This is a genomic window from Azospirillum sp. B21, from assembly GCF_008364825.1.
Lineage (GTDB): Bacteria > Pseudomonadota > Alphaproteobacteria > Azospirillales > Azospirillaceae > Azospirillum.
In genome coordinates this window covers 94,105-208,341 of sequence record NZ_VTTO01000011.1, presented here as the reverse complement: position 1 = coordinate 208,341, position 114,237 = coordinate 94,105, and the positions used below count along the sequence as shown (strand labels likewise).

105 protein-coding genes and 1 pseudogene (1 of these 106 only partly in view) are annotated in these 114,237 nt (G+C 67.2%); 57 read left to right on the top strand and 49 right to left on the bottom strand.

The genetic code is table 11. From position 1 onward, the window contains the following. The 3 genes from FZ983_RS23565 to FZ983_RS23555 form a co-directional block, all read left to right on the top strand. Positions 1–192, top strand: the 3' portion of a protein-coding gene (locus FZ983_RS23565; protein ID WP_247883944.1) for a C4-dicarboxylate TRAP transporter substrate-binding protein. Its footprint begins 783 nt before the window's first position; 192 of the gene's 975 nt are visible here — the last part of the coding sequence; its start codon lies off the left edge, out of view; the stop codon is at positions 190–192. 124 nt (positions 193–316) lie between these two features. Continuing rightward, positions 317–835 carry a TRAP transporter small permease gene (locus FZ983_RS23560; protein WP_149225931.1) on the top strand — a complete coding sequence of 173 codons (519 nt, stop codon included), beginning with the start codon at positions 317–319 and terminating at the stop codon, positions 833–835. Then, positions 832–2,109, top strand: a complete 1,278-nt coding sequence (locus FZ983_RS23555) for a TRAP transporter large permease (protein ID WP_149225929.1) — start codon at positions 832–834, stop codon at positions 2,107–2,109. Before FZ983_RS23560 ends, FZ983_RS23555 begins: the two co-directional genes overlap by 4 nt. A 337-nt stretch (positions 2,110–2,446) precedes the next feature. On the opposite strand, the gene nirK is transcribed toward FZ983_RS23555, so the two are convergent. From nirK to FZ983_RS23525, 6 genes are all read right to left on the bottom strand, one after another. Next, entirely contained in the window at positions 2,447–3,514 is a 1,068-nt protein-coding gene (nirK, locus tag FZ983_RS23550) for a copper-containing nitrite reductase (protein ID WP_149225926.1), read from the bottom strand. A gap of 144 nt (positions 3,515–3,658) precedes the next feature. Continuing rightward, positions 3,659–4,213, bottom strand: coding sequence for a molybdopterin adenylyltransferase (gene mog, locus FZ983_RS23545; protein ID WP_149225924.1), 555 nt, complete (start codon positions 4,211–4,213; stop codon positions 3,659–3,661). 20 nt (positions 4,214–4,233) lie between these two features. Beyond that, positions 4,234–6,150, bottom strand: a complete 1,917-nt coding sequence (locus FZ983_RS23540; RefSeq protein WP_149225922.1) for a VWA domain-containing protein — start codon at positions 6,148–6,150, stop codon at positions 4,234–4,236. Between the two features lie 112 nt (positions 6,151–6,262). Continuing rightward, positions 6,263–7,072: a CbbQ/NirQ/NorQ/GpvN family protein gene (locus FZ983_RS23535; protein WP_149225920.1), complete on the bottom strand. Its 810-nt coding sequence runs from the start codon at positions 7,070–7,072 to the stop codon at positions 6,263–6,265. Between the two features lie 76 nt (positions 7,073–7,148). Beyond that, a complete protein-coding gene (locus tag FZ983_RS23530; protein ID WP_149225918.1) occupies positions 7,149–8,498 on the bottom strand; it encodes a cbb3-type cytochrome c oxidase subunit I in 1,350 nt (449 codons plus the stop codon). A 13-nt stretch (positions 8,499–8,511) separates the two neighbouring features. Next, complete coding sequence (locus FZ983_RS23525; RefSeq protein WP_149225916.1) at positions 8,512–8,964, bottom strand: cytochrome c; 453 nt, start codon at positions 8,962–8,964, stop codon at positions 8,512–8,514. Positions 8,965–9,184: 220 nt separating this feature from the next. Between FZ983_RS23525 and FZ983_RS23520 the strand changes: the two genes are divergently transcribed. The 5 genes from FZ983_RS23520 (at position 9,185) to FZ983_RS23505 (ending at position 12,273) form a co-directional block, all read left to right on the top strand. Further along, positions 9,185–9,769 (top strand): cytochrome c oxidase subunit 3, encoded by a 585-nt coding sequence (locus FZ983_RS23520; RefSeq protein WP_149225914.1) that lies wholly within the window; start codon positions 9,185–9,187, stop codon positions 9,767–9,769. A gap of 11 nt (positions 9,770–9,780) precedes the next feature. Continuing rightward, a complete protein-coding gene (locus FZ983_RS23515; protein WP_247883943.1) occupies positions 9,781–10,083 on the top strand; it encodes a cytochrome C oxidase subunit IV family protein in 303 nt (100 codons plus the stop codon). A 22-nt stretch (positions 10,084–10,105) separates the two neighbouring features. Then, positions 10,106–10,261 (top strand): hypothetical protein, encoded by a 156-nt coding sequence (locus FZ983_RS34265; protein WP_188092470.1) that lies wholly within the window; start codon positions 10,106–10,108, stop codon positions 10,259–10,261. A 192-nt stretch (positions 10,262–10,453) separates the two neighbouring features. Then, complete coding sequence (locus FZ983_RS23510; RefSeq protein ID WP_149225912.1) at positions 10,454–11,626, top strand: amino acid aminotransferase; 1,173 nt, start codon at positions 10,454–10,456, stop codon at positions 11,624–11,626. Between the two features lie 17 nt (positions 11,627–11,643). Beyond that, positions 11,644–12,273 carry a YitT family protein gene (locus tag FZ983_RS23505; protein ID WP_149225910.1) on the top strand — a complete coding sequence of 210 codons (630 nt, stop codon included), beginning with the start codon at positions 11,644–11,646 and terminating at the stop codon, positions 12,271–12,273. Between the two features lie 213 nt (positions 12,274–12,486). On the opposite strand, the gene FZ983_RS23500 is transcribed toward FZ983_RS23505, so the two are convergent. Then, positions 12,487–12,960, bottom strand: coding sequence for a YchJ family metal-binding protein (locus FZ983_RS23500; protein WP_149225908.1), 474 nt, complete (start codon positions 12,958–12,960; stop codon positions 12,487–12,489). A 34-nt stretch (positions 12,961–12,994) separates the two neighbouring features. After that, positions 12,995–13,636 carry a TetR/AcrR family transcriptional regulator gene (locus FZ983_RS23495; protein ID WP_149225906.1) on the bottom strand — a complete coding sequence of 214 codons (642 nt, stop codon included), beginning with the start codon at positions 13,634–13,636 and terminating at the stop codon, positions 12,995–12,997. A gap of 90 nt (positions 13,637–13,726) precedes the next feature. Between FZ983_RS23495 and FZ983_RS23490 the strand changes: the two genes are divergently transcribed. From FZ983_RS23490 to FZ983_RS23480, 3 genes are all read left to right on the top strand, one after another. Beyond that, on the top strand, positions 13,727–14,845 hold the full coding sequence (locus tag FZ983_RS23490; RefSeq protein WP_149225905.1) for an efflux RND transporter periplasmic adaptor subunit: 1,119 nt from the start codon (positions 13,727–13,729) through the stop codon (positions 14,843–14,845). Continuing rightward, entirely contained in the window at positions 14,842–17,964 is a 3,123-nt protein-coding gene (locus FZ983_RS23485; protein ID WP_149225903.1) for an efflux RND transporter permease subunit, read from the top strand. The genes FZ983_RS23490 and FZ983_RS23485 overlap by 4 nt, the downstream gene beginning before the upstream one ends. Before the next feature lie 286 nt (positions 17,965–18,250). Continuing rightward, positions 18,251–20,266, top strand: coding sequence for a protein-L-isoaspartate(D-aspartate) O-methyltransferase (locus FZ983_RS23480; RefSeq protein WP_149225901.1), 2,016 nt, complete (start codon positions 18,251–18,253; stop codon positions 20,264–20,266). A gap of 12 nt (positions 20,267–20,278) precedes the next feature. On the opposite strand, the gene FZ983_RS23475 is transcribed toward FZ983_RS23480, so the two are convergent. The 4 genes from FZ983_RS23475 to FZ983_RS23460 all read right to left on the bottom strand — a co-directional run bounded on the left by FZ983_RS23475 (position 20,279) and on the right by FZ983_RS23460 (position 25,348). Beyond that, positions 20,279–21,754 (bottom strand): sodium:proton antiporter, encoded by a 1,476-nt coding sequence (locus FZ983_RS23475; RefSeq protein ID WP_149225899.1) that lies wholly within the window; start codon positions 21,752–21,754, stop codon positions 20,279–20,281. Between the two features lie 113 nt (positions 21,755–21,867). Further along, positions 21,868–22,245: a DUF1850 domain-containing protein gene (locus FZ983_RS23470; protein WP_149225897.1), complete on the bottom strand. Its 378-nt coding sequence runs from the start codon at positions 22,243–22,245 to the stop codon at positions 21,868–21,870. A 1-nt stretch (position 22,246) separates the two neighbouring features. Next, positions 22,247–24,340 (bottom strand): TRAP transporter permease, encoded by a 2,094-nt coding sequence (locus FZ983_RS23465; RefSeq protein ID WP_149225895.1) that lies wholly within the window; start codon positions 24,338–24,340, stop codon positions 22,247–22,249. Between the two features lie 33 nt (positions 24,341–24,373). Beyond that, positions 24,374–25,348 (bottom strand): TAXI family TRAP transporter solute-binding subunit, encoded by a 975-nt coding sequence (locus tag FZ983_RS23460; protein WP_211102971.1) that lies wholly within the window; start codon positions 25,346–25,348, stop codon positions 24,374–24,376. A gap of 346 nt (positions 25,349–25,694) precedes the next feature. Here FZ983_RS23460 and FZ983_RS23455 point away from each other — a divergent pair, with 346 nt between their 5' ends. The 14 genes from FZ983_RS23455 (at position 25,695) to FZ983_RS23385 (ending at position 41,529) form a co-directional block, all read left to right on the top strand. Continuing rightward, complete coding sequence (locus tag FZ983_RS23455; RefSeq protein ID WP_149225893.1) at positions 25,695–26,195, top strand: (2Fe-2S)-binding protein; 501 nt, start codon at positions 25,695–25,697, stop codon at positions 26,193–26,195. 67 nt (positions 26,196–26,262) lie between these two features. Then, complete coding sequence (locus tag FZ983_RS23450; protein ID WP_149225891.1) at positions 26,263–28,659, top strand: xanthine dehydrogenase family protein molybdopterin-binding subunit; 2,397 nt, start codon at positions 26,263–26,265, stop codon at positions 28,657–28,659. 28 nt (positions 28,660–28,687) lie between these two features. Further along, on the top strand, positions 28,688–29,479 hold the full coding sequence (locus tag FZ983_RS23445) for a xanthine dehydrogenase family protein subunit M (protein ID WP_149225890.1): 792 nt from the start codon (positions 28,688–28,690) through the stop codon (positions 29,477–29,479). 85 nt (positions 29,480–29,564) lie between these two features. Continuing rightward, positions 29,565–29,798, top strand: coding sequence for a DUF4160 domain-containing protein (locus FZ983_RS23440; RefSeq protein ID WP_247883941.1), 234 nt, complete (start codon positions 29,565–29,567; stop codon positions 29,796–29,798). Positions 29,799–29,802: 4 nt separating this feature from the next. After that, positions 29,803–30,081, top strand: a complete 279-nt coding sequence (locus FZ983_RS23435) for a DUF2442 domain-containing protein (RefSeq protein WP_149225888.1) — start codon at positions 29,803–29,805, stop codon at positions 30,079–30,081. Between the two features lie 34 nt (positions 30,082–30,115). Then, positions 30,116–31,039: a MoxR family ATPase gene (locus tag FZ983_RS23430; RefSeq protein WP_149225887.1), complete on the top strand. Its 924-nt coding sequence runs from the start codon at positions 30,116–30,118 to the stop codon at positions 31,037–31,039. Positions 31,040–31,046: 7 nt separating this feature from the next. Continuing rightward, positions 31,047–32,264, top strand: a complete 1,218-nt coding sequence (locus FZ983_RS23425; protein WP_149225886.1) for a VWA domain-containing protein — start codon at positions 31,047–31,049, stop codon at positions 32,262–32,264. Then, positions 32,261–32,590, top strand: a complete 330-nt coding sequence (locus FZ983_RS23420) for an XdhC family protein (RefSeq protein ID WP_188092469.1) — start codon at positions 32,261–32,263, stop codon at positions 32,588–32,590. The genes FZ983_RS23425 and FZ983_RS23420 overlap by 4 nt, the downstream gene beginning before the upstream one ends. Continuing rightward, positions 32,587–33,303 carry an XdhC family protein gene (locus FZ983_RS23415; RefSeq protein WP_149225885.1) on the top strand — a complete coding sequence of 239 codons (717 nt, stop codon included), beginning with the start codon at positions 32,587–32,589 and terminating at the stop codon, positions 33,301–33,303. The genes FZ983_RS23420 and FZ983_RS23415 overlap by 4 nt, the downstream gene beginning before the upstream one ends. Before the next feature lie 208 nt (positions 33,304–33,511). Beyond that, positions 33,512–36,187 carry a HAMP domain-containing sensor histidine kinase gene (locus tag FZ983_RS23410; RefSeq protein ID WP_247883940.1) on the top strand — a complete coding sequence of 892 codons (2,676 nt, stop codon included), beginning with the start codon at positions 33,512–33,514 and terminating at the stop codon, positions 36,185–36,187. Then, positions 36,188–37,810 carry an ABC transporter substrate-binding protein gene (locus FZ983_RS23405; protein ID WP_149225884.1) on the top strand — a complete coding sequence of 541 codons (1,623 nt, stop codon included), beginning with the start codon at positions 36,188–36,190 and terminating at the stop codon, positions 37,808–37,810. Positions 37,811–37,857: 47 nt separating this feature from the next. Next, positions 37,858–39,270, top strand: a complete 1,413-nt coding sequence (locus tag FZ983_RS23400; RefSeq protein ID WP_149225883.1) for a diguanylate cyclase — start codon at positions 37,858–37,860, stop codon at positions 39,268–39,270. Positions 39,271–39,651: 381 nt separating this feature from the next. Further along, positions 39,652–40,632: a pyridoxal-phosphate dependent enzyme gene (locus FZ983_RS23390; RefSeq protein ID WP_149225881.1), complete on the top strand. Its 981-nt coding sequence runs from the start codon at positions 39,652–39,654 to the stop codon at positions 40,630–40,632. A 240-nt stretch (positions 40,633–40,872) separates the two neighbouring features. Beyond that, positions 40,873–41,529, top strand: a complete 657-nt coding sequence (locus FZ983_RS23385) for a YitT family protein (protein WP_282187030.1) — start codon at positions 40,873–40,875, stop codon at positions 41,527–41,529. Between the two features lie 15 nt (positions 41,530–41,544). Here FZ983_RS23385 and FZ983_RS23380 read toward each other — a convergent pair whose 3' ends face one another. From FZ983_RS23380 to FZ983_RS23365, 4 genes are all read right to left on the bottom strand, one after another. Beyond that, positions 41,545–42,267, bottom strand: a complete 723-nt coding sequence (locus FZ983_RS23380; protein ID WP_149225879.1) for a sulfur transferase domain-containing protein — start codon at positions 42,265–42,267, stop codon at positions 41,545–41,547. Positions 42,268–42,333: 66 nt separating this feature from the next. Further along, positions 42,334–43,332 (bottom strand): hypothetical protein, encoded by a 999-nt coding sequence (locus tag FZ983_RS23375; RefSeq protein ID WP_149225878.1) that lies wholly within the window; start codon positions 43,330–43,332, stop codon positions 42,334–42,336. A gap of 5 nt (positions 43,333–43,337) precedes the next feature. After that, positions 43,338–44,393: a hypothetical protein gene (locus FZ983_RS23370; protein WP_149225877.1), complete on the bottom strand. Its 1,056-nt coding sequence runs from the start codon at positions 44,391–44,393 to the stop codon at positions 43,338–43,340. A 109-nt stretch (positions 44,394–44,502) separates the two neighbouring features. Further along, positions 44,503–46,017 (bottom strand): bifunctional UDP-sugar hydrolase/5'-nucleotidase, encoded by a 1,515-nt coding sequence (locus FZ983_RS23365; RefSeq protein WP_149225876.1) that lies wholly within the window; start codon positions 46,015–46,017, stop codon positions 44,503–44,505. Between the two features lie 179 nt (positions 46,018–46,196). Here FZ983_RS23365 and FZ983_RS23360 point away from each other — a divergent pair, with 179 nt between their 5' ends. Beyond that, positions 46,197–46,895, top strand: a complete 699-nt coding sequence (locus FZ983_RS23360; RefSeq protein ID WP_149225875.1) for a type 1 glutamine amidotransferase — start codon at positions 46,197–46,199, stop codon at positions 46,893–46,895. Here the strand turns inward: FZ983_RS23360 and FZ983_RS23355 are convergent. After that, a complete protein-coding gene (locus tag FZ983_RS23355) occupies positions 46,852–48,519 on the bottom strand; it encodes a molybdopterin-binding/glycosyltransferase family 2 protein (RefSeq protein WP_149225874.1) in 1,668 nt (555 codons plus the stop codon). The genes FZ983_RS23360 and FZ983_RS23355 overlap by 44 nt on opposite strands. 119 nt (positions 48,520–48,638) lie before the next feature. Continuing rightward, entirely contained in the window at positions 48,639–49,613 is a 975-nt protein-coding gene (locus FZ983_RS23350; RefSeq protein WP_149225873.1) for a choline ABC transporter substrate-binding protein, read from the bottom strand. Positions 49,614–49,963: 350 nt separating this feature from the next. On the opposite strand from FZ983_RS23350, the gene betI reads away from it, so the two are divergent. Then, on the top strand, positions 49,964–50,539 hold the full coding sequence (gene betI / locus FZ983_RS23345; RefSeq protein ID WP_149225872.1) for a transcriptional regulator BetI: 576 nt from the start codon (positions 49,964–49,966) through the stop codon (positions 50,537–50,539). Between the two features lie 2 nt (positions 50,540–50,541). On the opposite strand, the gene FZ983_RS23340 is transcribed toward betI, so the two are convergent. The 3 genes from FZ983_RS23340 to FZ983_RS23330 form a co-directional block, all read right to left on the bottom strand. Further along, positions 50,542–51,441: an ABC transporter permease subunit gene (locus FZ983_RS23340; protein WP_188092468.1), complete on the bottom strand. Its 900-nt coding sequence runs from the start codon at positions 51,439–51,441 to the stop codon at positions 50,542–50,544. After that, entirely contained in the window at positions 51,434–52,624 is a 1,191-nt protein-coding gene (locus tag FZ983_RS23335; protein ID WP_247883938.1) for a glycine betaine/L-proline ABC transporter ATP-binding protein, read from the bottom strand. Before FZ983_RS23335 ends, FZ983_RS23340 begins: the two co-directional genes overlap by 8 nt. A 257-nt stretch (positions 52,625–52,881) precedes the next feature. Further along, the gene (locus FZ983_RS23330) at positions 52,882–53,085 is read right to left on the bottom strand and encodes a hypothetical protein (RefSeq protein ID WP_149225871.1); all 204 of its coding nucleotides are present in this window, start codon (positions 53,083–53,085) and stop codon (positions 52,882–52,884) included. A 459-nt stretch (positions 53,086–53,544) separates the two neighbouring features. Between FZ983_RS23330 and FZ983_RS23325 the strand changes: the two genes are divergently transcribed. From FZ983_RS23325 to FZ983_RS23290, 8 genes are all read left to right on the top strand, one after another. Further along, on the top strand, positions 53,545–54,909 hold the full coding sequence (locus tag FZ983_RS23325) for a globin-coupled sensor protein (RefSeq protein ID WP_149225870.1): 1,365 nt from the start codon (positions 53,545–53,547) through the stop codon (positions 54,907–54,909). 122 nt (positions 54,910–55,031) lie between these two features. Then, entirely contained in the window at positions 55,032–56,114 is a 1,083-nt protein-coding gene (locus FZ983_RS23320) for an AbrB family transcriptional regulator (protein ID WP_211102970.1), read from the top strand. 103 nt (positions 56,115–56,217) lie between these two features. Then, positions 56,218–57,375, top strand: a complete 1,158-nt coding sequence (locus tag FZ983_RS23315) for a PLP-dependent aspartate aminotransferase family protein (protein WP_149225869.1) — start codon at positions 56,218–56,220, stop codon at positions 57,373–57,375. 179 nt (positions 57,376–57,554) lie between these two features. Continuing rightward, positions 57,555–58,829 (top strand): imelysin family protein, encoded by a 1,275-nt coding sequence (locus tag FZ983_RS23310; protein ID WP_149225868.1) that lies wholly within the window; start codon positions 57,555–57,557, stop codon positions 58,827–58,829. Between the two features lie 135 nt (positions 58,830–58,964). After that, positions 58,965–60,449 (top strand): multicopper oxidase family protein, encoded by a 1,485-nt coding sequence (locus FZ983_RS23305; RefSeq protein WP_149225867.1) that lies wholly within the window; start codon positions 58,965–58,967, stop codon positions 60,447–60,449. A gap of 1 nt (position 60,450) precedes the next feature. Continuing rightward, a complete protein-coding gene (locus FZ983_RS23300; RefSeq protein WP_247883948.1) occupies positions 60,451–61,713 on the top strand; it encodes a di-heme oxidoredictase family protein in 1,263 nt (420 codons plus the stop codon). 50 nt (positions 61,714–61,763) lie between these two features. Then, positions 61,764–62,879 carry an imelysin family protein gene (locus FZ983_RS23295; RefSeq protein WP_149225866.1) on the top strand — a complete coding sequence of 372 codons (1,116 nt, stop codon included), beginning with the start codon at positions 61,764–61,766 and terminating at the stop codon, positions 62,877–62,879. A gap of 21 nt (positions 62,880–62,900) precedes the next feature. Then, positions 62,901–64,046: a DUF1513 domain-containing protein gene (locus tag FZ983_RS23290; RefSeq protein ID WP_149225865.1), complete on the top strand. Its 1,146-nt coding sequence runs from the start codon at positions 62,901–62,903 to the stop codon at positions 64,044–64,046. Positions 64,047–64,196: 150 nt separating this feature from the next. Here the strand turns inward: FZ983_RS23290 and fghA are convergent, their stop codons facing one another. Together fghA and FZ983_RS23280 are read right to left on the bottom strand one after the other, a co-directional pair. Then, positions 64,197–65,048, bottom strand: coding sequence for an S-formylglutathione hydrolase (fghA, locus tag FZ983_RS23285; RefSeq protein WP_149225864.1), 852 nt, complete (start codon positions 65,046–65,048; stop codon positions 64,197–64,199). 89 nt (positions 65,049–65,137) lie between these two features. Continuing rightward, positions 65,138–66,256, bottom strand: a complete 1,119-nt coding sequence (locus tag FZ983_RS23280) for an S-(hydroxymethyl)glutathione dehydrogenase/class III alcohol dehydrogenase (RefSeq protein WP_149225863.1) — start codon at positions 66,254–66,256, stop codon at positions 65,138–65,140. 165 nt (positions 66,257–66,421) lie between these two features. Here FZ983_RS23280 and FZ983_RS23275 point away from each other — a divergent pair, with 165 nt between their 5' ends. Both FZ983_RS23275 and FZ983_RS23270 read left to right on the top strand, forming a co-directional pair. Beyond that, positions 66,422–67,321: a LysR family transcriptional regulator gene (locus tag FZ983_RS23275; RefSeq protein ID WP_149225862.1), complete on the top strand. Its 900-nt coding sequence runs from the start codon at positions 66,422–66,424 to the stop codon at positions 67,319–67,321. A gap of 90 nt (positions 67,322–67,411) precedes the next feature. Next, positions 67,412–67,951 carry a hypothetical protein gene (locus FZ983_RS23270; RefSeq protein ID WP_149225861.1) on the top strand — a complete coding sequence of 180 codons (540 nt, stop codon included), beginning with the start codon at positions 67,412–67,414 and terminating at the stop codon, positions 67,949–67,951. A 13-nt stretch (positions 67,952–67,964) separates the two neighbouring features. Here the strand turns inward: FZ983_RS23270 and FZ983_RS23265 are convergent, their stop codons facing one another. From FZ983_RS23265 to FZ983_RS23255, 3 genes are read right to left on the bottom strand one after another with little or no spacing between them, the layout of a single operon-like run. Continuing rightward, on the bottom strand, positions 67,965–68,564 hold the full coding sequence (locus FZ983_RS23265) for a PqiC family protein (RefSeq protein WP_247883937.1): 600 nt from the start codon (positions 68,562–68,564) through the stop codon (positions 67,965–67,967). A gap of 15 nt (positions 68,565–68,579) precedes the next feature. Then, the gene (locus FZ983_RS23260; RefSeq protein WP_149225860.1) at positions 68,580–70,247 is read right to left on the bottom strand and encodes an MlaD family protein; all 1,668 of its coding nucleotides are present in this window, start codon (positions 70,245–70,247) and stop codon (positions 68,580–68,582) included. Next, complete coding sequence (locus FZ983_RS23255) at positions 70,240–71,526, bottom strand: paraquat-inducible protein A (RefSeq protein WP_247883936.1); 1,287 nt, start codon at positions 71,524–71,526, stop codon at positions 70,240–70,242. Before FZ983_RS23255 ends, FZ983_RS23260 begins: the two co-directional genes overlap by 8 nt. Before the next feature lie 211 nt (positions 71,527–71,737). On the opposite strand from FZ983_RS23255, the gene FZ983_RS23250 reads away from it, so the two are divergent. The 5 genes from FZ983_RS23250 (at position 71,738) to FZ983_RS23230 (ending at position 75,704) form a co-directional block, all read left to right on the top strand. Continuing rightward, complete coding sequence (locus FZ983_RS23250) at positions 71,738–72,550, top strand: GntR family transcriptional regulator (protein WP_247883935.1); 813 nt, start codon at positions 71,738–71,740, stop codon at positions 72,548–72,550. Positions 72,551–72,616: 66 nt separating this feature from the next. Further along, positions 72,617–73,447: a transporter substrate-binding domain-containing protein gene (locus FZ983_RS23245; protein WP_247883934.1), complete on the top strand. Its 831-nt coding sequence runs from the start codon at positions 72,617–72,619 to the stop codon at positions 73,445–73,447. A gap of 73 nt (positions 73,448–73,520) precedes the next feature. Beyond that, positions 73,521–74,168 (top strand): amino acid ABC transporter permease, encoded by a 648-nt coding sequence (locus FZ983_RS23240; RefSeq protein ID WP_149225858.1) that lies wholly within the window; start codon positions 73,521–73,523, stop codon positions 74,166–74,168. A gap of 4 nt (positions 74,169–74,172) precedes the next feature. Next, a complete protein-coding gene (locus FZ983_RS23235; protein ID WP_149225857.1) occupies positions 74,173–74,877 on the top strand; it encodes an amino acid ABC transporter permease in 705 nt (234 codons plus the stop codon). Beyond that, the gene (locus tag FZ983_RS23230; RefSeq protein ID WP_282187029.1) at positions 74,877–75,704 is read left to right on the top strand and encodes an amino acid ABC transporter ATP-binding protein; all 828 of its coding nucleotides are present in this window, start codon (positions 74,877–74,879) and stop codon (positions 75,702–75,704) included. Before FZ983_RS23235 ends, FZ983_RS23230 begins: the two co-directional genes overlap by 1 nt. 54 nt (positions 75,705–75,758) lie before the next feature. Here FZ983_RS23230 and FZ983_RS23225 read toward each other — a convergent pair whose 3' ends face one another. Together FZ983_RS23225 and FZ983_RS23220 are read right to left on the bottom strand one after the other, a co-directional pair. Then, positions 75,759–76,025, bottom strand: a complete 267-nt coding sequence (locus FZ983_RS23225; RefSeq protein WP_149225856.1) for a Txe/YoeB family addiction module toxin — start codon at positions 76,023–76,025, stop codon at positions 75,759–75,761. Beyond that, positions 76,006–76,272, bottom strand: coding sequence for a type II toxin-antitoxin system prevent-host-death family antitoxin (locus FZ983_RS23220; protein ID WP_149225855.1), 267 nt, complete (start codon positions 76,270–76,272; stop codon positions 76,006–76,008). Before FZ983_RS23220 ends, FZ983_RS23225 begins: the two co-directional genes overlap by 20 nt. A 206-nt stretch (positions 76,273–76,478) precedes the next feature. Here FZ983_RS23220 and FZ983_RS23215 point away from each other — a divergent pair, with 206 nt between their 5' ends. The 6 genes from FZ983_RS23215 (at position 76,479) to FZ983_RS23190 (ending at position 82,440) form a co-directional block, all read left to right on the top strand. Beyond that, entirely contained in the window at positions 76,479–77,153 is a 675-nt protein-coding gene (locus tag FZ983_RS23215) for an ATP-binding cassette domain-containing protein (protein WP_149225854.1), read from the top strand. Further along, on the top strand, positions 77,153–77,800 hold the full coding sequence (locus FZ983_RS23210; protein WP_149225853.1) for an energy-coupling factor transporter transmembrane protein EcfT: 648 nt from the start codon (positions 77,153–77,155) through the stop codon (positions 77,798–77,800). Before FZ983_RS23215 ends, FZ983_RS23210 begins: the two co-directional genes overlap by 1 nt. 27 nt (positions 77,801–77,827) lie before the next feature. After that, positions 77,828–78,376 (top strand): biotin transporter BioY, encoded by a 549-nt coding sequence (locus FZ983_RS23205; RefSeq protein ID WP_149225852.1) that lies wholly within the window; start codon positions 77,828–77,830, stop codon positions 78,374–78,376. Positions 78,377–78,380: 4 nt separating this feature from the next. Next, a complete protein-coding gene (locus FZ983_RS23200) occupies positions 78,381–79,868 on the top strand; it encodes an AMP-binding protein (RefSeq protein WP_247883933.1) in 1,488 nt (495 codons plus the stop codon). Between the two features lie 169 nt (positions 79,869–80,037). Continuing rightward, positions 80,038–81,204 (top strand): thiolase family protein, encoded by a 1,167-nt coding sequence (locus FZ983_RS23195; protein ID WP_149225851.1) that lies wholly within the window; start codon positions 80,038–80,040, stop codon positions 81,202–81,204. Then, on the top strand, positions 81,205–82,440 hold the full coding sequence (locus FZ983_RS23190; protein WP_149225850.1) for an MFS transporter: 1,236 nt from the start codon (positions 81,205–81,207) through the stop codon (positions 82,438–82,440). Between the two features lie 27 nt (positions 82,441–82,467). On the opposite strand, the gene purT is transcribed toward FZ983_RS23190, so the two are convergent. After that, positions 82,468–83,637 (bottom strand): formate-dependent phosphoribosylglycinamide formyltransferase, encoded by a 1,170-nt coding sequence (purT, locus tag FZ983_RS23185; RefSeq protein ID WP_149225849.1) that lies wholly within the window; start codon positions 83,635–83,637, stop codon positions 82,468–82,470. Positions 83,638–83,828: 191 nt separating this feature from the next. Here purT and FZ983_RS23180 point away from each other — a divergent pair, with 191 nt between their 5' ends. After that, positions 83,829–84,287 (top strand): hypothetical protein, encoded by a 459-nt coding sequence (locus tag FZ983_RS23180; RefSeq protein WP_247883932.1) that lies wholly within the window; start codon positions 83,829–83,831, stop codon positions 84,285–84,287. Positions 84,288–84,291: 4 nt separating this feature from the next. On the opposite strand, the gene FZ983_RS23175 is transcribed toward FZ983_RS23180, so the two are convergent. The 5 genes from FZ983_RS23175 to FZ983_RS23155 form a co-directional block, all read right to left on the bottom strand. Then, positions 84,292–84,570 carry a DUF5985 family protein gene (locus FZ983_RS23175; RefSeq protein WP_149225848.1) on the bottom strand — a complete coding sequence of 93 codons (279 nt, stop codon included), beginning with the start codon at positions 84,568–84,570 and terminating at the stop codon, positions 84,292–84,294. Then, positions 84,570–84,839, bottom strand: a complete 270-nt coding sequence (locus FZ983_RS23170; RefSeq protein WP_188092467.1) for a DUF5985 family protein — start codon at positions 84,837–84,839, stop codon at positions 84,570–84,572. Before FZ983_RS23170 ends, FZ983_RS23175 begins: the two co-directional genes overlap by 1 nt. Before the next feature lie 90 nt (positions 84,840–84,929). Next, positions 84,930–85,304 (bottom strand): hypothetical protein, encoded by a 375-nt coding sequence (locus FZ983_RS23165; protein WP_149225847.1) that lies wholly within the window; start codon positions 85,302–85,304, stop codon positions 84,930–84,932. Positions 85,305–85,370: 66 nt separating this feature from the next. Next, on the bottom strand, positions 85,371–87,746 hold the full coding sequence (locus FZ983_RS23160) for a response regulator (protein WP_149225846.1): 2,376 nt from the start codon (positions 87,744–87,746) through the stop codon (positions 85,371–85,373). Then, positions 87,743–93,619, bottom strand: coding sequence for a HAMP domain-containing protein (locus tag FZ983_RS23155; protein ID WP_247883931.1), 5,877 nt, complete (start codon positions 93,617–93,619; stop codon positions 87,743–87,745). The genes FZ983_RS23160 and FZ983_RS23155 overlap by 4 nt, the downstream gene beginning before the upstream one ends. A 577-nt stretch (positions 93,620–94,196) precedes the next feature. Here FZ983_RS23155 and FZ983_RS34260 point away from each other — a divergent pair. The 3 genes from FZ983_RS34260 to FZ983_RS23140 all read left to right on the top strand — a co-directional run bounded on the left by FZ983_RS34260 (position 94,197) and on the right by FZ983_RS23140 (position 96,212). Next, entirely contained in the window at positions 94,197–94,397 is a 201-nt protein-coding gene (locus FZ983_RS34260; RefSeq protein WP_188092466.1) for a hypothetical protein, read from the top strand. Positions 94,398–94,503: 106 nt separating this feature from the next. Further along, entirely contained in the window at positions 94,504–95,451 is a 948-nt protein-coding gene (gene msrP / locus FZ983_RS23145) for a protein-methionine-sulfoxide reductase catalytic subunit MsrP (RefSeq protein WP_149225844.1), read from the top strand. 2 nt (positions 95,452–95,453) lie between these two features. Then, positions 95,454–96,212: a protein-methionine-sulfoxide reductase heme-binding subunit MsrQ gene (locus FZ983_RS23140; protein ID WP_149225843.1), complete on the top strand. Its 759-nt coding sequence runs from the start codon at positions 95,454–95,456 to the stop codon at positions 96,210–96,212. Here FZ983_RS23140 and FZ983_RS23135 read toward each other — a convergent pair. Further along, the gene (locus FZ983_RS23135) at positions 96,124–96,798 is read right to left on the bottom strand and encodes a dienelactone hydrolase family protein (protein WP_149225842.1); all 675 of its coding nucleotides are present in this window, start codon (positions 96,796–96,798) and stop codon (positions 96,124–96,126) included. The genes FZ983_RS23140 and FZ983_RS23135 overlap by 89 nt on opposite strands. Positions 96,799–96,993: 195 nt before the next feature. Here FZ983_RS23135 and FZ983_RS23130 point away from each other — a divergent pair, with 195 nt between their 5' ends. Both FZ983_RS23130 and FZ983_RS34860 read left to right on the top strand, forming a co-directional pair. Beyond that, a complete protein-coding gene (locus FZ983_RS23130; RefSeq protein WP_149225841.1) occupies positions 96,994–97,332 on the top strand; it encodes a hypothetical protein in 339 nt (112 codons plus the stop codon). A 58-nt stretch (positions 97,333–97,390) separates the two neighbouring features. Continuing rightward, positions 97,391–97,591, top strand: a pseudogene (locus tag FZ983_RS34860) (hypothetical protein); the annotation flags it as partial. A gap of 94 nt (positions 97,592–97,685) precedes the next feature. Here the strand turns inward: FZ983_RS34860 and nhaA are convergent. Together nhaA and FZ983_RS23115 are read right to left on the bottom strand one after the other, a co-directional pair. After that, complete coding sequence (gene nhaA, locus FZ983_RS23120; RefSeq protein WP_149225840.1) at positions 97,686–98,915, bottom strand: Na+/H+ antiporter NhaA; 1,230 nt, start codon at positions 98,913–98,915, stop codon at positions 97,686–97,688. Positions 98,916–99,085: 170 nt separating this feature from the next. Next, positions 99,086–100,492 (bottom strand): Nramp family divalent metal transporter, encoded by a 1,407-nt coding sequence (locus FZ983_RS23115; RefSeq protein ID WP_149225839.1) that lies wholly within the window; start codon positions 100,490–100,492, stop codon positions 99,086–99,088. A 912-nt stretch (positions 100,493–101,404) separates the two neighbouring features. Between FZ983_RS23115 and FZ983_RS23110 the strand changes: the two genes are divergently transcribed. Continuing rightward, on the top strand, positions 101,405–101,620 hold the full coding sequence (locus tag FZ983_RS23110; RefSeq protein ID WP_149225838.1) for a hypothetical protein: 216 nt from the start codon (positions 101,405–101,407) through the stop codon (positions 101,618–101,620). A gap of 555 nt (positions 101,621–102,175) precedes the next feature. Here the strand turns inward: FZ983_RS23110 and FZ983_RS23105 are convergent. From FZ983_RS23105 to FZ983_RS23075, 7 genes are all read right to left on the bottom strand, one after another. After that, positions 102,176–102,919 (bottom strand): TlyA family RNA methyltransferase, encoded by a 744-nt coding sequence (locus tag FZ983_RS23105; protein WP_149225837.1) that lies wholly within the window; start codon positions 102,917–102,919, stop codon positions 102,176–102,178. Between the two features lie 83 nt (positions 102,920–103,002). Then, positions 103,003–104,034, bottom strand: coding sequence for a histidine kinase dimerization/phosphoacceptor domain -containing protein (locus FZ983_RS23100; protein WP_149225836.1), 1,032 nt, complete (start codon positions 104,032–104,034; stop codon positions 103,003–103,005). Between the two features lie 204 nt (positions 104,035–104,238). Then, positions 104,239–106,152, bottom strand: coding sequence for a 1-deoxy-D-xylulose-5-phosphate synthase (dxs, locus tag FZ983_RS23095; protein WP_149225835.1), 1,914 nt, complete (start codon positions 106,150–106,152; stop codon positions 104,239–104,241). A 24-nt stretch (positions 106,153–106,176) separates the two neighbouring features. Beyond that, positions 106,177–107,079, bottom strand: coding sequence for a polyprenyl synthetase family protein (locus FZ983_RS23090; RefSeq protein WP_149225834.1), 903 nt, complete (start codon positions 107,077–107,079; stop codon positions 106,177–106,179). 1 nt (position 107,080) lies between these two features. Continuing rightward, a complete protein-coding gene (locus FZ983_RS23085; protein ID WP_247883929.1) occupies positions 107,081–107,362 on the bottom strand; it encodes an exodeoxyribonuclease VII small subunit in 282 nt (93 codons plus the stop codon). Positions 107,363–107,541: 179 nt separating this feature from the next. Then, positions 107,542–108,471 carry a histone deacetylase family protein gene (locus tag FZ983_RS23080; RefSeq protein ID WP_111069145.1) on the bottom strand — a complete coding sequence of 310 codons (930 nt, stop codon included), beginning with the start codon at positions 108,469–108,471 and terminating at the stop codon, positions 107,542–107,544. A gap of 211 nt (positions 108,472–108,682) precedes the next feature. Further along, positions 108,683–108,910, bottom strand: a complete 228-nt coding sequence (locus FZ983_RS23075; RefSeq protein ID WP_149225832.1) for a sulfurtransferase TusA family protein — start codon at positions 108,908–108,910, stop codon at positions 108,683–108,685. A gap of 325 nt (positions 108,911–109,235) precedes the next feature. On the opposite strand from FZ983_RS23075, the gene FZ983_RS23065 reads away from it, so the two are divergent. Continuing rightward, positions 109,236–109,616, top strand: coding sequence for a metalloregulator ArsR/SmtB family transcription factor (locus FZ983_RS23065; RefSeq protein WP_149225830.1), 381 nt, complete (start codon positions 109,236–109,238; stop codon positions 109,614–109,616). Between the two features lie 37 nt (positions 109,617–109,653). Here FZ983_RS23065 and FZ983_RS23060 read toward each other — a convergent pair whose 3' ends face one another. Next, the gene (locus tag FZ983_RS23060) at positions 109,654–110,046 is read right to left on the bottom strand and encodes a DUF423 domain-containing protein (RefSeq protein ID WP_149225829.1); all 393 of its coding nucleotides are present in this window, start codon (positions 110,044–110,046) and stop codon (positions 109,654–109,656) included. Positions 110,047–110,144: 98 nt separating this feature from the next. On the opposite strand from FZ983_RS23060, the gene FZ983_RS23055 reads away from it, so the two are divergent. Beyond that, complete coding sequence (locus FZ983_RS23055) at positions 110,145–110,903, top strand: glycosyltransferase family 2 protein (protein WP_149225828.1); 759 nt, start codon at positions 110,145–110,147, stop codon at positions 110,901–110,903. Here the strand turns inward: FZ983_RS23055 and FZ983_RS23050 are convergent. The 4 genes from FZ983_RS23050 to FZ983_RS23035 form a co-directional block, all read right to left on the bottom strand. Further along, positions 110,894–111,121, bottom strand: a complete 228-nt coding sequence (locus FZ983_RS23050) for a hypothetical protein (protein WP_149225827.1) — start codon at positions 111,119–111,121, stop codon at positions 110,894–110,896. The two genes, FZ983_RS23055 and FZ983_RS23050, sit on opposite strands and share 10 nt — an antisense overlap. 81 nt (positions 111,122–111,202) lie before the next feature. After that, the gene (locus FZ983_RS23045) at positions 111,203–111,946 is read right to left on the bottom strand and encodes an SDR family oxidoreductase (protein WP_149225826.1); all 744 of its coding nucleotides are present in this window, start codon (positions 111,944–111,946) and stop codon (positions 111,203–111,205) included. A 13-nt stretch (positions 111,947–111,959) separates the two neighbouring features. Beyond that, positions 111,960–113,339 (bottom strand): amidase, encoded by a 1,380-nt coding sequence (locus FZ983_RS23040; RefSeq protein ID WP_247883928.1) that lies wholly within the window; start codon positions 113,337–113,339, stop codon positions 111,960–111,962. A gap of 68 nt (positions 113,340–113,407) precedes the next feature. Further along, a complete protein-coding gene (locus FZ983_RS23035; RefSeq protein WP_149225824.1) occupies positions 113,408–114,181 on the bottom strand; it encodes an HNH endonuclease family protein in 774 nt (257 codons plus the stop codon). Positions 114,182–114,237: the final 56 nt, after the last annotated feature.

Genomic DNA, 114,237 nt, shown 5'->3' with positions numbered 1-114,237 from the left:
CTGAAGGCCGGCGACAGCGCATCGAAGGGGACCGAGGATTCCCTCGCGGACTTCGAGAAGCAGATGAAGGACAAGGGCATGCAGGTCGTCGAGATCGACGTGACGCCCTTCCGCACCGCCACGGCCCCGGTTTACGAGAAGCTCGGCTATGGCGACCTGCAGAAGCAGGTCGAAGCGCTTGTGAAGCAGTAAAGGGAGTGGGGGTGTCCTGCCCGGTTCACCCCCTTCCCTCCCGCTCCCCATTCCTGCAACCGATGCTCGCAGCCTTCGTCCGCGGTGACGATCCCGGCGGGCCGGACCGGAGCACCCCCTTGCGATGAAATCCCTGTACGTCAAGGCGGAGGCGGTGTTGGCGACGACGCTGCTCGCCGTCATCGTCCTGCTGGTCTTCCTGGCCGGCGTCAGCCGCTGGTTCGGCTATCCCCTGGTCTGGTCGGTGGACGTCGCCCAGCTGCTGTTCGCCTGGGCCAGCTTCCTCGGCGCCGACCTCGCGTTGCGCAAGCATGCCCATATCGGCATCGACTATCTGGTCAAGCGCCTGCCGGCACGGCCGCGCGCGGTGCTGGACATCCTGCTGGCACTGGTCGTGCTGGCCTTCCTGCTGACCATGGCGGTCAAGGGCTATCAGTTGACCATGCTGAACCTGGAGCGGCAGTTCGGGGACAGCGGCATCAGCTATGCCTTCGTCACGGCGGCCGTGCCGGTCGGCTGCCTGCTGCTGTCCTTCACCCTGCTGGGCCAGACGGTGGCCGCCATCGGCCGGCTGCGCCGGACCCCGCGCCCGATCTTCAACACGCCGTCGGAAGTTCCGCTCGCCGAGGAGGTGATGCCGTGATCCTGCTCGCCGTTTCCTTTTTCGTCCTGATGGGGCTGGGCGTTCCCATCGCCTTCGCCATCGGCATCGCCGGCTTCACCTTCTTCCTGACCAACGGCATCATCCCGATGTCGATCGGGGTGCAGCAGGTCGCCACCGCGTCGCAGAGCTTCCCGCTGCTGGCGGTCCCCTTCTTCGTGCTGGCCGGCCACATGATGAACCGGACCGGGATCACCCACCGGCTGATCGCCTGCTCGAACGTGCTGGTGTCCTGGATGTCGGGCGGTTTGGCGCAGGTCTGCATCGTGCTGTCCACGCTGATGGGCGGCGTGTCGGGCTCCGCCGTCGCCGACGCGGCGATGGAAGCGCGCATCCTGGGTCCCGACCTGATCCGCAGCGGCTATTCCAAGGGCTTCACCTCTGCCGTCATCGCGGTTGGTTCGCTGATCACCGCGACCATTCCGCCCAGCCTGGGCCTGATCCTGTACGGCTTCGTCGGCAACGTGTCGATCGGCCGACTTTTCCTGGCCGGCATCGTTCCCGGCTTCCTGATGATGGCCGTTCTGATGGTCACCGTCTGGTGGATCGCCCGGCGCCGCGGCTATCGCGCCGCCACAACCCAGCGGCCGACCGCCAAGGCGATCTGGGCGGCGGTGGTTGACGCGAAATGGGCCCTGCTGTTCCCGGTGGCTCTGCTTGTCGCCATCCGCGGCGGTCTGTTCACCCCGTCGGAGGTCGGCGCCTTCGCCGTCGTCTATGCGGTCCTGGTCGGTTTCTTCGCCCACCGCGAACTGACCATGCAGGGGCTGATCGACGCGCTGGTGGAGGCGGTGACGGATACCGGTCTGATCATGCTGATCATCCTGTTCTCCGGCATGGTCGGCTACGCCATCGTCTTCGAACAGGCCCCGCAGAGCATCGCAGCCGCCATGACCGACCTGACGCGGGAGCCGGTGCTGGTGGTGACCCTGATCCTGATCTTCCTGTTCATCGCCGGTCTGTTCATCGAAAGCACGGTGCTGGTGCTTCTGTTGACGCCGATCTTCCTGCCGATCGTCCAGCCGCTGGGCGTCGATCCCGTGCATTTCGGCATCCTGATGATGACCATCGTCACGCTGGGTTCGATGACCCCGCCGGTGGGGGTGGCGATGTACACGGTGTGCAGCCTGCTGGACTGCCCCATCGAGGAATACATCGTCGAATCCATCCCCTTCGTCCTGGCGGTTCTGGGACTGATCGTGGTGTTGCTGCTGTGGCCGGGACTGGTGCTGTTCATGCCCAACGCACTGATGTGAACAGGCCGGCAAATGTCACAGCGGGGCGGTCAACAAATCGCCTTGCAGTCTGCGCGGCTTGGCCTATATAGGGTGTCGTACGCCAACAACAGAAAGGAGGTGATCTCGTGTCTCATTGTCCGTCTCACTCGTCGTCGAGCGCCAAGGCCGAGGTCTCTTTCTTCGCGAAGGAGATTTCGGTCCGCTAAGGACTGCGCCGTGGTGTCGACGACACACGGATAGACAATGGAAGGGCTGCCGGCAACGGCAGCCCTTCTTTGCTTTTGTCCGCATAGATGTACGAAAAGCCCCTCTCCCGCAAGGGGAGAGGGGCTTTTCCATTGATCCAAATCCGCTCTCAGTGTTGCATCTCGCCCATCTGCTTACGGGAGTCGCCGGTCTTGTCGAGGATGATGCTGTCGTCGGCCTTGCCTTCGACTTCCAGGATGCCGATCAGGCCCTTGGTGGCGCGGCTCAGCGCATGGTCGACCAGGGCGTATTTGCCGGGATAGTCGACCTTGAACTCCACCATCGTGGCGCCGCCGGGGGCGACGGTCACGGTCTGGATGCCCTTGGCCGGTTCGGTCTCCAATCCGCCCATGTTGTAGACGCGGTCGAAGATCTCGCCGATGACGTGGAAGGATGAGGTCAGGTTCGGGCCGCCGACGCCGAAATACAGGCGGACCGTCTCGCCGACCTTGGCCTTCAGCGGCTTGTCCTTGGTCAGCGCGCCGACCGTGCCGTTGAACACCAGATAGCTCGGACGCTCGTTGACGAGACCGTCATAGTCGTCCTCGGCATTCGTCATGTTCTTCGCCTTGGTGGCGTAGATTTCCTGTTGCATCACGTAGAATTCGTGATCCACCGGCGGCAGGCCGGCTTCCGGTTCCACCACGATCAGGCCGTACATGCCCTTGGAGATGTGGTGGGCGACCATCGGCGTGGCGCAGTGATAGACATAGACGCCGGGGGTCAGTGCCTTGAAGGTGAAGGCCTTGGTCTGGCCCGGCTCCACCTGGGTGATCTGGCCGCCGCCGAGGAAACCGGTCGCGGCATGGAAGTCGACGGAGTGGTTCATCGTCGATTCCGGCGCGTTGGCGATGGAGACGTCCACCGTGTCGCCGACCCGCACCCGCACCATCGGGCCGGGCACCGTGTTGTTGAAGGTCCAGTAGGTGTAGGTGGTGCCGTCATCCAGCTTGGACTCGACTTCCGTCGTGACCAGCGAGACCTTGTGGGTCTTCGGCGCACGCTTGCCGGCCTTTTCCGGGGCGGGAACCGCCGCCGGGTCCATGACGACGCTGTGGGTGGGTTGCTTGACCTTCGGGTCGGCGTAGAGGGTGTCCGCCGCCGAAGCGGCACCGATACCGGAGAGGATCATCAGGGCGGCGGCGCTGACGGTGACGAGGGAGCGCGAGGTCTTCATGGCGTCGTCTCGGGGTTTGTTTCTTGTGAGGTAATATTCCTCCCGTTCTCCCCCTCTCTTCTTGACCGCCGTCAAGTGGAAGGCCTGGGCGCAACTTTGTCGCAGGCCTTTTTTATTTCCATACAACCAATAAGGATTTTCCTACTACGATTTTGGACGGAAAGCGACGCAAATGGCCGGGTCCGTTTCGATGCGGCCGGCGCCGATCAGGTCCAGGCAATAGGGGATCGCGGGAAACACCGCCTCCAGGCAGTCATGGATGGCGGACGGCTTGCCCGGCAGATTGACGATCAGGCTGCGGCCGCGGATGCCGGCGGTCTGGCGCGACAGGATGGCGGTCGGCACCACCCGCAGGCTGACCGATCGCATCAGTTCGCCGAATCCCGGCATCATCTTGTCGCATACCCGCTCCGTCGCTTCGGGCGTCACGTCGCGCGGGGCGGGGCCGGTGCCGCCGGTGGTGACCACCAGATCGCAACCGGCGACGTCGCACAGCTCAACCAGGGTGGCGGCGATCAGGTCCAACTCGTCCGGGATGACCCGAGGCTCGGCGATCCAGGGCGAGGCGACGATGCGCGTCAACTCCTCCCGGATCGCCGGGCCGCCCTTGTCCTCGTAGACGCCGCGGCTGGCACGGTCGGAGATGGTGACGATTCCGATCTTCACCGGTGCGGGCGTCGCGGCATTCGCGTCGGTCATTGTTCTGGGTCCTTATGGAGTCAGGCGGCGCAGGCGACCTGCCGGTACAGTGCCGGCAGCGCCTTGGTCAGGTGGGAAACCTGCGGGAATATGGCATAGGCGCCGCGTCCGAACAGATAGGGCACGTAATCGCGGGCCATCGCATCGACGGTGATGGCGAAAACGGCCAACCCATCGCGCCTCGCCTCGCGGATCGCCTCTCGGGTGTCCTCGATGCCGTAACGGCCCTCGTAATGGTCCACGTCGTTCGGCTTGCCGTCGGTCAGCAGGACCAGCAGCCGGTGACGGTTCGGACGCTCGGCCAGTTGGGCGGAGGCGTGACGGATCGCCGCGCCCATGCGGGTGTAGTAGCCGGGCTTCAGCGCGCCGATCCGGCGGGTCACGATGGCCCCCAGTGGTTCGTCGAAGCCCTTCAGCGTCTGCACCCGCACCCAGTCGCGCCGGCGCGAGGTGAAGGCGTAGAGCGCATGGTCGTCGCCGCAGGCGGTGAGGCCATGGCTCAGGGCCAGCAGCGCCTCCTTCTCCACGTCCAGCACCCGGCGGCCATCGATCCAGCCGTCGGTCGACAGCGAACCGTCGACCAGCACGGCGACGGCGAGGTCGCGGGCGGCGTTGCGCGCCTGCTGATGCACACGGTCGCTGCCGCATCCCCCGGCCCGGAAATCGGCCCGGCTGCGCACCAGGGCGGTCAGATCCAATTCGTCGCCGTCAGCCTGTCCGGTGAACAGCATGCGCTTCGGGCGCAACGCTTCGAACTGGCGGCGGACCTGCCGGATGCGGCGGAGCGCGGCGGCGTCGGGCTGCCAGGACTCGCCGTCGGCAGGCGCGGTCTCCGCGACCACCCGGCAATGGTTGGGCAGATGGGCGCGGCGGCGGTGGTCCCATTCGGGATAGGTCAGGGTCGCCGTCAAAGGCGTGTCGTCGACGGCCTGCGCACCGAGGTCGAGGTCGAGCTTCAGCGTGGTCGAAGCCTTGCGCTGGTGGGTGCCGACGGCGATCTCGTCCAGGTCGTCGGCGGCCTTGCGGGCGTTCTCCGCATCGTCGTCGTCGACCGCGCGCGGGATGTTCAGCGCCTCGGCGAGGCTCAGCATCTTCTCGAAGCGGTTCAGGATCAGCGGGTCGTTGCGCTGGATCTGGTCGGTCTGCCGCCGGGTTGCGGCACGGCGGCGCTGGTCGCCGTCTGCCGCCTGTCCCCCCTCGCCCGGACTTTCAGCGGCAGCGGCGAGCGAGCGCTCGGTCGGTGGCGCCACAAGGCCCCACAGCGGAACCGGCAGCAGGCGGGCATAGCCGTAGGGGGCGGTAAAGTCCGACAGCGGGATCGCCGGGTCGAGCATCCGCGCCGCGACCGGCGTCGCGGCTCCGGTGCCCAGCAGCGCCAGGACGGCGCACTCCACATCGGTTTCCACCGGCGGCAGGCGTCGGATCGGGCGGATTCCGGCGACGGCGCGGGCAAGTTCTTCATGGAGGCGGCGCAGGCCCGGCCAGCGCGTCAGCACCGCCGCCGTGGTCGCCGCGGCGCTGCGCAGAAGCTGCAGGTCGGCTTGCAGCGGGTCGGCGGGCAGCGGCACCGCTTCGGCATGGGCGAAGAAGGCGGCCAGCCATTCATACAGCCGCTCGTTCAGCGCCGCGTCGGGGAACTGGTCGATGGCGGCCGGCAGTTGAAGGACATCGCCGTCCAGCGCCGCCCGTTCCACTCGTTCCGCCCCCAGCCCGATGCGGTCGAGCAGGGGAAGCCGGTGTCCAGAGGCCGTCGCTGTCCCCGCGGCCAGCCGCACCCCGCGGTCACCACCGAGAGCGCGGAAGAACACCGCAAGCCGCGGTCGCATCGTTTCCAGCGTCACCGCGGCATCGGGATGGTGCGGATAGCTCGACCGCCCGCCGATCAGGCGGTGCCACAATCGGCCGACGGTCTCTTCCGGCTCGAAGATTTCCAGCATGATGCGCACACTCCCAACCTGTCGGCTTGCAGCAGCCGTCCCTCACATCTTCGAACCGAAGAAAACCCCCTCTCCCCGGGGGGAGAGGGGATCTCGCTTTCCCCAACCGCTTCTACCCCAGCGTGACCTCGGCCACGCGGAGCAGGCCGGCGCGGATGTCCGGGTCGTCGGTCAGCGGCTCGATCAGGGCGGCGCGGATGGCGCGTTCGGGCTTCATGCCGGAGCGGATCAGCGTGGCGCAGTAGATCAGCAGGCGGGTCGACACCCCCTCTTCCAAATCCTGGCCCTTCAGCGCGCGCAATGCGTTGGCGAGGCGGACCAGCGGGACGACGCGGTTCTCGGTCAGACCGCTTTCGGTCGCCACGATGGGGATTTCCCGCTCAGGCGCCGGAAAGTCGAACTCGACGGCAAGGAAGCGCTGGCGGGTGCTGGGCTTCAGCGCCTTCAGGACATTCTGGTAGCCGGGGTTGTAGGACACCACCAGCATGAAGCCCGGCGGCGCTTCCAGCGTTTCGCCGGTGCGGTCCAGCGGCAGGATGCGGCGATCGTCGGTCAGCGGGTGCAGAACGACGGTGACGTCCTTGCGCGCCTCCACCACCTCGTCGAGATAACAGATGGCGCCTTCGCGCACGGCGCGGGTCAGCGGACCGTCCGCCCATACGGTGTCGCCGCCCTTCAGCAGGTAACGCCCGGTCAGGTCGGCGGCGGTCAGATCGTCATGGCACGACACGGTGTAGAGCGGCCGGCCGAGCTTGGCCGCCATATGGGCGACGAAGCGGGTCTTGCCGCAGCCGGTCGGTCCCTTCAGCAGAAGCGGCAGCCGGTGTTGGTAGGCATGCTCGAACAGCGCGCACTCGTCGCCGGTCGGCTGATAGAAGGGCAAGGACAGGGAGGGGCGGATCGGGACGGCGGCGTCGGGCATCGCAGCGGAACTCCAGAAAAAAGACGGCCCCTGCGCGTGCCGGATGACCGACGGAGCGCAGGGGCCGGAGGGGACGTCACTCGGCCGGCTGGTAGCTGGCCGGGATCGAGGCGGGCCGCTCCTCGCGGGCCGGACCGAAGATGGCGTAGAGGTAGACCAGCACGCCCGCCGCCACGGCGACGCCGGCGCCGAGGCGCATCCAGTAGAACAGCGCGATCTGTGCCTGCACCTCCATGTAGTCCATGCCCAGGACGCGCTGCAGATGGGTCTGCACCACGCCGGCCACGGTCAGGGCGAAGGTCATGAAGGCCATGCCGCCGCTCATCAGCCAGAAGCTCCACATGTTCAGGACCTGATTGTAGGGCTGCAGGCCGCGCAGGTAGGGCATGGCGTAGGTGATGATGGCGAGGTTGATCATCGCATAGGCGCCGTAGAAGGCGAGGTGCCCGTGCGCCGCCGTCACCTGGGTGCCGTGGGTGTAGTAGTTGATCGGGGCCAGCGTGTGCAGGAAGCCCCACAGCCCGGCGCCGAAGAAGGCGAAGACCGCGCAGCCCAGCGACCACAGCATCGCCGCCTTGTTCGGGTGACGCCGGCCACTCTTCCACACCATCATGAAGGCGAAGACGACCATGGTGAAGAAGGGGGCGACTTCCAGCGTCGAGAACAGCGAGCCGATCCACTGCCAGTAGCCGGGCGTGCCGATCCAGTAGTAATGGTGGCCGGTACCGAGGATGCCGCTGAACAGGGCCAGACCGACGATGGCGTACAGCCACTTCTCGACCACTTCGCGGTCGACGCCGGTCATCTTGATCATCAGGAAGGCGAGGATGGAGGCCAGCACCAGTTCCCACACGCCTTCGACCCACAGATGGACGACGTACCACCAGTACATCTTGTCCAGCGACAGGTTCGACGGGTTGTAGAAGGAGAACAGGAAGAAGATGGCGATGCCCCACATGCCCACCAGCAGGATGTTGGTGATGACCGTGCGGCGGCCTTTGATGACCGTCATCGTCATGTTGTAGAGGAACATCAGCGCGACGACGACGATGGCCCCCTTGATCCAGGTCGGCTGTTCCAGGAACTCCCGCCCCTCATGGATGCGGAAGACGTAGCCGACCACGGCCGCCAGCGCGCCGAAGACGAACAGGCCGAGCTGGATCAGCGCCAGTTTCGGACTGTGCAGCTCGGTCTCCGATTCTTCCGGGATCAGGTAGTAGGCGGCGCCGAAGAAGCCGATCAGCAGCCAGACGATCAACGCGTTGGTGTGGATCATCCGGAGAACGTTGAAGGGCAACAGCTCCGAAAGCGTGTTGGGCAGGACATAGACGACACCGGCCAGGAGACCCACCAGGATCTGCACGCCGAACAGTCCCATGGCCGCCGCGAAGTAATAGAGGGCGACTTTTTGCGATTCGTACTTCATGACGGAATTCTCCTCAGCCGGACAGCTTGGGCGGCCAGTTCTGGGTGTTGATCCGGCTGGTCCATTCCAGGAAGGCGGCCAGATCCTCGACCTCGGCGTCGGTCAGGTTGAATTGCGGCATCTGGCGCCGCCCCTCGATCCCGGACGGCTGTGCGGCCATCCAGCCCTTCAGGGCCATGACAGCCCCGTCGTGGTCCTTGTCGCCGCCGTAGCGCAGCCAGACATTGCCCAGCTCGGGGGCGAAATAGGCGCCTTCACCCAGCAGCGTGTGGCAGTTGATGCAGGAGTTCTTTTCCCACACATGCTTGCCGCGCGTGACGGCATCGGACAGCGTCTTCTTGTCCGTACTCGTGTTGACGATGTAATTGTGGCTGAGCGCGGTCAACGCGATGAAGGTCGCGAAGAAGAACAGCGATCCGCCGTAAAAGATGTTTCGCGCGGCCGCCTTGGTAAAGCGTTCGGTCATCGCTCGGGATCCCTGGCAATCTCGATTTTTCGTCGAGTGGGGTCGGTTCGGAAGGCGTTGGGTGCGCGAAGCCGGGGGCCGGAAGCCGGGCGTCGCAGCGTCTTACCGCCACGGGTCGGGCGAATAATTGACCGTGGAAGGAGGGCATTCCTTGACCGCGGTCAAGCCGGCCGGAGCAGGGCCGGACTATCGTTCGCATACATGATGAGAAGGATCGGACATGGCCGACGTTGACATGACGGCCCCGCAGGACAGGCCGGGCGGACTGGATGCCCTGCCCGGCAACCTGATGATGTGGATTCTGATCTTCAGCGAGCTGGCGGTGTTCGGCGTGGCCTTCCTGGGCTTTGCGATCGCCCGCGTGCTGGATCCCGCCACCTTCGCCGCCGGGCAAGCTCACCTGAACGGCACGCTGGGAGCGCTGAACACCATGGTGCTGGTCACCAGCGGATATCTCGCGGCCCGTGCCGTCGCCGCTGGACGGCGCGGCAACGCGAAGCAGGCGCGCCGGGCGATGCTGGCTGCCGCAGCGGTGGGATCGGTCTTCCTGGCGGTGAAGGCGGTGGAGTATTCCGCGACGCTCGGTGCCGGGCTGACCATCGACAGCGACACCTTCTTCACCCTCTATTTCCTGCTGACCGGCTTCCACGCCCTGCATGTCGTGCTGGGCATCGTCATCCTTATGCTGGTATCGCGATCCGGGCCGGAAACGCTGGTGGAGAATATGGAGACCGGGGCAGCCTTCTGGCACATGGTGGATCTGGTCTGGGTGATCCTCTACCCGCTCGTCTACCTGATCCGCTGAGGAGACCGACCATGGAATTGCTCAAGAAAATCGATCGGCTGACGCTGTCCTGGCTGGTCCTGATGGGGCTGACGGCCGTGACCCTGCTGTTCGCCCGCCATGGCGATGCGGGCGGCGGGGTCGGCATCGCCGGGGCGGCCCTGCTGCTGGCGCTTGCGGTGGCCAAGGGAAGGGAAATCCTTCTGCATTACCTGGAACTGGACCATGCCGGGCCGGGATGGCGCCTGTTGATGACCGCGTGGCTGGTGCTGCTGTGCGGCGCCATCCTGCTGGTCACCGCCGCCGGGGCGTTGGGATGGATCGGCCCGCATTGACGAACTTCAAGGACGATAGCCGATGACCGAGTTCAAGCTGGGCCTGCTTATCGCCAGCCTTGCCGTGATCGTGTTCGCGGTGGCGCTCTACCGCCAGCGGGCGCTGGGGCGCAACGGGCTGGTCACCGCCATCGCCGCCACTGCCGCCGTGTTTGCGGCGATGTTCTTCACGCAGTGACCGCCGCACCGGCTCGCCATGCATGGAGGTGTCGCACGGCGGCAATGCGCCGCGAGGATGCGCCGGCGACATCTTCGACATTGTCGGCGGGGCCGCAAAAGTGGAGGATCGCCGCGGCCGGGCCGGCTTCCCGTTATCGGTGCCTGCCCGCCGTCATCGCCTCTTCCCTCTGCAAGGACCGGACGAACCGCCATGTTCAACGCGCTTTCCCGCCAGCCCGACGACGCCCTGCTCGCCTTGATTGGCCTGTACAAGCAGGATCCGCGGCCGGGCAAGGTCGATCTCGGCGTCGGGGTCTACCGTGACGAGGAGGGGCGCACCCCGGTCTTCCGCGCGGTCAAGGCGGCCGAGCGCCTGCTGCTCGACGGGCAGGACAGCAAGTCCTATCTGGGGCTGGAAGGCGACGCGCTGTATCTGGAGCGTCTGTGGTCGCTGGTGGGCGGCGATGCCGGCACCAAGGTTGTGGCCGCCGGCGTGCAGACTCCCGGCGGGTCGGGCGCGCTGCGTCTGGCCGCCGACCTCGTCCTGCGCGGCGGATCGAAGCGCGTGCTGGTCGGCCAGCCGACCTGGCCGAACCATGTCGGCATCTTCGCCGCCGCCGGGCTGGAGGTGGTCAGCCATCCCTTCTTCGATACCGCCAGCCAGACCGTTCTGTTCGACCGCATGGTCGCGGCGTTCGAGGCGGCGCAGCCCGGCGACGTCGCCCTGCTGCACGGCAGCTGCCACAACCCGACCGGCGCGCCACTGTCGCTCGACCAGTGGAAGACCCTGGCGGCGGTGCTGGAGAAGCGCGGCGTGCTGCCGCTGGTCGACCTTGCCTACCAGGGCTTCGGCCGCGGGCTGGACGAGGATGCCGAGGGGCTGCGCCACCTGATCGGCGCGGTTCCGGAGGCGCTGGTCGCCGTGTCGTCCTCCAAGTCCTTCGGCCTCTACCGCGAGCGCACCGGCGCCATCTTCGCCGTGTCGGCGACCCAGGCGCCGGCCGATCTCGCCAAGTCGAACCTGATGGCGCTGGCCCGCACCAGCTATTCCATGCCGCCCGACCATGGCGCCGCGGTGGTCCGCACCATCCTGAGCGACGCCGCGCTCACCGCCGACTGGACGGCCGAACTGGACGGCATGCGCGCCCGCATCACCGGCATCCGCCGCAAGCTGGCGGCCGGGCTAGCCAACGCCTTCCCCGCCCTGACCGCGGTGGCGGAGCAGGAGGGCATGTTCTCCCTTCTGCCTCTGACAGAGGCGGAGGTGCTGCGCCTGCGCGCCGACCATGCCATCTACATGCCGACCTCCGGCCGCATCAACATCGCCGGCCTGAAGACGGCCGAGGTGGACGATGTGGTCGCGAAGTTCGCCGCCCTTCGCTGAGCCGGGAGACGACGAGGATGGCCGCGACCCTTCAGGCCCCGCCCGCGTCGGTGGAGCGCCACCAGCTGTATGAAGACGCGCTCGCCATGCTGATGGGCACGCTGTTCATCGCGCTGGGCATGCTGATCTATTCCAAGACGATGCTGCTGACCGGCAGCACCGCCGGACTGTCCCTGCTGCTGAGCTACATCACCAAGGTTCAGTTCGGCATCATCTTCTTCGTCATCAACCTGCCCTTCTACTGGCTGGCGTGGAAGCGGCTGGGCTGGAAATTCACCGCGCGCACCTTCATCGCGGTGGGGCTGGTCACGATCTTCTCGCGCCTAACCGAGCAGTGGGTGGGGTTCGCCCATCTCGATCCGGTCTATGCGACGGTGGTCGGCAGCGGCCTGTGCGGCACCGGCCTGCTGATGCTGTTCCGCCACCGCACTGGGCTGGGCGGCGTCAACATCCTGGCGATCTACCTGCAGGAGAAGCACGGCATCCGTGCCGGCTATTTCCAGCTGGGCGTCGATCTGGCGATCCTGGCCGGCGCCTTCTTCGTGCTGGCGCCGGACCGGCTGCTGCTGTCGGTGGTGGGGGCGGCCATCGTCAACCTGACACTGGCGATCAACCACAAGCCGGGGCGCTATCTGGGGATGAGCTGAGGCGTCGGCTGCAAAGATCTCCCTCTCCCCCGCTCTCGCGCAAACGAAGTTTGCGCTGACGCGGCAGGCGGACCACAGGTCCGCTGAAAGCGGGGAGAGGGTCGGGGTGAGGGAGATGCACCGCGTGCCTTCCCGAGAATCCTCGCCGCGCTTCCCCCTCACCCTAACCCTCTCCCCGGGGGGGAGAGGGGATTCTCTCCTGCGTCACATCTCTCACCGCCCGCAGCAGGCCTTGTGCTTGCGCCCCGAACCGCAGGGGCACGGATCGTTGCGGCCGACCTTCACCACCCGGCGCGGCGGATCCTTGGGGTTCAGCACGCTGTCGACATAGAGCCAGCGCCCATCGACCCGGCGGAAGCGCGACCGTTCATGCACCGGCCATTCCTCGCCGTCGCGGCGGAAGGTCAGGAAGAACTCGACCATGCCGTCGTCGCCGTTCTCCTCCGACTTCATCACCGTCAGCGGTCCCCACTCGCACTCCTCTGCCACGCGGACGGCATCGTCACGGCTGAAGGCGGCGCGGATTTCCGGGGCGCAGCTGCGCTCGATATGGTCGATGTCGTGGCGGACAAAAGCGGTGTAGCGCGACCGCATCAGTGCCTCGGCACTGGGGGCGGGCTCCCCCGCCAGGATCGGGCCGCAGCAAAGGTCGAAGTCGCGGCCGGAACCGCAGGGGCAGGCGGACATGGACAGGCATTCCATTGCGAGAAATCGGAACCGGCTATCGTGTAGCAGGTGCCACGCCGTGCAGGAACAGGTCGGTCGCCTTGTCGACGAAGGCGTGGCGCTCCTCCTCCGTCGGCTGCGGGCAGAGGCCCAGCACCAGCTGGCAGTATGAGCCTCCCTGCAATGCGGTCAGGAACTGCCGGGCCACGAACTCCGGATCGTCGGTCGCGATCACACCGCGTTCGGCCAGCCGGGTGAACAGTGCGACGAAATTGGCGATGCCCTGCTCCGGTCCCGCCCGGAAATAAAGCTGTGCCGCCAGCGGCATCCGTGTCGCCTCCCCCGCCACCGACTGGTGGACGCGGATCGCCGCTTCCGACCAGATCAGATCGACGAAGCGCCGGCCGACCTGGACCAGGATTTCGCGCAGCGGTAGGCCGTCGAACATCTCCGGTGCGAAGCGCAGACCACGCCGTTCGCACTCGGCGGAGATCACCGCCGTGTACAGCTCTTCCTTGGATGGGAAGCGGGTGTAGAGGGTGGTCTTCGATACGCGCGCCTGCTGGGCCACCTGATCCATCGAGGTCGCGGCGTAGCCAAGCTCCAGAAACACCTCCCGCGCGGCGGCAAGGATCTGTTCCGCCTTCGCATCATGGGAGGCGGACGGCTGAGACGCTTTTTGCTCCAATGACTGCACTGAACTGTACCGTTCACTCTTGACGTTGCTCGGATGCCGGAGTAGGACGGTAGCAGTACGATACAGTCCAGTCCAGTGGGGAGACGTGGTATGGCGCGATTCCGCGAAACACGGTTTGCGTCCGCCTTCATGGCGACCGCCGCCATGTTGACGGTGGCGGGGCTGCTGACCGGCTGCAACGAAACGCATTCCGCCTCCACCCCTGCGGAGGCGGAAGTCAGGCCGGTGCGAGTCGCCACGGTCGCCCTGGAACCGCTGGTCGACAGCGTTCGTTATCCGGCGGTGATCCGTCCGCGGGTGGAGGCCGATGTCGGCTTCCGCGTTGGCGGCAAGGTCACCGCCCGGCTGGTGGAGGTCGGCACCCGCGTCGAACCCGGCATGCCGCTCGCCCGCCTCGACCCCACCGACCTTCAGTTGCAGATCCGCGCCTCGCAGGCGCAGCTCGCCTCGGCTGAGGCCGACGCGGCCAACGCGCGCAGCGACTTCCAGCGCTATGCCAGCCTGCGCAACGGCGAATGGACGACGCGGCAGGAATACGACCGCCGCAAAGCGACCCTCGACAAGGCCGAGTCCAAGGTGCGGGAGGTGGAGGCGCAGCTGCGCGTCCTGAGCAACTCCGCCCAATATGCGACCCTGCTGGCGGACGAGGCCGGCATCGTCACCGCGACGCTGATCGAGCCGGGACAGGTGGTGGCATCCGGCCAGACCGCCCTGCGCGTCGCACGGTTGGGGGCTCTGGAGGCCGTCGCCAACATCCCCGAACAGCAGGTGGGCGCCCTGCCCCGCCAGAAGCTGTCGGTGGAACTGTGGTCCCACCCCGGCCAGAGCATTGCCGGCAGCTTGCGCGAAGTCTCGCCCAGCGCCGACGCCAGCACCCGCACCTTCCAGGCGAAGATCGCGCTGGCCGATCCGCCGCCGACGGTCCAGCTCGGCATGACCGCGACCGTCACCGCCGCCGCCGATCACGGGGCGCCCGTCGCCCGCCTGCCGCTCAGCGCGCTGACCCAGCGCGAGCAGAAGCCGGCGGTCTGGGTGCTGGCCGCCCCCGACGACCGGCTGGAACTGCGCCCGGTCACCATCGCCGCCTATGCCGGCGACCTCGCGCTGATCGGCGGCGGGCTGAAAGACGGCGAGCGCGTCGTCACCGCCGGCGTGCACAAGCTCGATTCCGGGCAGAAGGTCCGCGTCTGGACGGAGCCGGCACGATGAATCACTCCCGCATGAACCTGTCGGCCTGGGCGCTGGCGCACCGCACGCTCGTGCTGTTCATGATGCTCGCCAGCGTGCTGGCCGGCGCGCTCGCCTACATGAATTTGGGCCGGGCGGAGGATCCGTCCTTCACCTTCAAGGTGATGGTGGTCCGCACCCAATGGCCCGGCGCCACCGCGCGCGAGGTGGAGCAGTTCGTCACCGACCGCATCGAGAAGAAGCTGGAGGAGGTGCCTTATTACGACGTCTCCCGCAGCTACTCCAAGCCCGGCGAATCGGTGGTCTTCGTCCAGCTGAAGGACTACACCCCGCCGAAGATGGTGTCCGACCTGTGGTATCAGGTCCGCAAGAAGATCGGTGACATCACCTATACGCTGCCCGACGGCGTGGTCGGTCCCTTCTTCAACGACGAGTTCGGCGACGTCTATTCCGCCATCTATGGCTTCATGGGCGAGGATTTCACGCCGGCCCAGCTGAAGAAGGTGGCGGAGCAGGCGCGTGCCCGCCTGCTGAAGCTGCCGGGCGTCGAGAAGATCGATCTGATCGCCCCGCAGGAGGAGCGCGTCTATGTCGAGATCTCCAGCCAGCGGCTCGCCAGCTTCGGCCTGCCGGTGGAATCGGTGATCCAGGCGCTCCAGCGCGAGAACGCCATCGTGGCCTCGGGGGATGTCGATACCGGATCGCAGCGGGTCTATGTCCGCCTCGATCTCGGGCTCGACACCGCCGCTGCGGTGCGCGCGATCCCGGTGGAGAGCGGCGGCCGGCTGCTGACCATCGGCGACGTGGCGGAGGTCAAGCGCGGCTATGTCGAGCCGCGGCGCTACACCCTGCGCTACAAAGGGCGCGACGCCATCGGGCTCGGCGTCGTCATGGCGAAGGGCGGCAACGTGCTGAAGCTGGGCGAGAAGCTCGACGCCGCGATGGAGAAGATCAAGGCGGAGCTTCCGGTCGGGCTGGAGGTGGCGCAGATCGCCGACCAGCCGACGGTGGTCGAAAACTCGGTCGGCGAGTTCATGAAGTCGCTGGCGGAGGCGCTGGGCATCGTCATCCTGGTCAGCCTCGTCAGCCTGGGCTGGCGCACCGGCATCGTCGTGGCGCTGGCCGTGCCGCTGGTGCTGGCGATGACGCTGGTGGCGATGCAGATCCTGCACATCGATTTGCAGCGGATCTCGCTGGGCGCCCTCATCATCGCGCTCGGCCTGCTGGTGGACGACGCCATCATCGCGGTTGAGATGATGGTGGTGAAGATGGAACAGGGATGGGACCGGCTGAAGGCCGGGGCCTTCGCCTACACCTCAACCGCCTTCCCGATGCTGAGCGGCACCGTCGTCACGGCGGCGGGCTTCGTCCCGGTCGGATTCGCGGCGTCGGCGGCCGGCGAATACACCAACTCCATCTTCTGGGTGGTGGCGCTGTCGCTGATGCTGTCCTGGGTGGTGGCGGTGATCTTCACCCCCTATCTCGGCTGGCTCCTGCTGCCCAAGCCCAAGCATGTGGTGCCGGACGGGCACGAGCTGGACATCTACGACACGCGGACCTACCGCATCCTGCGCCGGATGATCGAGGCCTGCGTCCGCGCGCGCTGGCTCACCATCGGCGTGACGGTGGCGGCCTTCGTCACCGCGCTGGTCGGCTTCGGCCATGTGCAGCAGCAGTTCTTCCCGTCCGCCAGCCGGCCGGAACTGCTGATCGACATCCGCCTTGCCGAAGGCTCGTCGTTCGAGGCGACCGCCGCCGAGGTGAAGCGGATGGAAGCGGTGCTGGCCAAGGATCCGGACGTCGATTACTGGGTCGCCTACACCGGCGGCGGCTCCCCGCGCTTCTACCTGCCGCTCGACCAGCAGCTGGAGACCGCCAACTTCGCCCAATTCATGGTCATGACCAAGGGGCTGGAGGAGCGCGAGCATTTCATGCAGCGGCTGGAGCCGACGCTGGAATCCGACTTTCCCGCCGCCCGCGTCCGCATCAGCCGGCTGGAGAACGGCCCGCCGGTCGGCTATCCGGTGCAGTTCCGCGTCACCGGCGACGACCCGGCAACCATCCGCAAGATCGCCTATCAGGTGCGCGACACCATGCGCGCCCACCCCAACACCGCGAACGTCCATCTGGACTGGGACGAGCTGTCCAAGCGCGTCCGGCTGGAGGTGGACACCGCCAAGGCCCGCGCGCTGGGCGTGTCGAAGCAGGACCTGTCCAATGCCCTGCAACTGCTGCTGAACGGCATGTCGGTCACGCAGTACCGCGAGGGGACGGAGCTGATCGGCGTCCTGCTGCGCACCACGCCGGAGGAACGGGCGGATCTGTCGCGCCTTGGCGAGTTGAACATCCGCACCAGCCGCGGCACCACCGTGCCCTTGAGCCAAGTCGCCGCCGTCCGCTACGAACTGGAGGAACCGGTCCTGTGGCGCCGGGGCCGCGAGACGACGATGACGATCAAGGGCGACGTGACCGGCGGCCTGCAGGCCCCGGTGGTCAGCACCCAGTTGAACGGTCAGCTGAACGCGCTCCGCGCCACCCTGCCCGACGGCTACGCCATCACCATGGGCGGCGCCATCGAGGAAAGCGCCAAGGGCCAGGACTCGATCAACGCCATGATGCCGCTGATGCTGCTGATCATGGTGACCACGCTGATGCTGCAGCTGCAGAGCTTCTCGCGCGTGTTCATGGTCCTGCTGACGGCACCGCTGGGGCTGATCGGCGTCACCGCCTCGCTTCTGCTGTTCAACCTGCCCTTCGGCTTCGTCGCCATGCTGGGCGTCATCGCGCTGGCCGGGATCATCATGCGCAACTCGGTCATCCTGGTCGACCAGATCGAGCAGGACATCCGCGGCGGCCGGTCGCGCTGGGACAGCATCGTGGAGGCGACGGTGCGCCGCGCCCGCCCCATTGCGCTCACCGCCGCCGCCGCGATCCTCGCCATGATCCCGCTGACGCACAGCGTCTTCTGGGGTCCGATGGCGGTCGCCATCATGGGTGGTCTGGCGGGCGCCACCGTGCTGACGATCTTCTTCCTGCCGGCGCTCTACGCCGCCTGGTTCCGCGTGCCTCGGCCGGAGGTGGAAGAGGTGGAGGACAACGGGGTGAACGGCGCGCTGCCGAATCCGGCGCTGGGGGATTGATAACCAACTCTCTCGCTCAAGCTTGACCGTGGTCAAGGGACACCCCCGTATCCCATGCGAGGGTGCCGGCACAATCGATCTCCCGATTGCATCATCACTGCTGATGATCCTCTTTCGTACTGTGACTTCGCGCCCGGCGGCATCGGCCACCGGGTGCATTTTTTGTTGCACCTTCTCCGGTTCGGGCCGGTGCGGAGATGGAACGCCGCCGCCCGCAACCTGTTGGGCCATCAAGCAGCCGATCGCCGACAACTGATCGCCTTATTCCTGCCCCGGGGAGAAGACCGTGGCCAATGTCAATCGCCAGCGCCAGCGGATGGTCGACACCCAGATCGCCCGCCGCGGCATCCGCGCCGAACCCGTCCTCAACGCCATGCGCGCCGTCCCGCGTGAGCATTTCGTCGCGCCCGAGATGGTCGAGTTCGCCTATGAGGATTCGCCCCTGCCCATCGGGGAGGAGCAGACGATCTCGCAGCCCAGCGTCGTCGCCGCGATGATCGAGGCGGCGGAGGTCGGCGCAGACGACAGGGTGCTGGAGGTCGGGGCCGGCTCCGGCTATGTCGCGGCGCTGCTGGGCCACATCGCCCGCCAGGGCCGGGGCCGCGTCTTCGCGGTGGAACGGCATCCCAGCCTGGCCCAGTCGGCACGGCGCCGGCTGCAGGATCTGGGGTTCGGCGACGTGACGGTGCGCACCGGCGACGGGACGGAAGGCTGGCCGGAGGAAGCGCCCTTCGACGTCATCCTGGTGTCGGCCGGCGGGCCGGAGGTGCCGAAGGCGCTGATGGACCAGCTCGCCATCGGCGGGCGGATGGTGATCCCGGTCGGCGCCCGCCGTGACCAGACGTTGGTGAAGGTCGTCCGCCACGGTGAGACCGAGTTCGAGCGGGAGGAGCGGGACCGCGTGTCCTTCGTTCCGCTGATCGGCGCCCAGGGCTGGGCGGAGGACGGCACGCGGTCGGCCAGCAACCATAGTCCGGGACGACAGCCGGGAGAGCCGCCCGCCACCCTGCCGGAGATGATTGCCGATGCCGCCGAACCCCTGCCGGATCTCGACAGCCTCGATTTCGGCCGGTTGTTCGACCGTTGGGGCGACCGCCGCGTCGTGCTGTTAGGCGAGGCGAGCCACGGAACCTCGGAGTTCTACCGCGCCCGCGCCGCCATCACGAAGAGACTGATCGAGCGACACGGCTTCACCATCGTCGCGGTGGAGGCCGACTGGCCGGACGCCGCCGTGATCGACCGCTATGTCCGCCACCGCCCCGGCGGCCGGGCGGAGGAGGCGCCCTTCCAGCGCTTTCCCAGTTGGATGTGGCGGAACACCGATGTTGCCGCCTTCCTCGATTGGCTGCACGACCACAACCGAAGCCAGCCGCCGGAGCATCGCACCGGATTCTATGGGCTGGACATGTACAACATGGGCGGTTCGATCGCCGCGGTGCTGGACTATCTCGACCGCGTCGATCCGGAGGCGGCGTCGGCGGCGCGCGAGCGCTACGGCTGCCTGACGCCCTGGCAGCGCGATCCCGCCACCTATGGCCGCGCGGCGCTCTCCGGCGGCTTCCGCAAATGCGAGGCGGCGGTGATCGAGCAGTGCCGAGCCTTGCTGGAAAAGCGGCTGGAGTATGCGGGGGAGGACGGCGACCGCTTCCTCGACGCCGCCCAGAACGCCCGCCTGATCGCTTCGGCCGAGCGCTATTACCGCATCATGTATTACGGCGGGGCGGACAGCTGGAACCTGCGCGACACCCATATGTTCGAAACGCTCGCCAACCTGCTGGAGGCCAAGGGGCCGGACGCGAAGGCGGTGGTCTGGGCCCACAATTCCCACATCGGCGATGCCCGCCAGACCGACATGGGCATCACCCGCGACGAACTGAACATCGGCCAGCTTTGCCGCGAACGCTTTGGCGCGGAGGCTGCGCTGATCGGCTTCGGCACCCATAGCGGAACTGTGGCCGCGGCCACCGACTGGAACGGCGCCATGGAGGTGAAGCGGGTGCGTCCGTCGCGCAGCGACAGCTATGAACGGCTTTGCCACGACGCGGGAGTGCCGCGATTCCTGCTCGACCTTCAGGCGGAACGGAATGGTGCGGTGCGGCGTGCCCTGCTGACACCACGGCTGGAACGCTTCATCGGCGTCATCTACCGGCCCGAGACGGAACTGTGGAGCCACTATTCGGAAGCCACCCTGCCCGGCCAGTTCGACGCCTGGGTCTGGTTCGATGAGACGAGCGCCGTCACCCCGCTGGGGCCGGAGCACGCCCGTCCGGACGTGCCCGACACCTATCCTTTCGGCTTGTGAAAGACACCGGCGTCAGACGAAGAACACCAGCGTGGTCAGGCCCAGCAGCGGCACCAGGATGCCGAAGGACCAGGCCATATAGCCGAAGAAGCTGGGCATGGCGACGCCGCGCTCCTCCGCGATGGCCTTGACCATGAAGTTGGGGGCGTTGCCGATGTAGCTGTTGGCGCCCATGAACACCGCGCCGGCGGAAATCGCTGTCAGCGTCAACGAAAGGTCCGTCATCAGAACCTTCGCATCGCCCCCGGCCGTGTTGAAGAAAATCAGGTAGGTCGGCGCGTTGTCGAGGAAGCTGGACAGAATGCCGGTGGCCCAGAAATAGGCGGCCGGGTTCGGCTTCCCACCCTCGTTCACCGCGGAGATGATGGCGCCCAGCGCGCCGTCGGTACCGGCCTTCAGGATGGCGATGGCCGGGATGATGGTGAGGAAGATCGCGGCGAACAGCTTCGCCACCTCCAGGATCGGTCCCCAGGTGAAGCCGTTCATGCGGCGGCTCTGCTTACTGGTCAGGGCCAGCGACAGGCCGGTGATGCCCAGCAGCAGCAGATTCGACACGATGCTCTCCAGCGGCACCGTCACATGGTACAGCGTGACGCCGGTCCCCGGATGCCAGACGCCGCTGAGCAGCACCGCGCCGACGATCGCCACCAGCAGCAGCAGGTTGACCGATCCTTCGATGCGGATAGGTTCCCGCTCGTGCACGCCTTCGATCAGCGGGTGCTTGCCGGGATCGCGGGTGTGCAGAAAGACGTCGAGAACGAAATAGATCAGCAGCAGCAGGACCGACAGGAAGGCCATCGGCGCAAACAGGTGCACCGTCGGCCAGAAGAAATCGACGCCCTTCAGGAAGCTCAGGAACAGCGGCGGGTCGCCCAGCGGGGTCAGCGATCCACCGACATTCGACACCAGGAAGATGAAGAACACCATCGTGTGAACCTTATCGCGCCGGTGTTCGTTCGCACGCAGCATCGGGCGGATCAGCAGCATCGAGGCGCCGGTCGTACCCATCAGGCTCGCCAGAACGGTGCCGAGCGCCAGCCCGACCGTGTTGGCCAGCGGTGTCCCGACCAGCGATCCGGTCACCCGCACGCCGCCCGCCACCGTGAACAGCGCGGTCAGGAGAACGATGAACGGGATATATTCGAGCAGGACCGTATGCAGCAGTTCGTAGGTCGCCAGTTCCGGCCCAAAGGTCGCGGCGAAGGGCAGCAGGAAGGCGAGAGCCCATATGGCCGAAATCTTGCCGAAATGATGGTGCCACATCACCGGCGCCAGCAGCGGAAACAGCGCGATCGACAGCAGGATGCCGGCGAACGGCACCACCCACACGGCACTCAGCATCCGACCGTCCAGATGAGGTGCTCCGCCATGGGCAACCTCCGCCGCCAGGGCACCATGCGTGCCCAGCAACAGGCCGCCGGCGGCCAGCGCCACGGCGAAGATGGCTGGAAAAAGTGATGGGCGGCGGGAGGGGGAGGAGTCGGTCATCGGTCCGAACGGTAGGCTGACGAAAGGACCGGGAGTATGAGGACTGACGGAACGTAAGCCAAGCCGGAAGGGACACTACCATACCAACTTTCGCGGACTGACGCAGGAACGCATCACCGGCAGGCCCGCATCACCACCGCTTGATCCGCAACCCCGGTCCAGCCCGACAGCGACCGGCAATCGGCACCCGCGCACAGCCGGTGCTCGCCGGTGAAGCCGGAGGCCGCCAGCGCGACGCTCTCCTGCGGCGGCAGGCCGGGCACCCACGCCAGCCAGCCGTCGCCGGTCAGCCGAGCGTCCGGTCCCGGTTCCATTCCGGCGCCGGTCCCTCGGATGCGGGCCTCCACCGGGCGCAGGCGGCCGGAGTCCACCGACCAGCGTTCGCGCCATTCGGTCTTCTCGACGGAATGGGTCCAGGACAGGGTGAAATCCGTCCCCGGCAGCGACGCGAGGAGCGCGCCGCCGAGGGCGAACAGGCAGAGACCGGCCACCTCACAAGGCGGGAGCAGCCGCCGGGACACTGCGCCGGCGGCGGTACTGCCACAGCAGGAACAGACCGGCCAGCACAAAGGCGATCTCATCGGTGATCGGCAATGCCACGACGAACAGGAAGGCGGTTGCCGCGGCAAAGATGCGGGCCGCGATCGGCAGGGTGGTCCAGAAGAAACCGATGGTGGCGGCTCCCCACAATGCGATGGCGACGCAGGCCTTGAAGACGATGTAGGCCACGGCGATCCAGTTCTCGCTCTGCAGGAGCAGCGCCGGATCATACACCGCCATGAAGGGAACGACATAGCCGGCCATCGCGATGCGCGTGGCGATGAAGCCGATCTTCATGTGCCCGACCCGCGCGATCGAGGAGGCGGCGAGCGCCGCCAGCGCGACCGGCGGGGTCAGGTCGGCCATGATGCCGAAATAGAAGACGAACATGTGGCTGACGATCAGCGGCACGCCCATGGTCAGCAGCGCAGGGGCCGCGATCGATGCGGTGATGATGTAGTTGGCCGTGGTCGGAAGCCCCGTCCCCAGCACGATGCAGGTCACCATCGTCAGCACCAGCGCCGCCAGCAGGCTGCCGCCCGACAGGTTGACGATGGTGGTGGCGAAGCTGGAGGCAAGGCCGGTCAACGTCATCATGCCGATCAGAACCCCGACCAGCGCACAGGCAATGCCGACGCCGATGGCGTTCTTCGCACCGTCGGCGGTGGCATTCACCACCAGTCGCAGCGTCTCGCGCCCGCCCCTGAGCATCAGGCAGGGGACGACCAGCAAGCCGACCATGGCGAAGGCCAGATGTTCCGTCCGCAGTCCCGTCCGCCACAGACCGGCGGCGACCAGACCCAGCAGCACCCAGAATCCGGCGCGCAGCACGGTCGGGCCGATGGAGGTGACCAGGCTCATGCCCAGGATCAGGGCAATGGTGGCGGCGATGCCGATCACGCCGGCGAAGAGCGGCGTGAAGCCGGAGAACAGCAGATAGACCAAGGCAACCAGCGGCAGGATCAGGTACCAGCCGTCCCGCAGGGCGAGCAGCGCGCTGGGGCACTCCTCCTTCGGCAGACCGACCAGATTGCGCTTGCCCGCCTCCAGATGGACCATCCAGAAGGCGCTGCCGAAATAGAGGATGGCCGGAATGGCGGCGGCGATGGCGACGTCGCTGTACGGCACGCCGATGGTTTCCGCCATGATGAAGGCGGCGGCGCCCATCACCGGCGGCATCAGCTGGCCGCCCATGCTGGCCGTTGCCTCCACCGCGCCGGCGAAGGCGGGGCGATAGCCGAAGCGGGTCATCAGTGGGATGGTGAACTGCCCGGTGGTCAATACGTTGGCGACGCCCGACCCGTTGATCGTCCCCATGAAGCCTGACGAGAAGACCGCCACCTTGGCCGGACCACCCTTCGAATGGCCGACGAGGCCGAGTGAGACATCGTTGAACAGCTTGATCATCCCGGCCCGCTCCAGGAAGGCGCCGAACAGGATGAACAGGAAGATGTAGGTGGCGGACACGAAGGTCGGCGTGCCGTAGATGCCCTCCGTCGACAGGAACAGCGTGTCGATCACCTGATCGAAGTCGTAGCCGCGATGGGCCATCCCGAAGGGCAGTTCCCGTCCGAACAGGGCGTAGGGGATGAACACGCCGCACAGGATCGGCAGCGCCAGCCCCATGATGCGCCGCGCCGCCTCGAAAACCAGGGCGACCGCGACGGCGCCGACGGCGATGTCGATCGCGTTCGGGTCGCCGGACCGCTGGATCAGTTCGACCTCGAAGACGTAATGGTACAGGCCGATGGCGAACCCGGTGAGGCCCAGCAGCCAGTCGTACCAGGGCACCCGCCGGCGCGTGCCGACCCTGCGCGCGCCGAACAGGGTGAAGGTCATCAGGACCAGAAATCCGACATGGACCGACCGCACCACCACGGTTGACAGCGGATTGAAAGCGGCGGTCCAGATCTGGAACACGGAAAAGGCCACGGCGATGGCAAACACCGCCCGCCCGTCGAAGCCCTCGAAGGCGGCGACATGGGCGGGATTCTCCCGGTCTATCGCTTGGCGGGTTTGGGCATCCGCCTCGTTGTCATGAGTCATCAGTCTGCGTTCCCCGCGGCCTTCGCCCCTCCGTTACATCAGCCCCTTTTCCTTGAAGTACTTGATGGCGCCAGGATGCAGCGGCACCGGCGACTGGGTGGCGGTCTTATCGAGCTTGATCTGCTTGGCGGCCACATGGGCGGCGGCCAGCGCGTCGAGATTCTCGAACAGGGTCTTGGTCATCGCATAGGCGGCGTCGTCCGACACGCCGGCATGGCTGACCAGCAGGTTGCGGACCGCGGCGGTCGGCACCGCTTCGGTCTGGCCCGGATAGGTGCCGGCCGGGATCGTCTCGGTGATATAGGCGGCGTCGCCGACCTTCTGCACCAGATCGGCCGGAATGCTGACGATGGTGATCTCCTGCGAAGCCGACAGGTCCTTGATCGCCGCCACGCCGAGGCCGGCGGAGATCAGCGTCGCGTCCAGCTGCCGGTTCTTGATCAGGTCGACCGATTCGCCGAAGGGCAGATACTCGGTCTTGGCGAAGTCCTTATAGGCGAGTCCGGCGGCGCCGAAGATGGCGCGCGCATTCAGCTCCGTCCCCGACTTCGGTGCGCCGACCGACACGCGCTTGCCCTTCAGGTCGGCCAGCGTCTTGATGCCGGACTCCTTGGCAGCGACCACCTGGATGTAGTTGGGATAGATCGCGGCGATGGTGCGCAGCTTCTCCAGCTTCTGCTTGAAGCCGACTTCCTCGTTGCCCTTCCAGGCGTCGCTCAGCGAATCGCCCAGGGTGAAGCCGATCTCACCGCGTCCGGCCTGCAGCAGGTTCAGGTTCTCGACGGATGCTTTGGTCGCCTGCGCCGTCACCTTGGCCCCCGGCAGCGCCTTGCCGTACACGTTCGACAGGGCGACGCCCAGCGGGTAATAGACGCCGCTGGTGCCGCCGGTCAGCACGGTGATGAAGGTCTCCGCCTTGGCCGGCAGGGCGGCGAGACCGAGGCCGATTCCGAGACCGGCAGCGGTGCACAGGGCCAGGACATGACGTTTCACGGACGGGCGATTCATAGCGGCTCTCCCCATTATCGTTGCTGCGCCCGGATCGGTGCCGGGCTGATTTGTTCGTGTGCCCGCGCGTGTGCGGGCAGCCCCAACCCACTGTAACGCGTCATAAAATTGCGCGCCAGTACGTACAATCCGATAGTGTGACGGTCAGCGCACCATTCTTTCGGCCAAGGAATGCAGAGGCTTCTTGACCTCGACGGCCAGTCACCCCCTATCCTTGTGGCGGAAGACGCCGGCCGAAGCGGACACCACCACGGCTCCGGCTCAAGGCGCGTCACACGACAGCAACAAGTCCCAACTGCACGCCAAACGACTGCAAGCCAGACTTCAGCCAGCGGGAGGAAAACCGATGTCCTGTACCGTTTCGATGACCGTCAATGGCAAGACGGTCTCGCGCGAGGTGGAGGAGCGTACCCTGCTCGTCGCCTTCCTGCGCGAACATCTGGGCCTGACGGGCACCCATGTCGGCTGCGACACCAGCCAGTGCGGCGCCTGCGTCGTCCATGTGGACGGACGGTCGGTGAAGTCCTGCACCACGCTGGCCGTCCAGGCCAACGGAACGGAGGTCACGACGATCGAGGGGCTGGCGGCGGCCGACGGCACGCTGCACCCGATGCAGGCCGCCTTCCGCGAGCATCACGGGCTGCAGTGCGGCTTTTGCACGCCGGGCATGGTGATGAGCGCCGTCGATCTGGTCCGCGACAACCCGAACCCGACCGAGGCCGAGATTCGTGAAGGGCTGGAGGGCAACATCTGTCGCTGCACCGGCTACCACAACATCGTCAAGGCGGTGAAGGCGGGGGCGGAAGCGATGTCGGGCGCGCAACCGGCGCCGGTTGCGGCCGAATAAGGGCGATAAGTCCAGCAAGAAGCAGGCATTTCCGCATCTTACGCGTTCCTGTGGGAGGAAACACGAGATGGCGAACCCCAATGGCATCGGCGCCTCGGTGCGCCGGCGCGAAGACCAGCGCTTTCTGACCGGCCGCGGTAACTACACCGACGATTTCAAGCGCCTGAACATGACCCATGCGGTTCATGTGCGCTCCCCCTACGCCCATGCCCGCATCATGGGCATCGACTTCACGGACGCACTGGCGATGCCGGGCGTGGTCGCCGTGCTGACCGGGGCCGATATGGAGGCCGACAAGGTCGGCAGCCTGCCCTGCGGCTGGCAGATCCATTCCAAGGACGGCTCGCCGATGAAGGAGCCGCCGCACTATCCGCTGGCGCGCGACCGCGTGCGCTATGTCGGCGACGCGGTGGCGGTGGTGATCGCCGAGACCCGCGAGCAGGCGCGCGACGCCGCCGAGATGGTGGTGGTCGATTACGAGGAGATGCCGGCGGTGGGCTCCTCCACCCGCGCCATCGCGGGCGGCGCGCCGCTGGTCCATGACGATGCGCCGGACAATGTCTGCTACGACTGGCATCTGGGCGACAAGGCGGCGGTGGATGCCGCCTTCGCCAATGCCGCCCATGTCGCCAAGATCGATCTGGTCAACCAGCGTCTGGTGCCGAACGCGATGGAACCGCGGGCGGCGATGGGCGAATACGACCAGTCGACCGGCGAATACACGCTGACCACCACCAGCCAGAACCCGCACGTCACCCGCCTGCTGATGGGCGCCTTCGTGCTGGGCATTCCCGAACACAAGCTGCGGGTGGTGGCGCCGGACGTCGGCGGCGGCTTCGGGTCGAAGATCTTCCATTACGGCGAAGAGGCCGTCGTCACCTGGGCGGCACGCAAGGTCGGCCGGCCGGTGAAATGGACCGCCGACCGCTCCGAAAGCTTCCTGACCGACGCCCATGGCCGCGACCATGTCAGCCATGCCGAGCTGGCGATGGACGCCGACGGCAACTTCCTGGCGCTGCGCGTCTCGACGCTGGCCAATCTCGGCGCCTATCTGTCGACCTTCGCGCCGTCGATCCCGACCTACCTCTACGCCACCCTGCTGGCCGGCCAGTACAAGACCCCGGCGATCTATGCCGAGGTGAAGGCGGTCTTCACCAACACGTCACCCGTCGACGCCTATCGCGGCGCCGGCCGGCCGGAGGCCTGCTATCTGATCGAACGGCTGGTCGATGTCGCCGCCGGCGTGATGGGCATGGACAAGACCGAGATCCGCCGTCGCAACTTCGTGCCGAAGGAGGCGATGCCCTACCAGACACCGGTGGCATTGCAGTACGACACCGGCGACTTCGCCAAGAACCTGGACATCGCGCTGCCGCTGGTCGACTACCCCGGCTTCCAGCAGCGCCGCGCCGAATCGAAGGCACGCGGCAAGCTGCGCGGCATCGGATTCGCGACATACATCGAAGCCTGCGGCATCGCGCCAAGCAATGTCGCCGGTGCGCTCGGTGCTCGCGCAGGACTTTATGAATGCGCAGAAGTCCGTTTCCATCCAACGGGTTCGGTGACGGTCTTCACCGGCTCTCACAGCCACGGCCAGGGCCATGAGACCACCTTCGCCCAGATCGTGGCTGACCGCTTCGGCATCCCGATCGAGAATGTCGAGATCGTCCACGGCGACACCAACAAGATCCCCTTCGGCATGGGCACCTACGGTTCGCGGTCCCTCGCGGTCGGCGGTTCGGCCCTGGTGAAGGCGATGGACAAGGTGGAGCGCAAGGCGAAGAAGATCGCCGCCCACATGCTGGAGGCTGCCGAGACCGACATTGAGGTGAAGGAAGGCCGCTTCACCGTCGCCGGCACCGACAAGAGCCTGGGCATCGGCGACATCGCCCTGCAGGCCTATGTCCCGCACAACTTCCCGCTCGACGAGTTGGAGCCGGGGCTGGACGAGCAGGCCTTCTACGATCCGAAGAACTTCACCTACCCCAACGGCTGCCATGTCTGCGAGGTGGAGATCGACCCCGACACCGGCGTCACCACCATCGTCAGCTTCGCCGCGGTGGACGATTTCGGCAACGTCATCAACCCGCTGATCGTCGAGGGGCAGGTGCATGGCGGCCTCGTCCAGGGCATCGGACAGGCTCTGTACGAGAACTGCGTCTATGACGAGGAATCGGGCCAGCTCGTCACCGGCTCCTACATGGACTATTGCATGCCGCGGGCCGACGATGTCCCATCCTTCACCGTGCGCTATCACGAGGACCAGCCCTGCACCCACAACCCGCTGGGCGTGAAGGGCTGCGGCGAGGCCGGGACCATCGGTGCCGCCGCCGCCGTGATGAACGCGGTGGTGGACGCGCTGTCGGAGTACGGCGTCACCCACATGGACATGCCGGCGACGCCGGAGAAGGTCTGGCGGACGATCCGCGACGCTGCCCCCGCCCCTGCCATGGCGGCGGAATAAGACGGCCGAAGAAGAAGGAGGCTAGAGAATGTACGCGTTCACGTACCAACGGCCGACAACGCTCGCCGACGCGGCGGCCGCCATCCAGGCGGAAGACGCCAAGCTGCTGGGCGGCGGCCAGACCCTGCTGCCGACGCTGAAACAGCGCTTCGCCCGACCGACCGACCTGATCGACCTCGGCGCCATTCCCGAGCTGAAAGGCATCCGCGAGGCTGATGGCGGCCTGGAGATCGGCGCCTTCACCCGCCATGCGGAGGTTGCCCACTCCGACCTCGTCAAGCGGGTGATCCCGTCGCTGGCGAGCCTCGCGGAGGGCATCGGCGACCGGCAGGTCCGCAACATGGGCACGATGGGCGGCTCCATCGCCAACGCCGACCCGTCCGCCGACTATCCGTCGGCGGTGGTGGCGCTCAAGGCCACGGTGACCACCGACCGCCGAACCATTACCGGCGACGATTTCTTCACCGGCATGTTCGAAACCGCGCTGGAGCCGGGCGAGATCGTCAAGTCGGTGCGCTTCTCCCGTCCCGACAAGGCGGCCTACGCCAAGTTCCGCAACCCGGCCAGCCGCTATGCCATCGTCGGCGTGTTCGTCGCCCGGTTCGGTGCCGAGGTTCGGGTGGCAGTGACCGGCGCGGCCGGCTCCGTCTTTCGCGCTGAAGCGTTCGAGACGGCGCTTGCCGCCGACTTCCGGGCGGAGGCGTTGAACGGCTTGTCGGTGGAGGCCGACGGTCTCAACGCCGACATCCATGCCAGCGCCGACTACCGCGCCCACCTCGTCACCGTGATGGCGAAGCGGGCGGTCGAAGCGGCGGGTTAAGACGGTCGACACGCCCTCGCCACCACTGTCTGTGTGGTGGCGAGGGTGCTTGACGCTGCGGGAAAAGAACGGTCAGACTTTCTCCATGCCGATCATCGTCCGAATAGGGAACGCCCGCGTTTACATCTATGCCGACGACCACAATCCACCGCACTTCCACATTGTCGGGCCGGACTTCAATGCACTGGTCCGGATCAATGATTTGGCGCTGCTGAAAGGCACCGCGCCGCCTGATACCATGCGTAAGGTGCTGGAATGGGCGTCGGAGAACCGGCCATTGCTGGCATTGCGCTGGATTGAGATCAATGGCGAGGAGTAATTCCATGGACCAGCCCCGCGTCGCCGCCGTCGAAGCTCTTTCCAATACGCTGTCGGTGGCTGTGACCTGGATCGATGGCACCCGGGACGTCGTCGATCTGTCCGATCCGATCCGCCGCTTCACCATGTTGCGCCCGCTTGCCGATCCGACCCTGTTCGCCCAGGTGAAGGTGGTGGCTTGGGGTTGGGCCATCGGCTGGGGCGACACGGAGGACCCGGACATCGACTACCCTGCCGACAGGCTGTGGCAACGGGCGCAGGACCAGCGGCGAGCAGCCGCCTGACGCCCTGCATTCATTCAATCCATCAGGGCCCTTCATGACCACCCCCCTCCCCGCATCCGTCGACGACACTCTGGCGCTTCTCACCCGCGGCTCCTACGTCGCGGACCGTTCTCTGGCGACTGCGCTGTTCCTGGCGCTGAAGCTGAAGCGTCCGCTGTTCCTGGAGGGCGAGGCCGGCGTCGGCAAGACCGAGATCGCCAAGGTCCTGTCGGCGACGCTCGGCCGCAAGCTGCTGCGGCTGCAATGCTATGAGGGGCTGGACGCATCGTCGGCCGTCTATGAGTGGAACTATGCCCGCCAGATGATGGAGATCCGGCTGGCCGAGGCGTCGGGTGGGCAGGACCGCGAATCGCTGGCCTCCGACCTGTTCTCCGAACGCTTCCTGGTCAAGCGCCCGCTGCTGCAGGCGCTGGAACCCGACCTTGCCGGGCCGCCGGTTCTGCTGATCGATGAACTCGACCGCACCGACGAGCCTTTCGAGGCCTATCTGCTGGAGATCCTGTCAGACTATCAGATCTCGATCCCGGAATTCGGCACCGTCCATGCGCCGGAGCCGCCCATCGTCATCCTCACCTCCAACCGCACGCGCGAGATCCACGACGCGCTGAAACGGCGCTGCTTCTACCATTGGGTCGATTATCCTTCGGCCGCGCGGGAACGGGAGATCCTGGCGGTCAAGGCGCCGCAGGCGGACGCGCGGCTGGCCGCCCAGGTGGTGGGCTTCGTCCAGACCCTGCGCGGCATGGACCTCTACAAGGCGCCGGGCGTGGCGGAGACGCTGGACTGGGCCCAGGCGCTGGTCGAACTGAACCAGCTGGAGCTGGAACCCTCCGTCATCAACGACACGCTGGGCACGCTGCTGAAATACCAGGACGACATCGCCCGCATCCAGGGCAGCGAGGCGGCGCGCATCCTGACCCAGGTCAAGACCGAGCTGGCCGCCACCACCGCGCGCTGAGGCCGCCATGACGGACGACGCGCCGGCCGGCCGCCTCACCCTCAACCTGATGCATTTCGCCCGCGCGCTGCGCGCCGCCGGCCTGCCGGTCGGGCCGGGAAAGGTTCTGCAGGCGGTGGAGGCGGTGGAGGCGGTCGGCCTGTCCAACCGCACCGATTTCTATTGGGCGCTTCATGCCGTCTTCGTGAACCGCCATGACCAGAGCGAGCTGTTCGACCAAGCCTTCCACGTCTTCTGGCGCAATCCGGACATCCTGAAGCGGATGATGTCGCTGATGCTGCCGAAGGTGCGCACCGAGGCGCCGCCCGACCAGCCGGAGATGGCCCAGCGCCTTGCCGAGGCCCTGCACGGCAGCGGCGCCGAGCAGGAGGAGCCGGAGAAGACGGAGATCGAGATCGACGCCTCCTTCACCGTATCGGCTGCCGAACGCCTGCAGGACAAGGATTTCGAGAAGATGACGGGAGAGGAGATGGCACAGGCCAAGCGCCTGCTGACCCGTCTCGCCCTGCCGCTGGCGGAGGTCACCACCCGCCGCTATCGCCCCGACCCGATGGGGCCGCGCGTCGATCCGCGCGCCACGCTGCGGCGGATGCTGCGCACCGGCGGCGACCTGTCCGACCTGACCCGCAAGCGCCGCCGCACGCGGCCGCCGCCGCTGGTGGTGCTGTGCGACATTTCCGGCTCCATGACCCGCTATTCGCGCATGCTGCTGCATTTCATGCATGCGGTCACCAACGACCGCGACCGGGTCTACAGCTTCGTCTTCGGCACCCGGCTGACCAACATCACCCGCCATCTGCGGCACAAGGACGTTGACGTGGCGCTCGACGCCGTGTCGGGGGCGGTCGCCGACTGGTCGGGCGGCACGCGCATCGGCACCGCGCTGCACGCCTTCAACCGGACCTGGGCGCGGCGGGTGCTGGGCCAGGGCGCCGTGGTGCTTCTCATTACCGACGGGCTGGACAGGGATGCAGGGGAAGGGCTTGCGGCAGAGGCCGAACGGTTGCACAAAAGCTGTCGGCGGCTCGTCTGGCTGAATCCTTTGTTGCGCTGGGAAGGCTTCGCGCCGAAATCCTCGGGCATCCGGGCGCTGCTGCCGCATGTGGACGATTTTCTTGCGGCCCACAGCCTGAACAGCCTCGCGGATCTGGCCGGTGTCCTGTCGGCCGACGGTCCGCGACGTAGCCCGGGCTTGCGCCGCTGGTTGAAGGAGGCGGCGGGATGAACGACACCCTGATGGCGGACAACATCGTGGAGCAGGCAGCCGCATGGCGCGCCGCCGGCCGCAGGGTGGCCCTGGCGACCGTCGTGTCGACCTGGGGCTCCTCGCCGCGGCCGGTCGGCAGCCAGATGGCGTTCGACGACCGCGGGTCGATGGCGGGTTCCGTGTCCGGCGGCTGCATCGAAGGCGCCGTGGCGCATGAGGCCGCCAAGACCATGGAGGACGGCGAACCGCGCGTGCTGTCCTTCGGCATCACCAACGAAATGGCCTGGGAAGTCGGGCTGGCCTGCGGCGGGCAGGTACAGGTCTATATCGAGGCCGTGGAATGAAACGCGAAATTCTGGACCGGCTGCTCGCGGCGAAGGCCGCCGCGATCCCGGCCGCCCTGGTGACCGACCTCAACAGCGGTCTGCAAACCCTTGTCTTCGAAGATACCATCCATGGCGGCTTCGGGCTGGAGCCCGACCTGCTGGACGAGGTGCGGCGGCGCATCCGCCAGGACCGTTCCGGCCTGCTGGTCGATCCGCAGGACGAGGACGGCTTCCGTCTGTTCGTGCATGTCCACAATCCCGCCATGCGGCTGCTGATCGTCGGCGCGGTGCACATCGCCCAGGCGCTGGCCCCGGTGGCGGCGCTGACCGGCTACGACGTGACGGTGATCGATCCGCGTGGAGCCTTCGCGACCGAGGCGCGCTTCCCCGGCATCAAGCTGAACCATCTGTGGCCGGACGAGGCCTTGGCGGAGCTGAAGCCCGATGTCCGCACTGCGGTCGTGACCCTGACCCACGACCCCAAGCTGGACGATCCGGCGCTGATCGCCGCCCTGCGCTCCCCCGCCTTCTATGTCGGCGCGCTGGGCAGCAAGCGCACCCACGCGCTGCGTCTGGACCGCCTGCGCGACGAGGGTCTGAGCGAGGCCGAAGTCAAGCGGATCCGTGGCCCGGTCGGCCTGTCCATCGGCGCCGTCACCCCGGCCGAGATCGCCATATCGACCATGGGACAGATCACCTGCGTGCGCCGCGGAGAGAACCACCCCTGCTGATCGGGGACCACGGGCGGGCGCGATGGCGACCCGCCCGTGTTACCGCTTCCGCCCGTTCATCATTAGCTCTTTGCCCCCGCCTGTTGCTCTGATAAGGCACCAGTGATCCTGTGTGCGGAGCGTTCGTGGCGGACCGCCGGTCATCCTCTTCGTTACCCCGGCTGCCCGCCGGGACAGCCTGCGCGCCGATGACTGCGGCGGGGCGCGCATGAGGATTCGCTCGCGCATCGCGATTGTGGGGGGCGTCCCGGTGGCGGTGGCCGCGGTGATCGCCGTCACCGGCGGTCTTCTGCTGGACCGCAGCGAACGGGTTTACGAGGCGGCGGTACTTGCCGGCTCCGTCTATCGCGACGTGCTGGCGGCGACGGCGGCACGGATCGATTATCTCCAGGTCGCTCCCACCGATCGCGCCGGCCGTGTCGCCCGGTTCGAGGCATTGTCGGCCTCGGCGGGCGCCGAGTTGCGGCAGCTGGATTCATCGGGATCGGCTGCCGACCACCGGCATGAGGTGGAGCGCGCCACCGCGGTGCTGGAGCGCTACGTCGGCCAGATGCGCGCCTTCATCGAAGTGACGGGCGCCAATGATGCGGCCGTCGCCGATATGGGCCGGCATTCCGCCAGCCTGATGACGCTGACCGATCGTGCCCGGAAGCGCCAGCACGCCGCCAATGTGGATTCGCTCGGCTCGCTTACGGAAGCGGACCAGCGCCTGCGCGACAGCCGCGACGTGGTCGACGGAGCCCATGAACTGCGCGAGGCGATGCTGGCCCTGCAACGTGCGGAGGCGCAGCATGTCGCGGCACTGGCCTTCGGAACCGGGGTCTTCGGAACCGGGCGACCGCTGACCGCCGCGGATTTCCGCATCGCCACCGACAAGCTGACGGCCACTGCCGACCGGCTCCAGGCGGCATTGCGCCGCACCGATCCGTTGGCCGACCGCTATCCGGCGACGGAAACCGCCGGCCGCTATGCCGCGGCGGTCGCCGACCTGCAATCCGCCGTGCAGGCGCTGCACGAGACGCGGGCGGAGCGCGACGCGGCACTGAACCGGTTCGAATCGGCGCTCCAGGCGGCTGCCGGCTTCGGCGAAGACGGCAGGTCGGGTGCCGGCCTTGGGGAACGGATGCTGGCGGAGCAGGTCATCCGGACCCTGCCGGTGGTGCGGGCACTGGTCCTGACCGGCACCTTGAACCAACAGCCGGACGTGACCTTCCTCTCCACCCTCCTGCCATCGGTCCGCCCGGCATTGGACGGGTTGCATGAGGTGCAGGCGCGCTCCACCGCCGCGCAGCGGAGGCTCGCCGATTCGCAGCATGCCAGCGCTGGAGCGGCATCCGCCATCGAGGCGCTGACCGCACGAATCCTGATGGTGAAAGCGACCGGATACACCGCGCTCCAGGAAGAGGTGGTGCAGCTGATCGCCTATGCCATCCAGGCCAACGATACGGAGCAGGAAACCCAGAATATCGCCATCGTCGCCCTGCGCCTGGGCCGGCGGGCGGCCGATGCCGTGGCGGTGCGCGACGCGGAGGAAGCCGACCGCATCGTCGACGATGCCGGCGAGCTTCTGGAGACGGTGCATGGACTTCCGATGTCGCCACTGCTGCAGGACGAGGTGCTGTCGGCAATCCGCAGCTGGCGCGACAGCCTCAGACGGACCGCGGAGGGCCTGCGCCGGCTGAACCAGCTGCTGATCACCATGGACCGCGACGCGGGTGCCCTGGTGGAGACCGCCCGCCAGTTGGACGAGACCTTCCGCGACGAGGCGGCCCGCATCGGCGACCTGCTGAGCCGTATCCTGATCATCGGGGCGACCATCGGCCTGCTGCTGGGCGGTGGTGCGGCGGTCGTGGTCGCGCGCTCCATCAGCAGGCCGGTCTTGCGGCTGCAGCGGCAGATGACCCGGCTGGCCGAGGATCCGCTGGCCGGCCCGATCGACGGCACGCGTCGTCAGGACGAGTTCGGCGCGATGGCGCGCGCCGCGGCCTTCTTCATCCGCGAAATCGGGCTGCGCGAACTGGCGGCCCGCGAGGCGAAGGAGCGTGCCGACCGCGCCTTGGAGGACCTGCGCCGCACCCAGGCCGATCTGATCCAGGCGGAGAAAATGGCCTCTCTCGGCGCTCTGGTCGCCGGCGTGGCGCACGAGATCAACACGCCGCTCGGCAATGCCCTGATGGGGTCCACCCATCTGCAGGACCGGTTGGAATCGATCGGGCGCTTGGCCCGGGAGGGAAAGCTGCGCCGTAGCGACTTCGCCGATTTCCAGGAGACGGCGGAGGAATTGGCACGGCTGATGGTGCTGAACCTGCGTCAGGCTGGCGAACTGGTGCAGAGCTTCAAGCAGGTCGCCGCCGACCAGACCAGCGACGAATGGCGGCGCTTCGCATTGAAACCCTATCTGGAGGATCTGGCGACCAGCCTCAGCCCGTCCTGGCGCCGCGCGGGCCACAGCCTGCGTGTCAACTGCCCCGAGGACATCGAGATCAATGGATATCCCGGCGCGCTGGCTCAGGTCCTGACCAATCTCGTGATGAACTCCATCATCCATGGCTATCAGGACGGCAAGCCGGGTCACCTTCTGATTGCGGCCAGCACGCCAAGCCCGGAACTGGTGGAGCTGGTCTATACTGATGACGGCAAGGGTATTCCGGCGGCCGATTTGGGACGGGTGTTCGATCCTTTCTTCACCACCCGCCGCGGAACCGGCAGCACCGGGCTTGGGCTGCACATTGTTTACAATCTTGTAGCGAACACTCTGGGCGGAAGGGTTGCGGTGGAGAGCCGTGCCGGCCAGGGCGTTCGCTTCACCATTCGCTTTCCACGACGACTTGCTACTGATAACGTGGCCCTTGCGATCGAAGCACAATCCGTGCAGGAGCAGTAAATGCCTTTGCCGCCGATGACGTTTGTGAAAAGGATTGTGCAAGGGACATCTATTATCGTCTTGCTTGCGGGAACGTCCGGCGCTGCGCAGGCCGACAAGTCACTTGTCTACTGCACGGAGGGAAATCCGCAGAGCTTCAATGCCCAGGTGTCCACCTCCGGCACCAGTGTGAATGCGGCCAGCCCCCTGTTCAACAATCTGGTGGAGTTCGGCCGCGGCACGCAGATCATCACGCCGGCTCTTGCCGAGTCCTATTCGGTTTCCGATGATGGTCTGGTTTACGATTTCCGTTTGCGCCGGAACGTCCAGTTTCATTCGAACGAGCATTTTACGCCCAGCCGGGCGTTAAACGCCGATGACGTGCTGTTTACGTTCGAACGTCAATGGAAGAGCGATCATCCCTATCACGTTGTCGGTCCAGCAACTTACGATTACTTCCGGGGCATGGGTCTGCCGACCCTGTTGAAATCGGTGGAGAAGCTGGACGACCACACGGTTCGCATCACGCTGAACCGGCCGGAAGCACCGTTCCTCGCCGATCTCGCCATGCCGTTTCTGTCGATCCAGTCGGCGGAATATGCCGACATCCTGATGAAGGCGAAGCGACCGGACCTGTTCGACGAGGACCCCATCGGCACGGGACCGTTCCGTCTTGTGTCATACCAGCCCGATCTCGCCATCCGCTACAAGGCGTTCGACGCCTATTGGCAGGGACGCCAGCCGCTGGACAACCTGATCTACTCGATCACCCCGAACATCGCCGTACGCCTGAACAAGCTGCGGTCCGGCGAGTGCCACGTGATGATCTTCCCCAACCCGGCGGAGTTGGGAAAGATCGAAAAGGACCCCAATCTGGTCATCGAGCAGCAGGACGGGAAGAACGTCGCCTATATGGCGTTCAACACAGGCAAGCCGCCGCTCGACGATGTGCGGGTGCGGCGCGCCATCACTCTGGCGATCGACAAGCGCACGTTGGTCGATGCCGTCTACCAGAATGGAGGTCGGCCGGCGAAGAACCCGATCCCACCCAGCATGTGGTCTTACGACGACAGCATCGAGGAGCACCCGTTCGATCCCATGACGGCGCGGGACCTGTTGATCGAAGCAGGATATCCGGAAGGCTTCACCCTCGATCTCTGGTATCCGCCGGTCACGCGCCCCTACATGCCCAACGGCAAGCGCGCCGCCGAAATGATCCGCGAGAACCTGGAGCGTGTTGGGATCAAAGTCACGCTGAAGACGGAGAATTGGGGCAACTATCGCAGCCGCGTGACGCAGGGCGAGCAGGACATGGTGATCTATGGCTGGACCGGCGACAACGGCGATCCCGACAACTTCCTGTATTTCCTGCTGAGTTGCACCGGCGCGCATCCGGGCGGCACCAATGTCGCAAGGTGGTGCAATCCGGATTTCGAAGAACAGATCACCAAAGCAAAATCCGATAACAGTATCGAGAAGCGCGCGGTGTATTATCGTAAAGCGCAACAGATATTCAATCATGAAATGCCGTGGTTCCCGATAGCCAACACTTTCATTGCGGTGGTTCACCGCAAAGAGGTGAAGAATTACACGAATAACTTATTCAAACAGGATTTCTCAGGCGTCGATATAGAAGCCCAGTGAGCGACAGGGATATGCAAACCTCTCCTGGACAAGCCTCGCACGAGGCCATGTCTCCCGACGACCTGCTGTTCGGCGACGAACAGGCGGAGACGTCGTCGGCACAGCCGTCCGTCGGCGTGGCCCCCTGGCCTATCCTGGTGGTCGACGACGACGAGCAGGTGCACGCGATGACCCGCGTCCTGCTGAACGACTTCGAGTTCGAAGGCCGCCGCTTTGCCATCGTCAGCGCCTTTTCCGCGGCGGAGGCACGGGCGATCCTGGCCGAGCGGACGGATTTGCCGGTGGTTCTGCTGGACGTGGTGATGGAGACCCCAGACGCCGGGCTGCGGCTGGTCCATCACATCCGCCGTGACCTGGGCAACCGCCACATCCGCATCATCCTGCGCACCGGCCAACCCGGTCAGGCGCCGGAGCGCGAGGTGATCGTCGCCTACGACATCAACGACTACAAGAGCAAAGCCGAGTTGACCGCGCAGAAGCTGTTCACCAGCCTCATCGGCGCGGTGCGCGGCTGGCGCGACCTCGTCACCATCGAGACCCTGAACCACTCCCTGGAACGCCGGGTTGCCGAGCGCACGGCGGAACTGGAACGGCAGACCGCGCTGGCCGACGAGCAGCGCCGCTTCATCGAAAATCTGGTGGAGATGATGCCGAGCCCGGTTTGGTACCGGGACGCCGCCGGCCGCAGCACCCTTTGCAACCGGGCCTTCCGCGAACTTTTCCCGGATGCGGACGACGGCATCGAAGGGACCATCGACAGGCAGGGGCGGACGGGCATCGGCACGGAGCCTTATTCTTTCGAGACCAGCGTGGTCGGGCCGGATGGAGCCCCGCGCGAATTGCTGGTGGTGAAGCGTCCGCTGACCGGGGCGGACGGCACGGCCGCCGGCTTGATCGGCATCGCCACCGACATCACCGAAAGACGGCGGATGGAGCATGAACTGCACCGTCTGGCCACCACCGATCCGCTGTCCGGCGCCCACAACCGGCGCCATATCCTGGACCTGCTGGGCCGGCTGCTGGCTGGGCAAGGTGGTGCCGACTCCACGCCCGGAGCCGGGGCGGCCTGCCTCGCCATGCTCGACATCGACCATTTCAAGCGCATCAACGACGCGTTGGGCCATGCTGCCGGCGATGCCGCCATCCGCAACGTGGTGGAGGAGATTCGCCGCCATCTGCGCGCGACCGACCAGATCGGCCGTATCGGCGGCGAGGAGTTCGCGATCCTGCTGGCGGATACCGGTCGGAACGATGGTGCGGCAATCGCGGAACGGCTGCGCAGTGGTCTGGCGGCGCTGGCGATCCCGTTGCCGGACGGCCGAGGGTTCCAATTGACCGGCAGTTTCGGCCTGACGGAAGTCCGTCCGCTCGTCGATACGGTGGAAAGCGTGCTGGGCCGCGCCGATCAGGCGCTGTACCGTGCCAAGGCGCTCGGGCGGAACCGGGTCGAGGTGAACTGACGACAGGTGAGCGGCCTGCGACATTTTGCTCGATCACGGCTTGACCGATGCCGCGGCAGCGGGTATTCAGATCCTATGAACACCACCGCCACCATGCGAATGCGAATTACCGGCCCGGCGCTCTGAGAGCGTCGGAGAGTTGCCGTCTTCGTGTTCACTGGTCGTGTGGAGAGTGTGGCGTGTCGCTGCACCCTGTGGTTCCCGGAACCCTCAATCCGGTTCATGACAAGTCCAACCGTCTGACCGCTGTCGCGGCGCCGCAGTCCGGTGTCCGTCTCGGCGAGCGAATGTGTGGCTCGGCGCGAATTATTCACCCGGTCCGCTGAGGCGGTCCGGGTCAAGCCCGTCCTACCCAAAATTCGTTCGTCGAGGAATTTCGCGATGCTCACCGCGCATGCCGATGCCGCGCGCACTCTGTCCGTCTGCACGCCTGTCCATTCCCCCGTGTTCGATGAGGAGCGTCTGCCGGCCTGGCTGCCGCTTTCGGCGATCACCGACGCTGCCCGGCGGCTGTCCGGCCAGATCGTCCGCACGCCCCTGCTCCATGCGTCGGCCCTGGGTCGCGACCTTTGGCTGAAGGCGGAGGTCTTCCAGGCCACCGGCGCCTTCAAGGAGCGCGGCGCGCTGAACCGCCTGCTGCGGCTGACGGCGCCGGAGCGGGCTCGCGGGGTCGTGGCGATGTCGGCCGGCAACCACGCGCAGGGCGTGGCTCTGCATGCGGCGCGGCTGGGGGTGAAGGCCACCATCGTGATGCCGGAGACGGCACCCCGCTGCAAAGTGGAGCGGACCGCCGCCCTCGGGGCCGAGGTGGTGCTGCACGGCGCCACGGTGGGCGAGGCCAAGGGCAAGGCGCTGGAACTGGCGGCTGACCGGCGGCTGACCTTCCTCCACCCCTATGACGATCCCGACGTGATCGCCGGCCAGGGCACCGTCGGGCTGGAGATCCTCGCCGACCGCCCGGATGTCGACACTGTGGTGGTTCCTGTCGGCGGCGGCGGGCTGCTGGCCGGCGTCGCCGCCGCTGTGAAGGCGCAGCGCCCCCGCGTGCGGGTGATCGGCGTGAGGCTGGCCCAGCGCGGCGGCCCGACACTGGCCGACGGCATCAACGTCCACGCGCTGGGCAAGCTGCCCCAGGCCATCGTCGACACGCTGGTCGACCGTGTGGTCGAGGTGGAGGAGGCGGAGATCGCCGCCGCGATGCGCGCCCTGCACGGCTCCTTCGGCGTGGTGGCCGAGGGGGCGGGTGCCGCCGGCGTCGCCGCGGTGCTGGGCGGCCGGCTGGGACGGACCGGACGGACGGTGGCGGTGCTGAGTGGCCGGAACGTGGACGGCGACACGCTGGCCCGGACATTGGCGGCGTGATTTCCGTGCGTTCATCACCAGTCGCTACCGTCTGTTACCCACTCCCATCCCTCTCCCGCGTTAGCGGCGGAGGGTTAGGGCGGAGGCAAACAAGCCGGCACCAAAGGACCGCTTCCGCACCCGTCCCCCGCAAATCGCATAGCTCCCCCGTCACCGAAGGGAAGTATGGATAGGTCAGTAGAAATGACCTATATTGGTTGTCGCGTGTAAACACACAGGCGACGCCGAAGGGTGATTGGCATGACGAACAATTCCGCCCCGACTATTTCGTCATCCCCTGCATCGGTCATTTACGACCGGCCGAAGGCGGCGCACAGTGTCTTTGACAATTTGCAGGGACAACTGTTCGGCGTTGTCATGACGTCGTTCGGCATTGCCATTCTCCATGCCGCCGGGCTGGTCACCGGGCAAGCGGCAGGGTTGAGCTTCGTGATTTCCTATGCGACGGGCATCGACTTTGGAATTCTGTTCTTCCTCGTCAACCTGCCCTTCTACTTCCTTGCGCTGGCCCGTATCGGCGTCGGCTTCACGGTCAAGTCGCTGGTCGCCGTGACTGGCATTTCCCTGCTGTCCAGCCTACTGCCGTCGATGATGAGCTTCAGCGCCATCAACCCCTATGTCGCCGCGGTGCTTGCGGGATTCTGCGTCGGGATCGGGGTGATCGGGCTGTTCCGCCATGGCGCCAGCGGCGGCGGGGTCGGCATCCTCGCCTTCTACCTGCAGGAGAAGACCGGCTTCCGCGCCGGCTGGCTGCAGTCGCTGTTCGATCTGGCGGTCTTCTCCGCCGCCGCCTTCGTGCTGGAGTGGCCGGCGCTGCTTGCCTCGATCCTGGGGGCGGCGGTGTTGAACGCGTTTGTCGCCTTCAACCACCGCGCCGACTGGTATGTCGCCCGCTGAACGGAGCGGGCCGCACTATTCGCGGCCCAGCACCCGGTCGACCACTGCATCGGCCCATTCGCGCGAGCGGAAGCTCGCCTTGGCTTCGACCGGGTCGTAGACGCGCTCGACCCAATCCCAGAATTCGATCGGGCGCTTCTGATTGTAGGCGGCGTACAGTTCGAAGAAGTAGTCGAGGATGCCGGTCTTCGCCTGCTTGAAGTGGCCGTAGCGCCAGGACAACTGCTTCATTGCCTGTTCGAGCGGCTGGCCTTCATGGGCGAACAGGTACAGCGTCGCCATGAAGCCGGCGCGGTCGGCTCCCGACTTGCAGTGCATCAGCGCCGGATAGGTCATGGTCTTGAACAGCTCGCGCGCTTTCAGAAGGGTTTCCTTCTTGGGCATGTCGCGGGAGTTCACCGGGAAATCGACCAGTTCCAAACCATGGGCGCGGCAGGCCTCCGCCTCCAGGATGTAGGAGGCGCAGTCGCGCGAGCCGCGCAGGTTCAGGATCGATTTGATCCCGTTGCGCGCCGCCGCGGCAATGTGCGAGGGCGAAGGCTGGCTCGCCCGGTACATGTTGGGCGAGATGCGGTAGGTGTTCGAATAGATCAGCCGGAAGCAGGCGTGGTCGATGAACACGCTTTCCAGATGGCCGAGCGCACGCTGCCACGGCGTCGCCATGCGGCTGCGGCTGCGCTTGATCGCGTCGGCCAGCGCGGTGGTGGTAACCGCACGCAGATAGCTTTTCTTCGCCAACTTAGACCTTTCGACTCTGACGGAACGCCAACATAGGCATGGTCGCCGTTCCGTCAAGAACCCGTGTCACGCCGACTTCCCCTGAAGCCGCACATACATGCCGTATTGCGCCGCAAGCGTCAGCACGATTTCCATGTACAGGTTGATCAGGCCGTTGGCGTAGAAGGCCGGGCAGCCGGTGTAATGGCGCTCCCCTGCCATTGCGGTCGGCTCGATTAGGTCGGTGTTCAGGACGATCAGGTCCTTGTCCGGGTCATAGAGGAAGGCCGATTGGTCGGGGCGCAGCGGGTGGATGGCCTGATGGTCGTCGGCCTCGATCTTTCCCGCCGCCATGAACTGGCACAGCATGCCCAGGCTGCCCATGGCGAGCGGCAGCACCTGCTTCAGGCTGCGGCGGGCGATGTCGTCATAGGCGGCGGCTTCCAACCCCGGACGCAGCAGCGGGGCTGCTTCCACCAGATTCCAGCAGACATGCAGGGCGGTGTGGCTGCCGGTCTTGGTGATCGACAGCATGTCGTAGCCCGACGGCCCATGCAGGACCGACTTCTGCAATTCGCGCCCCAGCACATAGCCGGCGGCGGCCATGTCGGTGATGGTTCCCTCGGTCCGGCAGCGGTCCTCCTCCACCATCACCTTGATCGCCCAATCCTTGATGATGGCGTCCAGCAGATGGCAGACGGAATCGCGCAGGAAGCCGACCACGCGGTCGGGATCGGCGGCGTCGATGCCGGCGGGATCGGCGAAATCCAGACCGTGCGGCGAGTCCGGCGGGGTCGACAGCACCAGATGGCCGGCGTCGTCCAGCGGCATGCGGGCGATGATGTGCTCCCGCAGATCGACGTATAGGAAGCCCAGCAGGGTGTTGATCGCGACCTTCTCGAAATCCTCCTTGCGGGTGTCGGCATGAGCCGGGCAGTGGCCGGCCAGATTCAGCAGTTCCTCGCTCAGGAGATAGCTCGGCTCCTCGGCGATGCGGTGCAGGATCGGCGCGAGATTGATCCGGGTCATTCCGGCCTCCTCATGCGCGGAGGCGTAGATGAGCGCGAAGTCGTTGGTCCGGGCCATCGGGCTCAGCCCTCCTGCAGGCGGTCGTAGACGGAATATTCCAGGGCCAGCCCGGCCACGATGTCCAGATACAGCTTGATCAGGTTCGTGGTGTAGAAAGCCGGACAGCCGGTGTAGTAGCGTTCGCCCGGCTTGGCGAAGGTGACGATGGGATCGGCGTTCAGCCGGATCAGCCCGTTGCCATCCAGCACGAAGGCGGTCTGGTCCTTGGGCAGCCGGTGCACCGCCAGCCCGTCGGCCGGCTCGATCCCGCTTTCCTCCATGTAATGGACCAGCATGCCGAGGCTGGCCATCGACAGCGGTACGATCTGCTTCAGGCTGCGGCGGACGAGGTCGTCGTAGAAGGCGGCGTCGCGGCCGGGCACCAGCAGCGGAGCCGCCTCCACCAGCGCCCAGCAGATGTGGATGGCGGTATGGCTTCCAGTCTTGGTGATCGACAGCATGTCGTAGCCGGCGCGCTGGTAGAGCGGCGAATGCTCCAGCACGCTGCGCAGGACGAAGGTCGCCGCCGCCTCCAGCGAGATGGCACCGGACCCCTGGGAGCGGAAATACTCCTCCTCCTGCACCAGACCGACCGCCCAGCCGGTGATCAGCCCGTCCAGCAGGTGGCAGGTCGCGTCACGCAGGACGGAGCAGAAGACGTCCGGCGCCGCCGCAGCCATGGCAGCGCGGTCGGCCGGGTCCAGCCCGTGCGGCGAGCGCGGCGGAATCGGCAGCATCGGCCGCCCTTCCGCATCGAAGGGCAGCGTTTCCGCGATGTGGTCGCGCAGCCGGTTGAACAGCAGGGCCAGCAGGCTGTTGACCGCCACCTTGTCGGCATCGTCCTGCGGGATCGGCGCCGAGCCCTCTGCAACGTCCTTTGGCGCGCCCTCGGCCTTGCCGGCATGGAACGGGCACTGGCCGCCGCCCTGCCGGAACTCCTCGCTGAACAGGAAGTTCGGGTCCGCCTGGATGCGCTGCAGGATATGGGCGATCGACACCCGCCCCAAACCGGCCTCGCCATGGGCGGTGTTGAAGGTCTGGGCGAAATCGTTGGAACGGCTGGGCAGGGTATCGGACATGCGGCGGCTTCCGGCGCGGAAATAGGGCGGACGGGCTACCCTAAAGGGAAATGCCGCACCCGCGCAACGGAGTGTCGTGTCGCGGCCCGATAATGTCCCGGCTGCTGCGTTATTTTGCCACGATCCGCCCTTCCACCGCGGACGTGACCGTTTTCTTGGATTCCACATGGTTCATCACGATGGTCGCCAGCAACACCGCCCCCGATGCATCGACGATCACTTTGGACCGTGGAAAGGCGGCATAGCCGTCACCGCCCTTCAGCATGTAATCGTTGGTCGCGACGCGATAGGTCGCCTGCGGGTCGATCGGCTTGCCGCCCACGGTTACGGACGTGACCCGGCGGCCGGCCGGGGCCTTGGGGTCATAGGTCATGGTAAGGCCCGACACCTGCGGGAAGCGGCCGGCCTTCTCCTCCACCTTGCCGACGCCGTGCTCCAGGGTGGAGATCAGGTCCTGCCCGGACATCTCGACCAGCACCCCGACATTGCCGAATGGCAATTCGGCGAAGATGTCGCGGCGGGTCAGGCGATAACCGGCGGGGTGCAGCGCATCGGCGCGGATGCCGCCGCCGTTGGTGATCGCGACATCGGCCTTCAACGTCTCGCGCAGGGCGTCGGCGATCAGGTTGCCCATGCTGGACTCGCGGCTGCGCACCACGTCCTTTCGGCTGTCCAGCTCGGTCGCGGTGGTGCCGATCACTGCGGCAAGGTCGCTGTCCAGCCGCCTGGTGTAGCCCTCGACCACCGCCTCCACCTCCGGGTCCGGGGCGACGCCGGCGGTGGTGACGAACCGCCATTCGGTGGGCAGGGTGGTGGTCGCCGGCCCCTTGCCGGCGTCCTTGGTTTCCACCGCCAGCTTGACGACGCCGAGATACCGGGCGTCCTGTCCGGCCTTCAGGATCAGGGTGGAGCCCTCATAGAAGCTGATCGGGTCATGGTCATGGCCGCCCAGGATCAGGTCGATGCCCTTGACCTTGGCGGCCAGCTGCCGGTCCTCCTCGATGGTCAGGTGGGTCAGCGCGACCACGACAGCCGCCCCCTTGGCGCGCAACTCCGTCACTGCCGCCGCGGCGGTCTCCAGAACCGGCGGGAAGCTGAGGCCGGGGCCGGCGCTCGACAGGCGGGCGGTGTCGGGGGTGATCAGGCCGATGAAGCCGACGGTGATACCGTCGACGGTCCTGGTCCAACTCGGCACCGTGGTCGCGAAGGCGGAGCCGTCGGTGGAACGCACATTGGTGCCGATCCAAGGGAACTTCGATTCGGCCATCCGCCGCTTCAGCGCGTCGACGCCGAAGTCGAATTCATGGTTTCCGAAGGTCACCGCATCGACGCCGATGGCATTGAACAGCGTGATCATCTGTTCGCCTTGCGTCGTCCCCGACAGCAGCGACGGCGACAGGAAATCCCCGCCCACGGTGGTGAAGGCATCGGGAGCCGAGGCGCGTTCGCGCTTCAATAGGGTCATCAGCGGCCCGAACCCGCCCTGCCCCTTCACCGGTTCGATCTCGTACACGTCGTTGATGTGCAGGAAGGTCAACGAGCCGTTCTGCGCCCAGGCCGGCATGGACATGCCGAGGATGGCGGCGATCAGCGGAGCGGCGAGAATGCGGGGGCGGAATGGCATGGGGCAGACCTCCGGCAAGAAGACGTTGCTCGGCGCACTCTAGACCAGCCGCCCGGCGCCGCGCATAGCGGCTTTGCGGTCCAAGCCATGCGATCCGGAGCGCCTGCGGCTTGAACTCCGCCCGCGACGGTCTCACAACTTGATGACACCCGTGCCAACGACGCGAGCCGAGCAGACCCATGCGCATCCTGGTCGTTCAGAACAGCCGCACCGCTCCCATCGGTCTGGTGGGCGACGCGCTGACCGACAACGGCGCCACCCTCCACACCATCGCCGCCAACGAGGGGGAGGCGATTCCCGAGAAGGACGGCTATGCCGGCCTCGTGGTGCTGGGCGGTCCGCAGGACGCCTGGGACGACGAGAAGGGCCCGCATTTCGGCAGGGTGATGGACGTGATCCGCGAGTTCACCGACGCCGACCGGCCGGTGATGGGCATCTGCCTGGGCGCGCAGCTCGCCGCCCGCGCCTATGGCGCCAAGGTCTACCGCCATACCACGCCGGAACTGGGCATCCACCGCGTCAGCTTGACCGACGGCGCGCAGGACGATCCGCTGCTGAGCGGCTTCGGTCCGGAGCTGAACCTCGCCCAATGGCATTACGACACCTTCGAGTTTCCCGAGGGCGCTGTGCCGCTGGCCTTCAGCGAGGCCTGTGACCGGCAAGCCTTCCGGCTCGGTCGCGCCACCTATGCCTTTCAGTTCCATCCGGAAGCGACCGCCGAGATTCTGCGCGGCTGGGCCTCCCGCATCCGGGACGAGGCGCGGGAGAGCAATGCCGGAATGCTGCATGGGTTGGAGGACGCAATCGCCACCCACCTGCCGGTGGCGGAGCAGTTCACCCGCGCGATGACCCGGCGTTGGCTGGATCTGGCGCGCTGATTACACCGCTGCCGGCAGTCTCGGTGAAGCGGGCCAGCAGGTCGGGGGTGTCGACGTCGTAGAGAATGCCGGCATCCTCCACCGGCACCTCGCACAGCCGGTCGGCATGCTGGCCGATCAGGCGCTTCGCCCCGGCATCGCCGGTCAGCGCCGCCATTTCGGTGAAGAAGGCGCGGTCCCACAGAACGGGGTTGCCCTGCTTGCCATGGGTCGTCGGCACGCAGATGGCGCGGCCTTCCAACGGACTGTAGGCAGCGATCAGCCGGTCGATCACGGCGGACGCCACCCGCGGCATGTCGCCCAGGCAGACCACCACCGCATCCGATTCGCTGGGAACCGCCGCCAGCCCGGCGCGCAACGAACTGCTCAGCCCCTCGGCAAAGGCGGGGTTGTGGACGAAGGTCACCGGACGGTCGGCCAGCGCCTGCGCCACGCTTTCCCCCTGGTGGCCGGTGACGACGATGACGTTGGCGGCTTGGGAGGCCAGGGCCGCATCGACCGCGCGGGCGACCAGCGGCGCGCCGTTCACCTCCGCCAGCAGCTTGTTGGTCGGCCCCATCCGGCTGGAGCGTCCGGCCGCCAGCACAAGCGCGGTGACGCGCGGCGCCCGCGGCGTCTCCGTGGCCACGCTGGCCCGCGGCAGAGGGCGCGTCGGAATCTCCGCCAGCAGCCCGCCGACACCCATCCGCATCACCTCCGCCCTGCCCGGCGGCACGCCCGCAGCGATGCGCTGCAGCACCCAATCGAAACCGTTCAGCTTGGGCGAGCGCGCGCAGCCCGGCAGGCCCAGCACCGGCTTGTCGCCGCGCCGGGCCAGCAGCAGCAGGTTGCCGGGGTCCACCGGCATGCCGAAATGCTCCACCACGCCCCCCGCCCGCTCGATGGCCGCGGGCAGCACGTCGCGCCGGTCGGTGATGGCGGAGGCACCGGCGATCAGCAACAGGTCAGCGGACGGCATCGCGGCGATCAGGTCGGCCAGCGCGCCCTCGTCATGGGCGCAGCGCGCTTCATGGATCAGCGTGCCGCCGAGAGCCTCCACCCGTTCCCGCGTCACCGCCACCGTCTTGTCGAGGACGCTGTCCTTCACCCCCGGCAGCCGGGTTTGGATCAGCGCCACCGACAGCGGGCGATAGGGGAGAACGGCCAGCGGCGGCGCTCCGGCGGCGGCCAGACGCTCGGCCTGTTCCACCGCGGCGGCGGGGGCGGCGAAGGGGATGATCTTGACGGTCGCCAGCATCTGGCCTGGTTCGACCGGGGCGAAATCCGGCAGGGTGGCGATGGTGACGCTCTCGTTGATCGCATTGATCGCATCGAGGCACGCCGGGTCGAGGCGGAGCAGGCCGCGCGCCTCGGCGAACAGGTTGACGCGGCCGGTGAAGGCGGCGGCGACCTGCACGGCGCCGCCCGCCACCGCGGCGGCGATGCGGGTGGCGGCGGCGTCCTCACCGATGTCAGCATCCGACAGCTTGGCGGCGATCACCTCACCGACGCCCGCGTCGCGCAGGGCAGCCACATCCCCGGCCGAGAGCCGCCGGCCCTTCTTGAAAACCAGCGCCCCCAAGCGGAGCGAATGGGCGAGGATGGCGCCCTCTGCGTCGGACAGGGGAAGCGGGCCGAAAAACATGGGGGCTCCGGGGCGGGCACGAAGGAACGCCATCCGATATGGCGACCCGGCCATCAGCAGGCAATGGCCGGGTTGCCGCCTGGGGCCGGCGCGACTCCCGTCCGGAGCCCCCCGTCAGGTCACGACTTCACGGCCACGCCCAACTTGGCCTGCACGGCCGCCAGACCGTCCTTGCCGTCGATGGTGGTGACGCCGTCCAGCCAGCCCTTCAGCACGTCGGGGTTCTTCTTCAGCCAGGCCTTGGCGGCGGCGTCCGGCTTCTTGTTGCCGTTCATGATGTCGTCCATCACCGCGTTCTCCATGTCCAGGGTGAAGGACAGGTTGGACAGCAGCTTGCCGACATTCGGGCATTCGGCGGCGTAGCCCTTGCGAACATTGGTGGCGACGGTGGCGCCGCCCAGGTTGGGGCCGAACCAGTCGTCACCGCCCTCCAGATAGGCCAGTTCGAAGCTCTTGTTCATGGGATGCGGCTCCCAGCCCAGGAACACGACCCAGCCCTTGTTGCGGGCGGCCCGCTTCACCTCGGCCAGCATGCCGGCCTCGCTGGATTCCACCAGTTTGAAGTCCTTCAGGCCGAAGGCGTCGGCCTTCAGCATCTTGTCGATGATCAGGTTGCCGTCGTTGCCGGCCTCGATGCCGTAAATCTTGCCGCCCAGCTTGTCCTTGAACTTCGCGATGTCGGCGAAGGTCTTCAGCCCGGCCTCGGCGGCGTATTTCGGGACAGCCAGCGTGTATTTGGCGCCTTCCAGGTTGACGCGCGTCACCTCGACGGAGCCGTCTTCCAGCACCGGCTTCAGGAAGGGCTCCATCGTCGGCATCCAGTTGCCGAGGAAGACGTCGAGCGACTTGGTCTTCAGCCCGGTATAGACCAGCGGCACCGACGACATGGTGGTGGTCGGCTTGTAACCCAGCGCGTCCAGCGTGACGGAGGCGAGCGCGGTCGTCGCCGCGATGTCGGTCCAGCCCACGTCGCCGAAGCGGACCGCCTTGCAGGATGCCGGGTCGGCGGCCAGCGCCCCGCCGGCACCCAGCGCCACCACCGCCGCGACACCGACGCCCGCGATCCCCTTGGCCGCAGCCATCCATCCGCTCATGTCCTCAACTCCTCTTTCTTGTGGTTCCGGTTCGTCCGGTCTGCTTTTCGGGCTGCGGATCAAAGCCCCTCTCCCTCGATGGGAGAGGGGTTGGGGTGAGGGTGGCTCCGGCGAAGGCCGGCAGGAAACTTGCTCCCCAGCTCTTCAAGCTGGACCGCACCCCTCACCCCAAACCCCTCTCCCGCAAGGGGAGAGGGGCTTTCATTCTTCGCCCGACGGCCAAATCCATTGCTCTGATCTGCCGTTTTCGTCATCGACGAAGCGGCGAAAATGGCGCATTTGTTGCGACGCAAGCCAAGGTTCCGGTTGTGGCCGGCCGTGGCGGAGATGGACAGGAGACCGCTCGCCCCATGCCCAAAGTCGGAATGGAACCGATCCGCCGCCGTCAGTTGATCGACGCGACCATCACCTCGATGGGCGAGCATGGACTGGTCGACACCACGGTCCAGACGATCAGCCGTGGGGCCGGCGTGTCGCCCGGCATCATCCATCATTATTTCGGCGGCAAGGACGAGCTGCTGGCCGCCACCATGCGCAGCATGCTGCAACAGTTGCGCGACGATGCGACCCAGCGGCTGGCGGCCGCCGATTCTCCGCGTGCAAGGCTGGAGGCGATCGTCGACTGCAACTTTGCTCCCGGCCAGTTCGAGCCGCGGGTGGTCGCCGCCTGGCTGGGCTTCTGGGCGCAGGCGCCGCACAATCCGGCGCTGTCGCGGCTGCAACGGATCAACGCCCGCCGCCTGCATTCCAACCTGCTGCACGCCCTGCGTCCCCTGCTGCCGGCGGAACGGGCGGAGCGGGTGGCGGTCGGGCTGGCGGCGATGATCGACGGGCTGTGGCTGCGTTTCGCCCTGACCGGCGCCATCGACGGCAGCGCCGCGCGGGCGGTGGCGCTGGGCTACCTCGATTCCGAACTGAACGCCTGACCTCACCGCCGCCACCAGCCCCGCTTGCGGGATCCGGCTGCTGCCGGGCGGCCGAAACTCTGGGTTATGCGGTCGAGCACGACGGCGAGCAGCACCACGCTGAGCCCGCTCTGCACGCCGAGTCCGATGTCGAGGCGCTGGATGCCCTGGAGCACCACGTTGCCCAGACCGCCGGCGCCGATCATCGAGGCGACGACGATCATCGACAGCGCCATCATCATGGTCTGGTTGACGCCGGCCATGATCGACGGCAGGGCATTGGGCAACTGCACCTTGAACAGCAGCTGGTGGCCGCGGCAGCCGAAGGCGCGGCCGGCCTCCACCAGTTCCTCCGGCACCTGCCGGATGCCGAGCGCGGTCAGCCGCACCGCCGGCGGCATGGCGAACACCACCGTCGCGATGATGCCCGGCACTCGCCCCAGCCCGAAGAACATCACCGCCGGGATCAGATAGACGAAGGCCGGCATCGTCTGCATCAGGTCGAGCAGGGTCTTACCCAGCCCGTCGGCGATCTTGCTGCGCGCCATCCAGATGCCGAGCGGCACGCCACCGATCAGGCTGAGCGCGGTGGAGGCGAGCACGAGGCCGAGGGTCGAGACCGTCGGCTCCCACAACCCCATCACGAAGATGCCGCCGAACGCCAGCAGCGTGAACAGGGCGAAGCCACGTCCCACCCGCCACAGGGCGATCGCGGCCAGCGCCAGCGCCAGCAGCCAGGGCGGCACGCCAAGCAGCAGTTCGTCCAGCCCGCCGCCTAGCCCGTCAACCACGCTGGCGATGGCGTTCAGCGCCGGCTGGCCATGGTCGAGGATCGTCTCCACCAGCCATTCGGAGCCGCGGGCGATGCCGCCGCCGATGGTCTCGCTCAACCACTCCACGTCGAGGATCGCCGCCTCAGCCATGACGCACCTCGCGGCCGGCGCCCTCGCCCCGGTCCAGTGCAGCCAGCAGCGCCGCGCGGGAGATCACGCCGACGAAGCGTCCATCCGCCTCCACCACCGGCAGCGGGCAGGGCGCCACGGCCACCCGGCCAAGCAGCGAATGCAGCGGCGTGTCCGCCGCCACCGGCTCCAGCCCGAACAGCGCCGATGTGCCGTCGCCGGCCAGCACGCCGCGGAAATGGCCGGCGGCATCGGTGCGGTAGCGGAAACGCGTTCCCTCCCCCTCCCCCGCGGCGTCTCCCGGCGTCGGTGGGCGGGCGAGGTCGCGGGCGCGCAGAAGGCGGGAGGAATCGACGCCGCGGAAGAAGGCACGGACATAGTCGTCGGCCGGCGCGCGCAGGATCTCGGCGGGCGTGCCGATCTGGGCGATGCGCCCGTCCTCCATCACCGCGATGCGGTCGGCGATCCGCATCGCCTCCTCCGCATCGTGGGAGATGAAGACAATGGTGCGGGCATCCTCGCGCTGGAGGCGAAGAAGCTCGTCCTGCATGTCGGTGCGGATCAGCGGGTCGAGCGCCGAAAACGCCTCGTCCATCAGCATGATCGTCGGATTCTTGGCAAGCGCGCGGGCAAGCCCGACCCGCTGCTGCATGCCGCCCGAAAGCTCCTGCGGGTAGCGGTCGGCATAGGCGCCCAACCCCACCCGTTCCAGCGCCGCCATGGCCGCGCTGCGCCGCTGTCCGCGCGGGACACCGGCGACCTCAAGCCCGAAGGCGGCATTCTCCAGGGCTGTGCGGTTGGGCAGCAGGGCGAAGGACTGGAAGACCATGCTCATGTCCCGCCGCAGCACCTCGACCAGTTCGCCGCGCGACAGGCGGGTCAGGTCGCGGCCGTCCAGCCGGATCTCCCCCTCCGACGGTTCGATCAGCCGGTTCAGCAGGCGGACGATCGTCGATTTGCCCGACCCGGACAGGCCCATGATGACGAAGATCTCGCTGGCGCGGATGTCGAAGCTGGCCTCCGCCACGCCGACATTGACGTTCAGCTTTTTCAGCACCTCCGCCTTCGTCGCACCGCGGCGCAGCATCTCCAACGCCGGACGCGGATCGTCAGCGAAGACCTTGCGCAGGCCGCGAACCATCAGGCGCACTTCTCCCGTCCCCGTCGAAGACGAGCCGGTGGGCGTGGGCAGGTTCATGGACATGGCAAGACTTCCGGAACGCAACAGAACGGGATGATGGCAATCGGGCCGTAGATTGCCCCGAGACGAGGGGCGCGGTCGATAGCCGCGTTCACGGAATCTGCATTTTGATCGAGCCGCTGCCCATTTCGCCGCACATCACGGCCCATTTTATTTTGATTGATCGTTCAATGAAAAATGCGGCCCAGCTATTGTAGTGCGGACCATGCCCTCTCCTTTTCAACCGGAAAGGGCATGGCCGGACGAAAGCTGCCCCCGGATCAGCCGGGTTTGCCGGACTTGGTTTCAGGGCGCATCTTCACCGGATTGGTGGGGTTGTGGGCGCCTTCGGCATCCTGTTGGACGTTGTATTTGCTGTGGCTGCCGCCTTTGGGTTTGTCGCTGTTGCGGTCGGTGGGCGGTCCCTGCTCGCCATGCGGCTGGCTGGTGTCACCGCCGGTGCGGCGGGTGGTCTCGTCGGCCATTGCATCCTCCTTGCAGGTGATGACTGACCGCTCAACCGGTCCTGGCGTCGATCGTTCCTGGACGGCGAGCCTCCTTGGAGGTCAGTCAGGCGCTTGCGGCCAAGGCATGGCTGCCCTGTGAGAACACAACAGATCCATCCCGCTTCCTTTTTCGTATGGGGCATTGAAAGGCATTCTTTCACTTTTGTTAAGTATGACTCCGACAAAAGACCGACAGACCGTTTGGCGCAGCAAGTAAAATATTGCGAGTCAAACGTTTTAGAATTCCGATTTCTATCCAACGAAATATTTATCTAAAAGATTACACTTCAATCACGCGCCGTGTTGGTGCTTAATCACCACCTGCTATACTGCGGTATGCAGAGATTGTTGGTCGCAACAATCCATCCGGGCAGCGGGCCAACGGCCGGCGGCAGCGGCAGCCGCACCAAGGGCTTCGGAATAAAGGGTTATCCGATCATGAGTGTTGCGCTGTCCAACGGGCATGCAAAGCGTCTTGCCGCCTTCGCCATCACCGAGGACGATCTTGCCATTCTGCGGTCGAACCGGGATTTTGCCGAGCGCAGGCTTCCCAGCCTCCTTGAGCAGTGGCATCGGCACTTCGATGCGTGGCCGGAAATCCAATCGGCGCTGAAGCTGCCGGAGGTGCATGCCGCCCGGGTCGACCATTGGTCCCGCGCCGCTTCCGGCCGTCTCGACGAGGACTTCGGCGAGTCCGCCCGGCGGCTGGCGTCGCTGTTCTACGGCAACGGCGTTCCGGCCTATGCGGTGTCGATCTGCCATTACATCGTCAGCACGAACATCGCCCGCGAATTGGGCCTGACCGGTGGCGGCGACGATGGCGTGATGGCCGGACTGTTCGGTGCCGGTGCCCGCCGCACCCGCGCCGCTCAGCTGGAGGCGCTGACCAAGATCGCGTGGTTCGACTTGGAGCTGCTGCTGGAGACCTACAAGGCCGCCGAAGAGGACAGCAAGCGCGCCACGCTCGACCGGCTGGCCGGCGATTTCGAGGACAGCGTGAAGAGCATTGTGGAAGGCACGGTCGCCGCGTCCGACCAGATGCAGGCTCATGCGCGGCGCATGTCGGAGATCGCAACCGCCACCAACCGCCGCTCCACCGATGTGGCATCGGAGACGGAGATCACCTCCTCCAGCATGCAGACGGTAGCATCTGCGACCGAGCAGCTTTCCGCCTCCATCTCCGACATCAGCCGCCACGTCAACGAATCCTCCCGCATCTCGACCTCCGCCGTCGACGAGGCGGAACGCACGAAGGGTACCGTCAGCGGTCTGGTCGAAGCGGCGCAACGCATCGGCGAGGTCGTGAACCTGATCAACAACATCGCCAGCCAGACCAATCTGCTGGCGCTCAACGCCACCATCGAGGCGGCGCGCGCCGGTGAGGCCGGGAAGGGCTTCGCCGTCGTCGCCAACGAGGTGAAGCATCTGGCCAACCAGACCGCCAAGGCGACGGAGGACATCTCCACCCAGATCGCCGGCATGCAGACCGCCGCCGCCAACGCCGCCGAGGCGATCCACGCGGTGGGCGGCACCATCACCCAGATCAACAGGATCGTCACGACCGTCGCCGCGACGGTGGAGCAGCAGACCGCTGCCACCCAGGAGATCACCCGCAACGTGCAGGAGGTGGCCGTTGGCGCCCGCCGGATCACTGGGTCCATTGGACAGGTGACGCAATCCTCGGCCGAAACCGGCGGCATCGCGCAGGAGGTGCTGTCGGCGGCCGGCCTGCTGCACCGTCAGGCGGACGAGATGAACCGGGGGGTCGGCGATTTCCTCAGCCGCATCCGCTCCGCCGCCTGATCCTCAACCGGGCCGCACCGCCACCGGCTGCATGGCTGCCGCGCCCGCCCTGCCGCTGGACGGAAAGGTCCTGCGGCAGGCAGCATGCTCCGGTCGGAAATTATTCGTACAGGTATGAGTCCGTGGCGGGTACGGAGGATCGGGCGGGAGCCGGCCGACCGAATGGCTGGGCCAGCAAGCTGGCGCAATGGGCGGGCCTGCTCGCGCTGTCGGGGGCGGTTACGCTGGGGCTGGACGGGATCGGGCTTCCCGCCGCCTGGCTGATCGGGCCGATGGTCGGAGGGATCGCGTTCGGCGTCGGCGGCGCCTCCATCCGGGTGCCGCCATCCGGCTTCACCATGGCCCAGGCGATCATCGGCTGCCTCGTCGCCCATGCCGTCACCGCGTCGATCCTGCTGTCCATCGCCCGCAACTGGCCGCTGATGCTGGGAACCGTCGGGCTGACGGTGATGGTCAGCGGCATCGTCGGCTGGCTCTTTGTCCGCTATGGCAGCCTGCCCGGCACCACCGCCGCCTGGGGCGTGTCGCCGGGAGCCGCCGCGGCCATGGTCGCGATGGCAGGCCAGTATGGCGCGGACGCCCGGCTGGTCGCGGTGATGCAGTATCTGCGCGTGGTTCTGGTGGTGCTCAGCGCCTCCCTGGTCACCCACGCGCTGACCGCCGGCCCGCAGGGAGCGACGCCGGCCGCCGCCCCTGTCGAGGCGCTGGACCCGGCGGGGCTGGCGGCGACCCTGCTGGTCGCCCTGGTCGGCGGCTGGATCGGGCACCGGTTCCGCATCCCGTCGGGCGCCCTGCTGGTCCCGATGGTGCTGGGGGCGCTGGTCCAGACCGGTGCCGGGATATCGCTGCAGCTGCCGCACACGCTGCTGACCGTCACCTATGCCGTGATCGGCTGGAGCATCGGGCTGCGCTTCACCCGCGAGGTGCTGGGCCACGCGTTCCGTGCGGTGCCGCAGATGCTGCTGTCGACCGCGCTGATGATCGCGCTGTGCAGCCTGTCGGCTTGGATGCTGGTGACGCTGCTGCCGACCGACCCGCTGACCGCCTTCCTCGCCACCAGCCCGGGCGGGCTCGATTCCGTTGTGGTGATCGCGCTCGGCACCGGGGTGGACCTGCCGCTGGTATTGGCGCTGCAGACCTTGCGCCTGTTCGTGGTGGTGCTGTCCGGACCGCCTCTGGCCCGCCTGATCGCGCGTTACGCCTAAGCTTTCGGCGAAGGGCGCACTGCCCGACGGGACGTTGCGCCGACGCTGGTTCGAAGCGTATCCTTCGTACCCCCCTTACGCCCCGATCCGGAGTGCCCCGGCAATGACCGACCGTCCCCACCGTCCCGAAACCATCGCCGCCGGCGCCCTGGGGTTTGAGGACGCTGCCAGCGGCGCGGTCATTCCGCCGATCCACCCCTCCACCACCTACATCCGCGATCCCGACAACGGCTATGACCGCGGCAGGGTCTATGCCCGCGCCGACAACCCGACCTTCGACATTCCGGCGCGGACCATCACCGAACTGGAAAAGGGCGCGGACACGCTGCTGTTCGCCTCCGGCATGGCGGCGGCAACGGCGGTGTTCCAGGCGCTCGATCCCGGCGACCATGTGATCGTTCCCGACGTGATGTACTGGGCCTTCCGCAACTGGGTGCATGGCCCGGCCACCCGCTGGGGCCTGCGGGTGGAAGGGGTGGACACCAGCAATACCGACGCGGTCCGGGCCGCACTCCGCCCCGGCCAGACGCGACTGGTCTGGCTGGAGACGCCGGCCAACCCGTTGTGGACCGTCACCGACATCGCCGCGGTGGCCGAACTCGCGCATGACGCCGGGGCCTGGCTCGCCGTGGACAGCACGGTGGCGACCCCTGTGCTGACCCGTCCGCTGGAACTGGGCGCCGACATCGTCATGCATTCGGCGACCAAATACCTGAACGGCCATTCGGACGTCGTCGCCGGCACCCTGACCGCCGCCCGCAAGGACGAGTTCTGGAGCCGCATCAAGGCGGTGCAGACCCAGCAGGGCGGCATCCTCGGCAGCTTCGAGGCGTGGCTTCTCCAGCGCGGACTGCGCACCCTGTTCGCCCGCGTCCGCTGGCAGTGCGCCGCCGCCATGACCCTGGCGGAGCGGCTGTCCGCCCATCCGCAGGTGGCGGAGGTGCTCTATCCCGGCCTTCCCGGCTTCCGCGGCCACGGCATCGCCTCGCGGCAGATGACCGGCGGCTTTGGCGGCATGCTTTCGATCCGGGTGAAGGGCGGCACCCAGGCCGCCATCGACACCGCCGCCCATGTCGGCGTCTGGCGCCGCGCCACCTCGCTGGGCGGGGTGGAAAGCCTGATCGAACACCGCGCCAGCATCGAAGGCCCGACCTCCCCGGTTCCCGGCGATCTGCTGCGGCTGTCGGTCGGCCTTGAGTCGCCCGACGACCTGTTCGAAGATCTGGGGCAGGCGCTCAATCGGGCGCTCCGCCAGGGGTGAGGAACGGCCTCCGTTCCCTTGCTACCGGGTAATATCGACGCAGCACCCGGCCGAAGCCGCTTTTCCGAGTACCCCCAACGCGGATAGGGCTTGACAGTGAGAATGATTCGCGACGTTATTCGCTGAGAATCAGTCGCACTTGCTGTCATTTCAGACCACCGACGTTCGAGGAGACCTCCATGTCGAAGCGCGCTGCCGGCCTTGCCGCCGTAGCCGTCGTTGCCCTGATGCCGTTCGCCGCCCAGGCGGCGGCGCCGGCCTACAAGGACGTGGCGAAGAACTACGCCGACATCGCCCATGCCGCCTACGAGGACGCCACCACCGGCGCCAAGGCGCTGAAGAAGGCGGTGGACGCCCTGGTCGCCAATCCGACGGAGGAGACTCTGGCCAAGGCGCGCGAGGCCTGGAAGGCCGCCCGCGTTCCCTACATGCAGACGGAAGCCTTCCGCTTCGGCAACCCGATCGTCGATGCCTGGGAAGGCAAGGTGAATGCCTGGCCGCTGGACGAGGGCCTGATCGACTATGTCGACGACGGCTATGCCGGCGGCGAGAGCAACCCCTACGCCAAGGCCAACGTCATCGCCAACGCAAAGATCACGGCCGGCGGCAAGACGATCAACGCGGCGAAGATCAACAAGGGCCTGCTGAGCGACAAACTGCACGAGGCCGGCAAGGTCGAGGCGAACGTCGCCACCGGCTATCATGCCGTCGAATTCCTGCTGTGGGGCCAGGATCTGAACGGCACCGGCCCCGGTGCCGGCGCGCGCAAGGCGACCGACTACGCCAAGGGCAAGGATTGCACCAACGGCCATTGCGACCGCCGCGCCCAGTATCTGACCGTCGCCACCCAGATGCTGGTCGACGACCTCGCCGAGATGACCGCGGAGTGGGCGCCGAAGGGCAAGGCCCGCGCCTCCATCGCCAAGGCCCCGGAAGGCGAGGGCATCGCCCGCATGCTGACCGGCCTGGGTTCGCTGAGCTACGGCGAACTGGCGGGCGAGCGCATGAAGCTCGGCCTGATGCTGCACGACCCGGAGGAGGAGCATGACTGCTTCTCCGACAACACCCACAACTCGCACTATTACGACGAAGTCGGCATGGTGAACGTCTACAACGGCAGCTACAAGCGTACCGACGGCAAGACCGTCTCCGGCGCCTCGCTGTCGCAGCTGGTCGCCGCCAAGTCCGCAGACGCGGACGCCGCGGTGAAGACCGCCATGGCCGAGACCATGAAGGCGATGCAGGCGATCAAGGACACCGCCGACAGCGGCAAGATGGCCTACGACCAGATGATCGCCGCCGACAACGAGGACGGCAACAAGCTGGTGGCTGCTGCCGTCGACCGTCTTGTCGACCAGAAGAAGGCGCTGGAAGGCGCCGTCAACACCCTGGGTGTCTCCATCAGCGTCCAGGGTTCCGACAGCCTCGACGATCCGTCGAAGGTCGGCAAGTAAGCCTGCATCCGGCTCCGGTCCCGCGCCTCATCCGCGCATGACCGTTTCCCCACCTTCCCTTCCGGGCCGATCCGGCGCGGAAGGGGCGGGGCCGGAGCCGGCTTTTTTTCTGCCTGTCGTATTCGGACTGCCGTCATGCCGCACCGCCTCGCCACCCCCCTGTCCCGCCGTGCCCTCTTGCGCGCCGGGGGCACCGCCGTGGCAGCGATGGCGCTGGGCGGCACCGGGATCGCCGCACCGGCTGCCGGTGCCCTGAAGGCCGGCCTGGGCGGACCGGCGCCGATCACCTCCGCCGGCGATCTGGTCGAGGTGGAGCTTGTCGCGAAGCAGCGCCTTCAGCGCATCCTGCCGGAACCCGCCGAACCATCGCCGCTGATCACCTACGCCGACAGCTTCCCCGGTCCGGTCATCCGCATGCGCAAGGGCCAGCGGCTGCGCGCCACGCTGGTCAACGGGTTGGACGAGCACACCTCGATCCACTGGCATGGCATCCGCCTGCCGAACCTGGAAGACGGCGTGCCCTACCTGACCCAGCCGCCGACCAAGCCCGGCGAGCGCCATGTCTATGAATTCACCCCGCCCGACGCCGGGTCCTTCTTCTTCCATCCCCACTGCAACACGGTGGAACTGCTCGGCCGCGGCCTTGCCGGCGTGCTGATCGTGGAGGAGCCGGACGCGCCGAAATTCGACGCCGACATCGTCTGTCTGGTCAAGGACTGGCAGCTGGATAAGGCGGGCAAATTCGGCCCGTTCATCACCGACCGGGGCGCCTCGCGCGCCGGCACCTTCGGCAGCGTCTCCACCGTCAACGGCGCCATCGATCCGGTGATCGAGGTGCCCGCCAACGGCGACATCCGTGCCCGCCTCTACAACATCGACAGCACCCGCGTGGTCGATCTGCGGGTGGAGGGGGCGGAGGCCTGGATCGTCGCGGTGGACGGCAACCCGCTGCCGCCCCGCCCGCTGGACGGCTGGCCCATGGGCCCGGCGATGCGCATCGACGTGCTGTTCCGCGCTCCCGCAAAGGCCGGCCAGACCCTGCGGCTGACCAACGTCTATTCGGCCGAGCCCCGGCCGCTCGCCACCTTCCGCGCCGTCGGTCCCGCGCTGCCCAACAAGCGTTTCAAGCCGCGCGCCCTGCCCGCCTCCGCCTTCCCCGAACCGGACCTGAAGGACGCGCCCGTCATCCCGATGGCCTTCTCCGCCACCGCGGTGGCGCAGAGCTTCGACCCGGCGATCCTGGCCGGACTGCCCTATGCCGACTCGCTCTGCCTGTCGGAGAAGACCTTCTGGGCGATCAACCAGCAGAGCTGGCCGGAGGGCGGGCACGAGCATCTGCCGCCGCCGCTGGTCACGCTGGAAAAGGGCCGGAGCTACATCTTCGAGCTGGCCAACCTGACGCCGCACCTGCACCCGATCCATATCCACGGCTACACCTTTAAGGTGCTGTCGTCGGACGGCCGCGAGGTGGTGCCCCACCATGCCGACACCGTCCTGCTGGAGCCGAAGGAACGCCTGCGCGTCGCCATCAAGGCCGATAATCCCGGCGACTGGATGTTCCACTGCCACATCATCGAACACCAGGACACCGGCATGATGGGATACATCCGCGTTGCTTGAGATGCCTTTCCGCCTGACATTGGCCGCCCTGTGCGTCCTCTTCGCCCCCCACGCGCAGGCTGCCGACAGCCTCGACAACCGCATCGGCGAGGCTCTGTTCCGCCGCATGTGGGTGGCGGCGCCCACCGCGACCCAGGCGGCGGATGGCCTCGGCCCGCTCTACAATGCACGGTCCTGCGCCACCTGCCATCCGCGCGGCGGCGGCGGCCGTCCGCCCGACCCGGCGGTGGAGGGAGACCAGGGCGTCGGCTATGCGATCAAGCTGAACGACGACCCGGTCTATGGCCGCCAGATCCAAGCCAACGCCATCCTCGGACAGGTGATCGAAGGACGCCCCCGCGTCACCTACCGCGAGGAGGTGGTGCGCTTCCCCGACGGCGAGACCGTCCGGCTGCGCCATCCCACGCCGGTCGTCGAGGATCTGGGCTATGGCCCGCTGGCCGAGGCGACGGTGATGTCCGCCCGCGTGCCCCCGCGGGTCCATGGCATGGGCCTGCTCGACCGCATCCCGGCCGAGGCGATCGCGGCGGAGGCGGCAAGGCAGGCGGCGTCCGGCGGACCGGTGGCCGGCCGGGTCAACCATGTGACGGTGGACGGCAAGCGTCAGGTCGGCCGCTTCGGCTGGAAGGCGATGCACCCCACGCTCGACCACCAGGACGCGGAGGCCTTCAGCCTCGACATCGGCATGTCGACTCCGGCCTATCCGGAACCGTGGGGCGACTGCACCCCGGCGCAGACCGCCTGCCGCAGCGCCCCCCACGGCGACTCCAAGCAGTTCGAGGGGCTGGAGATCCCCAGCACGGTGATCGGCCTGATTGACGGTTATCTGCGCGACCTGCCGCCCGACGGCAGCCTGGAAGCGCCGAAGGACAAGGCCGGCACCAAGCTGTTCGCCGATACCGGATGCGCCGCCTGCCACCGCCCGTCCTGGCGCACGGGGGAGGACCCGGCGCATCCGGCCCTGTCCAACCGCGACATCTTCCCGCACAGCGACATGCTGCTGCACGACCTCGGCCCCGCTCTGGGCGACGCGTTGCCGATGGGCGAGGCGCGCGGGAGCGACTGGCGCACCACGCCGCTGTGGGGGCTGAACCGGCTCGCGGCCAAGGACGGTCAGCTGTCGCTGCTACATGACGGGCGGGCCCGCAGCGTAACCGAAGCCATCCTGTGGCATGGCGGCGAAGCGGCGGAAGCGAAGGACCGCTTCATGACCCTGCCGGCGGCGAAGCGGAAACGGCTGGTGCGCTACGTGCTGGGTTTGTAAAGGATGGGCGGGGTTTCGATCCGCGTAACCGGCAGAAGGGATTTGATCGTATGCGACGCCGCATAGTGCTTGGACTGTTGTCGGCCGCCGCCGCCGTGGCAGCCCTGCTGCCCCGGTCGCCGGCCTTCGCCGCCCGGCAGTCGGACAAGGACAGCGCCTTCCTGGCCGGCATGGTCCGCACCCATGCCCTTCCCCGCTTCGACGCGCTGGTGACGACAGCCACCGCCTATGCCGACACGCTCGACCGCTTCGCCGCCGGCCCCAGCGCCGCCGGCCTGGAGGAGGCGCGGACGGCCCACACCCGGGTCACCGACGCCTGGGCTGCGGTCCAGCATCTGCGGCCGGGTCCGTTGACCGTGAACCTGCGCGCCGACCGCCTGTCCTTCTGGCCGGAACGGGCGGGCGTGGTCCAGCGCCAGATCGGCCAGATCCTGCGCGACCAGGACCCGAAGCTGCTGCAGCCGGGGGCGCTTGCCCGCCAGAGCGCGGCCGTGCAGGGCCTGACCGTGCTGGAACGGCTGCTGTTCGACGAGACCGTCACGGTGGAAAGCTTCACCGGCAGCGACGCCAAGCGCTTCCGCGGGCTGCTCGCCGCCGCCGCCGCCCGCAACGTCGCCGCCATCGCGACCGATACGCGCGACGGCTGGAAGGAGCTGGAGGCGCCGCTGGCCGCCGGTCAGGCGACCGTTCTCGGCCCCACCGCGTCGGAAGCCGTGAACACGCTCTACGCGTCCGCCATCACCGCCATGCAGGTGATCATCGACCAGAAGCTGATGGCCCCGCTCGGCACCGGCATCGAGGATGCCAAGCCCGCGGTGGTGGAGGCTCTGCGCAGTGGCCGGGCGTTGCGCAACATCGTGCTGAACCTGGAAGGGCTGCGCGCCCTGCTGATGGGCGAGAATGGCGGGCCGGGTTTCGTTTCGCTGCTGCCGCCGGGCGAGGACGGGTCGACCGCCAAACAGGCGATCGACGAGAGCTTCGCCGCAGCCATCGGCGCGGTGGAGGCGGTACCCGGCCCGCTGAACAAGGCGGTGACCGACCCCGCCGCCCGCAAGAAGGCCGACGGCGCGCTGCGCCTGATCAAGGCGGCACGGGTGGAGATGCTGGGCACGCTCGCCCCGCAGCTGGACATCACGCTGGGCTTCAACGAACTGGACGGGGACTGAACCATGAGCGGGAGGGGAGCGATGGATCGCCGGAACATCCTCGGCCTGCTCGCCGGGCCGGCATTGGGCGGGCGTCTGATCGCGGGCGGGCGCCTGCTGGGCGGCGGGCTGCTCGCCATGCTGACCGGCAAGGCCCATGCCGCCGGCAACGGCGCGATCTACTTCAACGCCTATGCCACCACCGGGGCGGAACCGAGCTACGGCGTCGCGGCGCTGAATCCCGCCGGGAAGGTGCTGTTCACCACCCCCACCCCCGGCCGCGCCCATGGCATCGTGCCGCGTCCGGGGATGGCCGAGGCGGTGGTGTTCGCGCGCCGGCCCGGCCGCTGGTTGCAGACCCTGTCGCTGGCTGACGGCACCGCCGGTCCCGTCGTGCGGGCGCCGGACGACCGCCGCTTCACCGGCCACGGCGACTATTCCGCCGATGGCCGCATCCTCTACGTCGCCGAGGACGACGTCCCGCGCGAGGAAGGGGCGATCGGGATCTACGACGCCACCGACAATTACCGCCGCATCGGCGCCATCCCGACCCACGGGCTGGGACCGCATGAACTGATCCTGATGCGGGACGGCACCACGCTGGCGGTCGCCAATGGCGGCGTCATCACCCATCCCGACACCGGGCGGGCCAAGCTGAACCTCGACAGCATGGACGCCTCGCTGACCTATGTGGAGGCGGCGACCGGCAAGCTGCTCGACAAGGTTCGCCTGCCGGAGGAGCACAACAACCTCGGCATCCGCCACATCGCCCTGCTGGACGATGGCGGCATCGCCTTCGGCACGCAGGACGAGCGGCCCATCGGCATGCTGCAGCCCCTGACCGGCGCCCACCGCCCCGGCAGCGGGGCCGTCCGCCTGTTCGACACGCCGGAGGACGTGCTGTCGCGCATGCAGGGCTATATCGGCAGCGTCGCGTCGGACGGCAGGACCGTCGCCGCCAGTTCGCCGCCGGGCGGGATCATCGGGCTATGGGATGCCGCGACGGGCGCTTGGCTCGGCTCGACCGCGCTGGCCGATGGCTGCGGGCTGGCGCCGAACGGCGAGGGGTATCTGGCGACCAGCGGGCTGGGCGTGATCGAGCCGGTGTCGAACACCGCCGAGGCAGGGCCGGAACGCCGGGCACCGGAGTTCCGGTGGGACAACCACCTGACGCGGCTGGTGGGGTGAGGTGTTAAAGGAGGAGGCGTTTTGCCCCCTCCCCGACCCTCCCCCGCTTAGCGGGAGAGGGTGCCTTATGCGAATCTGCGGCAGTTCCCTCCACCGCCGAAGGCGGGGGAGGGTTAGGGAGGGGGCAACCCCATCTCTCCAAACAGCATGTCACCCCACCAGCGCCGCCGCGTGGTGGCGCAGATGGTCCTCGATGAAGGTGCTGATAAAGAAGTAGCTGTGGTCGTAGCCCGGCTGCATCCGCAACGTCACGGGATGCCCCGCCGCGTCCGCCGCGGCGACCAGCGCCTGCGGCTTCAACTGCGCCTCCAGGAAGCCGTCGCGGTCGCCCTGGTCGATCAGGATCGGCAGCCGTTCCGTCGCCTTGGCGATCAGCGCGCAAGCGTCCCACTCCAGCCAGCGGTCCCGGTCCGGCCCCAGATAGCGGCCGAACGCCTTCTCGCCCCAGGGCACCGCCGCCGGGTTGACGATGGGGGCGAAGGCCGACACCGCCTTGTAGACGCCGGGATGCTTCAGGGCGCAGACCAGCGCGCCGTGCCCGCCCATCGAATGGCCGGCGATGGAGCGGCGGTCGCTGACCGGGTAGTTTGCCTCGACCAGCGCCGGCAGTTCCCGCGTCACATAGTCGTGCATGCGGTAGTGCCGCGCCCACGGCTCCTCCGTCGCATCGACGTAGAAGCCCGCACCCTGCCCGAAATCCCACGCGCCTTCGGGATCGCCCGGCACCCCTTCGCCGCGCGGGCTCGTGTCCGGGGCGACGATGGCAAGGCCGAGTTCCGCCGCGACGCGGAAGGCGCCGGCCTTCTGGGTGAAGTTCTCGTCGGTGCAGGTCAGGCCCGACAGCCAATAGAAGACCGGCACCTTGGCGCCGTCCTCCACCTGCGGCGGCAGGAAGATGGCGAAGGTCATGTCGCAATCCACCGCCGCGGACTGGTGCCGCACCCGCTTCAGCCGGCCGCCGAAGACGCGGGTTTCCGACAGGGTGGTGAGGGGGTCGGTCATGGAACTGCCTTTTTTGTAAGTCGCTGCCCTGATCGCTCCCCTGACCTCCTTCGGGAAAGGGGAGCGTCGTTACCCGGCCGGCCGTCGCCTTACTGGTTGTAGAGGATGACCGAGCGGATGCTCTTGCCCTCATGCATCAGGTCGAAGGCGTGGTTGATGTCCTCCAGGCCCATGGTGTGGGTGATGAAGGTGTCCAGTTCGAACTCGCCGCGCAGGTAGCGCTCCACATATTCCGGCAGCTCCGACCGGCCCTTGACGCCGCCGAAGGCGGAGCCGCGCCAGACGCGGCCGGTGACCAGCTGGAACGGACGGGTGGAGATCTCCTCGCCGGCGCCGGCGACGCCGATGATCACCGACTCGCCCCAGCCCTTGTGGCAGCATTCCAGGGCGGCGCGCATGATCTTCACGTTGCCGATGCATTCGAAGCTGTAGTCGACGCCGCCATCGGTCATCTCCACCAGGACTTCCTGGATCGGGCGGTCGTAGTCCATCGGGTTGACGACTTCGGTGGCGCCCAGCTGCTTGGCGATCTCGAACTTCGACGGGTTGATGTCGATGCCGATGATGCGGCTGGCCTTCGCCATGGTGGCGCCGATGATCGCCGACAGGCCGATACCGCCCAGGCCGAAGATGGCGACGGTCGACCCCGGCTCCACCTTCGCGGTGTTCATTACCGCACCCATGCCGGTGGTGACGCCGCAGCCCAGCAGGCAGACCTTCTCAAGCGGCGCGGCCTTGTTGATCTTGGCCAGCGCGATCTCCGGCAGCACCGTGTATTCGGAGAAGGTCGAGGTGCCCATGTAGTGGGCGATTTCCTTGCCCTTCAGTGAGAAGCGGCTGGTGCCGTCCGGCATCAGGCCCTTGCCCTGGGTGGCGCGGATCGCCTGGCAAAGGTTGGTCTTGCCGGACAGGCAGAATTTGCACTTGCCGCATTCCGGCGTGTAGAGCGGGATCACGTGGTCGCCGACCGCGACGGAGGTGACGCCGGGGCCGACCTCCACCACCACGCCGCCGCCCTCATGGCCGAGAATGCAGGGGAAGACACCCTCCGAATCCTTGCCGGACAGGGTGTAGGCGTCGGTGTGGCAGACGCCGGTGGCGACGATGCGGACCATCACCTCCCCGGCCTTGGGCGCCGCGACCTCGACCTCCTCGATCTCCAGCGGACGGTTGGCTTCCCAGGCGACGGCGGCGCGTGACAGGACCATGTGGCTTTCCTTCCCGAAAACGGTTTGGCCAATGCGAATTGGCATTTGATTACCGCAGTGTAGACCGCGACTGGTCATTGCCAGAACGGCGATTTCGGGAATAGATTTTTGCCATACGGGGATAATGGCCGGGCGGCCCTGGAAGAAAGCCCTGGGAGAAGATTGATGAGCGGCTGGGACGGCATCGACGAATTCGTGGCGGTGGCGGAATCCGGCAGCTTTTCCCGCGCGGCGGAGCGGCTGCGCGTTTCCTCCTCCCATGTCAGCCGCAGCGTGGCGCGGCTGGAGGACCGGTTGCAGGCCCGCCTGTTCTACCGCACCACCCGCAAGGTCAGCCTGACCGAGAGCGGCCACGCCTTTCTTGCCCGCTGCCGGCGGCTGGCCGAACAGCGCGACGACGCCTTCCTGGCGGTGGGCGCGCTTCAGGGCGGCAGCGATGCCGAGGTAAAGGGAATGCTGCGCATGACCTGTTCCACCGCCTATGGCGAGCAGTTCGTCATGCCCCTCATCAACGACCTGATGGAGCGGCACCCGCAGCTGAGCATCGAGGTGGAGCTGACCAACCGGCAGCTCGATCTGGTGCAGGAGGGCTATGATCTGGCGATCCGCCTCGGCCGCCTCAGTGAATCGAGCATGGTGGCGACGCGCATCGCCCCGCGCGTCATGCATCTGTGCGCCGCGCCGGCCTATCTGGACCGCCACGGCGCTCCCGACAGTCTGGCGAGCCTCAGCAACCACCAATGCCTGATCGGCACCTCCGACCACTGGCTGTTCGACGACAATGGGCAGGATTGGCTGTTCCGTCCGCGGGGCCGCTGGCGCTGCAACAGCGGCTTCTCCGTTCTGGATGCCGCGCTGCGCGGGTTCGGGCTGTGCCAACTGCCGGACTATTACGTGCGCAGTCTGGTGGCAGAAGGGCGGCTGGTCTCCCTGATGGACCGCCACCGGCCGCCCAACACCGCGGTCTGGGCGGTCTATCCGCAAAAGCGCCATGTGCCGCCCAAGGTCCATGCGGCGATCCGCCATCTGAAGGAAGGGCTGGCGCGGCGGGCGGAGTATCGCTGACGGTCGGTGTCGTTCAATGCAAATGCGAATGACTTGCATTATCATTTGAAACGCCCTACCCTCCGCTCGTTCCCCAGAGCGGAGTTCGCCATGCCCACCATGTCGTCCCATCGCCGCGCCCTGCCGGCCCGCGAGCGTTTCCAGGATCTGCACGCGGCGGAAGCCCTGGTGGTGTCCGTTCTGCGCCTGTGGGCCGAACCCCTGCGGGAGCCGGAGCGCCAGCATCCGCACTGGCAGGACGGAATGACCGCGGCGGGCCTGTCCAACGACGCCGCGGTGGCGTTCGACACGCTGATGCGCATCGTACTGGCGGCGACCACACGGCCGCTCGACCTGCACCGTCCGCCCTGCCCGTCGCTTGGTGTGGACGAGGCGCTGCTGCTCGACATGCTGCGGCTTGCCCAGCAGGGGCAGCATGGCGAGGCCGGACTGCTGATGAACGACTGGCTGCCGCTGCCGGGTGTTCGGATGGCGATGGCACCGCTCTGCGTCCTGGCTTCCGCGCTGTCCCGCGCCGGATTGCTGATGCCCGAACCGGACGCGGAGGACTTGCGGCCCCATCGGACCGCGGTCGATCGCATGGACCGCCCCCGCCCGACCGTCGACCGCGGCGCCACCCTGCTTCACTGATGAAGGTTTTTCCTCAGCGGCGGAGCCCGGCAGCAACGCGATCGGCGAAGGTGGCCACCGCTTGGCTCATCGCCCGCACCAGGGCTTCCGGCTCGGCGCTGGCGGCGGGGATTTCCACCGTCTCGCGCGCCGGGCCGCTTTTCCGGGCGCCGCCGGCCTGCGACAGGCTCCATTGCGCGTCGAGCACCACCCGGCCGCCGACATCGGCATCGAATCGCAGAACGGTGACGGCCAGCACCGCCGTACCCTCCCCCACCGCGCTGCCGGCCACCGGCAGGACGGTCACGCCCGGCAGGCGCGCGGCGAGGTCGCCGGCCAGGGTGGAGCGCAGCCCGTCGGCCAGCGGTTCGGCCCAGCGGTCGAACTCCAGCGCCTCCACCCGGTTGCCGTCGATGCGGCGGACGATCTGCGGCCGGTCGATCAGCATCGGCAGGTCCAGCGATCCCAACGCCAAGGTTTGAGGTGCAGTGCGGACCGGCTGCGTCGCCGCGGCCGGCGGCACCACCGCCAGCGTGTAGAGCCGGCTGTCCGGCGTCGACTGGCAGGCTGCCAGCACCAGCAAAGGCAGCGCCATCGCCGCCGCCCGCCATCCGCGCACCCGTCCCATCGCCATCCCTTCCCCCATTCCTTACGGTCTCTTGCCCCGGAGCAATGCCTCCGGGTGGCGTTCCAGATAGTCGGCCAGCACGCGGAAGGACCGCGCGGCGTCGTTCAATTGCCGCATTACCCCCGCCAGATCGGCCTGCCCGCCGCCACCGCCCAGCAAGCCGTTGGCGCTGTTCAGCGTTCCCTGCGCAGCGGTAGCCACCCCGCGCAGGCTCTTCACCAGATCCGGCAGCTGGCGGTCGGCATCGCGCATCAGCGCGTCGGCGCTGCCCAGCGCCTTTGCGAGCGCCGCAAGGGAGCGCGCGAGATCCGGCGATCCGGCGAGGCCGCCGACCGACTGCAGCGTGCCGCGCAGATCGGCGATTAGCGCGTCCAGCGGCAGGGCGGAGACCTTCTCCATCACCACGCCCGCCGACGCCATGATCGAATCGAGATCGCTGGATGCCACGGTCGGCAGTTCCGACCGTTCCGACCCCGGCGCAGGCGGCACACCCGGCGCATAGTCGAAGGACACCAGCTTCTGCCCGGTCAGCAGGTTTCCGGACGCCAGACGGGCGCGCAGTCCCTTGTCCACCTGGGTGGCGATCAGCTTGCGGACGGTCGCCTCGTCCATCGGCTTGCCGTCGACGACGGAATAGGTCCGGGCGACGAGATCGGGCTCGAAATCGATGTCGACGGGAATGCGCAGTTCCTGCGTCGCCTCGTCATACTCCAGCCGGACGGCGGCCACATGCCCGACCGTCAGTCCGCGCATCAGCACCGGCGCCCCCGCCTGCAGGCCTTGGACCGAGCCGGGGAACTCCAGCCGATAGCGCACGCGCAGCCGGTCGCGCGCAGCGGCGGCCGTCGCCTGATCCTCATAGAGGGTGAAGGTCGACCAGTCCTTCGCCTGCTCTCCCGCCTCCGGATCGGGTGGGGTTTCCAGCACCACGCCGCCCAGCGCCAACGTCTTCAGCGATTCCGTCTGGAACTTGAGCCCCTCCGCTCCGGCGGTGAACTGGATGCCCGACGACCGCCAGAACCGGCTCCCCTCCCGCACCAGCCCCTCATAGGGCGCGCGGACGAAGACGGAGACCGACACCGTTCGATCCTGCGGCGACAGGTTGTAGCCCATCACCTCGCCCACCTGGACGCCGCGGAAATAGACGGGCGACCCCTGCGCCAGCGATCCCAGCTGTTCCGCTTTCAAGGAGAAGCTGCGGCCCGGCACGTCGGCGCGGATCACCGGCGGCTCGTCGAGCGCGTCGAACTCGCGCCGGTCCTCGCCTCCGCCGGGCTCCATCTCCACATAGGTGCCGGAGACCACCGTGCTCAGGCCGGAAACCCCGCCCAGGCTGAGGCGCGGTGCCACCACCCAGAAGCGGGTTCCCTCCTTCAGATGGCGGCCGGCGGTGCGGTCCATGCGGGCGGTGGCGATCACTTGGGACAGGTCGTCGGACAGGCGGACCGACTCGATCACGCCGAGATCGACGTTCTTGTGCTTGATGCGGGTCCGCCCGGCCTCCAGCCCGTCGCCGGACTGGAAGGTGATGACGATCTGCGGGCCGCGATCCTCCAGCCAGCGCCACCCGAGCCAGCCGGCGATCAGCGCCGCCACCAGCGGCAGCAGCCACAGGAAGGACAGCCTGCGGCGCGTCGATACAGCCACCTCGGGCGGGTGCTGAGGTGTCGGCTGGCCGGCGTCAGTCATGCCGCACCCCGTCCGCCCGGTCCCACATCACGCGCGGGTCGAAGACGTGGCTTGCCAGCATGGTCAGGATGACCACGGCGGCGAAGGCGATCGCGCCGGAATCGGCGCGGACGGAGGCGACGGCGCCGAACTGCACCAGTGCCGTGAGGATGGCGATCATGAATACGTCCACATTGGACCAGCGCCCGATGGCGTCGATGAAACGATAGAGCCGGGTCCGACCCTGCAGCCGCGCGGCCGATCCGCGCCAAGCGGCAACGACGAACCACGCCAGCCCGCCAAGCTTTAGCAGCGGCACCGCGATGCTGGCGACGAAGACCAGCAGGGCCAGCGGCCACATGCCGGACCCGGCCAGTTCCCCCACCCCGCCCAGGATCGTGCTGGGGTCGCCCTGGCCGAAATTGACGACGGTCATCACCGGCAGCAGGTTGGCCGGCACATAGAGGATGGCGCTGGTCGCCACCAGCGCCGCGGTCCGCCCCAGGCTGTCGGGTTCCCGCGCATGCATGCGGCTGCCGCAGCGGGTGCAGCGGTGCGGCGGGGGCTCATGGTCATGGCCGTGGACCCGCTGGCAGACCGGGCAGGCGACCCAGCGCTGCGGCGGCGGCGAAGGGTCTGCAGGCACATGGTCGATAGCTGACCACAGCGCCCGGCGGTCGAGCCCCTGGTCCATCGCAGTGATCGCCAACACATAGCCGCCGAGCGCCAGCCCGCCGGTCAGCAGTTCCGCATTGGCGAAGCCGTAGAGCTTGGAATAGCCGACCAGCAGGCCGAGCAGGAAGACATCCAGCATCGCCCAGGGGCGCAGGGACTCGGTCAAGGCGAACAGCCGCGCGGTCGAACGCGGCGATTCCGGCGGGCGACCGCCGTGCAGGCGAAGCAGTACGGCGATTACCCCCACCACGCGGACCACCGGCGCGCCCAGCACCAGCACCCCGACCAGCAGCGACAGCGGCCACATCCCCTGGTCGGCCAGCGCCTCCAACCCGGTCGTGACCAGACCGGCGCGGTCGTTGCCCTGGATATGAACCGCCATCAGCGGATTGACGGCGATCAATCCCAGCAGCAGCAGCGCGGTCAGCGCCATCGGCAAGGCATGATGCACCCCACCCGCCACATGCCGGTACAGCAGAGCGCCGCACCGGGTGCAGACGGCCCGGCCGCCGCGGGGCAATTCACGGACCCGGTGAAGCCGCCCGCAATCCGGACAGCCAACCAGATCGTCCCGAACCGTCGCCCGATGCTCCTTCAACCCGACCTTGCCCTGCCACATCGACATGCACGCGCCCGAACCGACTTTATCGTAAATCCCACACTCCAATTGGCTTTTTCGGGCAGTTGCGCAAGCCCCGGCGAACGGAGTAGGCGGTTTTCCGCCGCATTGCAGCAATACCGACTGCCGGACCGGGAATTGGCGATTGACCGTAAGATTATGTACATACATTATCGCGGAAACGTCACATCGCGGCGCGGAGAGCGGGGTGCAGGGGGTGGCACGGCAAGGCCTGACCGGACAGGACCGCGTTGGCGGACCGGCTTCGACGTCGGCGGGCCCGGCACGGGACGACCTCACCCTCGACGGCCGCGGCGCGCTGTTCGACCAGATCAAGCGCGCCGTCGCCGGGCAGATCCTGCGGGGTCGCTGGCAGGCCGGCCAACGCCTCCCCAACGAGGCGGAGTTGTCGAGCCTCTACGGCGTCTCCCGCCAGACCGTGCACAAGGCCATCGCATTGCTGGCGCGGGAGGGATTCCTCGTCCGCCGCCGCCGTGCCGGGACCTTCGTCGCCACCGGCCGCCGCGACCGCTTCGCCCTGCCAATCGAGGACATCGGCGACGTCGTCGCGCGGGAGGGCCATGTTTACGAGTTCCGCATCCGCGAACGCAAGAGCCTCAACAACGGACAGGGTATCCGCTGGCCGGATCTGCCGGACGGCACACCGATCCTGGCGCTGGAATGCCTGCATTTCAGCGACGGGACGCCAATCCAGCACGAACGCCGCCTTGTCAACCTCGACGCCGTTCCGGAAGTGGCGGAGGAGCCGTTCGACAGCGTGGCGCCCAGCCGCTGGCTGGTCGACCGGGTGCCCTGGTCGTCGGCCGACCACACGGTACGCGCGGTCAACGCAACGGCGGAGATGGCGGCGCTGCTGGGGGTGGAGGCCGGGGCGGCCTGCCTGTCGATCCGGAGGCAGACCATGCATCTCAGCCGGCCGGTGACGCTGGTTCATTTCCTCTCGGTCGGCGACCGGTTCAGCCTCAGCGGTTCGTCGATCACCGACAGCGCGACCGAGTTGAATTTGTAAACACAAAAGGACCGGCCACGGTCGGCCGGCCACGACAGGGGACCACTCACGATGGAGAGCAAGGGTATGGTTCGGACGATGTTCAAGGCGGCGCTGCTCGGCGCCACGCTGCTGGTGACCGGTGCCGCCGCCGGCACGGCGATGGCCGACACGCTGGCCGACGTGAAGAAGGCCGGTGTGCTCACCGTCGCCACCGAGATGCAGTTCCCGCCCTTCGACTTCCTCGAGAACAACGAATACAAGGGCGTCGACCGCGACCTGATCGACGAGGTGGCGAAGGAGTTGGGCGTCAAGGCCAAGCACATCGACCTGCCCTGGACCAGCGTCCTGCCCGGCCTTGAAGCCAAGAAGTTCGATCTGGTCATCGCCCCGGTGACGATCACGAAGGAACGCATGAAGCGCTACGCCTTCACCGTTCCGATTTCCGAGGCGACCGCCGCGATGATGAAGCGCGCCGACGACAAGAGCATCAACAAGCCGGAAGACATCGCCGGCAAGAAGGTCGGCGGCGGCAAGGGCACCTCGCAGCTGGCGCAGGTCAAGGAGTTCGGCCAGACCCTGCCGACCCCGCCGGACGTGCGCGAATATGTCGACAGCAACCAGTCCTACGCCGATCTGGCCGCCGGCCGCATCGACGCCTCGGTCAATTCGCTGCCGAACCTGGCCTTCGCCGCCGCCCAGCGCAAGGAGACCTTCGCCGTCGTTCTGCCGCCCTTCGGCAAGCCCTCCTACTTCTCGTGGGTCGGCCGCCTCAGCGACGACGACAAGAGCCTGATCGAAGCGGTGAACGCCGCTCTCGTGAAGATCCAGAAGGACGGCCGCATGGCGACCATCCAGAAGAAGTGGTTCGGCGTTTCGCAGGAACTGCCGACCACCGTTCCGGAACCGCAGCTGTAAGGTAGAGCGGACCATCCCCTCTCCCCATGGAGGGGGGATGGATCGCGGCTTCGCCGGAATTGAAGGCCCATCCATGAAGTTCAGCGTCATCATCGACGCCCTTCCCCATCTGCTGGGGGCGGCCGTCACGACCGTCTGGGTCTCGCTGCTCGGCGTGCTGCTGGGGCAGGTGATCGGCCTTGCCGTCTGCGTGGCGCGGCAGTCCGGCGGCCGGGCGGCGGACATGGCCGGCGGCGTCTATGTCAGCTTCTTCCGCGGCGTGCCGCTGCTGATCCAGCTTCTGCTGATCTACTACATGCTGCCGCTGATCGGCATCGACGTGCCTCCGCTGGTCGCCTCCATCGCAGCCCTCGGCCTCGCATCGGGCGCCTACGTGTCGGAGATCTACCGCGGCGCGCTGAACGCCGTCCCGCACGGCCAGTCGGAGGCGGCGCTGGCGCTGGGCTTCCCCGACCGGTCGATCTGGACGCGCATCCTGCTTCCGCAGGCCTTCCGCATCTCGGTGCCGGCCCTGGTCAACGAACTGATCCTGCTGCTGAAGGCGTCCTCGCTGATCTCCGTCGTCGGGGTGGCGGAGCTGACGCGGACCAGCCAGACCATTTCGGCCGCCAACTACCGCCCGCTTGAGATTTATCTCGCGGCCGGCGTCATCTATCTGGCGATCAACGGCGCGCTGGCCCTGTTCGGCACGCTGGTTGAACGCCGCCTGCAACAGGCCTGATGCGATGTTGGACCTTTCCCTTCTCGTCCAGTACGGCCCGGCGCTGCTGCGCGGCTTCGGCGTCACCATCCTGTGCTGGGGCGCCGGCTGCCTCATCGGCATGGTGCTGGGTTTCATCCTGATGCTGCTGCGCCAGATCCCGGTGAAGCCGCTGCGGTGGGTCATCCGCGCCTATATCGAGGTGATCCGCGGCACGCCCTTCCTGATCCAACTGTTCCTGCTCTACAGCGGCGGCCCGTCCATCGGCCTGCGGCTGGAGGCGACGGCGGCCGGCATCCTCGGCCTCGGCATCTATGGCAGCGCCTATTTCGCCGAGATCTTCCGCGCCGGCTATCAGGCGGTGCCGAAGGGGCAGGTGGAGGCGGCGCTCAGCCTCGGCATGTCCTACGGTTCCATCCTGCGCCGGGTGATCGTGCCGGCCATGCTGGTGTCGACCATCCCGTCCATCGTCAACATGATGGCGATCCTGACCAAGGAGACGGTGGTGCTGTCGATCATCACCGTGCCGGAATTGATGTACGAGATGCAGACGATGGCGGCGGAGACCTTCGCCACCTTCGAGACCATCGTCGGCATGGCGCTGTTCTACTGGCTGCTGGTGGAGGTGGTGTCGCGCCTGGGCCGCCGGCTGGAGGCCCGCGTCACCCGTTTCCTGACCCATGCGTCGCCGCAGGGATCCTCGACCCAGACCGCAACCGCGAGGGCGTGATGACCACCGTTTCCGAAACCGCCACCTCGCCCCATTCCGCGATGGCCGGCGATGCCGCGCCGATGGTCTCCATCCGTGGCGTCAGCAAGAGCTTCGGCACCAACGAGGTGCTGCGCGACATTGACCTGACCGTAAACAAGTCGGAGGTCGTCTGCCTGATCGGCCCCAGCGGATCGGGGAAGAGCACGCTGCTGCGCTGCGTCAACTTCCTGGAGGTCTACGACCGCGGCGAGATCCGCATCGAGGGCAAGCTGGTCGGCTACACCGAAGAGACGCCGCGCCGCCGCCTGTCGAACCGCGACCTGCGGAGTTTGCGCCGCAACGTCGGCATGGTGTTCCAGCAGTTCAACCTGTGGCCCCACATGACGGCGCTGGAGAATGTGGCCGAGGCCCTGGTGCAGGTCCGCGGCATGGACAAGGCCGCAGCGGGCGCCCATGCCCGCCGTATGCTGGACCGCGTCGGTCTGGCCGCCAAGGCCGACAGCTATCCCGCCCGCCTGTCCGGCGGCCAGCAGCAGCGCGTCGCCATCGCCCGCGTCATCGCGATGGAACCCCACCTGATGCTGTTCGACGAGCCGACCTCGGCACTCGACCCCGAACTGGTGGGCGAGGTGCTGCAGGTCATGCGCGATCTGGCGGCCGACGGCATGACCATGGTGGTGGTGACCCACGAGATGGGCTTCGCCGCCAACGTCGCCGACAAGGTGGCCTTCCTCGACCACGGCCGCATCGCTGCCTTCGGCACCCCGCGCGAGGTCTTCCACGAATCCACGGAACCGCGGGTGCAGCAGTTCCTGCAGACGTATCACGAGCGGAACAGTTTTTGACGGCTGATCCTGGGAGAGAAAAGGCCGCCCTTCGGGGGCGGCCTTCATGGCGACTCAGTAGTGATACCGGCAGGCCAGTATTTCGAGTGCTTGGGAGGCACCGCTCCCGGTCACCCGATAGACCAGCCGATGTTCGCCCGTGATGCGGCGCGACCACCAGCCGGCAAGCCCCTCCTTCAGGGGTTCAGGCTTGCCCAGCCCTGAAAACGGATTCCGTTCCGCGTCTCGGATCAGGTCGTTGACCTTCTTCAACACAGACCGGTCATTCTTCTGCCAGTATAAATAATCCTCCCAAGCGCCGTCAGTCCAAACCTTCTTCATTCAGAATGTTCCGCTCGATGCCTTTGCCAGCATCAAGTTGGGCGATGCCCTTGAGCAGCCGCTCCGCATTCTTCGGACTTTTCAGGAGATGAAGCGTCTCCATCAGACCTTCGAACTCTTCTTCGGAAATCATCACCACCGACCGTCCCTTCTGACGGGTGACGGTCAGCGGCGCGCGGCTGTCACAGACCTCGTCCATTACGCTGGCAAGATTGTTTCTGAGGTCGGTGTAGCTGATGTGTCCCATGCTAGGTGCCTACTTAGTGAGGGCGACAGCGCAGGATCCGGTACACCGCGGGAGCCCGACGTCGCTGACTGAATGTACAGAAATATGGACAGAAATCAAGTGCAGTCCATCATAGCCACGCTCTCCCCTGGAACCCCGTCCGCAAACCGGCTAAGAACCTTTCGCACGCGCAACAGAACTGCAATGCGAAAGCCCCGCTACCGTCGATGATCGAACTCCGGTCCGTCACCCACGCCTATGGCGACCGTCCCGTCCTGCATGACCTGACGCTGCGGCTGGCGGAGCGGCGCATCGCCATTCTCGGCGGCAACGGCTCGGGCAAGAGCACGCTGGCGCGGCTGCTGAACGGGCTGATCGTGCCGACCGCCGGCAGCGTCGCCGTCGACGGGCTCGACACGCGGACCGACGGGCGCGCGGTGCGCCAGCGGGTCGGCTTCGTCTTCCAGAATCCCGACACCCAGATCGTCTATCCAACGGTGGAGGAGGACATCGCCTTCGGGCTGAAGGCGCGCAAGCTGCCGAAGGACGAGATCGCCCGCCGCGTCGCCGGGGCGCTGGACCGCTACGGCCTCGACCGCTACCGCCACCAGCCTGCCCACCAGATGAGCGGCGGCGAGAAGCAGCTGCTCGCCATCGCCGGGGTGCTGGTGCTGGAACCGGCCTATGTGATCTTCGACGAGCCGACGACGCTGCTCGACCTGCGCAACCGCCGCAAGGTGATCGAACTGCTGCGCGGACTGCCGCAGACGGTGATCGTCGTCACCCACGACCTGGACATGGTGAAGGACTTCGACCGGGCGCTGGTGCTGGAGGATGGCCGCGTCGTGGCGGATGGGCCGCCATCCGACGCCGTGCCGGCCTACATCGAGCGGCTCGGCTGATGCTGGGGCTCTACCTGCATCGGGAGTCGGTCATCCACCGCCTGCCGGCGGGGGCGAAGCTGGGTGGGCTGCTGCTGGTGACCATCATCGTTCTGGCGCTGCCCGGTGCATGGGGGGCAGCGGCCGCCGGGCTGATCGGCGCCCTGGTGCTGGCGGCGGCACGGCTGCCGGCCGGGCGGGTGCTGAGGGAACTGCGAGCGCCGGTCGTCATGCTGACCCTGCTGTTCGGCTTCCAGGCCCTGCTGTCCGGCGGCGGGTGGGAGGAAACTGCGGTCGCCGTCGCCCGTTTCGCCGCCCTGATCCTGCTTGCAACCCTGGTCACGCTGACCACGCGCGTGATGGACATGGTCGATCTGTTCGAGCGGCTGTTCGGCCTTCTGCGCCCTGTCGGGTTCAACCCGGCCAAGATGGCGCTGATGCTGGCCCTGACCATCCGCTTCATCCCGCTGCTGGGCGAGCAGGTGCGCGAGGTGCGGATGGCCCAGCGCGCCCGCGGAGTCGAGCGCAACATAGCCGCCCTGTTCGTTCCGCTGCTGGTCAAGATCCTCACCATGGCCGATGATCTGACCGCCGCATTGGAAGCACGCGGTTACGATCCGGCAGACTCCGGATCAGAAGCCCCATCAAAAAACGCTACACAACGATAACGTCACCAGCCGAAGGAAGCGTCCGCAATGCTGTCCACCCGCGACCTCGTCCTCTGCGCCCTGTTCGCCGCCCTGCTGGGCGGGCTTGGCATGGCGCCGCCGATCCCGCTTGGTTTCCTGCCGGTTCCGATCACCGCGCAGACGCTGGGCGTCATGCTGGCCGGCACCATCCTGGGCGCCAAGCGCGGCGGCATCGCAGCATTGCTGTTCGTGCTGCTGGTCGCTGCAGGCCTGCCGCTGCTGGCCGGCGGGCGCGGCGGCATCGGCGTGCTGATGGGGCCGACCGGTGGCTTCGTACTGGCCTTCCCGCTGGCCGCCTTCGTCACCGGCTGGCTGGCGGAGCGTTTCGCGACCGGCGCCAATCCCATCCGCCTGTTCGCGGTCAGCGTCGTCGGCGGGATTCTGGTCGTCTATGCCGGCGGAATTCCCTGGCTTTGGCTGGTCGCCGGCCTGCCGATCGACAAGGCGGTCTTCGGCTCGCTGGCCTTCGTGCCGGGTGACCTGATCAAGGCCGGCGTCGCCGCCGTCGCCGCGGCCGGCGTCCGCCGCGCCGGCATCCTGCCGATCCATGCCTGAGAGAATGGCGACTGATCGACCGTCCTTGAGCGTCGGCTATCTTGGGGCGGACAACCTCGCCCGCCCCTTCGCGCTGGCCGCCGGGCGCAGCGCTGACCATCCCGCCCTGATGTTCGATGGCGTCGCCGTGTCCTATGCCGCCCTGTTGGATCGGGTGCGGCGGACCGGGGCCGGAGTGGCAGCCTTGCGGACCGGGGGTGAGCCGCCGCGCGTGGCGCTCGGCCTCGGCAACCGGGCGGAGCTGCCGGCGCTGTTCTTCGGCATCGTCGCGGCCGGCGGGACCGTCGGGCTGTTCGACCCGAAATGGAGCGCGGCGCAGACCGCCGCCGCGCTCGAAACCTTCCGCCCCGACCTGCACCTGACGACGGAGACCGCCGCCGCCTGGATTGCCGCACAGCCGGCGGACTGGAGCATTCCGGCGGTCGACCCGAAGACTCCCTTCCTGGTCGGCTTCACCTCCGGCACCACCGGGCGGCCGAAGGCCTTCATCCGCAACCAGGGCTCCTGGCTGGCGACGCTGGAGGCGAGCCGGGTGGAGTTCGGGATCGGACCCGACGATGTCGTGTTGGTGCCGGGGCCGCTCGTCCATGGCCTCGGCCTCTATGGCGCGGTGGAAGGGCTGTCGGCCGGCGCCACGATCCGGGTGCAGCCGAAATTCGACGCCACCGACGCGGCCATGCAACTGGCGGAATCCGGCGTCACCACGCTGGTGCTGGTGCCGACGATGCTGGTCGGCATCCTCGACGCGGCGGAACGTGATGGCCGGCAATTCCCAACCCTGCGCCGGGTGATCAGCTCCGGCGCCAAGCTTGCCCCGGCGGTGCATGACCGGCTGGCGGCGCTGTGCCCGGATGCCGCGGTGCTGGAATATTACGGCGCATCGGAACTGAGCTTCGTCAGCCTGCGCTCGTCCCGCGAGGGCGCTCCCGCGGACAGCGTCGGCCGGCCCTTCCACGGGGTGGAGCTGAGCCTGCGTGATGACGACGGCAACTCGGTGGAGCGCGGCCGGCCCGGCACCGTCTGGGTGCGGAGCGGCATGCTGAGCGACGGCTATCTCGGCGCCGCCGATGGCGCCGGCTATCGCGAGCGGGACGGCTGGGGCACGGTCGGCGATTACGGCTGGATCGATGGCGAGGGCTGGCTGCGGCTGGTCGGACGGGCTGGCGACTTGGTCATCACCGGTGGCCTGAACGTCTACCCGGCGGAGGTCGAAGCGGCCTTGCGCGCCCATCCCGCGGTTGCGGAGGCGGTGGTGTTCGGCCTGCCCGATCTCTATTGGGGCGACGCCCTTTCCGCCGTGGTGTGGTGGCGCGGACCCGGGCGCGCGTCGCTGGCCGACCTGCGCGGCTGGTGCCAGGAGCGGCTGGAGGCCTATAAGGCGCCGCGGCACGTCTTCGCGGCGGCCGACATGCCCCTGACCGGCAGCGGCAAGATCGCCCGCGGCGATGTGCGCGAACGGGCGAAGGCCGGTGGGCTGGAGGTGGTGAAGTGACAGTCGTGCGTCGACTTAACCGACCCGACGCCAATCCCCCTCCCCCGCCCAGCGGGGGAGGGTCGGGGTGGGGGGAAGCGCCGGATCAGCCGAAGAGATCCAAGCTGCGGAACCCCCTCACCTTAACCCTCTCCCCGGGGGGGAGAGGGGAATCGGGAGGGAACCGCGCATGACTTGCCCAATCATCGTCGCCGCCCGGCGCACGCCCGTCGGCCGCATCGGCGGTGCCCTGCGCGAACTGCCCGTCGAGGGCCTCGCCGCGCCGGTCATCCGCGCCGTACTTGCCGATGCCGGAATCGAGCTGGCGGAGGTGGACGAGGTACTGCTGGGCAACGCCGTTGGCCCCGGCGGCAACGTCGCGCGGCTGTCGGCGCTGGCGGCGGGCTTGCCGGTGTCGGTGCCGGGCGTGACGGTGGACCGGCAATGCGGGTCCGGGCTGGAGGCGATCAACCTCGCCGCCCGGCTGGTGCAGTCCGGCGCCTGCGACGTCGTGCTGGCCGGCGGGGTGGAGAGCACCAGCACCGCCCCCTGGCGCGTCGCCAAGCCGTCCAGCCTCTATCGCAGCCCGGCCTTCTACGACCGCGCCCGCTTCGCCCCCGACGAGATCGGCGACCCGTCGATGATCGAGGCAGCGGAGAATGTCGCAGCCGTCTATGGCATCGACCGCGCGCGCCAGGACCGCTACGCGCTGGACAGTCACCGCAAGGCCGTGACCGCGCAAGCCGCCGGACGCTTCGATCGGGAAATCGTGCCGCTCACCCTGCGCGATGGCCGCGTCATCGACCGCGATGAATGCCCGCGCGCCGACACAAGCCTCGAGAAACTGGCGGCACTGCGGCCCATCCTGCGACCGGACGGCACCGTGACCGCCGGCAACGCCTGCCCGGTCAATGACGGTGCCGCCATTGTGGCGGTGGTGTCGGAGCGAAAGTTCCGCGAGCTTGGCCTGACCCACGGGCTGGCGGTGGTGGACAGCGCCGCGGCCGGGGTGGACCCGACTCTGCTCGGCACCGGCCCGATCCCGGCGGTGGCCAAGCTGCTGACCCGCAATCCCGGCCTTTCGGTCGCCGACATCGACCTGATCGAGTTCAACGAGGCCTTCGCCGCCCAGGTGCTGGCCAGCCTCGACGCGCTGGGCATCGATCAATCGCGCGTGTCGGTTGGCGGCGGCGCGCTGGCGCTTGGTCATCCCTATGGCGCGTCGGGCGCCATCCTGGTGACGCGCCTCTTCACCGAGTTGCTGTTCCCACTGGCGGGCACATCGCCCCGTCGGGGGCTCGCCACGCTCGGCATCGGCGGCGGGCTGGGGCTCGCCACACTTCTGGAGCCAGTTTGAATGACCAGTGCCCCCGCGGCCGGGGATAGTTTCCGGTCCGCCTTCCGTCACCGCGCCTTCGCCCTGTTCTGGTGCGCGCGGGTCTGTTCGATGCTGGCGATCCAGATGCAGGTGGTGGCGGTCGGATGGCAGGTCTACGCCATGACCGGCAACCCGCTGGACCTCGGGCTGGTCGGGCTGTTCCAGTTCCTGCCCACCCTGGCGCTGGTGCTGGTCGCCGGCCATGTGGTGGACAACAACGACCGCAAGACGGTGCTATTCGGCGCGCTGTCCGTCGAAATGACGGCGGTCGCCGCGCTGTTCCTGCTGACCATGGCGGGGGCCTTGTCGCCGCACGCGATCTTCGCCGTGGTGGCGCTGATCGGCCTCGCCAAGTCCTTCGAGGGACCCGCCAACCAAGCGATCCTGTCGGCTACCGTGCCGCTGGATGATCTGCCCAACGCTGTTGCTTGGCAATCGTCAGGGGTGCAGGTGGCGCAGATCTCCGGCCCGGCGCTGGGCGGACTGCTCTACATCGCCGGCCCGGCGGCGGTCTATGGCATCAGCACGGCGATGCTGGTGCTGTCCGTCCTGCTGATCGCCGCCTGCCGTCCGCGTCCGGTCTCCATGACCAAGCGCGCCATGAGCCTGTCGAGCATGCTGGCCGGCGCCGCCTTCATCCGCAGCCGGCCGGAGATGCTGGGTGCCATATCGCTCGACCTGTTCGCCGTGCTGCTGGGCGGTGCGACGGCGCTGCTGCCGATCTATGCCCGCGACGTGCTGTTCGTCGGGCCATGGGGGCTCGGCCTGCTGCGCTCGGCCCCGGCGCTGGGAGCGCTCGCCATGGCGATGGTCATCACCCGGTGGGGGGTGAAGCGCCATGCCGGACGCTGGATGCTGATCGCGGTGGCGGGGTTCGGCGTCGCCACCATCGCCTTCGGTCTGTCGGCCGACCCCGTGCTGTCCTTTATCGCCTTGCTGGCGGTCGGCGCCACCGACCAAGTCAGCATGTTCGTCCGACAGACGCTGATCCAGCTGTCCACCCCCGACGAGATGCGCGGCCGTGTCGGTGCCGTCACCTCGCTGTTCATCGGCGCGTCCAACCAACTGGGCGAGTTCGAATCCGGCAGTGTCGCCGCGATGGTCGGGGCGGTGCCGGCGGTGGTTCTTGGCGGCGTCGGCGCGGTCGGGCTGGCCGGGCTGTGGGCGGCGATGTTCCCAGCGTTGCGGCGGGTGGACAGGCTGCTGGGGCGGTAAGCCGCTCCGCCCCACGCCCGGCTCCCTTTACAGGTAACGGATCATCACCTTGTCCGCCGCCTGCTTGGCACGCGCCCGCGCGTCGTCGGTGTCGGTGCCGCTAGCCAGCGCCACGCCCATGCGGCGGTTCTTGCGGGTGGTCGGCTTGCCGAACAGGCGGACGTCGACCTCCTGCTCCGCACTGCCCAGGCCCAGCGCATCGGCCAGCCCCTCGATGCGAAAGCTCTCCGCCTCGCGGTCGGCCAGGATGACGGCGGAGGCCGAGGGGGCACGGCAGACGATGTTGGGGATCGGCAGGCCCAGGATGGCGCGGGCGTGCAGTTCGAATTCCGACAGGTTCTGCGACAGCAGCGTGACCATGCCGGTGTCGTGCGGGCGCGGCGACAGCTCGGAGAAGACGACCTCGTCGGCCGTCACGAAGAACTCGACGCCGAAGATGCCATAGCCGCCGAGATTGTCGACGACGCGGGCCGCCATCGCCTTGGCGTCGTCCAGCATCGCCTGCGGCATGGCGACCGGCTGCCAGGATTCCTGGTAGTCGCCGCGTTCCTGCCGGTGGCCGATCGGCTCGCAATAGAGGATGCCGTCGCGGGTGCGGACGGTCAGCAGCGTGATCTCGTATTCGAAGGGTACGAATTCCTCGACGATCACCTTGCGGCGGTCGCCGCGCATGTTGGCCACTGCATAGTCCCAGGCAGCTTCGAGGCCCGCGGAGTCCTGAACCGTGCTCTGCCCCTTGCCCGACGACGACATCACCGGCTTGATGACGCAGGGGAAGCCGGTGTGCTCCGCCCCGGCGCGGACCTCGTCCAGGCTTTCGGCATAGCGGTAGCGCGAGGTGCGCAGGCCGAGCTCCGTTGCGGCGACCTCGCGGATGCGATCACGGTTCATCGTCATGGTGGCGGCGCGGGCCGAGGGCACGACGGTGGTGCCGGCATCCTCGAACTCGTGCAGCACCTCGGTGCGGATCGCCTCCACCTCCGGCACGATGAAGTCGGGGCGATGCTTCGCGATGGCGGCGCGCAGGGCGTCGGCGTCGAGCATGGAGAACACCTCCGCCCGGTCGGCGACCTGCATCGCAGGCGCGTTGGCGTAGCTGTCGCAGGCGATGACCTCGCAGCCCAGCCGCTTCGCGGCGATGACGAATTCCTTGCCCAGCTCACCGGAGCCGAGCAGCAGGATCCTGGCGGTGAACATCCACGCACTCCCCATTTTGGCGCCTCATTTCGGCGACAGCAGGCCGACCATAGGGCTTCATCCCGGCCGGGCCAAGCCCCGTGGTGAGCACCCGGGCATGCGTTCAGGACAGCGAAAGCCAGGCAGGGCAAATATTTCTAAAATGAAATTATAATGGTACTGGATGAAAAACTCCGCCTGTGTGTTCATGCATGAAAGTACCCGTATGCTGGGAGGCGGCGATGGAAGAGACGGTGCGGCGCGGAGTCTTCGGCGGCAGGACGGTATTGGCCGCTTGCCTTGCGGTGTCGCTGGCCCTGCCGGGCTGCGCCGGAAACGGCGACGACGACATGACGGGCGCCCTGCTGCTCGGCGCCGCGGTGGTCGGGCTGGGCGTGCTGGCGGCGACCGCCGGCGATGACGATGACGACGACCGGGATTACGAGCGCGACCGGCGCCACCACCGCCGCGGCGGCTCCGACAACGGCTATCATTACAGTAACGGGCATTACGGCAACGGGCATTACGGCGGACGGGGCCGGGACGGCTACAGCCGCTATGCCGGCAACGGCCAGTGCGACGACGGGCGCTACCGCACCTCGAACGGCGGCCGGGCGGAGTCCGGCACCGACGAGTGGGACTGCCGCCGCTTCGGCGACGGGCGGAAGTGAGCCGTCAGCTGCGGCGGCGCCCCTCCAGATTCTTCCGCACGATGGCCGCGATGATCAGCAGGAAAGCCAGCAGCCGCAGCAGATAGACCCAGCTCTGCTCTTCCCGCTCCAGCCCGCCGAGCGCCAGCACGATCTGATTCACCGCCAGCAGCGTAAATGCCAGCGCGAAGGAGACGAACAGCGCGTCGCGTGTCCGCTTCCAGAAGCTGAGGAAGAACAGCCCGGCCACCGCATAGAGTGCTGCGATCGCCCCGGTGAAGAAGCTGGATGTCGTCGGCAGCATCACTCGGTATCCCAGATGAAGCCATAGAGCAGGACGCCCAGGCCGGCGAGGGTGGAGAACTGGCGAAGCGGCAGCAGGTCGACCTGGGTCGGCAGGACGACGACGTCGATGAACAGAAGGAGGTTGTTGATCGACAGGCCGACGAAGCACAGCGTGCTCCACAGCAGAAGGCGGCTGCGCGACCGCAGGTAACTGCGCAGCAGCAGGACCATGCATAGCAGGCTGGCGGCAAAGCACAGCAGATAGACCGCCGACTTCACGACGTCCATGTCAGCTCCCCCACCCCGCTCTCCCGGGCGGAGAGGGGGATCGGTCCACGATGTCGGATTGAAAAGCGGCGATCATGTCATTCACCGGCATCAGTCGTTGAGGCGGAAGCGGAAGGAATCGGCAAAAATCTGCACCTTGTTTCCGGGGGCCGCGAAGATCTCCCGGATGACCGCGGACGGACGGGTGGCATAGGCCTGCGCGATCTCCTCGACCCATTGGTCGAGGACGGGTGCCGCGGGATGGTAGCGGTGGCGGCCGTCGGCCAGCGCCACCACCAGCCCGGCCCCCAGAAAACCGCCAAGCGCCTCCTGCACCACCACATCGCTGCCCCGCAACTCCCGCACGAGGTCGGCGTTCGACCAGTCGCGATCGGGGTTCCGGCGCAGCAGAAGCAGAAGTTCGAGCGCCCAGACCGAACGGATCGAGCTTCGAAGCAGGGCAAGCGCATCGTCGGACAAAACCATGAACCAAAACCTGACCTGATGTGCACAACCGGCGGCGTGGGACGGCGCCGCCATCGATCCCCCTCGTCAGCCCCGGACGGCCTCCGCCGGCGCGAGGGGGGACTGCAGATCCAGCGCGCGACGCAGAGCGCGGGCAAGATCGCCGTCGCGATAGGGCTTGGCCAGCGTCTCCGCCCGGCTCAACACGGCCCCAAGAACGGCACCCGGATCGGTGCCGTCGTCTGCTGGCATGGCGGCGCCGGCCTCCGGCTCCGGCGCACTGGTTCCGTTGGCATAACCCGAGGCGAACAGCACCCGCAGCGAGGGGTGACGGCGCAGCCCCTCGCGCGCCAGTTCGCGCCCGTTCAGGCCGCCCGGCATCACGATATCGGTGAACAGGAGATCGACCGGCTGGCGGTCCAGCAGAGTCAGCGCCGCCTCCGCCCCGTCGGCTTCCAGCACGCGGTAGCCCAGCGCACCCACGGCCTGGACGGCGACGGCGCGCACATCGGCGTCGTCATCCACCACCAGCACGGTCTCGCCGCGGCCGGCGAACGCCTCGTCGGCGCCGTCGTCGTCGGAAGCCGCCCCATGGACAGCATCGACGGTCGCCCTCGGCAGGTAAAGGCGGAAGGTGGTGCCGACGCCCGGACTGCTGTCGATGCCGATCAGCCCGCCCGACTGCTTGACGAAGCCATGGATCATGGCAAGGCCGAGGCCGGTCCCCTTCCCCGCCTCCTTGGTGGTGAAGAAGGGTTCGAAGGCGCGCTCCAGCACCTCCGGCGGCATGCCACATCCGCTGTCGGACACCGACAGCAGGATGTAGTCGCCGGCCGGGACGGACATGCCATGGCCGGACTGTGTATCCTCGAAACGGGCGTTCTCCGTGCGGATGCGCAGGGTGCCGCCGCCGGGCATGGCGTCGCGGGCGTTGATGACGAGGTTCAGCAGTGCCGATTCCGCCTGCGACCGGTCGACCGACGCGGTCCACAGCGGCTCCGCATCGACGGCCGGCGCCTCGATGGCGATGGCGACGCCGCCGCCCAGCGTGCGCTCCATCAGCTCGCCCATGCCCGCGACCAGCGCACCGAGATCGACCGGCTCCGGGTGAAGCTGCTGGCGCCGCGCGAAGGTCAGCAGGCGCCGCGTCATGTCGGAACAGCGCAGCGCCGCCTGCAGCGCCATCTCCGCCCGCTTCGCCGCCTTCGGATCACCGGCAAGGCTGGGGACCAGCCGTTCGAGGCTGCCGATCACCACCATCAGCATGTTGTTGAAGTCGTGGGCGATGCCGCCGGTCAGCTGGCCGACCATCTCCATTTTCTGGGCGTGGGCGAGCTGGCGCTGGGCCTGGCGTGTCTCGGTCACGTCCAGGATGGTGCCGAACAGCTCGGCGGGGCGGCCGTCCTCGTCGCGCACCACCACCGCCTGGTCCAGCAGATGGCGCTCGCTGCCGTCCGGGCAGCGCCAGCGATACTCGACCGTCGTCAGCCCGGTGTCGTGGATCGACTCCAACTGGCGCAGCACGCGGCTGCGGTCGTCGGGGTGAAGCCCCGCCTCCCAATAGCCCGGATCGTCGATGAAGCGGGTGGGCGGACAGCCAAGCACCGACTGCGCCGTGTCCGACAGATAGCGGAAGGGAATGCCCGGCGTCAGATCCGCGGTATAGAGCACAATTGGCAGCTGCCCCAGGATCAGCGCCTGCCGCTCCTCCGACCGGCGCAGCGCCTGTTCGGCCTGCCGCATCTCGCGCCGCACCCGCTCGTTCTCGTCCAGCAGGCGCTGCTTGGCCTCGACCTCGCGCTTCACCGCCTCCGTCTTGCGGTAGAGGTCGACGAAGACCGCCACCTTGCATTTCAGGATGTGCGGATCGACCGGCTTGAACATGTAGTCCACGGCGCCGCTGGCATAGCCGCGGAAGATGTGCGTCTCGTCCTTGTTGATGGCGGTCAGGAAGATGATGGGGATGTGGCGGGACTTCTCGCGCAGGCGGATCAACTCCGCCGTCTCGTAGCCGTCCATCCCCGGCATGTGGACGTCGAGCAGGATCAGCGCGAAGTCCTGGCGCAGCAGGTGCTTCAGCGCCTCCTCCCCCGACCGCGCCAGGACGAGCTGCGCGTTCATGTCCTCCAGCGTCTCGCGCACGGCGAACAGATTCCGCGGGTCGTCATCGACGATCAGGATCGCCACGTCGGCCTTGTCGGGCTGCGGAGGAACGTCGATGGTCATGCTTTCCCATCCCGCGGGGGCACCGGCCGCCGGTGCGGGTGTGACGGCCGGAACGGGGGCCGATGCGGGCGGCGCCACATCCGGCGGCAGAAGCGTCTGGCGCACATCATCCTTGCCGGCCGGCTGGACGCTGGTGGTGCCGAGCAGCCGCGAGCGGCGAACCGCCGGCACCGGGAAGGCTGGCGGCCCGAGCGGACCGCGCCGCGCCGCCCCCGGGCGCAGTTTGCGCCGGGTCATGCCGGAACTCCGCCGCGCGGCTGCGGCCTGCCGCCCTTGGCGGTCCAGATCCGCAGCAGCGACAGAAGGTGGTCGATGTCCACCGGCTTGGCGATGTAGTCGGTCGCCCCTGCCTCGATGCACTTGTCGCGGTCGCCCTTCATCGCCTTCGCGGTGACGGCGATCATCGGCAGGCCGCGGAACTCGTCGATGCTGCGGATCGTGCGCATGGTCTCGTAGCCGTCCATCTCCGGCATCATGATGTCGACCAGCACCACGTCGACGCCCGGGTCGGCGCGCAGCCGCTCGATTCCCTCGCGACCGCTTTCGGCATGCAGGACCTCGATCCTGTGGGCCTCCATCACGCTGGCCAGCGAGAAGATGTTGCGGATGTCGTCATCGATCACCAGCACCCGCTTCCCGGCCAGCGAGGGATCGTGCTGGCGCAGGTCCAGGATGCTGCGCCGCTTGTCGTCGGGCAGCTTGTCCACGGCACGGTGCAGGAACAGCGCGGTCTCGTCGAGCAGGCCGGCGGGCGACCGGGCGCTCTTCAGCACCACGGTTTCGGCCAGCCGGCGCAGCCGCGCTTCGTCCTCCGCCGTGATGTCGGCGGCGACATAGACCACCACCGGCATCCAGGCGAGCGTGTCGCGGGTGCGCAGCCATTCAACCAGTTCGAAATCGGCGGCGGAGGGGCCGGGCAGCGCCGGGCTGGACAGATCCAGCACCATGCAGTCGAAGCGGTCGGCCGACAGCGCCGCCATCGCCGCTTCGATGGAGGTGACGGTGTGGGTCTCCACGTCGCCGTTGCCGATCAGCGCGGCGACGGCGCCCGGCTGCGGATTGTCCTTCTCCACCACCAGCAGCTTGCGGTGATCGCGTTCCTTGAAGCTCTTCACCCGGTTCAGGGCGTCGAAGATCGCCTCGCGCTCCACCGGCTTCTCCGAATAATCGAAGGCGCCCATCGACAGGCCGCGCCGCCGTTCGTCCTTGGCGGAGATGACGTGGACCGGGATATGGCGGGTCTGCGGGTCGCGTTTCAGCAGGTCCAGCAGCGCCCAGCCGTCCATGTCCGGCAACCCGATGTCGAGCAGGATGGCATCCGGCCGGAATTTGCGCGCCAGCGGCAGCGCCGCCGCCCCGCCATTGGACAGAACCGTGCGGAAACCCTTCTCCCGAGCCAGATCGAGCAGGATGGAGGCGAAGGTCGCGTCGTCCTCCACGATCAGCACCACCGGCTCGCCTGGGCGCAGGCGGTCGCGGTCGTCACCGGCCGGCATGTCGAGCAGGGCGATCCCGTCCTGCGGGCCGGACGCCACCACCGGGCGGGTCGCCGTCTCCGTCCGCTTCGGCAGCAGACCGGCGGGCGCCAGCGCGGTGCTGGCGGCGGCGACCAGCGGGGTGGCGGTCTCCTCCGCGACGTCGTAGCTGCGCGGGACATAGAGCGTGAAGGCGCTGCCCTTGCCGGGCGTGCTGGTCACCCGGATCTCGCCGCCCAGCAGGCGGGCGATCTCGCGGCTGATCGACAGGCCGAGGCCGGTGCCGCCGTATTTGCGGCTGGTGGTGCCGTCGGCCTGCTGGAACGCCTCGAAGATGATGCGCTGCTTGTCCTCGGGGATGCCGATGCCGGTGTCGATCACGGTGAAGGCCAGCACCGACGCCGCCGCGTTCAGCGTCGGGTGCGCGACGCTCCAGCCCTCCGTCGCCGGGGCGACGCGGAAGGTGATGCCGCCGGCGTCCGTGAACTTGAAGGCGTTGGACAGCAGGTTGTTCAGCACCTGGGCCAGCCGCTTCTCGTCGGTCTGGATGCTGGCGGGCAGCGCTTCGTCCATCTCGATGGTGAAGGCCAGCTTCTTTTCCTGCGCCACCTGCGAGAAGGTGCGCTCCACATGGTTGCGCAGGTCGCCCAGCACGACCTCGCCGATCTCCAGCGTGACGGTGCCGGATTCGATCTTCGACAGGTCGAGGATGTCGTTGATCAGGCCCAGCAGGTCGGAACCGGCGGAATGGATGGTGCGGGCGAACTCCACCTGACGGTCGGACAGGTTGGTGTCCGGGTTGTCGGCCAGCAGCTTGGACAGGATCAGCAGGCTGTTCAGCGGCGTGCGCAGCTCGTGGCTCATGTTCGCCAGGAACTGCGACTTGTACTTGGAGGTCAGGGCGAGCTGTTCCGCCTTCTCCTCCAGCGCCGCCTTGGCGAGCACGACCTCGCGGTTCTTGCGCTCGACCTCGATGTTCTGCTTCTCCAGCTGCTCGGCCTTCTCCTCCAGCGCCTCGTTGGTGGTGGTCAGCTTTTCCTGCTGAGCCTTCAGCAGCTCCTCCGACTTGCGCAGCGAGGCGGCCTGCTGTTCCAGCCGTTCGTTCGTGGTCTTCAGCTCCTCCTGCTGGCTCTGCAGTTCGGTGGTCAGGCGCTGCGACTGCTTCAGCAGGCCTTCGGTGCGCATGTTGGCGGCGATGGTGTTCAGCACGATGCCGATGCTCTCGGTCAGCTGCTCCAGGAAGCTCTGGTGCGTCTCGCTGAAGCGGCCGAAGCTCGCCAGCTCGATCACCGCCTTCACGTCGTCCTCGAACAGCACCGGCAGGACGATGATGTTCAGCGGCGGCGCCTCGCCCAGGCCGGAACTGATGGACACGTAATCCCGCGGCACGTTGGTCAGCAGGATGCGCTTCTTCTCATACGCGCACTGCCCGACCAAACCTTCCTTCATGTGGAAGCGGTTGGACAGATTCTTGCGTTCCTTCAGCGCATAGGAGGCGACCAGTTCCAGCAGCGGCTCGTCGCGGTCGCGGGTGGCGACGTAGAAGACGCCATGCTGCGCGTTCACCAGCGGGGCGATCTCCGACAGGATCATGTTGGATACGGTGACCAGATCGCGTTCGCCCTGCAGCATACGGGTGAATTTGGCGAGGTTGGTCTTCAGCCAATCCTGTTCCGCATTCTTCAGCGTCGTGTCGCGAAGATTGCGGATCATCTCGTTGATGTTGTCCTTCAGCGCCGCGACCTCGCCCATCGCCTCCACGGTGATGGAGCGGGTCAGGTCGCCCTTGGTCACCGCGGTGGCGACCTCGGCGATGGCGCGCACCTGGGTGGTCAGGTTCGCGGCCAGCTGGTTCACGTTCTCCGTCAGGTCCTTCCACAGGCCGGCGGCGCCGGGCACGCGGGCCTGACCGCCCAGCTTGCCTTCGATGCCCACCTCGCGCGCCACGTTGGTAACCTGATCGGCGAAGGTCGCCAGCGTGTCGATCATGCCGTTGATGGTGTTGGCCAGCGCCGCGATTTCGCCCTTGGCGTCCACCGCCAGCTTGCGCTTCAGGTCGCCGTCGGCGACCGCGGTGACCACGCTGGCGATGCCGCGCACCTGCCCCGTCAGGTTGGCCGCCATCATGTTCACATTGTCGGTCAGGTCCTTCCAGGTGCCGCCAACGCCTTCCACCTTCGCCTGACCGCCCAGCTTGCCTTCGGAACCCACCTCGCGCGCCACACGCGTCACTTCCGAAGCGAAGCTGTTCAGCTGATCCACCATGGTGTTGATGGTGGATTTCAGTTCGAAGATCTCGCCCTTCACATCGACGGTGATCTTCTTCGACAGATCGCCCTTGGCGACGGCGGTGGTGACTTCGGCGATGTTGCGCACCTGACCGGTCAGGTTCGCCGCCATCATGTTCACGTTGTCGGTCAAATCCTTCCAGGTGCCGGCAACCCCCTTCACCTGGGCCTGACCGCCGAGCTTGCCTTCGATACCCACCTCGCGCGCCACACGGGCGACTTCGGAGGCGAAGCTGTTCAGCTGATCCACCATGGTGTTGATGGTGGACTTCAGCTCAAGGATTTCGCCCTTCACGTCGACGGTGATCTTCTTTGACAGATCGCCGTTGGCGACCGCCGTCGTCACCTCCGCGATGTTGCGCACCTGACCGGTCAGGTTGGTCGCCATCGCGTTCACATTGTCGGTCAGGTCCTTCCAGGTGCCGCCGACGCCCTTGACCTGGGCCTGCCCGCCCAGCTTGCCTTCCGAGCCCACCTCGCGCGCCACGCGTGTCACTTCCGAGGCGAAGCTGTTCAGCTGATCCACCATGGTGTTGATGGTGGACTTCAGCTCAAGGATTTCGCCCTTCACGTCGACGGTGATCTTCTTTGACAGATCGCCGTTGGCGACCGCCGTCGTCACCTCCGCGATGTTGCGCACCTGACCGGTCAGGTTGGTCGCCATCGCGTTCACATTGTCGGTCAGGTCCTTCCAGGTGCCGCCGACGCCCTTGACCTGGGCCTGCCCGCCCAGCTTGCCTTCCGAGCCCACCTCGCGCGCCACGCGCGTCACTTCCGAAGCGAAGCTGTTCAGCTGGTCCACCATGGTGTTGATGGTGTTCTTCAGCTCCAGGATTTCGCCCTTCACCGGCACGGTGATCTTCTTCGACAAGTCGCCGTTGGCGACGGCGGTGGTCACATCGGCGATGTTGCGCACCTGACCGGTCAGGTTCGCCGCCATGAGGTTCACGCTGTCGGTGAGGTCTTTCCACGTCCCGCCGACGCCCTCCACCCGTGCCTGACCGCCCAGCTTGCCCTCGGAGCCCACTTCTCTTGCGACGCGCGTCACTTCCGAGGCGAAGCTGTTCAGCTGGTCCACCATGGTGTTGATGGTGGATTTCAGCTCAAGAATCTCGCCCTTCACGTCGACGGTGATCTTCTTCGACAGGTCGCCCTTCGCGACCGCCGTCGTCACCTCCGCGATGTTGCGCACCTGACCGGTCAGGTTGGCCGCCATCATGTTCACGTTGTCGGTCAGGTCCTTCCAGGTGCCGCCAACGCCCTCCACCTTCGCCTGACCGCCCAGCTTGCCTTCGGAGCCCACCTCGCGCGCCACGCGCGTCACTTCCGAGGCGAAGCTGTTCAGCTGGTCCACCATGGTGTTGATGGTGGATTTCAGCTCAAGAATCTCGCCCTTCACGTCGACGGTGATCTTCTTCGACAGGTCGCCCTTCGCGACCGCCGTCGTCACCTCCGCGATGTTGCGCACCTGACCGGTCAGGTTGGCCGCCATCATGTTCACGTTGTCGGTCAGGTCCTTCCAGGTGCCGCCAACGCCCTCCACCTTCGCCTGACCGCCCAGCTTGCCTTCGGAGCCCACCTCGCGCGCCACGCGCGTCACTTCCGAGGCGAAGCTGTTCAGCTGGTCCACCATGGTGTTGATGGTGGATTTCAGCTCAAGAATCTCGCCCTTCACGTCGACGGTGATCTTCTTCGACAGGTCGCCCTTCGCGACCGCCGTCGTCACCTCCGCGATGTTGCGCACCTGACCGGTCAGGTTGGCGGCCATCACGTTGACGTTCTCGGTCAGATCCTTCCAACTGCCGGCAACGCCCTTGACCTGGGCCTGACCGCCCAGCTTGCCCTCGATGCCGACCTCGCGCGCCACGCGCGTCAGTTCCGTGGTGACGGTGACGAGCTGGTCCACCATGGTGTTGACGTTGCGGGCGGTGCGCAGGAACTCGCCCTGCAGCGGGCGGCCTTCGATCTCCAGCGCCATGGTCTTGGACAGGTCGCCCTTGGCGACGGCGCCGATCACGCGCGCGATTTCCGTCGTCGGCTGGATCATGTCGCCGACCAGCGTGTTGATGCTGTCGACGCAGGTTTCCCACCCGCCGGATGCGTTGTTCAGCTTGGCACGCTGGCTGATGCGGCCTTCCTTGCCGATGGCGACGCTGAGCCGGCTGACCTCCGTGGTCAGGTTCTGGTTCAACTCCACCACGTCGTTGAAGGCGGCGGCGATCTCGCCGTCCATTCCGGTCAGGTCGAGCGGCAGCCGCACGGAGAAATCGCCCTTGCGCAGTTGCCGCAAGGCCATCAGCAGAACCTTCGGATCCAACGCGTCCGCCGTTTCCACCATCGCCGTCATGCCGTTCCCCATTAGCGCGCCGGCCCACCATGGGCCGCATTCCGCCACAGCAATAGACCGCCCCGGCACCATCCCGGAGTACGATCCAGTAAATGCAACCCGTCTCAGCCAGAAAACCGAATACCCGCAGCAAGCCTGCGCGCGCCCGAGCCTGAGCCGGCGAGTGACCGCGCAGTCCTACATCCCCGCACGATGAAGTAAAGGCGATTCCGGTCAATTTAGCCTTTCGTAGGAAATCCGACCTCCGGCGTAGTGACTATGCCTATGACTTAGGGTGGAGGGCGGAGATTCTTCAGCTTGGCGGCGTTTGTCACGCGATTTACCCCAGGGCAAAACAACCTTCGTTTTAGATCAAGACGCTTTATTCGCAGACACACGCCCTCGGCGCCATAAACTTGCCCGTCCGCAAATGCCCTGCCCGACCATCGTATGGGTGCCGGAACGATTCAGCAGCCGACCTCGTTATGGATCCGAACCACAGCGGGATCATTCGGCACGCAGCCGTCTCCCGCAGGGCGAGACCAATTCGACCGTCGTCACGGCCCGGGGCTTAACCATGATTCTCTGGACGATTCCCATGCAGGCATCGATGTACTGCATGCTCTCTTGGATGCGCGCCTGCAGCAGCGGCGCCGCCTTGGCCCACTCCTTTGCCGGACTGCCGGCGCTCGGCCCGCCCAGGCCGGCGGCGGACGTGCTGCCCTTCCCGGTGCGGCGGGTGGCGCGCAGCGGCGGCCTCGGCGGTCCCGCCATCGTGATCCCGCTCGGCCGGCGCTGAAGCTTCATCATCGACCGCTCACGCAATCGTGTAGAGAGCGTGATTTGCCGGCGGCCTGCCGCAGACCTATGGTTACTGGCAGGAATGGTCCGTTCGGGAGAGGTCGATGCTGTTCAAATTCCCCACCCCCTCGCAGGCCCGCGAGGACGAGGTGACGCCGCGGGAGTTGTTCATCAACCGCCGCAGCCTGATGGCCGGCGGTGCCGCCGCGATGGCGCTGGGCAGCCTGCCGGTGTGGAGCGGCAACGCCTTGGCAGCATCCTTCCAGGTGCCGACCACGATCAAGCCGGCCGATCCGAAGTTCGACCCCACCACGCCGATGAAGTCGGCCACCACCTACAACAACTTCTACGAGTTCGGCACCGGCAAGGATGATCCCGCCGACAATGCCGGCACGCTGAAGACAAGGCCCTGGGAGATTGCCATCGGCGGTGAGGTCGCCAAGCCGATGACCATCGGCATCGAAGACCTGCTGAAATTCCCGATGGAGGAGCGCATCTACCGCCTGCGCTGCGTCGAAGGCTGGTCGATGGTGATCCCCTGGGTCGGCTTCTCCCTGGCCGAACTGCTGAAGCGGGTGGAACCCACCGGCAACGCGAAGTATGTCGCCTTCCAGACCCTGAACGATCCCAAGCAGATGCCGGGCCTGCGCTCCTGGGTGCTGGACTGGCCCTACACCGAAGGGCTGCGGCTGGACGAGGCGATGCACCCGCTGACCCTGCTCGCCGTCGGCATGTATGGCGAGGTGCTGCCCAACCAGAACGGCGCGCCGATCCGGCTGGTGGTGCCGTGGAAGTACGGCTTCAAGTCGATCAAGTCGATCGTCAAGATCACGCTGGTGAAGGACCAGCCGCCGACCGCCTGGAACAAGTCGCAGCCGCGCGAATACGGTTTCTATTCCAACGTCAACCCCGAGGTCGACCATCCCCGCTGGAGTCAGGCGACCGAGCGGCGCGTCGGCGAATTCTCCCGCCGCAAGACCCTCCCCTTCAACGGCTATGGCGAGGAGGTCGCGTCGCTCTATGCCGGGATGGACCTGAAGGCGAATTACTGACCATGGCCGATTCTGCATCCGCCGTCGGCGGCGTCGATCTGCGCGCCGCCGCCAATGCCGCGCTCGCATCGCGTTGGGCCAAGCCAATCGTCTTCATCCTCTGCCTCGTTCCGCTGGTCTGGACCATGCGGCTTGCCTACACCGGCGAGTTGGGGGCGGAGCCGGTGCTGGAAAGCGTCAAGGCCAGCGGCTTGTGGGCCTTGCGCTTCCTGCTGATCGCGCTGGCGCTGACGCCGCTGCGCATGCTGACGGGCGTGGCGGGCCTGGCGCGCTTCCGCCGGATGCTGGGGCTGTTCGCCTTCTTCTACGCCACCGTCCACCTGTCCACCTATGTCGGGCTGGACCAGTTCTTCGACTGGGCGGCGATCTGGAAGGACATCGTCAAGCGGCCCTACATCACGGTCGGTATGGGCGCCTTCCTGATCCTGACGGCGCTGGCCGCGACCTCCACCGACGGCATGGTGAAACGGCTGGGCGGCAAGCGCTGGCGCGCCCTGCACCGGGGCGTGTTCGTCGCTGGGCTGGCCGCCTGCCTGCACTTCATAATGCTGGTGAAGGGCTGGCAGACGGCGCCGCTGGTCTATGGCCTGATCTGCATCGGGTTGCTGGCCTTCCGCCGTTGGCCTGTCAGGCTGGGACGGCGGAAGGATCCGCAGGCCGGACGGGCGTCCGTCAGAACACGGCCCGCAGCAGCCCAACGGTCCGGCGAAGCGCCAGAACCGCGCTTTCCGGATGGAAGCTCCCCCGCTCGTCGCAGTTGAAGCCATGGCCGGCCGGATAGACATGCACCGGCAGCCACGGATAGCGTGACCTCACCCCCTCCGCCACCGACAGCGGGATGGCATGGTCCTGCTCGCCGAAATGCAGCAGGGTCGGCACCCGCGGGGCGCTGTCCAGCGTCTTGCCGATCTCTCCGCCGTAATAGCCGACGGCGGCACGCACCGGCAGGACTGCCGCCGACGCCCAGGCAATGCTGCCGCCCCAGCAATAGCCGACGATGGCCGCAGCCCCGTCGCCGCCCAGATGGGCCAGCGCAGCCGCCACGTCCTGTAGCGCGTCCGCCGTCGGCACCGCACCCTTCAGCGCGATGCCCCGCTGGATGCCGGCATCGTCATAGGCCAGTTCCACCCCGCGCTCGGCACGGTCGAACAGATCCGGCGCCACGGTTGTGAAGCCCTGCTGGGCGAAACCGTCGCACACGCTGCGGATATGGTGGTTGATGCCGAAGATCTCCGGCGCCAAGATCAGGCGCCCGATCTCCTCGCCCTTGGCCGGCGCCCGATAAGCGCGAAGCCGATGGCCGTCCGCGGCCTGGAGTTCGATCCAGCCCGCCGTTGCGTCATTCATGTCCCGAACCCTTCGTCTTGCGAGACCGTCCATGCGGTCATTGCCGCCAATCATAAGCGCAGCGGTCCAGAGGGCAACTGGCGACAGGGCAGCGCTGAAGCTCGGCTGTCATATATCCCCTTCCATAGGGATTATTGCCTCGTCATCGTACAGGTTACCGCCAGTGATGGCTGGCTCTCAACGACGAGGTCGACCTTGCGCAGCTTCGCTTTTCTCGCCGTTTTCGCCGCGCTGGCCGGCGCAACCGTTTCCGCCCAGGCCGCGGACACCTACAAGTTCAATCTCCACAACAAGTCGTCGGACTATGTCATCAATGGATTCCGCACCTTCGAAGGTGGGGCGTGGAGCAAGAACTGGATTGACTTCAAGCTGAAGCCCGGCGAATCCGCCGAAATGGACTGGGGCAGTGACGAAGGAAATTGCGTCGTTCCCTTCAAGGTGGACTGGGTCGGCTATGAATCGGAGAAGTTCAGCGTCGACTGGTGCAAGGTGAAGAACATCTACATGAAGGATCAGGGCTTCAGCTTCGACTGACGGTTGACGGGCGCCGTGTCCGACCGCGGCGCCCCTCCGGCTTCCGGGCTATTCCGATGAAGGACGTGACTGCATTACCGGGGAGACCAGATGGACGGCCACCCGCGTCGACCTGATCTTCGGCTCGCATTCACAGCTCCGCGCATTCGCAGTGGTATATGCGTGCGGCGATTCCCACGGGAAGTTCGCGAAGGACTTCGTTGCCGCCTGGGCGAAGGTCATGAACGCCGACCGCTTCGAAGGAAACCCAACCGCCTAGACCCGACCGCCTGAACATTGTCCCGTCGCTCCCGCCGGCCGGCGCCCCCGAGAGCGGAGGCGCCGTTCATTTGCCGTTTGTCAACTTGACGGTATCACGCCGCGTTCCGATCGGCCTTCGTATACCCATGAGCCGGAACCCCAGCCTTCCGGGGCACAAGGCGCAGAAGCAGGGCGCCTGCGGTCGCGGACACAAGCGAACCCGTGAAGACACCGACCTTGACCGCATCGCCCAGTTCAGGCGAAGCGGGGAAGGCCAAGGCTCCGATGAACAGGCTCATGGTGAAGCCGATGCCACACAACAGGGAGACGCCGAAAAGCTGCGACGTGCTCGCACCGGCCGGCATGTCGGCGAAGCCCAGGCGGATGGTGAGCCAGGCGGTTCCGAACACGCCGACCATTTTCCCCAGGAACAGGCCGAGCGCGATCCCCAGCGGGAGAGAGCCCGTCAGGATCGACGCGTCCATGCCGGCGAAGGACACGCCGGCATTGGCGAAGCCGAAGACGGGGACGATCAGGTAGGCCACCCAACCGTGGATGCCGTGCTCCAGCCGGTGCAGCGGGGAGTGCATGTCGTCCGGCTTGCCCGGCGCGGGGCGAAGCGGAATGGTCAGCGCAAGGGTGACGCCCGCCAGCGTCGCATGGACGCCCGACAGGAGAACCGCACCCCACAGGCCCGCGCCGAGAATGAGGTAGGGCCAGAGCGTCTGGACGCCGAAGCGATTCAAGGCGATCAGCGCCGCCAGGATGAGCGCCGCCGCACCCAGGGCCGGCATCGACAGGTCGGCGGTATAGAACAGGGCGATGATGATGACGGCGCCCAGATCGTCGATGATGGCCAGGGCCGTCAGGAAGATCTTGAGGGACGTCGGCACGCGGGGGCCAAGGAGCGACAGGACGCCCAGGGCAAAGGCGATGTCCGTCGCCGCCGGAATGGCCCAGCCGCGGATCGTTTCCGGATCGCTGCTGTTGAAGGCCACATAGATGAGGGCTGGCACCAGCATGCCGCCGGCCGCCGCCACGCCCGGCAGAATCCGGCGCGACCATGAGGAGAGTTGTCCGTCCAGCATCTCTCGTTTGATCTCCAGCCCGACCAGCAGGAAGAAGACCGCCATCAGTCCGTCATTGACCCAATGCCCGATGCTCAACCCCAAGACATAGCTGTGCAGCGTGTCGAAATAGACTCTCGACAGGGGAGAATTCGCAACGATCAGGGCGAGCGCCGCGGCGACCATCAGAAGAATGCCGCCCGACGCTTCGCTGTTCATGAATTCCCTGAAAATGGAAATCGGGCGCCGGCGAGAGGGTTGCGTCTTTTCCACCATGGAATTCTGTCCTTTATTCGATTTCTGTCAGAGCTGCTCCATGCCTGCCATCTTACCGCAGACAAAGTTTCTCGGACTATATGGGCCTGCAATGACGAAAAACAGGGTATGACGCCCTGAAATGCCTGGTTCCAGGGCGTCACACGCCGGGTTCCGGGACGGGCCGGAGATCAGGTCAGGAATTGGTAGTAGAGGACGTAGAGCGTCAGCAGGACCAGACTGGCCGTGCCGGCCCACGCCCAGGCGAACTGGAACTTGCTCGGCAGAAGCTCACGTTCGAAGTCGGAGGTGAAGTTGTCCTTGACCGCCTTGATGGTCAGCCAGAACAGCACCGGCGAGAAGACCAGCGCCATCACAGAGGCGACCTGGACCACGAAGATCGGCTCCGGCAGGCCGAAGACCACGGCGATGCCGGCCACCAGCCACAGCACCTGCATGCCGCGGTACAGGAGCTTGCGCATGCGCGGGTTGTCCCAGTCCCGCTTCAGCCGCACGGCGCATTCCTCGAAGATGCGGGCCTGGCCGTCGAAGTAGGTGAAGACGGTGGAGAACAGCGCCGCCACGCCGCCGGCGATGATCACCGGGAAGATCCATGCGCCGAAGGTGTCGGTGTAGATGCGCGCGATCGTCGTGCCCATCTCGCTGCCCTTGGGCACCAGCCCCATCGGGTTCAGCACCGCCGCGCCGACGATCAGGAACACCATGCCCGACAGCATCGAGATGATGTAGCTGATGTTCATGTCGCGCTTGAACAGGATCAGGCTCTTCTTCATGTAGTCGGGATCCATGTGCACGGTGTGCCCCTGGGCCCGCATCTCGTTGACCTTGACCATGCCGGCCTTCTTGTCCACCGCCCAGTTCGACTGCATGGGCGCGACTTCCAGCGTGGTCGGGAAGTAGCCGAACATGGCGCCGAACAGCAGCATCGCACCGACAGGCGGCAGCGTCGGCAGCAGGCGCGACAGGTATTCGCCCGGCGGCGGCGCCTGCAGCGCGAACGCCACGAAGCAGGACACGGCGAAGATGATGATCAGCAGCTTGCAGATGCCTTCGACCGCCTTGTAGCTGCCCAGCCACAGGATAGTGACGGTGCCGACGAGAATGGTGACGGCCCATGCCTCCATAGGCATGAAGGGGAAGGCGGCCCACATCAGGGCGGCGCAGCCCAGCGCGCGGCCGGCGATGCCGACGGTGTTGGCGAGACCCTGGAAGATCATGAACCAGAGCGGCCATGTGCCGACGCGGTGGTAGGCGTTGATGATGGTCTCGCCCTTCACCATCGTGTAGCGGTGGGCGAACTCGAAGGCGCAATACTTGATGATGTAGGCGGCCAGGATCACCCACAGAAGATCGTAGCCGAAACGGGCGCCGGCGGTCGGCGCATGCATGATGTGGCTGGCGCCGATGCCGGTCATCGCCGCTGCGATGCCCGGCCCCATCGCCTTCCAGGTATCCATGAAACCGGTGCCCGGCGCTTCCAGCCGGATCTCTTTTTTGACAACCCCGCTGTCGGCGGCGGTGCCGTCATACACACCGTCGACGGCGATCGCAGCGCTGTTTGTCGAGCTGATACTCATTCCCTGTCCCTCCCTGCAATGAGCGTTGAACCGGTTGAGGCCCATTGGCTCGGTTCCGCATGGATCCTTCCCGATCCGAGTTCGGGTGCAGCGGCCAACCGTTCCGCCGCGAACATGTTTGGTATGCCAAATATCAGATACACGCAGGAAAAAATATCCGCCGACATTCAGGCTTTTCCGCCAACAAAAAAATACTCATCGCGCAGGGATTAAAATCGAGACTCGTTCGTATGGCAGTACCTCAGCAGCTACTCTGAAGATGATTCCGAGCAAAGATTCGGGTATTGCCAGACCAAACAATATCTTCTATATGACTCTCAACTTGGTGTGCTTGAGCCACGCGCCAATGTCTCTCCCAGAGGGCTGTCCCGACAGGGGGCGGGACAGCCTTCACTTCTCATTTTTTATTCTGTTCGATCATGTGCTCTGCTCGCTTGCAGAACGGCACGGAGCGCCAACGGCAACTCGGCGGAAGTTGATGCTTCCTCTTCGAGTTTCCGTTGCATGGCAGGCGAATGCTGCACTTGTTCAGGAGCGATCCTCAGCTCGCCCTTCGGCTAGGACGCCGTGTGCCGTCGATCAAGGCAAGCATTCTGTCGCAACTCCGGCGGCTTTCGCGCTGCGTGCCCACAGCGGCCGCATGCGGCGGGACCGATCGGATTTTCATATCTGGATCACGGCATTGCGGCTGTCGGCATCCCGGCCGGGCGTTTCCCTCCTGCCGGCCCGCTTTTCCGCTTCGGGAAAAGATACGGCCGGTCCGGGATTTAAATTGCGTATGCTTTCAATCCGGGTATGCGAGAGTTCGGACCGAAATACCCGGTCAACTGTTGATCGGGCATAGTCAGTCCCAAAATCGGGGCAGCGGGATCAGGTCCGCGGTGCCCCCGAACCGAACGCAGAAGGGATGCCATGCTTCTGGATCCGATCTCACTCGCGGTTGCGCTTTGCGTCGCCACTTTCGTCGCGACCATCGCCGCCTCGGCCCTGACATCGGTTTGGCAACGCTACCGCGCGCCGGACACCTTCACGGGATCGGTGCAGACCTTGAGCCGCCCGGCCAACGTGAACCGTCCGCCCAGGCGCGTCGGTCGCCATTTTATGTCCGTCTACCAGACGAAGGACTGAGCGAGAGGGCCTTCAGGCAAACGGGTGCCCGGAATCGAGAATGGGCCGCGACATGGTCACGACCCATTCTTTGCCTCTCTTAAAGGAATTGCCTCGCCAAGCATGCCATGTTGCCCGAGATGCGAGGCTGCCATCGCAGCCCTGGAGCCTCGCTCACGTGCTGGCGGCCTCACAGGGGGCCGTACAGGCGTGACTTGTCGCACCAAGCATTCATGAAAGACTTAAAGGCCTGAACGAAGGACGCAAAGCTCTTCTTCGAGTGAAAGTCCGAAGCGGTCGCGTAGGTCATGATTGCCTCCATGGGTTAACGAAGAACAAGATAGTCTGGCATACCAAATACCAGAAGCGCAAACCGCGCAACCCACGGGTGGCTGAAACACATGTCTACACGAAATGCGCCTTGATTGCTTGATTAGCAAACATTCTTTACTGCTGACGACTGGCGCCCACTGAACGGGGACTGGACAAGCCGGCAGCCGAGACCGGCCGTCGCAACGGAGCCGTGCCGCGTGCCGGCTTACGGGTGCCCACGTCAGGACTGCGGTTCCGTCCGGATCAGACGCGGTCCTTCACCGCCCCGATCAGGAACTCCTTGTTGCCCTCCGGGCCAGTGATCGGGCTTTCGGTGATGTCCAGAACCCGCCAGCCCGGCCTTGCATCCAGCCAGGCGCGGATGCGATCGCAGACTTCCCCATGCAATTCCGGTTCGCGCACCACGCCGCCCTTGCCGACGCGGCCCTTCCCGACCTCGAACTGCGGCTTGATCAAGGCGACCAGCCGGCCACCGGGCACGACCAGGTCCAGCGCCGCCGGCAGGACGATTTCCAGCCCGATGAAGCTGGCGTCGCACACGACGAGGTCGATCGGGTCGGGGATTTCGGCCGTGGTCAGATGACGGGCATTGGTCTTCTCCAGCACCACCACGCGCGGATCGTTGCGCAGCTTCCAGGCCAGTTGTCCGTGGCCGACATCGACGGAATAGACCTTGGCAGCGCCGCGGGTCAGCAGCACGTCGGTGAAGCCGCCGGTGGAGGCGCCGACATCGACCGCGGTCAGGCCGGCCGGATCGATGGCGAAGACATCCAGCCCCTTCACCAGCTTCAGCCCACCCCGCGATACCCAGGGATGATCCTGCCCCTTGACCGCCAGAGGGGCTTCCGCCGCGATCAGGTCGCCGGCCTTGTCGATGCGCTTGGTGTCGGAATAGACCAGCCCGGCCAGGATCAGCGCCTGCGCCTTGGCCCGGCTTTCCGCCAGCCCGCGCTCCACCAGCGCCACATCCACCCTTATCCGTGCCATGCCGTCAGCCCCTCGCTCATGCCCTTGCCGGCGCATTCCTGACGCGGAACGGCCGGAAGGGCAAGCCCCGGGGACCGGAATCGTCAGGGGGCGGGGAAGTCGACGGTCACACGGGTGCCGTAGGGGCTGCTGTCCGCGGTCAGCTTGCCGCGCAGCTGGCCGACGAAGGCGCGCACCACCTTCAGCCCCAGCGTGGCTGCACGGGTGATGTCCAGACCGGCCGGCAGGCCGGTGCCGCGATCGGAGATCTCCAGACGGACGTTGCCGTCGCCGGTTCGGCCGAGCCGCACATCGATCGTACCGGGCGCCCCGGCCGGAAAGGCGTGGCGGGCGGCGTTGCCGACCAACTCGCTGACGATCAGGCTGAAGGGGATGATGGAATCCACCGGCATTTCCGTAGCCTCCGCGGCGACATGGATGCGGTGGGCGCCGGGAAGCGTCGCCTCCAACTCCTGGCAGAGTTCGCGCAGATGCGGCGCCATGTCGACGGTGCCGGCGCGCAAGGCACCGTGGGTGCGCTGGTGGGCCTGGGTGACGATGCCGACACGACCGCCGGCGCTCTGAAGGGCGCGGCGGACCTCGGGATCCTTGCTGGACAGCGTCTGCAGGGTCAGCAGGCTGGAGACGAGCTGCAGCGTGTTCTTCAGCCGATGGCTGACGTCGCGAAGGCGCCGGTCATGCTCGGCGACCGACTCCGGCGTCTCGTCCGCCGTGACGATCAGGGCGCGGACGATACCGTTGAGGCCCAGCATCGGGGTGACGCGCACATCCCAGAACCGTTCGCCGTCCGGCGCGCGGTCGCTCGCGGCCCGGCTGCGCTGCGGCCGGCCGCTGTTGCGCGCTTCCGTCAGCAGTGCCGGGGACAGGGCGGGAAAGCTCACCGTCATGCCGGCGCCCGCAACCACTCCCAGTGCGCGGAAGGCGGCATTGGAGAAGCTGCAGCAGTCGCCATCCCCCTCCACCAGGGCGGTCGGAGTCGGCGTCTGGTCAAGGAGGCAACGCAGCAGCGCCGGATCGTCGATGCCGGAGCCGCTGGCTTCCGCCGCCCGCCCCGCGCCGGGATCCGTCCCGAACTCCGCGTTCCGGTACGCCGTGACCGCCATGATGTGCGCCATCGCTCCTGATCCCGTAGCCGTCCCGCATGATGCCGGCGCCTCCACCGTTACAGAGGAGCTACCATTCCAGCCTGTGCAGTGTAAGGCGTCGCTCGCGCTCGGTACCAGTCCAACAACCCGAAACTTCTCTAGACAAATGGCATTACGACATTTGGATGGTTTCAGGTGGATCGGGCAGGGTGGACCGGCAGTGTGGACCGGCGGTCAGGCCCTTGCGGCGGCACTCTCGATGCCCAGCGCCTGAAGTGCCGTGCGGACGATGTGCTGGGCGGTCAGGCCAGCGGTCTCATACTGCTTGGCCGGCGAGTCGTGGTCGAGATAGAGGTCGGGCAGAACCATCGGTCGGATCTTCAGCCCACCGTCCAGCAGGCCGGCGGTCGCCAGGAACTGCAGCACGAAGCTGCCGAAGCCGCCGACCGATCCCTCCTCGATGGTGATCAGCACCTCGTGCTCGAGCGCGAGGCGGCGGACCAGATCCTCGTCCAGCGGCTTGGCGAAACGGGCGTCGGCCAGCGTGGTCGACAAGCCGCGCGCCGCCAGTTCCGCCGCGGCGCGCCGGGCCTCGCCCAGGCGGGTGCCATAGCTGAGGATGGCGATCTTGGTGCCTTCCTGCAGGATGCGGCCCTTGCCGATCGGCAGGATGCTGCCGCGATCGGGCAGTTCCAGGCCGACACCCTCGCCGCGCGGATAGCGTAGCGCCGAGGCGCGGTCGTCGATGGCCGCCTGGGTCGCCACCATGTGCATCAACTCCAGCTCGTCCGCTGCCGCCATCAGCACGATGTCGGGCAGGCAGCCGAGATAAGCGGTGTCGAAGGACCCGGCATGGGTCGCCCCGTCCGCCCCCACCAGACCGGCGCGGTCCAGCGCGAAACGCACGGGCAGATGCTGCAGCACCACGTCATGGATGACCTGATCGTAGGCGCGCTGCAGGAAGGTGGAATAGATGGCGCAGAAGGGCTTGAACCCTTCCGTCGCCATGCCGGCGGCGAAGGTCACCGCATGCTGTTCGGCGATGCCGACGTCGAAGCAGCGGTCGGGGAAGCGCTCCCCGAACAGGTCCAGACCGGTTCCCGACGGCATGGCGGCGGTGATGCCGACGATGGTCGGATCGGCCGCCGCCTCGGCGATCAGGCCCTGGGCGAAGACGCGGGTGTAGGTCGGGGCGTTCGACTTCGGCTTGGACTGGGTGCCGGTCACCACGTCGAACTTGGCGACGGCGTGCAGCTTGTCGGCCGATTCCTCCGCCGGGCCGTAGCCCTTGCCCTTCTTGGTGACGACATGGATCAGCACCGGCTTGTCGTCGTCGGCGTCGCGGACGTTCTGCAGCACGGGCAGCAGATGGTCCAGGTTATGGCCGTCGATCGGGCCGATGTAGTAGAAGCCCAGCTCCTCGAACAGGGTCCCGCCGGTGACCATGCCGCGGGCGTATTCCTCCGCCCGGCGGGCGGCATTGCGCAGCGGACGCGGCAACTGGTCGGCGATCTCCTTCGCCAGATGGCGCAGGGACAGATACGGCTTGGAGGAGATCAGCCGCGACAGATAGGCGCTCATCGCCCCCACCGGCGGGGCGATGGACATGTCGTTGTCGTTGAGGATGACGATCAGCCGCGACTTGGTGGACGCCGCGTTGTTCATCGCCTCATAGGCCATGCCGGCGCTCATCGAGCCGTCGCCGATGACGGCGATGACATTGCGCCGCTCCCCCTTCATCTTGCTGGCGACGGCCATGCCGAGACCGGCGGAGATGGAGGTGGAGCTGTGGCCGGCGCCAAACGGGTCGTACTCGCTTTCCGACCGCTTGGTGAAGCCGCTCAAGCCCCCGCCCATGCGCAGCGTCCGGATGCGGTCGCGCCGCCCGGTCAGGATCTTGTGCGGATAGCACTGATGCCCGACGTCCCAGATCAGCCGGTCGTAGGGCGTGTCGAACACGTAATGGAGCGCCACGGTCAGCTCCACCACCCCAAGCCCGGCACCGAGATGGCCGCCGGTCACCGATACGGCGTCCACGGTCTCGGTGCGCAACTCGTCTGCGAACTGGCGGAGCTGCTCGGGCTTCAGGGCCCGCAGCTTGGCTGGCGTCGGACAAAGGTCGAGCAGCGGGGTCTTGGTGGAGGTCACGTCGTGATGGTCCTCAAGCTCTGGTCAGGCGCGGCGCGCGACGACGAAGTCGGCGACCGCCTTCAACATATCGGCACGCCCATCGAAAATGTCCAAGTGCTGCGATGCCTGATTGGCGAGCATTTCCGCCTGGGCACGGGCACGGTCGCGGCCGAGGATCGACACGAAGGTCGCCTTGCCGGCCTGGGCGTCGCGGCCGACCGTCTTTCCGGTCTCCTCCGCCGTGCCCTCCACGTCCAGCAGGTCGTCGACGATCTGGAAGGCGAGGCCGAGGTCGTGGGCGTAGGCGCGGAGCGCGGTGCGCTGCGGCGGATTGGCCTTGCCCAGGATGCCGCCGGCCTCGCAGGAAAAGGCGATCATCTCGCCGGTCTTCATGCGCTGCAGCCGGGTGGTGGTGCCGAGGTCGAAGGTCTCATGCTCGGCGATCAGGTCCAGCATCTGGCCGCCGACCATGCCGTGACCGCCGGACGCCTTGGCCAGGGCCGTCACCAGTTGGCAGCGGATGTTGGGATCCTCGTGCGTCGCCGGATCCGCCAGCACTTCGAAGGCGAAGGTCAGCAGCCCGTCGCCGGCCAATATGGCGGTCGCTTCGTCGAACTGGCGATGGCAGGTCGGACGGCCGCGCCGCAGCTCGCCGTCGTCCATCGCCGGCAGGTCGTCGTGGATCAGGGAATAGCTGTGGACCATCTCGACGGCCGCCGCGGCACGGATGGCGCAGTCCGGGTTGACGCCGAACAGGGCGGAGGACTGCATCACCAGGAAGGGGCGCAGCCGCTTGCCGCCGTTCAGGCAGCCATAGCGCATGGCGTCGAACACCCGCGCCTCGGGCAGGTCGGTGGTCGGCAGCAGCGCGTTGATCTTCAGCTCGACCGCCTGGGCGATGTCGGCCAGGGCAGCTTTGAACTCGGTCTGGGAAATGGTCTGCACGTCAGTCGATCCGGGCGGGTTCGGTGCCGAGGGAGCCGTCGGCGCTCACGGTGATGCGGTCGATCTTGGCCTGCGCCTCGCGCAGCTTCATCTCGCAATGGCGCTTCAGCGCAGTGCCCCGCTCGTAGGAGGAGATGGCGTCGTCGAGCTTGCCGCGCCCTTCCTCGAGCTGGCGGACGATCCGCTCCAGTTCGGCGAGCGCATCCTCGAAGCTGAGGGCGGCGATGTCGGGCGGAATGGCGGCGCCGGAAACAGGGGGCGAAGACGTCGTGGAAGGGGGCATGTGGGGCAGAACCATCGATGGGACCTCAAGCCCGCGAAGGTATGCCCCGCCCACGTCCGGCGCAAGGCCCGAGGCACTCCGCTACCCCGGCCATTGCGGCCTATGTGCGGCCTATGCGTTCGGGCAGCCCCTCCCCCTTTCGGGAGAATGGGGTGCCCGCCCAATAGAAACGCCGCCGGTCAGCAGTACATCAGTTCGCGCACATGGGCGGCACTGGCGGAGGCAAGGGCGCGCAGGTTGTAGCCCCCTTCCAGCACCGAGACGATGCGCGCCCCGCAATGGGTGCGGGCCAGTTCGCCCAGCTTGCGGGTGGCCCAGACGAAATCGTCATCGATCAGGTGCAGGCCGGCCAGCGGGTCGCGGGAATGGGCATCGAATCCGGCGGAGATGATCAGCAGGTCCGGCTTGAAATGGTCGATGGCCGGGAGGATGACGTGGGTCATCGCGTGCCGGAACTCCGGCGATCCCGCCATGGCCGGCAGCGGCGCGTTGACGCAGTTGCCGTATTCGCCCTTTTCGCCCGCATCCCCCGTGCCGGGGTAGAGCGGCGACTGGTGGGTCGAGCAATAGAGCATGTCCGGGTCGTGCTGCAGGATGTCCTGCGTGCCGTTGCCGTGGTGGACGTCGAAATCCATCACCGCAACGCGCTGCAGCCCATGCGCGGCGCGGGCGTGATAGGCGCCGACCGCGGCGTTGTTGAACAGGCAGAAGCCCATCGCCTTGTCCCGCTCCGCATGGTGGCCGGGCGGGCGCACGGCGCAGAAGGCGTTGCGCGACTGGCCGGTCGCCACCGCGTCGACCGCGGCACAGACCGCGCCGGCCGCACGCAGGGCCGCCTCCCCCGACCCAGGCGAGACGACCGTGTCGGCATCGACGCCGGCGTGCTCCACCTCAGGGATCAGCGACAGCACGCGGTCGATGTGCGACTGCGGATGTGCGCGCAGGAGCTGTTCCACCGTGGCGCACGGCGCCTCCTGCCGTTCCAGCATATGGAACTCCTCCGTCTCCAGCGCGGCGAGGACGGCGCGCAGGCGGTCGGAGCATTCGGGATGACCGAGACCCGTGTCGTGCTCCAGGCACGCCGGGTGGGTGAACAGGGTGGTGAACATCGATTTTTCGGTCGTTATCGTTGGTTTTCGGGCGGCGTTCGCAGCGTTTCCGAAAACCATTCTTCCCGCATCGCTAATGAAAGTACAGGCTGAATCCAGGACGATTCGTCACAGCCCACTTTCGGGGGCCGGGGCAATCCGTGACACGATACGATGGTAACGGCAACGATGGGGTGACGGGAACGTGGGCAGGGACTGCGCCGTCCGTTGATCACGCTGTCCGTTCGATGACGAAGCGGAGAATGCCGTCCTCCTCCCCGACCGACAGCAGGCGGTTGCCGGTCGCCTCGCAGAAGGCGGGGAAGTCCTTGCGGGCGCCGGGATCGGTCGCCTCCACGGTCAGGGTGTCGCCAACGGCGATGGCCCTGATGGCCTTGCGGGCACGCAGGACGGGGAGCGGGCACTGCAAGCCCTTGGTATCCAACGGATGATCGGTCATGACCGAAATGCTATCCCACCTGCCGGCCGGTGTCATCGGCCGATGATCCATGGGAGGCGATGGACTTGACGACTGCAACCGCCGGGGGATCCATGCGTCCGGCTATTGTTCCGTCTTGCGAGAAAAAAGCGGCGTCCAGCGGTAATGGCAACGCCCAAGCCGGTGCGGCGGCAATCGGTGCCGGCGTCCGGATGACGGAATCCCACAGGTGGACAATTCCCGCACAGTGCGAATATACTAGGATACGAGCATTTTTCTTTGCCGGGCTGCGCAACGACAGCCCGGTTGTAAAACGAATCGGAACGGACAGGGCGACGGGAAAGCAATGAAGATCGAGGATTTGCAGGCAAACGCCCGCCGGGCGAGCGCTCTGCTGAAGGCGATGTGCAATGAGCGGCGCCTTCTTATCCTGTGCCACCTGAGCCAGGGCGAACGGTCGGTGGGCGAGTTGGAGGAACTGGTCGGCCTCAGCCAGTCGGCGCTGTCGCAGCACTTGGCCAGACTGCGCAACGACAATCTGGTCCGCACGCGCCGCAGCGCCCAGAACATCTACTACTCGCTGAACGGGCACGAGGCGCAGACGATCATGACGACGCTGCACGGCCTCTACTGCACCCCGGCGGAGGATGCGGAAGACGGGCGCGACGGCGCCTCCGCCAGCGATTCCGGCAACGACTGTTCCGGCCTGCAGGCCGCCGCCGGCTGAATTGCCGGACGACCCAGCCCTATGAGGGGCGCAAGCCTCAGTCGCGCGCCAGCAACGCCGCGACCGCCAGCGCCGCCCATCCCAGCATGAAGCTCCATCCACCGGCGGGCGCCGTCATCGGCACCGGCAACGGTCCGACCATGGCCAGCGCATAGAGCGTGCCGCAGAACAGCAGGATTCCGGCACAGAACAGCCACCCCGCGACCCGCAGAGCCAGCTTTCCACCCGCCCGCGCGCTCAGCCGGCTCCCCAGCGCCACCAGCAGCACCAGCGCCAGCGCATGCGCCATCTGATACATCCCGGCGGTGCGGAACCACTCCTGCGCCTGCGGCTGGCCCGCAAGTCCGTGGCTGGCATAGGCCCCGGCGGCGACCGCGACGGCGCCGTTCAGCGCGGCGAAGACGATCCAGATGCGGTCGATCACTCCCACGGGCTTTCTTCCCTTCCTTCCGATCACCACCGGCCCACGGGCGGTGCTATCCTGCCGCCTGTCTACACGCAGGGCGCCCGTACGGGCAAGAAACGACCATGACCACAATCCCCTCCCCGGCTACCCCGCTCGTCAGCATCATCACGCCAACTTGGCAGCGGGAGGATTTCCTGCCCCGCCTGCATGCCTGCATCGAGGCGCAGACCCATCCCGAGATCGAATGGCTCGTCTTCGACGACAGCCCGCGCCCGTCTGCCTATCTCAAGCCGCTGGCGAACCCGCGGCTGAAGTATTTCTACTCGCCCAGCCGCTATGCGATCGGTGAAAAGCGCAACATCCTTGCCGAACATGCCAAGGGCTCGGTGATCGTCCACATGGACGACGATGATTTCTACGCGCCCGCCTATGTGGAGCGGATGCTGGACCGGCTGGCGCAAGGCTACGACTTGGTGAAGCTGTCCGGCTGGTTCCTCTACAGCGCGCCGCATCGTCGGTTCGGCTATTGGGATACCGCGCAAGGCGGCTCGCACCACCGCTGGGGACGGCAGGGCTGCAGCTATATCGAGGCGCCGGACGCACTGCCCTCGCCTGAGAATCTGAACGGTTACGGCTTCTCCTACGCCTATCGCCGTGCGGTCTGGGAAGCGGAGCGCTTTCCTGCGGTGAATGCCTGCGAGGATGCGCCATTCGTGAAGGCCGCGCGCGAGCGCTTCCGCGTCGGCACATTCCCGGATGCGGAGGGACTGTGCCTGCACACGCTGCACGCCCGCAGCACCAGCCTGTGCCTGCCCCAGTACGAACTGCCGCCGGTCCTGTTGGAACGCCTTTTCGGGCCGGATGTGGCGGCCTACACCTGAACGTCGAGGAACATGCCGCGGCGGTAGTTGCGCGGCAGGGTCAGCACCCCATTGACCACCAATGCGGCCAGTTCGCGCAGGCTCGGGATGCGCTGCCGCCCCTGCGGGACGACCCCATCGGCCCGCGCACGCGCACCGGCCGCAGGAACCCGCCCGCCGCCGGGATCGGGGCGGATCAGCTCGTTCGAACGGTCACCAGTGCGTCGGGTCTCTACCATGCCGGCTCATTTACCATAAATGCGGCGGAAGGGGAATAGCGGGCGGCTGTGACGTTCGAGAGCCCCCTGCCCCGCAGCCGCTCAGGTGTTGGACCAGCCGCCGTCGATGGCGATTGCCTGCCCGGTCATGAAAGCGGACTCGTCAGAAGCAAGGTAGACGGCGAGTTTCGCCACTTCCTCCGCCGTGCCGAGCCGGCCCATCGGTTGCCGGGCGACGAAGGCGGCACGCGCGGTGTCGTAATCGCCCAGCGCCCGCATGCGGTCGTGCAGCGACGGGCTGTCCACCGTGCCGGGGCAGATGGCGTTCACGCGGACTCCGCGGGTGACGTAATCGGCGGCGACCGACTTGGTCAGGCCGATCACCGCCGCCTTGGTGGTGCCGTAGATAAAGCGGTTCGGCGCTCCGATTATGGAGGAGGCGACGGACGACATGTTGACGATGGATCCGCCGCCCGCCTCCAGCATTCCCGGAAGGAAGGCCCGGATCATCCGGTACATCGAGCGGACGTTCAGCGTGACGGAGAAGTCGAAGGCGTCCTCGTCACAGTCCAGCACGCTGCCGGCATGGACATAGCCGGCGCAGTTGAACAGCACCGACGGCGCCGGCACCTCCGCCGCGAAGTCCTGGATCGCCGCAGGATCGCAGACGTCGAGGCGGCGGGTGACGATGCCGGGGGTGCCGGCCAACTCCTCCAGCAGCCCGTCGTTGACGTCGGTCGCCAGGACGCTGGCGCCCTCCTCCGCGAAGGCAAGGGCGGCGGCGCGCCCCATACCCTGCGCGGCGGCGGTGACGATGGCGGTCTTGCCCTGCAGTCTTCCTGCCATGCCGGTCATCTCCTCAGCTTTCAAGCCAATGGTGGACGAAGCCCGCCTCCCGCTCCAACAGCCGTCCCAGGCGGATCAGGCGCCGCTCCTCGCCCGGCCGGGCGATCAGCTGGATGCCGAAGGGCAGCCCTTCCCCGCCGACAGGCAGGGTCAGCACAGGGAAGCCCACCAGCGTGATGATGGCGGTGACGCCGAGATAATCGAGGATGGTCTCCACCGGCCGGCCGTCGATCTCCGTCACCTCGCCCTCCGCGTTCGGCCAGGGCAGCACGCCGCAGGCCGGTGCGGCCAGCACGTCGATGTCCTCGAACAGCGCCACGAAGCGGCGGTAGAGAGCGGTGCGGGCGGCCTGCGCCTCCAGATAGGCATCGGCGGTGATACCGGCGCCGGCCTCGATGTTCCAGCGGATGGTGTCGGTCAGATCGTCGCCATGCTTCGCCAGCATCGGCCCGAAGGTGTGTCGGGTCTGCGCGGCGCGCAGCGTGCGGAAGGTGGCCATGGCGTCGCCGCAGTCGGGATGGCGGCGCGCCACCGGCCCGACGACGCGTTCCAACCGGTCCACCGCCGCGGCGAAGCGTTCCCGCACCGCCTGAGACACCGTGGCCGTGCCGAAATCGGTGGTGGCGCCCAGCCGCGACTTCGATCCGTCGTCGCGGTCGCCGAACAGGGAGGTCGGGTCGCGCAGGTCGCTGCCGGCCATCGCCGACAGCAGCAGCGCGCAGTCTTCGGTGTCGCGCGCCAGCACCCCGTGGGTCGCCAGCGTGTCCCAGCCCAGGGCGCGGCCCGGCGCCGGGATCAGCCCCGGTGTCGGCCGGATCGAGGCGACGCCGCAGAAGCTCGCCGGCACCCGCACCGATCCGCCGAAATCGGTGCCGTGCGCCAGCGGCGCCATGCCGACGGCCACAGCCACCGCCGATCCGCCACTCGACCCGCCGGAGGTCAGGACGGGATCGACGGGGTTGCAGGTCGGCCCGTACAGGCGGTTCCGGCAGACGGCGCCGAAGCCGAATTCCGGTGTGTTGGTCTTGCCGATGACGATACCGCCCGCCGCCTCGATCCGTGCGACGGCAATGTCGCTGGTGGACGGCACATGATCGGCATAGAGCGCCGAGCCGTAGGTGGTGCGGATGCCGGCGGTGTCGGTCAGGTCCTTCACCGCCACCGGCAGCCCATGCAGCGGCCCGACCGGTGCCGGGGCTGCGTCCAGCACCTCGGCACGGGCCAGGGCTTCGTCGGCGGCCACGGTGATGAAGGCGGACAGTGCCGGCTCTTTCGCCGCGATGCGCGCCAGATGCGCCTCCACCGCCTCCCGCGCCGACAGTTCCCGCCGCGCCAGCCTTGCCGCCAAGCCGGCAGCGCTCTCCCGCCACAAGGCGTTTCGTCCTTCGCTCACTGCATCCTCCCGGTTCAGGCCCGAACCGTACCGCGAAACCGGTGGCATGCGAAACAATGCAGAGTCTGTCAGCGCTGGCGGCCGACCAATGCGCGGCAGTCGGTCAGGATGTTGCCGACGGTCACCCGCTCCCGCTCGTCCATCGCCAGTCCCCAGCGAGCCTTCACCAGGATCCAGTCGGCGACATAGAGGCAGATGCCGTCGCGCTTCGGCGGCAGCCAGTCCTCCGGCCCCTTGGAGCCCTTGGCCCGGTTAGCCTCCCGGCCGGAGACCAGCAGGGTCCGCGGATCGCTGGTGTCGTTGGCGTAGGCGGCGCGGCGTTCCCGGCTCCAGTCGTAGCCGCCGCTGGCATAGGCCTCCTGCAGCGGCACCCGGTGGTCGATGTCGACCATCTGCGGATCGGTGAAGCGCTCCCCGGTATAGGGGTCGAGCCAGTCGCCGGACTTCACACTGCACCCCTTGGCATCGAGCGTCGCCGGGCGGCGCGAGTCGCGGATCAGCACCTTTTCGCGCGCGTTCAGGCAACCGCCCTCCAGCGCCAGCCAGTGCGGCCACTCCTCCCGCTGGTAGCCGCGGCCCCGTTCCGGCTCTACCCGGATGGCGTCGAGCTGGCGGGCGACCTCGGCATAATCGATCCGGTCGGATGCACGGGCGATGATCGGCGGCAGCGGTTCGGCGGTTTCCTGCTTGCGCGGCTGTCGGGGGCGCGGCGTCTCCTGGCCAAGCAGACCGTCGAGCGTGCCCGGCGGCAGGATATGCAGACGCTCCGCCAGTGCGACGGCGGCAAGCACGGCGAGGACGACGAACAGACCCCGCAGGGTCAGGGAGCGGCGGCGGGCCACGTCAGCGCACCCGGGACCGATCCCCTCTCCCCCCCGGGGAGAGGGTTAGGGTGAGG

Coding starts and splice junctions, on each gene's coding strand:
- FZ983_RS23075 (WP_149225832.1), bottom strand. CDS start 108,910: ATGACCGATCATCCGTTGGATACCAAGGGCTTGCAGTGCCCGCTCCCC.
- FZ983_RS23525 (WP_149225916.1), bottom strand. CDS start 8,964: ATGACCGAACGCTTTACCAAGGCGGCCGCGCGAAACATCTTTTACGGC.
- FZ983_RS23110 (WP_149225838.1), top strand. CDS start 101,405: ATGCTTCTGGATCCGATCTCACTCGCGGTTGCGCTTTGCGTCGCCACT.
- FZ983_RS23190 (WP_149225850.1), top strand. CDS start 81,205: ATGACCAGTGCCCCCGCGGCCGGGGATAGTTTCCGGTCCGCCTTCCGT.
- FZ983_RS23510 (WP_149225912.1), top strand. CDS start 10,454: ATGTTCAACGCGCTTTCCCGCCAGCCCGACGACGCCCTGCTCGCCTTG.
- FZ983_RS23220 (WP_149225855.1), bottom strand. CDS start 76,272: ATGGGACACATCAGCTACACCGACCTCAGAAACAATCTTGCCAGCGTA.
- FZ983_RS23315 (WP_149225869.1), top strand. CDS start 56,218: ATGACCGACCGTCCCCACCGTCCCGAAACCATCGCCGCCGGCGCCCTG.
- FZ983_RS23435 (WP_149225888.1), top strand. CDS start 29,803: ATGGACCAGCCCCGCGTCGCCGCCGTCGAAGCTCTTTCCAATACGCTG.
- FZ983_RS23340 (WP_188092468.1), bottom strand. CDS start 51,441: ATGGCTGAGGCGGCGATCCTCGACGTGGAGTGGTTGAGCGAGACCATC.
- FZ983_RS23180 (WP_247883932.1), top strand. CDS start 83,829: ATGAAAGTACCCGTATGCTGGGAGGCGGCGATGGAAGAGACGGTGCGG.
- FZ983_RS23065 (WP_149225830.1), top strand. CDS start 109,236: ATGAAGATCGAGGATTTGCAGGCAAACGCCCGCCGGGCGAGCGCTCTG.
- FZ983_RS23265 (WP_247883937.1), bottom strand. CDS start 68,564: ATGGCGATGGGACGGGTGCGCGGATGGCGGGCGGCGGCGATGGCGCTG.
- FZ983_RS23425 (WP_149225886.1), top strand. CDS start 31,047: ATGACGGACGACGCGCCGGCCGGCCGCCTCACCCTCAACCTGATGCAT.
- FZ983_RS23260 (WP_149225860.1), bottom strand. CDS start 70,247: ATGACTGACGCCGGCCAGCCGACACCTCAGCACCCGCCCGAGGTGGCT.
- FZ983_RS23440 (WP_247883941.1), top strand. CDS start 29,565: ATGCCGATCATCGTCCGAATAGGGAACGCCCGCGTTTACATCTATGCC.
- FZ983_RS23140 (WP_149225843.1), top strand. CDS start 95,454: ATGGCCGATTCTGCATCCGCCGTCGGCGGCGTCGATCTGCGCGCCGCC.
- FZ983_RS23560 (WP_149225931.1), top strand. CDS start 317: ATGAAATCCCTGTACGTCAAGGCGGAGGCGGTGTTGGCGACGACGCTG.
- FZ983_RS23240 (WP_149225858.1), top strand. CDS start 73,521: ATGAAGTTCAGCGTCATCATCGACGCCCTTCCCCATCTGCTGGGGGCG.
- FZ983_RS23335 (WP_247883938.1), bottom strand. CDS start 52,624: ATGTCCATGAACCTGCCCACGCCCACCGGCTCGTCTTCGACGGGGACG.
- FZ983_RS23370 (WP_149225877.1), bottom strand. CDS start 44,393: ATGTCCGATACCCTGCCCAGCCGTTCCAACGATTTCGCCCAGACCTTC.
- FZ983_RS23455 (WP_149225893.1), top strand. CDS start 25,695: ATGTCCTGTACCGTTTCGATGACCGTCAATGGCAAGACGGTCTCGCGC.
- FZ983_RS34260 (WP_188092466.1), top strand. CDS start 94,197: ATGCAGGCATCGATGTACTGCATGCTCTCTTGGATGCGCGCCTGCAGC.
- FZ983_RS23535 (WP_149225920.1), bottom strand. CDS start 7,072: ATGCCCGACGCCGCCGTCCCGATCCGCCCCTCCCTGTCCTTGCCCTTC.
- FZ983_RS23445 (WP_149225890.1), top strand. CDS start 28,688: ATGTACGCGTTCACGTACCAACGGCCGACAACGCTCGCCGACGCGGCG.
- FZ983_RS23420 (WP_188092469.1), top strand. CDS start 32,261: ATGAACGACACCCTGATGGCGGACAACATCGTGGAGCAGGCAGCCGCA.
- FZ983_RS23485 (WP_149225903.1), top strand. CDS start 14,842: ATGAATCACTCCCGCATGAACCTGTCGGCCTGGGCGCTGGCGCACCGC.
- FZ983_RS23170 (WP_188092467.1), bottom strand. CDS start 84,839: ATGGACGTCGTGAAGTCGGCGGTCTATCTGCTGTGCTTTGCCGCCAGC.
- FZ983_RS23530 (WP_149225918.1), bottom strand. CDS start 8,498: ATGAAGTACGAATCGCAAAAAGTCGCCCTCTATTACTTCGCGGCGGCC.
- FZ983_RS23050 (WP_149225827.1), bottom strand. CDS start 111,121: ATGGTAGAGACCCGACGCACTGGTGACCGTTCGAACGAGCTGATCCGC.
- FZ983_RS23235 (WP_149225857.1), top strand. CDS start 74,173: ATGTTGGACCTTTCCCTTCTCGTCCAGTACGGCCCGGCGCTGCTGCGC.
- FZ983_RS34265 (WP_188092470.1), top strand. CDS start 10,106: ATGACCGAGTTCAAGCTGGGCCTGCTTATCGCCAGCCTTGCCGTGATC.
- FZ983_RS23385 (WP_282187030.1), top strand. CDS start 40,873: ATGACGAACAATTCCGCCCCGACTATTTCGTCATCCCCTGCATCGGTC.
- nhaA (WP_149225840.1), bottom strand. CDS start 98,915: ATGGTGGAAAAGACGCAACCCTCTCGCCGGCGCCCGATTTCCATTTTC.
- FZ983_RS23105 (WP_149225837.1), bottom strand. CDS start 102,919: ATGGCACGGATAAGGGTGGATGTGGCGCTGGTGGAGCGCGGGCTGGCG.
- FZ983_RS23160 (WP_149225846.1), bottom strand. CDS start 87,746: ATGACCCGGCGCAAACTGCGCCCGGGGGCGGCGCGGCGCGGTCCGCTC.
- FZ983_RS23515 (WP_247883943.1), top strand. CDS start 9,781: ATGGAATTGCTCAAGAAAATCGATCGGCTGACGCTGTCCTGGCTGGTC.
- FZ983_RS23270 (WP_149225861.1), top strand. CDS start 67,412: ATGCCCACCATGTCGTCCCATCGCCGCGCCCTGCCGGCCCGCGAGCGT.
- FZ983_RS23355 (WP_149225874.1), bottom strand. CDS start 48,519: ATGTTTTTCGGCCCGCTTCCCCTGTCCGACGCAGAGGGCGCCATCCTC.
- FZ983_RS23175 (WP_149225848.1), bottom strand. CDS start 84,570: ATGCTGCCGACGACATCCAGCTTCTTCACCGGGGCGATCGCAGCACTC.
- FZ983_RS23330 (WP_149225871.1), bottom strand. CDS start 53,085: ATGGCCGACGAGACCACCCGCCGCACCGGCGGTGACACCAGCCAGCCG.
- FZ983_RS23080 (WP_111069145.1), bottom strand. CDS start 108,471: ATGTTCACCACCCTGTTCACCCACCCGGCGTGCCTGGAGCACGACACG.
- FZ983_RS23410 (WP_247883940.1), top strand. CDS start 33,512: ATGAGGATTCGCTCGCGCATCGCGATTGTGGGGGGCGTCCCGGTGGCG.
- FZ983_RS23135 (WP_149225842.1), bottom strand. CDS start 96,798: ATGAATGACGCAACGGCGGGCTGGATCGAACTCCAGGCCGCGGACGGC.
- FZ983_RS23295 (WP_149225866.1), top strand. CDS start 61,764: ATGCGACGCCGCATAGTGCTTGGACTGTTGTCGGCCGCCGCCGCCGTG.
- FZ983_RS23280 (WP_149225863.1), bottom strand. CDS start 66,256: ATGGTCCTGTCACGCGCCGCCGTCGCCTGGGAAGCCAACCGTCCGCTG.
- FZ983_RS23195 (WP_149225851.1), top strand. CDS start 80,038: ATGACTTGCCCAATCATCGTCGCCGCCCGGCGCACGCCCGTCGGCCGC.
- purT (WP_149225849.1), bottom strand. CDS start 83,637: ATGTTCACCGCCAGGATCCTGCTGCTCGGCTCCGGTGAGCTGGGCAAG.
- FZ983_RS23430 (WP_149225887.1), top strand. CDS start 30,116: ATGACCACCCCCCTCCCCGCATCCGTCGACGACACTCTGGCGCTTCTC.
- FZ983_RS23450 (WP_149225891.1), top strand. CDS start 26,263: ATGGCGAACCCCAATGGCATCGGCGCCTCGGTGCGCCGGCGCGAAGAC.
- msrP (WP_149225844.1), top strand. CDS start 94,504: ATGCTGTTCAAATTCCCCACCCCCTCGCAGGCCCGCGAGGACGAGGTG.
- FZ983_RS23365 (WP_149225876.1), bottom strand. CDS start 46,017: ATGCCATTCCGCCCCCGCATTCTCGCCGCTCCGCTGATCGCCGCCATC.
- FZ983_RS23155 (WP_247883931.1), bottom strand. CDS start 93,619: ATGACGGCGATGGTGGAAACGGCGGACGCGTTGGATCCGAAGGTTCTG.
- FZ983_RS23405 (WP_149225884.1), top strand. CDS start 36,188: ATGCCTTTGCCGCCGATGACGTTTGTGAAAAGGATTGTGCAAGGGACA.
- FZ983_RS23360 (WP_149225875.1), top strand. CDS start 46,197: ATGCGCATCCTGGTCGTTCAGAACAGCCGCACCGCTCCCATCGGTCTG.
- FZ983_RS23085 (WP_247883929.1), bottom strand. CDS start 107,362: ATGCCCCCTTCCACGACGTCTTCGCCCCCTGTTTCCGGCGCCGCCATT.
- FZ983_RS23375 (WP_149225878.1), bottom strand. CDS start 43,332: ATGGCCCGGACCAACGACTTCGCGCTCATCTACGCCTCCGCGCATGAG.
- FZ983_RS23205 (WP_149225852.1), top strand. CDS start 77,828: ATGCTGTCCACCCGCGACCTCGTCCTCTGCGCCCTGTTCGCCGCCCTG.
- FZ983_RS23230 (WP_282187029.1), top strand. CDS start 74,877: ATGACCACCGTTTCCGAAACCGCCACCTCGCCCCATTCCGCGATGGCC.
- FZ983_RS23310 (WP_149225868.1), top strand. CDS start 57,555: ATGTCGAAGCGCGCTGCCGGCCTTGCCGCCGTAGCCGTCGTTGCCCTG.
- FZ983_RS23165 (WP_149225847.1), bottom strand. CDS start 85,304: ATGGTTTTGTCCGACGATGCGCTTGCCCTGCTTCGAAGCTCGATCCGT.
- FZ983_RS23115 (WP_149225839.1), bottom strand. CDS start 100,492: ATGAGTATCAGCTCGACAAACAGCGCTGCGATCGCCGTCGACGGTGTG.
- FZ983_RS23245 (WP_247883934.1), top strand. CDS start 72,617: ATGGTTCGGACGATGTTCAAGGCGGCGCTGCTCGGCGCCACGCTGCTG.
- FZ983_RS23210 (WP_149225853.1), top strand. CDS start 77,153: ATGCTGGGGCTCTACCTGCATCGGGAGTCGGTCATCCACCGCCTGCCG.
- FZ983_RS23465 (WP_149225895.1), bottom strand. CDS start 24,340: ATGACTCATGACAACGAGGCGGATGCCCAAACCCGCCAAGCGATAGAC.
- betI (WP_149225872.1), top strand. CDS start 49,964: ATGCCCAAAGTCGGAATGGAACCGATCCGCCGCCGTCAGTTGATCGAC.
- mog (WP_149225924.1), bottom strand. CDS start 4,213: ATGACCGACGCGAATGCCGCGACGCCCGCACCGGTGAAGATCGGAATC.
- FZ983_RS23460 (WP_211102971.1), bottom strand. CDS start 25,348: ATGAATCGCCCGTCCGTGAAACGTCATGTCCTGGCCCTGTGCACCGCT.
- nirK (WP_149225926.1), bottom strand. CDS start 3,514: ATGAAGACCTCGCGCTCCCTCGTCACCGTCAGCGCCGCCGCCCTGATG.
- FZ983_RS23215 (WP_149225854.1), top strand. CDS start 76,479: ATGATCGAACTCCGGTCCGTCACCCACGCCTATGGCGACCGTCCCGTC.
- fghA (WP_149225864.1), bottom strand. CDS start 65,048: ATGACCGACCCCCTCACCACCCTGTCGGAAACCCGCGTCTTCGGCGGC.
- FZ983_RS23475 (WP_149225899.1), bottom strand. CDS start 21,754: ATGACCGACTCCTCCCCCTCCCGCCGCCCATCACTTTTTCCAGCCATC.
- FZ983_RS23300 (WP_247883948.1), top strand. CDS start 60,451: ATGCCTTTCCGCCTGACATTGGCCGCCCTGTGCGTCCTCTTCGCCCCC.
- FZ983_RS23255 (WP_247883936.1), bottom strand. CDS start 71,526: ATGTCGATGTGGCAGGGCAAGGTCGGGTTGAAGGAGCATCGGGCGACG.
- FZ983_RS23305 (WP_149225867.1), top strand. CDS start 58,965: ATGCCGCACCGCCTCGCCACCCCCCTGTCCCGCCGTGCCCTCTTGCGC.
- FZ983_RS23390 (WP_149225881.1), top strand. CDS start 39,652: ATGCTCACCGCGCATGCCGATGCCGCGCGCACTCTGTCCGTCTGCACG.
- FZ983_RS23275 (WP_149225862.1), top strand. CDS start 66,422: ATGAGCGGCTGGGACGGCATCGACGAATTCGTGGCGGTGGCGGAATCC.
- FZ983_RS23540 (WP_149225922.1), bottom strand. CDS start 6,150: ATGCTGGAAATCTTCGAGCCGGAAGAGACCGTCGGCCGATTGTGGCAC.
- FZ983_RS23100 (WP_149225836.1), bottom strand. CDS start 104,034: ATGGCGCACATCATGGCGGTCACGGCGTACCGGAACGCGGAGTTCGGG.
- FZ983_RS23350 (WP_149225873.1), bottom strand. CDS start 49,613: ATGAGCGGATGGATGGCTGCGGCCAAGGGGATCGCGGGCGTCGGTGTC.
- FZ983_RS23505 (WP_149225910.1), top strand. CDS start 11,644: ATGGCCGCGACCCTTCAGGCCCCGCCCGCGTCGGTGGAGCGCCACCAG.
- FZ983_RS23520 (WP_149225914.1), top strand. CDS start 9,185: ATGGCCGACGTTGACATGACGGCCCCGCAGGACAGGCCGGGCGGACTG.
- FZ983_RS23400 (WP_149225883.1), top strand. CDS start 37,858: ATGTCTCCCGACGACCTGCTGTTCGGCGACGAACAGGCGGAGACGTCG.
- FZ983_RS23325 (WP_149225870.1), top strand. CDS start 53,545: ATGAGTGTTGCGCTGTCCAACGGGCATGCAAAGCGTCTTGCCGCCTTC.
- FZ983_RS23490 (WP_149225905.1), top strand. CDS start 13,727: ATGGCGCGATTCCGCGAAACACGGTTTGCGTCCGCCTTCATGGCGACC.
- FZ983_RS23055 (WP_149225828.1), top strand. CDS start 110,145: ATGACCACAATCCCCTCCCCGGCTACCCCGCTCGTCAGCATCATCACG.
- FZ983_RS23290 (WP_149225865.1), top strand. CDS start 62,901: ATGGATCGCCGGAACATCCTCGGCCTGCTCGCCGGGCCGGCATTGGGC.
- FZ983_RS23200 (WP_247883933.1), top strand. CDS start 78,381: ATGGCGACTGATCGACCGTCCTTGAGCGTCGGCTATCTTGGGGCGGAC.
- FZ983_RS23500 (WP_149225908.1), bottom strand. CDS start 12,960: ATGTCCGCCTGCCCCTGCGGTTCCGGCCGCGACTTCGACCTTTGCTGC.
- FZ983_RS23415 (WP_149225885.1), top strand. CDS start 32,587: ATGAAACGCGAAATTCTGGACCGGCTGCTCGCGGCGAAGGCCGCCGCG.
- FZ983_RS23045 (WP_149225826.1), bottom strand. CDS start 111,946: ATGGCAGGAAGACTGCAGGGCAAGACCGCCATCGTCACCGCCGCCGCG.
- FZ983_RS23225 (WP_149225856.1), bottom strand. CDS start 76,025: ATGAAGAAGGTTTGGACTGACGGCGCTTGGGAGGATTATTTATACTGG.